This window comes from Alteromonas marina (assembly GCF_000808575.1).
In the GTDB taxonomy this organism is placed as follows: Bacteria; Pseudomonadota; Gammaproteobacteria; order Enterobacterales; family Alteromonadaceae; genus Alteromonas; species Alteromonas marina_A.
In genome coordinates, this window is the sequence record NZ_JWLW01000065.1 from 1 (window position 1) to 115343 (window position 115343).

Here is a 115343-nt window from a genome sequence, read left to right on the forward strand (position 1 = left end):
TTGCCCTCTTGCCCTCTTGCAAAAGAGGCTACCGACTTCAAATCAACAAAAAAACTATTTCACTCGCATTAATTCACGGCGATCTATCATTCTTTCTTTAACGTAGTCAGGGTGTTTAATCATTGAAAGAGGTATTTATGGAAGATTTATTCGGGACTAATATCGATTTATCGGAATTAACCGAAAAAGCCATATCATTGGTGATGACTTACACCCCCAAATTGCTATTGGCTATTCTCACTTTGGTGGTGGGCCTTTGGTTAGTGAATCGTTTTGTAACTCTGTTGGATCACCGAATAGGTAAAAAGGACCCTACACTAAACAAATTTTTATGCGGGCTTATTAGTGCCGTTTTAAAAGTCATGTTGTTGATTTCTGTTGCCTCTATGATAGGTATTGAAACCACCTCATTTATTGCCGTGGTTGGGGCGGCAGGCTTGGCTATAGGTCTTGCATTACAAGGCAGCCTGGCTAATTTTGCTGGCGGTGTGCTAATTCTTATTTTCAAACCATTCAAAGTGGGTGATACCATTGAAGCGGAAGGTCATTTAGGTTCTGTTGCAGAGATACAAATTCTTTATACTGTAATCAACACCTTTGACAATAAGCGTGTTGTTATTCCCAACGGAAATCTATCTAATGCCACGTTAACTAACGTTAGCGTATACGATAAGCGTCGCTGCGACATGACATTTGGTATTGGCTACGATGACGATATCGACAAAGCAAAGAAAATTTTGCAACGTTTGTTTGAAGAGGACGAACGCTCATTGACCGAACCTGCACCGAGGATCTGTGTCGCTGGCTTAGGTGATAATTCAGTCGACCTGATGTTTAGGCCTTGGGTTGGCACAGATGATTTGTGGCCTTACTATTGGGATATGCAAGAAAAAGTTAAAAAAGCTTTTGATGAAGAAGGTATTAGCATTCCCTATCCACAGCGAGATGTGCATCTGTATAACGCAAGTAACGACTAAGTTCTGAATATGGAGATAGCGTGCCAAGCTATCTCCATCTCCCCTTCAGATTGGCTTATAGACGTTAAAGCTTGGGGTTTTGGTACAGCAACCAAGCAAATATCTAAGAGGGTTAACGCTTATTACGGCCTTTTAATTAAAAGCCTGGCCCGCTTTAAGTGCGAATGACATGAACATTAACACCACTAACGCAGCGTACGATTCACCGTGGAAGTCCTTACGCTTGCCCCTACCGCTGAAAAGCGCGGCTTTAAATTGCGTTTAGGTTTTATGGCCGTCATAGGGATTACCCGCTTTTTCGCGAGTATTACATATACAGCGCTGCACCAGGGCAAATAAGAAGATAAATAATCCTGAAGCTTAACCGCCCCTTTCCACTTTTGTTGAAAAAAGAGCGTTGAAAACATTATTTGGCGCTGTTCAACAATTTCAAATCCCAGCAACTGAAGCCAATCTTTAATGCGATATGACGTAAAAAAGCGAGCATCGTGCAAAATGTTTCCTCGTTTAACCGGTAGAAATTTGGCAATTCCAGCCAGACTTAACGGGTTAAAACCACTGATGATAACGTAACCGTTTTGCGTTATAACGCGGTCAACTTCGCGTAAAATCTCGTGAGGGTCTTGCGCAAAATCTAATTCATTAGCTAACAGAAAACCATCAATGCTGTTTTCGGCAAAGGGTAAGCAGTGCGACTGCCCCACTACCGTGTTTCCTCGGCTTTTTTTCGGTTCGCCCGTGCCTTCGTTTAACGAAGTACCTGATGCTGAATTACGGTTGGAAAAGCCACCACTCCCATCGTCGTCATTTAGCTTGTCGCTAACTAGGTCATTAAACGGAACATGGTTGATATGGTGTCGAATTGGGCTGCTATGCAAATTGATCTCGGCACTTAGCGAACCTAGTTTGGCAAAGTGATACCCAAATATGCGCTCTGCATAATCGTTACACACAGTATTCACAGCATGTCTAATATGCTCGCCGGCAGGGAAATCATCCCAGTTTGAAGGATAGCGAGGCGGTTTGGTTTTAAACGCCGATCTCATTAACACTGCGCGCTCTTAGGTTGCTCTGCTCTTCACAAGCCCCTATAGTAACGCATAATTCTACCTACACAAGCAGGTACTCTAATGACGGCAGAAACACTTCCTTCAGGCGTAGCCATTCATCCTATTCCCGCTTTTACCGACAATTACATTTGGTGCATTTACAACGAAAGTAGCGCTATTGTTGTGGATCCGGGTGATGCTGAACCTGTGTTGGCTTTTCTAAAAGCTAAGGGCTTAACGCTTAGCGCAGTGCTTATTACCCATCATCATAGAGATCACACCGGTGGCATTGCGAAGCTAGTGTCAGCAGTACCCAATTTACCAGTAATAGGCCCCAGAGGTAACCATATACGAGGCATTACCAAATCGGTGGCACAAGGTGATACCGTTACACTTCCTGTGTTTAAAATGTCACTGCAAGTTATGGAAGTGCCAGGGCATACGCTTGACCATATTGCTTTCTTTGGGCATGGCGCCCTATTTTGCGGCGATACGCTTTTTTCAGCAGGTTGCGGAAGATTGTTTGAAGGTTCGCCAGAGCAGATGCATCATTCACTGAATAAGTTAAAGCGACTACCCGACGCCACGAAAGTGTTCTGTACACATGAGTATACTCAGGCTAATGTCCAGTTTGCTTTAGCCGTAGAGCCAGACAATAAGGCGCTGTGTGACTACGCACAGTGGGTGGCAGATAAACGCGCTCAAGGTCAGCCTACACTACCTAGTAATCTCAAAGAGCAAAAGAATATAAACCCATTTTTACGTGCTCATGAACTTTCTGTGAAAACTGCTGCCGAAGCCTATTGCGAAAATAACCTGGCTGACGATGTAGCTGTATTTGCTGCAGTTCGCCGCTGGAAAGATGAGTTTTGATGCAAAAGTAAACCGATTATCGTAATATTGCCGGTTTGCAGTGCTCCAAGAGGTTTCTTCATATATGCAGTTGAAGTTTTTTCCTCTATCGCCGTTGTTGTTGGCGATAGGTTTAACGGGTTGTCAGTTAACCGACGATAGTAGCGACAATGCACAATTAGAAAGTAACGAAACCGCTTCGCTAGAAGCGTGCAGTGAAATTCATAGCAACGAAGAAGCCATTTCAGATTGTGAATTAGCAAGAGATGGCGTTGTTGAAGTCGTTCACCCGAATGACGATACGCTAGAAGAAGGTGCCGAGCTTACCGATATACCTGACATGCATACGCAGGCGGTAGTTACTGACGTATGGGAACGTGCAAGCGCGAATTTCGCCTTAGCGATCCCTGACGACAAACGCATTAGCGCACAGCGTAAATGGTACCTGAAGCACCCAGAGTATATGGCTCGCGTTGTAAAACGTGCCAAGCCTTTTCTTTATTACATTACCGAAGAAATTGAAAAGCGCGACATGCCGATGGAGCTTGTGCTTTTACCAATAGTAGAAAGTGCTTTTGATCCCTTTGCTTATTCCCATGGCCAAGCGGCTGGTATGTGGCAGTTTATTCCTGGCACAGGCAAGCGCTTTGGTATGCAACAGAATTGGTGGTATGACGGACGTCGAGACGTTGTTGCGTCTACTCAAGGTGCACTTGACTACCTTACATACCTAAATGAAATGTTCGACGGAAATTGGCTTCATGCACTTGCTGCCTATAACAGCGGCGAAGGTCGTGTACAGCGAGCGATTAAAGCAAACAAACGTGCAGGAAAACCTACTGATTTCTGGAACCTGAATTTACCCAAGGAAACCCGTGCTTACGTACCTAAGTTATTAGCGCTTGCTGATATTCTTAAAAACAAAGATGAATATGCGTACTCATGGCCAGAAGTGGAAAACGTTGCCGTTATTGAAGTGGTTGATATTGGCTCTCAGGTCGATTTAGCGTTTGCAGCCGAACTTGCCGGTATGTCTTTAAAGGAATTGCATGGGCTAAACCCTGGCTTTAACCGCTGGGCCACGTCGCCTGAAGGGCCACACAGGTTAATACTGCCCCTTGATAAAGCAGCTGCCTTTTCTCAAGCGCTTGCAAAAATTGACCAAAAAGAACGGTTAAATTGGGTACGCCACTCGGTGAAGCCCGGCGACAGTTTAGGCAAAATCGCAAAGCAGTATCACACCACCGTGAAAGTTCTTAAAAAAGTGAATGAGCTCGACTCGTCCATGATCCGCGTGGGTCAAGCGATAATGGTACCAGTAGCACTTCAAGAACTGGACAGCTATACGTTATCTCAAGAGCAACGTCTCGCTAGCTTACAAAACGGTAACACGTCTAAGCAAAAAGTACGTCATACCGTACAATCTGGTGATACGCTTTGGGATATTGCCCGTAAGTACAATATAAGCACTAAACAGTTAGCTAAATGGAACGGTATGGCCCCTGGCGATATGCTTCACCCGGGCAAGACCTTAGTCATCTGGCAAGAAGGTAACGCGCAAGACGGTGTTACCAAAAAAGTGACCTACACAGTAAGAAATGGCGATTCGTTATCTCGTATCGCCAGCAAGTTCAATGTTAGAGTAAGCGACATAGGCAAGTGGAATTCACTTAATACCAAGCGCTATCTACAACCTGGTCAGAAGCTAAAACTTTATGTAGACGTAACAAGGTTGAACGCATCAAGCTAACCTTTAATACTTAAAGTTCGATACTGTTCATGCACAACTGCATTTACGTTACGCTTTGAGTCAGAATACAGGATAAGGAAATGCTAAGAATTAACCGAGAAAATTTGCGAAACAGTCATGAAACGCCTTGGTTAATCTTAGATTTAGTCATGTTAGGTATACTTTTTGTGAACCTAACATGGCTCATTTTCGACGCCTTATACGCCACCGACTTTGTCTATGGTCTATTGGGCACGTATTTTCCCGCTTTTCTTAACGCCTACGATCCCGTTCACAACAACTTTCTGTTGGTCGACTTGGTGTTTATCGCCATTTTCTTCAGCGAATTTTGCTTCCGGTGGGTTGTAGCTATTGTGCGTAAAGAACACTTACGCTGGTACTTTTTTCCGTTTTTGCATTGGTACGACATAATAGGTCTAATCCCTACTGGACCTACCCGCCTATTTCGTTTCTTGCGCATATTTTCTATTTTGCACCGCCTGCACAAATTCGAAATCATCGACTTAAATCAAACCGCGGTCTTTCGCTTTTTTGCGTTTTACTACGATGTATTTGTTGAAGAGTTAAGCGACCGAATTGTTGTAAAAGTGCTCAGCGATGCGCAAAAAGACATCTCAGCAGGTTCGCCTTTATTAGACGATATCAACGCACAGGTACTGGCCCCCCGCCGTCCTGTCATTACCCAATGGATGGCTGGCGTTATAAACCATTTAGGTCAGTCAATTCAAAGCGAAGAGCACGGCGAGGTGATACGGGAGCACGTGCGCAAAAGCGTGGGTAAAGCGGTGAGAAGTAATGCGCAAGTCTCTTCCCTTCACTATCTACCTGTTATTGGCAAAACTATTGAAAATACATTGGAAGAATCGGTTACTGACATAGTTACCACATCGCTGGTTAATCTGTTAAGCGACTTAGACGCAGAGCGCATCGACCATTTCATTTCGGTCGGCATGCACGACTATACCCCTACCGCCGATGCACTTGATAAAGAAGTACTTAACGTTGTAAACGAATGCTTAGAACTGGTGAAAGCACACGTTGCACAGCAGCGTTGGAAGTCACATCTCACCGAAAAAGAATCAGCTATCCCCACTGGCAAACCCGAAATTTAAGAAATTTGCAAAGCGGTGGAGTCAAGGTGAACGCTCACCAGTATTCTATTCAGTCATTGTTCATACAAATAAGTTAATATAAAGTCCTTACGAATATAATTATAACGATTACAGGGATTTAAGATGAAAATCAAACGCTTCAGAACGTTCATCCGCTCATTTAACCACGCAATACTAGTAATTTGTATAACGGCATTTGCTTCGGGCTGCATGGTGATCTTGCCGACCTCTTCTATTTCTACCAACCAAGAACCTGAAAAAATAGTTGAGCGCATTGAATACAATGCAAACCGATGCTGGTCCACACTGCATAAGCCAATCCATAGCGATATAGTCGTAAACACGTACACAATACAAAACGGCTACAAACTCACGGCCAGTCGTAAAGAAGGGAGCACTCCGCAATATCCTTTTTTGCACGTCACTGTTACCCACTCAACCTACGGCAGCGAGGTATCTGTTCGAGAAGGTGAGTTTAACTTAGGTACAGACTTAAATTTAAGTGATGATGTAAATCGATGGATAAATGGCGACAATAGCTGTTAATACTGATAAGACATACTATTTTTCAGTAGTAGACAGAATAATTCTCGTCTCACTATCAAGCACGCCTTTAACGCGAATAGTAAAGCCATTGATAAGCTAAGCATAGAAGCTATTAGCCGTTTCACCCTTACCAAATAAGAAAGCCCGCAAATGCGGGCTTTCTTGCTATCTAATAGCACTGCTGCTATTTAGGCTTTTCGCCAGGTCGTACCGCTTGGGCCATCTTCCAGCACTACACCTTTTGCATTTAGTGCATCACGTGCAGCGTCTGCTGCTGCCCAGTCTTTCGCGGCACGGGCATCATTGCGCTGTTTAATCAAGGCTTCAATTTCAGCCGCTTCGTCGTCATTACCGTCACCACCTTTGAGGTAAGTATCTGGATCACTTTGAAGCATACCCAAAATTGCGCCCAGACCTTTAAGAACCGCTGCCAGTTTGCCCGCCACTTCAGCATTGTCCTTTTGACGGTTAAGCTCACGTGCCACGTCGAACAGCACCGAAAAAGCTTCTGGCACGTTAAGGTCATCATTCATAGCCGCTTCGAAACGTGCTAAGTAGCCACCGTAGCCAAGGTCAGTGCTTTCATCTACTTCTACACCACGAAGTGCAGTATACAAACGCTCTAGGGCCGCTTTTGCTTGAGTGATGTTGTCTTGCGAGTAGCTTAACTGACTACGATAATGCGCCGACATTAAGAAGAAACGCAAGGTTTCTGAATCGTGTTCTTTAAGCACATCGCGCAAGGTAAAGAAGTTGCCTAACGACTTAGACATCTTTTCATCATTAACCTGTACCATACCTGCGTGCATCCACACGTTTACGTAAGGTGTGTCATACGCGCAGCACGATTGAGCCACTTCATTTTCGTGATGAGGGAAGGTTAAATCTGAGCCACCGCCGTGAATATCAAAGTGCGCACCAAGGTGCTTGTGGTTCATCGCTGAACACTCAATATGCCAACCTGGGCGACCTTCGCCCCATGGTGACTGCCAAGCAGGCTCACCCGGCTTGGTAGTTTTCCACAGCACGAAGTCTAGCGGGTCGTCTTTACCTGCCGCCACTTCAACACGTGCACCGGCTTTGAGCTGATCTAAGTCTTGTTTGCTTAACTTACCGTAGTCTTCATACTTGCTTACATCGAATAGCACATCGCCGCTTTTAGCTTGATAGGCGTAGCCTTTGTCAATTAAACGCTGGATGATTTCAATAATCTCATCCATGTGGCCACTTACTGTCGGTTCAACGTCTGGCTCTAGTAAGTTAATCGCCGCAAAATCTTCGTGCATCATGGCAATAGTGCGTGCAGTAAGCGCCTCAAAGCTTTCGCCATTTTCATTGGCGCGAGCAATAATCTTATCGTCGATATCGGTGATATTGCGCACGTACTTCACATCTAAACCAAGGTGGCGCATGTAGCGTACTAAGACATCGAAACTCAGGTAAGTACGGGCATGACCCATATGACTTAGGTCATAAACGGTAATACCACACACATACAAACCCACTTTCCCTTCTTGAAGCGGTACAAACTTCGCTTTTTCACGGGTTCGGGTGTTGTAAAGATGTAGCATGTCTATATTTCCTATTTGTCATAATTTTTCGGCCGCAAAGTTTAGCACTGTCACGATTTAAATGGTACAAGCCTTTTGCAACGATATTGCTGGGTTTTGCGATAACCGTCTCTTTGCGCTAACGACTCGTTTTGCGCTAAAATGCCGCCACTTTATATGTATGCTAACACACAGGACAAACCACAATGGTTACGTTAAAAACAAATTTCGGTGACATCACCCTAGAGCTTTTTGAAGATAAAGCGCCTAAAACGGTAGCTAACTTCATTTCTTACGTTGAAGACGGTTTTTTTGATAACACTATTTTTCACCGTGTAATCAACAACTTTATGATCCAAGGTGGTGGTTTTACGCCAGATATGGACCAAAAAGATACAAAAGATCCGATTGAAAACGAAGCAAACAACGGTGTTGCCAACGAAGTAGGTACCATCGCGATGGCGCGCACGCAAGACCCACACTCTGCTACAGCACAGTTTTTTATTAACGTGAACAACAACGACTTCCTTAACCATACTAGCAAGTCTATAAACGGTTGGGGATACTGCGCCTTTGGTAAAGTAACTGAAGGTATGGACGTGGTAGAGAAGATTAAAGCCGTTAAAACCGGTAACCACGGTTATCACCAGGATGTACCTGTTGAGCCAGTTATCATTGAAAAAGCAGTGGTTGCTTAAGCGGCCCCTCTAACGCTTAACTAAATATTGGCTTGATTAGCATGTTCTTCAACATGCTTTCGGCCCCTATTTAAAAGCAAGCCGCGTTATTGCTAACGCGGCTTTTTAAACCACACTTAAGAAGATTTATGTCGTTCACCTACTTCATTGCCGATTTACACCTAAGTGCCGACCGCCCAGATATTACAGAATGCTTATTGCGATTTTTAGAAGAAGATGCAGTTAACGCCGACGCACTCTATGTTCTTGGTGATTTGTTTGAAGTTTGGATTGGAGACGATAACGTCACCCCGTTTAACACTGCCATAGCGGCAGCCTTTAAAAAAGTGAGTCAGCACTGCCCCATTTACTTTATTCACGGCAATCGCGATTTCGCTATACGGGAAAAGTGGCTATCAAAAGCTGGAATGACACTATTAAACGAACAAGAAGTTATAGACCTTTACGGCACGCCTACCCTGCTGACCCATGGTGACGAGCTTTGTACTCGTGACGTTGCCTATCAAAAGTTTCGCAAGAAATCCCGTGGATGGTGGTGGCCTCGATTAATGCTTGCCCTACCGTTATGGTATCGCCAGCGTGTTGCGGACAATGGCCGCGCAGAGAGTAAAGCTAAGCAACAAAATCTAAAGCCAGATATTATGGATGTAACCCCAGAAGAGGTAGTAAAAGTGATGGAGAAATGGGGTGTGCAACGCATGATCCACGGCCATACACACAGACCAAACGTCCACAGCCTTGAAGCTAATGGCAAACCTGCAACGCGTATTGTTCTTGGAGATTGGTATGACCAAGGCAGTGTGTTGAAGGTTACTGAAAATGACGTGATGCTGCAAAAGCATAACTTCAGCTAGCGTAAAAGCGCGACCCATAATTATTTGTTACAAACTAGCCCAAAGTACATGTGTTGCGAACTGGCTTAATTTTTGTTCTGTGGTATAAAGAATAAAAGCAAGTTAGTCATCATGGACGGTGTAAATGACAGATGTTCTTCTTTCCCCTGCAAACTTCTGGTTCAGCATTGCGCTTATAGCCGTATTTTTCGTTTTTATTTTAGAGCTTGTTAGTACAGTGTTTGGCGCAAGCCTTTTAGGGCTTGGCGACGACTTTGCAGAATTAGATGGCGATGGATTTCTCAATACCTCGTTTGCTAACTGGCTAAATATCAATAAAGTTCCCTTTTTAATATACTTGATAGTATTGCTTACAATATTCGGGCTTCTTGGCCTAATTATAAATGGCATTACAGCAAGTGTACTAAGCTTTACGCTACCCACGCTCCTATCTGTTACCCTCGCTTTTTTTATTGGGCTACTGGTTACAGCAAAAACTGTAAAGATTATTGCAGGTGTATTGCCTAGCGTAGAATCTAGTGCGGTGAACAGCGAGGATTTTATAGGCTCCGTAGCCGAAATCACCATTGGAAAAGCAAGCCGCGGTAACCCGGCAGAAGCCAAGTTCACCGACCATTATTCTCAGCCTCATTTTGTGTTAGTTGAACCATTCGAAGATGAAGAATTGTTCGCACAGGGAGAGCGCGTCATTTTAGTTCAGAAAAACCAACACAGCTGGTTAGCAACCCGCTACCTATAACCTAAAAGAGATAAAAGTATGGATACAATTCAACCATCTAGCTTGCCGTCAATACTCTTTATTGCCGGTGCTATTGTTGTAGGGCTTATCGTTATTGGCCTTATATTCGCTAAACTCTACACACGAGCTACAAAAGAAACGGCGTTCGTAAGAACCGGGTTAGGTGGCGAGAAAGTGATCAAGGACGGTGGCGCTTTGGTTCTTCCTGTGGTTCACGAAATTATTCCGGTGAACATGAATACCCTTCGTATAGAAGTAGAGAAAATTCAAAAAGACGCGCTTATTACAAAAGACCGCATGCGTGTGGACGTAAAAGCCGACTTCTATCTACGTGTAGCGCCGAATGCCAACGGCATCTCAATGGCTGCGCAAACGCTAGGTACTCGCACCACCCGCGCTGAAGAAGTAAAAAAATTAATGGAGTCAAAGTTTGTAGACGTACTGCGTGCCGTAGCTGCTGAAATGAGCATGACAGAGATGCACGAACAGCGTGCTGATTTCGTACAAAAAGTTCAGCAAAGTGTGGCTAACGACCTAGAGAAGAACGGTTTAGAACTTGAATCGGTAAGCTTAACCGGGTTCGACCAAACAGACCTGCAGTTCTTTAACGAAAACAATGCGTTCGATGCAGAAGGTCGCGCTCGTCTGACCAAAATCATTGAAGAAAAACGCAAAGAAACTAACGACATCCAGCAAGAAAACCGTATTTTCATTGAGCAGCGCAACTTAGCGGCCGAAAAACAATCTTTAGACGTAAAGCGCGATGAAGAAGAGGCCCGACTAGCGCAAGAGCAGGTACTTGCTTTTAAACGCCAAGAGCAAAAAGCTGAAATTGCCAAACAACGTGAAATGAAAGAACGAGAAGAGCGCGAAGCAGAAATTGCTAAAAACCGCGCTATTGAAGCAGCTGAAATTGAGAAATCTCGTGAAATAGAAACGCAAGAAATTGCTAAGCGCCAAGCGCTAGAACAAGCTCGTATACGCCAGCAGCAGGAAGTTGAGGTTTCAGAGCAAATAAAACAAATTGCTGTTGCGACTAAGTCGGAAGAAGAGTCTGCAGCTCGCGCTAAAGCCGCTGAAGCTGAAAAGCAAAAAGTGGAAAAAGAAGAAGCAGTGCTTACCGCTAAATCGGTAGCAGAAGCTGAGCGTAAGAAGCAAATTGAAGTTATTGATGCGCGTAAAGAAGCTGAACGTGAAGCAGTGGGCATAACCGTTGAAGCACAGGCTAAGAAAGAAGCGGCTGAAAACTCTGCTGCCGCAATTCTTACCGAGGCCAAAGCTGCAGCCGATGCGAAAATGCTACAAGCCGACGCTGATGAAAAAGTACTTGCCGTTGAAGCGCAGGGTAAACAAGCCCTTTACGAAGCTGAGAATACTCTTAAAACCGAGCAAATTGAGCTACAAAAGGCCCTTGCGATGCTCAAGATACTGCCGGAACTTGTTGCACAAGCGGTTAAGCCTCTTGAAAACATTGAAGGTATTAAAATTCTCCAAGGGTACGGTCAGGGTAGCGGCGCTAATGGTGAGCATACTGTTGCAACCTCAAGTAACGGCCTTGCAGAGCAGGTAACACAGGCAGCGCTAAATTATCGTGCTAACGCCCCTCTGGTAGATTCTATGCTGCGGGAAGTAGGTTTAGTCGATGCCGACAAAGGCTCTTTAGCAGACTTGGTTACCGGCAACAGCGATATATTGGCTAAAGCCGGTGCAGTTAAGCCTAAGCCCGTTGTGACTGCACCAGAAAACCTAAATGGTCGAAAAGTTCAGGAAGAGCACCCTGCTGATTAATTCATTACTAGGCCTGTTGACCTTTGTTTTACATTTTTGCAGCGGCCTGTGTCTGCCTAGTAAAATAAGATATATAGATACCCCAAGCCCTGTTATTTAACAGGGCTTTTTGTTTAGCCTCGTTTTTACGAGTAACATCTGATTTGGCAGTTTCAATTCTAATCGCTTCTAGGTATTGTTAACTATTGCCAATATGCTTAGCGCGCTGGATATTTTTAGAAAAAATAAGGATAAATTTCATGGACTCGCTACCGGAAGAGCCGGAAAAACCATTGAGAGACGACTGTTGCGGCGGGGGTTCGTGCTGCCCTTGTATTTGGGACGTGTACTATGAGAAACTCGCTAAATGGAAAGAGGCGAAACGAGAGTTAGAAAAATTAAACAACAGCAACTCATCAAACAGTAGCGCTTAACACTTGTACCAATACTCTTCTTCAAAACTCACCATCTACACAACGACTATAGACTAACCTTTACCTTTGAGAAGCTCACCATCGACAAGTTGCTCAAATGCAAAATCGACGTCAATACCCCTTGAGCATAGGCTTTTCCTGTCTCATTTTTGAAACTTCTCATTTACAAATTACCTGTCTGCTGCTATCTTTACTTAATCGATTAAGTTTTAAGTTTATCGTGATTTTTAATCAAACTTTATGAGTCTACGGTAAAAGATTAAGAATTAAGCTAAACCCGTTACATAGTTAACTGTGAACCTATCAGACTGGTAGTGCTTAATTTGTAGTAATGTGTGCTCGCGAAACACAGAAGAAGTACGAGCTAGCACATGCTGAATTTTGGAGAATTATCATGTCTATACGCAATGGCGTTCAACTCATTACCTACGCAGACCGACTGGGCGATGGCAACATCGAGAGCATGACAGCGATACTTGAAGGTCCATTGAACGGACTGTTCACTGGCGTTCACGTTTTACCCTTTTACTATCCATACGATGGCGAAGATGCGGGTTTCGACCCAATCGATCATACGACAGTAGATGAACGACTAGGCGATTGGAACAACATCAAAAAGCTTGGCGAATCGGTAGATATTATGGCCGACCTCATCGTTAACCACATGTCAGGGCAAAGTGAAGCATTTAAAGACGTGTTAAAAAACGGACGCGAATCGACTTACTGGCCATTGTTTTTAACCAAAGAAGACATTTTTAAAGGTAATGACCAAGCGCAAATCGACGAACAAATAGCACGAGTCTTCCGCCCTCGTCCGACGCCATTTTTCAGCGATTACGAAGTTGGTACTGCAACTGATAAACCAGAAACTGTTCCATTCTGGACTACCTTTACCTCAAATCAGATTGATATTGATGTAGAGTCTCAGCTAGGCAAAGACTATTTATCTTCTATTCTTCAGTCATTCACTGAAAGTAATGTTGATCTTATCCGTTTAGACGCGGCAGGCTATGCCATTAAACGCGCAGGCTCAAACTGCTTCATGCTTGAAGAAACCTTTGAGTTTATTGAAGAACTTTCTAATCGCGCGCGTGGTATGGGCATGCAGTGCTTGGTAGAAATACATAGTCACTATCAAACACAGATCGATATTGCTGCGCGTTGCGACAGTGTTTATGATTTTGCTTTACCGCCGCTTGTACTACATACGTTATTTACTAAAAATGCAGAAGCACTGGCATACTGGCTTTCTATCTCGCCTCGTAATTGCTTTACCGTATTAGATACCCATGATGGTATTGGTATTGTTGATGTGGGCGCAAGTGGTGACAAGCCTGGTCTTCTTAATGCAGACGCGATCAACGCACTTGTTGAACAAATACATGAGAACTCTAACGGTGAATCTAAAAAAGCTACAGGAGCCGCAGCGAACAATGTAGACCTGTATCAAGTTAACTGTACGTATTACGATGCATTAGGTAAGGATGATTTCGCCTACTTGGTTGCTCGTGCTATTCAGTTCTTTAGCCCGGGAATTCCTCAAGTCTACTATGGCGGTATGCTTGCTGCACACAATGATATGGAATTACTTGCTCGGACTAATGTTGGCCGTGATATAAACCGCCCTTACTTAACAACTTCTATGGTTGAACAGGCCGTTGAAAAGCCAGTGGTAAAAGGTTTAATGAAACTCATATCACTTAGAAATGAAAGCGATGCATTCAATGGCGAGTTTGACGTAAATTACAATAATGACGAACTGGTTCTTTCGTGGAAAAAAGATAGCGATACCGCTTCACTAAACGTTAACTTCAGCGCAATGGATGCGACCATCACCACAGTAACCAATGGTGAAGAAAGTGTATTGTCTATTGGCTCATTGCTAGCTTAACATCCGACTGTTTAAAGTTTTAGACTAAGTCCTTACAGCAAGAAGTAGCGCTTGGCTCGTGTTAAGCGCTACTTCAAATGAATATCATCTCGACTACCTATAGTCATCATGATATGCCCTGCCCCATTCACACAGTTGCCGTAAGGTGGGCTCTAACGTACGGCCTAAATCAGTCAAGGAATATTCAACACGAGGTGGCACTTCAGCAAACACTTTCCGGTTAACTAAACCGTCGCGTTCTAACTCTCTCAACTGCTGCGTAAGCATTTTTTGGGTAACGCCTTGCAGCCTCCTACGCAATTGACTGAAGCGTAGCGTTTTATGACAAAGGTGCCATAAAATCACGCCTTTCCACTTGCCACCTATAATTTCTAGCGACACGGCAACTCCGCAGATGTATTGATTTGGCTCGCCTGCATTTTCTCCAAGAGCCTGACTACAACCTTTATTTTCACGTTTAGAGGCCGCGTTGCTTTTATTGTCTGGGAATACTTCTCTTTCTATGTCCTCAACGCTTTTTAAATTTACCGTCATGCTCTCTCTCTTAGTTACTTTATCAATAACGATCTTTGGGTATCAGCCGGTTCCGGCAAACGCATACAAATACTTAACATATTGCCCACAGCCCCAATAGTATCTTTTAGGGTACTACCTTACTAAAAAGTGCATACTTGCGCAAAGTTTATATAAAGTCACAATGGGAAGCCTAACTTTCGACTTATGGAGACAGGAATGGCAACGTTCAATGCTTTGCTTGTAGAAAAACAGGAAGATAAATCGTTCACGCGTAGCGTAACGCAGCGCTCACTTGATGACCTACCTGACGGCACACTACTCATTCATGTTCATTATTCATCGCTTAACTATAAAGATGCGCTGTCTGCTACCGGCAATCCTGGAGTAAGCAGAAATTTCCCTCATACTCCGGGCATTGATGCAGCAGGCACCGTAGTGTCATGTGATGACAACCGCTTTAAAAAAGGCGACGAAGTTATAGTGACAGGCTATGACCTTGGCATGAATACCGCCGGCGGCTTTGGCGAGTACATTCGAATTCCCAGTGATTGGGCGTTAGCAAAACCAGATGGTCTGACGTTAAGAGAAGCGATGGTCATTGGCACCGCAGGGTTTACTGCGGGTCTATCGGTGCAAGGTCTAGTTGAAAATGGTGTAACGCCTGACAAGGGTGATATTTTAGTCACTGGCGCCACTGGCGGTGTCGGCTCTGTCGCTGTCGCCCTGCTCGCTAAAGCTGGCTTTTCTGTAGTGGCATGTACCGGTAAAAAGGAACATGAGTCATTCTTAAAAAACCTAGGTGCAAGCAAAGTAATAACTCGCGGTGAACTGTTAGAAAACAAAGAGCGCCCTATGCTTAAAGAGCAATACGCCGGCGCTGTCGATACCGTAGGCGGAGAATATTTAGCACAAGCTGTAAAAGCAACACAATACGGTGGCACAGTGACATGCTGCGGTCTTACGGCTTCCGACGACCTCAACGTGAGCGTATTTCCATTTATTTTACGAGGTGTGTCTTTGCTTGGCATCGATTCGGTTCAGTGCCCAATGCCGCCAAGAGAAAGGCTGTGGGGCAAACTTGCCGATGAATGGAAGCTAGAATGCCTTGATGACCTGACAGAAGAAGTTACCCTTAGCGAGGTTAATGGAAAAATTGACGCAATCTTGAAGGGGCAGATTTCTGGCCGTACTTTGGTGAAGGTACAAAACTAAGTTCTTGTCACTTGCTATGTCAGAGCAGTACGAGAAATTCACACCCGCAGGCAGCATTGTTATGCTGCCTGCGAGTTTATCTGGTTTAGTTAAAAGCCCTCTAGTACCAACTTACCAATGGCGCTACCTTCCTCTAGTGCCTTATGCGCCTCTATTAAGTTTGCGGCATTGATTTTACCCAAATGCTTACCTACAGTCGTTTTGATTTTACCCTCATCAATAAGCGACGCCACATCAGACAGCAGACGACTTTGCTCAGCCATATCGTCGGTTTCAAACATTGAACGGGTAAACATGAATTCCCAATGAAGTGATAGGCTCTTTTGTTTAAGCTTGGCGACATCAAGACTTTCTGGGTCGTCAATTAGCGCTAGTTTGCCCTTCGGCTTCATAACTTCCACATAGGTATCGATGTATTGATGGGTATTATTTAAACTTGCCACATGCGTTACTTCACCAACGTTTAATGCCTTTATTTGCTCAGCCATAGGTTGACTGTGATCGACGACATAATCCGCGCCTAATTCCTGTACCCAATTTTTTGAGCTTTCACGCGATGCAGTAGCTATGACGGTAGCCCCTGTTAGGGTTTTAAGCAGTTGCAACATAATTGATCCCACTCCACCGGCTGCGCCGACAACAAGTACAACTTCTTCGCTTTTTTCACTTTGCTGTTTTAATTTGAGATGATCGAACAACAGTTCATAAGCGGTAATAGTAGTAAGCGGAAGTGCCGCAGCATCGCTGTCTGACAGAGACTTAGGCGCTTTACCGACAATACGTTCATCTACTAGTTGAAACTCTGCGTTTGAGCCTGGTCTAGTAAGATCGCCTGCGTAATAAACTCTATCTCCAACTGCAAATTTGGTAACATCCGAGCCAATATCAACTACCTCGCCTACTGCATCCCAGCCAAGTATTTTAGGTTCACCACCCTCTGGGTTTACTCGCTGACGGATTTTGTAGTCGACAGGGTTAACCGCTATGGCGCTTATTTTAATCAGTAAATCACGACCCGATGCGCTTGGCTTATCGATTTCTAAGTCCATCAACGCATTAGGCTCATTAATATCAAGTGAGTGGGTATAGCCAATAGCTTTCATTACTGTTTCTCCTTTAAGTCGTGCATCCATCTTACCCTTGATACATTTTGTTTAAACAGCACAATACAAGAAACATTATCAACTGGTTTTTGAAAATTATGTTACTAGAAGACTTGAACGTCGTATTGAAAGTAGCTGAATTCAGAAATATTACCGCAGCAGCAACCCATTTGAATATGCGTACAGCAACCGCAAGTGCTGCGGTCAAACGCGTAGAACAGGCCCTTGGTGCCGAATTATTTGTTCGTACTACACGCTCACTACGTCTGTCGTCTGCGGGTGAAAGGTTTTTGCCAACGTGCCAAGAAGCCATGTCAATGCTGGCTAATGCCAAGCAAAACTTAAAGGGTGATACAGGCGTGATTGAGGGCGAGCTTAGGTTAGGTTTATCGTCTGATTTAGGCCGAAATGTGATTGCGCCTTGGCTAGATGGATTTATGGATTTGCATGACAAAATAACCGTAAAGCTCAACCTGAGTGACAGCAACATTGACTTTTATCGCGATCCCGTCGATTTAGCGCTAAGGTACGGTACTCCAACCGATGCGAATGTATACGGTTTCAAAATTTGTGATGTACCAAGTTTACTTGTTGCCTCCCCTTCTTATATCAGCTCTCATGGTGCCCCTGAAAAATTTGAAGACTTGCAAACACACAACGGGCTTTTTTACCAACTACACGACAAGGTATATAACGAATGGGAGTTTTTTCACAAAGGGACACCGCTGAAGATAAAAATGCGAGGCAACAGAACCGCAAACGACGGAGAAATAGTAAAGCGTTGGGCCGTCGCGGGTAAAGGTGTTGCTGTTAAATCTGGCTTAGATGCGTGTGACGACATTTTAAAGGGTCGACTTGTAACCTTGTTGCCCGAGTATCAACCCAAATCCAAACAGCTTTGGCTAATTTGCCCTAGCCGCCAATCTATTACTCCCGCAGTAAGACTATTCAGAGATATGCTGAAAGAGCGCTGCGCTGAATGTTTAGCGCAGCTAAAAGAAGCTGGTGTAGTTGTAGAGAGTAAAAACTAGTCGCTTAAGCTGACATTAAAGGTGCAAACCACAGTTCTCTCAAAAAAAACGGCTGTCGTTACGTTAACCAAGTAACGACAGCCCAATAATGTGTAAACACCTATTATCAAATAAGCGATTTGCCTTTCACTATCGCTTGTATTCAGCAGGTATGCCTCTGCCCGGTGTGCTCATTTTAATAAACTCGCGTAAGTCTTGGTTGGACTGTTTTAAGTCGTCGCGACGCAGATACATCATGTGCCCGCTGCGATATCCCTTAAAGCTCAAACGGTCTTTTAAATTGCCACTTTGATCGAGCTGCCACATGGTGTATTTGGCATCAAAGTAGTTCGTTGCTCCATCGTAATAGCCAGCTTGAATCATCACATTCAGATAGGGGTTTTGCGCCATGGCCAATCGCAAGTTCTCACCCGTTTGATTATTGCTTCTATCCCACGGGTGCACGTTTCCAAACATGTTGTACTTAATATCCGTTTTGTAGTTTAACTCTTCACGCAAGTAGTAATTAATGGCGGGCGTGAACGAATGAAGCCATGAAGTAAGCTCCGCCCAATAGTCAGGGCGGTCGCCACTTTGCTTAGCGTCTATACCCAAATAGCGACTGTCTAAGCGGCCTAGCGTTTTCCCCTCGTCGCGCAATAAGTCTTTCCAGAAAAATGCAGTGCTCACGTCTAAGTTGTTTTGCGCAATAGACGCTTCACTTAACCCAGAATATCGCGCCATTTGCTTTAACACATCGCGCTTTTCCGTTTCACCAATGAAGCCACCTTTGGCCAGAGCAGGAATAAGCGTATTGATGGTGAAGTCTTCAACTTCAGGCAATAGCTCAGTAAGATCTTTGTTTTGCAACGCGGGTTCAAGCTTATTGTGATACCACGCCGCGGCAGCAAAATAAGGCAGTCGATTAGCGGCTTTTACCGGCCCGTTGCGCTCTATACCAATATCGGTTGGCGATACAAGTACAACGCCGTTTAAGTACATCCATTGGCGGTTCTGCAGTTCTAGAGCAAGCCCAGAAACACGCGTCGTACCGTAACTTTCACCAATAAGGTATTTAGGCGAGCGCCAACGGTTATTGCGCGTTACGAAAGTGTTCACCCAGTCTGCCAAATAGCTAATATCAGCGTTTACGCCGAAAAACATTTTCTGCTGCTCGTCTTGCGACGGCATGCTGCCGTCAGCTTTAGGCAGTACTCGGCTATACCCTGTGTTTACTGGGTTAACAAACACTATGTCAGCCACATCTAAAATAGAGTAAGGATTAGTTTGAACACCATAGGGCTGAACCGGATAGCCTTCATCGTCAATATTAAGAATACGAGGGCCTGTATAGGCTACGTGCATCCACACTGACGCAGAGCCTGGACCGCCGTTAAAAGAAATAATAAGCGGGCGCTCAGTATTCTCTTTTACGTCAGTGCGCTGATAGTAAGTGTAAAACAAAGTGGCAACCGCTTCGTCTTTACTGTTCCAAACCGGTTGAGTACCCGTGGTGGCACTGTACTTTATGCGCTTGCCTAGGATTTTAGTTTCGTGCTCTGTCACTACACTGCTATCAATTTTTATTGAACGAGCATGTGCAGATGCGCTTTCTTCTGCCGCTGAAGCACTGGTAGTTAAGCTTACAAAGGCAATTAAGGCTGCCGTTAACCATGCTAGGGTCGCGTGCGATTGCGCTTTGTGTTTATTTTTACCCAGACTTAATAATACGGGCGATGTATTTCTAACTAAGGATTGAATATTCATCATTATTATCTTTGAGTGTCGTTAATTTTATCGTTTTTGTGTTGTCTTTGTATTGCACGCTTTACTATATCGCTGTTCACACGACAGCTTAGCAATGAACGACAAAACGACCAATTTCTTCGATACATTTCTGTAACACGGTTAAGCCTTTCAAATATTCTCAGGGCCATTAATTTTGATATGTGTAATGAGTTCAGGGAAAAACGTTAAGAATCTCGCTTCAATCTCGTCTCTGTTCGCATTAATATCATCCACAGCAAGATGAAACGTGTTGGGGAAACGAATACGTTTAGCAACCACAGCAATCGCCTTAGCAATGCCCTCTTCCTTAGCATAATCTTCAAACCAGTCATGGGTTATCATATGCCCGACACTGTGCTGCATCGTTCTTGGCATAGTGGGCAATCGCTGTTCTAACAATGCGAAACTCTGTTCCCTGAAGTCGTCAAAACCCTGTGCTGTAAACGACGCCCAATGTTTAATTAGCAAGTGATCGAAGTAGATATCCAGCGCCACAGGTGCAAAGCGCCGACGACTTTTATGAAATAACGCCTTTGCTGCTAAGACGCTGGTATGACTGTCGGTGAACCTATCCACTTCATAGTGATTTTTAAGACCTAGCTGTACCGCTTGTCCAAGCTCTTTAATATCAACACCTCGCCTGAAGTCTCCGAGTAAGTTACCGAATTGAGAATCGGCAGTTGGTCGGGCTAAGAAAAGATGGGCAAGATAATTCATTTTGTAATTTATTGGTCTCTATTTTAAGTTGTAAGGGCTTGTAGGTATCAAGTAAAATTGCGGTCCAATTCAGATACGCTGAATTTTGTGCTTTTATAAACCGAAACTGCCGAAACTAGCGTTAGCAGCAGCCAAATTCAAATGTAACTGAAAAACCGTAGCACTTAAAATTGAGTTTCAACATGTCTGTAATATCCACTTCTGAAGTCACGTCTCTACTTTCACCAATCAATGCCTTTTTACATTGCGAGACGCCACAGTCGTGGATAGACGAAGCGCAGAAAGAGGAAAACCTTCGCGTTATCCTTACTGACCACCTAATTTGCGAGCTTAAAGCAGCTCAGTCTGCTATGTACCTACTTCGCCGCTATGTGGCCGATGAAGAAACCAGTAAGGTGTTGCTGGGCTGGTTGAAACCTTACGAAGACTTCACTTACCGCCACGAAGGCGATTGGCAATCGCTTAATACTAAGCACCTTTCCAAAAATGTATTTAACACAGAAGGGCTAGACTCGTTTAAAAAAGACATGCTTGATAAAATGGTCATGCTAATTAAAGAAGAGCTTCATCATTTTTACCAAGTGCTAGAAATTATGCACGAGTTGGGGTTTGAATATAAGTCGGTAACATCCAGTCGTTACGCAAATGGCCTATTGCGTCACGTACGCACGTACGAACCCGAAAAGCTTGTCGACAAGCTCATTTGTGGTGCCTACATTGAAGCGCGCTCCTGTGAACGCTTTGCCAAACTTGCGCCGTATGTTTCTGAAGATTTAGGTAAGTTCTATGTGTCATTGCTGCGTTCAGAAGCCAGACATTTTGAAGACTACCTCACCCTTGCTGGGCAAATCGCTAAAACTGATATTTCAGAGCGCGTTGCCCACTTCGGAAGCGTTGAAAAATCGCTGATTGAAAGCGACGACAACGAATTGCGTTTCCACTCAGGTGCACCGCGGTTAAGTTAACGCTTTGCATCCGTTTATAAATTAATCAATTTATATTGACGGCTTAGTAATTCTGCTGCACACTCAATTTGTAAACATATTGTTAACGGCAGTGTTTAGCGCTTTGCGCTGTGTGTGTTTCCTTGGTTTTACGGTTAGTCCGTGTGTTCTCCCTGCCTCACAACAATATTTTCTAAAATAATAACGTTGTTTAACAAGGCAGGGCTCTATGATTTTGAATCATTTAATTGGTATTTACACTCATCCAAAAGAAGAGTGGCAAACCATTGATACCAAACACGAAACCTATTTTTACGCGCTTACCCATATCGCTTTTATATCTCTCATTCCTTCACTCGTGGCCTATTATTCCAGTGCCCATACTGGCTGGAGTATCGGCGCAGGTGACATAATTCGCCTTAGCGAAAATACCGCCATAATGATGGGTATAGGCATGTATTTTGGCTTAATTGCAGGCGTGGTCGCATTGGCGGTACTTATTCATGAGTTGGCTAAAGCGTTTGATGCGACGCCAACTTATACGCAGTCGCTGGAACTTGCGGCCTACACGGCTACACCGTTGTTTATGGTGGGCTTCGCAGGTCTTTACCCAGAACTCTGGGTGGTGATGACGGCGCTGTTAGTCGGTATTAGCTATTCGGTATACCTGCTCTACTCTGGCGTGCCAATTTTGATGCATATGCCAGAAGATAAAGGGTTCATTTACTCAAGCTCGGTAGTGACATGTGGGCTAGTATTGCTCGTTATTCTAATGACAGGTTCAGTTTTGGTATGGGGACTGTCCGGCGGACCAGTATTTGTTCACTAGCCTCTTTCATTGAAATAAAGCATTAAAAAAGCCGCTTTAAAAAGCGGCTTTTTGTTATATCAAAGAGCGTCTTAAATTAATCAGCGGCATCAATATTATGCACATCAAGATTGCTAAGCTCTGCTTGTACCACTGGCGCTTTTCTTGACGCTTCACCGCGCGACATATCAATTCGCTCAAGGTACTCTTGGTCGATATCCGCAGTAATATAGTTCCCATCAAACACTGACGTTTCAAAACGCTGAATGGTTTCGTTCTCTTCGCGAACGGCATCCACCAAGTCAGAAATGTCTTGGAAGATAAGGCCATCTGCTTGGATAAGCTCTGCAATTTGATCGATTTCACGACCATAAGCAATCAGTTCGTTTGCCGATGGCATATCAATACCATACACATTTGGGAAACGAATTTCTGGCGCAGCTGACGCAAAGTATACTTTCTTCGCACCTGACTCACGCGCCATCTCAATGATTTGACCCGATGTAGTGCCGCGCACGATAGAGTCATCGACAAGTAGTACACTCTTACCTTTGAACTCAGATGAGATTGCATTTAGCTTACGGCGTACTGATTTTTTACGCATGGTTTGGCCAGGCATAATGAAAGTACGACCAATATAGCGGTTTTTAACGAAGCCTTGGCGATATGGCAAATCCAGTGTGTTCGCGATTTGAAGCGCCACATCCATCGACGTTTCAGGAATAGGAATAACCACGTCGATATCCAGATCTGCCCATTCGCGCTTAATTTTTTCACCTAGCTTACGGCCCATGTTTACACGCGATGCATAAACTGAAATGCCATCTATGAAGCTATCTGGGCGAGCAAAATAAACAAACTCAAAGATACACGGAGAGGTTACTGGATTCTCGGCGCACTGTCTGGTGTGCAGTTGACCCTCTTCGGTAATAAATACCGCTTCACCTGGCATTACATCGCGCACAAACTGGAAGCCAACAGCATCAAGCGCCACGCTTTCAGATGCCACCATCCATTCCTCACCCAGCTCGCTTATACGCTTACCGAGTGCTAGAGGACGAATACCGTGCGGGTCGCGAAACGCTACAATACCTTGGCCGATGATCGCCGCAACGACTGCGTAGGCACCTCTGATCTTTTTGTGAACTTTCGTTACCACTTCAAAAATGTGTTCGGCACTTACGCTTAAACCTGCTACCTGCTGCAGTTCATGCGCAAGAATGTTAAGCAATAATTCTGAATCTGAGGTGGTGTTGATGTGGCGGCGTGCAATGCGGAACACTTCTTCCTGTAGCTCATGGGCGTTGGTAAGGTTGCCGTTATGTGCAAAGGCAATACCAAACGGCGAGTTCACATAAAACGGTTGTGCTTCTGCAGAGCTTGATGTACCCGCAGTTGGGTAGCGAACGTGACCAATCCCCATGTTGCCAGACAATCTTTTCATATGGCGGGTATGAAACACGTCTCGAACCAAACCATTTGCCTTGCGCAAATTAAACATATTTTGGTCGATAGTCATAATGCCTGCGGCATCCTGTCCTCGGTGTTGAATAACCGTTAGACCGTCGTACAGTGACTGAGCTACGGGCGTTTTACCAACTATTCCGACTATACCACACATGTGCGTTACCTATTTCAAGCGGGATTTAAGAAACTGGAGGAGTCTTTCACATAGCTGAAAAACCACTCTATGATGACACCAAACTCGGGAATGAGCACCGATGATTGCCACCAATCTGAGGAGGCTGCGCCAGTGAAGGTGTCCATAAAAAAGAGCAATGCGCTAACTATAAGCACGCCACGCAGTGCACCAAAAACTATACCTAGGGCCCTATCTGTGCCAGACAACCCTGTTGCCTGAACCAGCTGGCTAATAACGTAATTAATCATGCCGCCCAGAATGAGCGTGGTGACAAACAATGCCGCAATTGCAGCACCATTTTTTAAATAAGGGTCGTCAATGGCTGTAAAATAAACGGCAAGGTCAGCGTAGAAATTGCTTGAAATAAAGAGTGCAGCAAACCACACCACTAGCGAGATGGCTTCTTTAACAAACCCTCTGATCAGGCTTATTAAGGTAGATACCGCAATGATACCCAGTATGGAAAAGTCTACCCAGTTCATCGTCTCTTTATTGCGTTGATGTTGCTTTTTATTGTGAAGCAACGAGCCTTTGGCGAGATGGCGCGCATTCTAACAGAAGATAGAAATATTACTAGTCTGTAATACCAATCACTGCCTCTTCATTCATGGTAAATTCCGCAAGCATGATGAACACCACGCGTTACTCAACTTTGAACGTGGTCACTTTACCTTTAAGTTTCGTGAGCTCTTTTAAATGAGGTAGTGCCGATTCCAGTTTTTTCTTGTCTAAATCTGGGCCAACAAAGACTTTATTGAGCGGGCCAGAGCTGGTTTGAATTTTGCGACTAAATGCGCGATATCCAGCCTTTTCTAGCTTAGCTAGCAGTGCCTTCACGTTTTTCTCGTGACGGAAACTACCAAGTTGAATAACCCAACCTGCATCATCGTCGGCAGCATCACTTTTTGTGTCTACAACCGTTTGACTCGCTAACTTGTCCTCTTCTTCAAAGGCCTTAACCGCAGGCGCTTTTGCAACAGTGGCTTCGTCCGAAGTGCCATTGTCGACGGCGCCTGAAGAAACCGGCTCGTCATCTAATGCCGTTTCTTCTTCAATTTCAACCGCTGGCACCGCAGCTTTCGCCACGCGCTCTGATGGAAACGATTCTGGCTCTACGATGGGCTTTTTAGGCGGATTAGCAGGTACAGAGACAAAAGGTTCTCTGTTTGTTTGCTTTTTGCCATCAAGAAAGTCTGGTAAAAAGATTACCGCTAGGGCGACAACAATAATTGTCCCCACCAGTCTATTCTTTAATGCCGATGTCACTGTGCTCTCCTGCTTGAATACACGGTTTTACTCTACAATGCGCGTGTTAGTTTTGCCCAGCAAGCACGTCTGCTACGGTAACAAAAGAACCAAAAACGAGAATAAGTTCACCAGTTTGATAATCTGCAAGCGCGCGCTGATATGCCGAGGTCACGTCCTGAAACGTGTCTATATTCTCTATGGTTGTGCCGGCATTAACAAGTGCATTTTCAAGTACTTCTGCCTTGCAGCCCCGAGGACCACTCGTTGACGCTACGTACCACTTGGCATTAAGTGTCGCCAGTGGCGCTAAGGTCTCTGCAATAGACTTATCTTTTAGCATGCCCACCACAACGCGCATTTGGCTTACATCGTAACGGTTTAGCCAATCTTGCATAGCTGTCGTCGCTTGTGGATTATGGGCAACGTCTACAACGACTAACGGGGAATCACTGATAGTCTGCTGGCGCCCCGGCATGGTGGTGTTCTCAATAATATCTCTTACCACGCTTTCTTCGGGCAGTAAATCTAGTAGCTCCAGTGCGGCCAACGCAGTACTCGCATTTTGAAGCGGAATTTTAGGGTAAGGTAGCGACGTATAACTATTGCTCTTCCCTTTCCAGCTCCACTCACTGTAATCACTTGCTACCACTGTTTCGAAATCTTGTGTAGCCCAACGTACGTTAGCTTGTAGCTCGTTTGCAACATCGTAAAGCGATGATGGAGGAAACAGCTCACCAACCACAGCATTACCGTTTTTGCGCATGATCCCCGCTTTTTCTCGAGCGATTTTTTCGCGGGTATTGCCAAGCCAATCTTGATGGTCAAGATCGATAGTTGTAATAACAGCAAGGTCAGGATCAATAATGTTGGTGGCATCCAATCGTCCACCCAGGCCTACTTCAAGAATGATCACATCAACAGCCCATGACTGCATCATTTTCATTGCAGCCAGCGTACCAAACTCAAAGTAAGTTAAGGTAATAGGTTCGCTACCCGTGTCTTTCCGCGCGTTTTCAACAAACTCAAATGCATTTACAAATTCATTCGCAGGCGGTAATTCGCCGTTGTAGCGCACGCGTTCACGATAGTCGGTTAAATGGGGTGAACTGTATACCGCAACACTTTTTCCTTGCGATAGCATGGCCTGTTCGAGTAAGCGACACGTTGTGCCTTTACCGTTAGTGCCTGCAACAGTAATAACTAAAGACTGGCGAAGTGAAAGTCCCATGGCATTGGCCACCGCTTTCACTCTGTCTAGCCCCATATCGATGGCGCTAGGATGAATAGATTCTAGGTAGGATAACCATTGGCTCAGGCTTTTTTGCGAAGGTGAAGACGCTGAGGCGTCTTGTGCGTGTGGCGCTGAGCCAGTATTTAGATTGTTTTCGTTATTCACTAATTCTTATAATGCAACTTAACCAACAGGCTGTGTAATCTATCACGCATATCTCTGCGGTCAACAATCATATCAATTGCACCTTTTTCAACAAGGAATTCACTGCGTTGGAAACCTTCAGGCAGCTTTTCTCTTACTGTTTGTTCGATTACGCGAGGACCCGCGAAGCCGATTAGTGCTTTTGGCTCGGCTACGTTTACGTCACCAAGCATTGCCAAGCTTGCAGATACACCACCCATTGTAGGGTCTGTAAGTACACTGATATAAGGCAGGCCTTTCTTACTCATTTTGGCAAGCGCTGCAGATGTTTTAGCCATTTGCATTAGCGACATTAATGCTTCTTGCATTCGCGCACCACCACTTGCACTAAAGCAAATAAGCGGCATATCGTTTTCTAAGCATGCATTCACAGCAGCAACGAAGCGAGCACCTACTACCGATGCCATTGAGCCGCCCATAAACGCAAACTCAAAACACGCAACCACTACCGGCATACCTTTTAGCTTGCCCTGCATTACCACTAGTGCGTCTTTTTCGTTTGTTGCCTTCTGTGCAGCAACAATACGGTCTTTATAACGCTTAGAGTCTTTGAATTTAAGTACGTCTTGTGGTTCGTGCTCTGCACCTAACTCAACGCGATCGCCATCGTCTAAGAACGCATCGATACGGCGGCGCGCCGTAATACGCATGTGATGGTCGCATTTAGGGCAAACTTCCTGAAGTTTTTCCAGTTCGCTCTTATACAGCACTGCTTGGCATGAACCACACTTCGTCCAGATACCTTCTGGTACGTTACCTTTGGTTGATGTTTGCGTGCGAGGAAGAATTTTTTGAATCCAGCTCATGGAAATTGAATCCTTTGTTTTTTGTTTGTCGACCATGACGATTGATGTTTGTTCATACTTGTGGTCAACAACACATTAATTTTTTAAGTTTCATACTGTATTACAAAGAAAAAATACGTAACACAATAGAACAGCTACCTAATATAGCGCGCTATTAGACCACAATACAACGAAATGGAAAAAACAAAACTGGTCTTAGAAGTTGGCAAGGGATGATTTGAAGATACACGCTTCAATACAACCTGAATTAACTGCTAGCCCATGTGCAGTTAACTCAGATTGAAAAATTTAAAGGCGAAGGTAGATAGATTAGGCTTCTGGAAGGAATAGTGGTCCTAAAGGCGGCTTAGGTAAACCATACTCGTCAGGGTAAGTGACGTCGACCAAGTACAACCCATTTGGCTTCGCCGTGGCTGCAGATTTACTTCTGTCTTTCAGACTTAACAAGTGAGCTATCCAATTTACGTCTTGCTCCCCTGCCCCAATCTCAACAAGCGCGCCCGTGATATTGCGAACCATATGATGCAAGAAAGCATTAGCGCGAATATCGATAATAACGTATCGCCCTTGGCGATATACGCTTACATCAGTAACGTTGCGAAATGGTGTTTTACTTTGGCAAAGCGCTGCGCGAAACGAGGTAAAATCTTGTTCGCCTAGCAACGCTTGTGCGGCAACATGCATTTTTTTCTCATCTAGTTCGCGGTGAATATGGGTAACACCGGAATGGAGAATAGCTGGGCGCATTTTCGCATTATGAATAACGTAACGATAGCGGCGATGGGTAGCAGAAAAACGCGCATGGAAGTCATCACTGACGTTCTTTGCCCAAGTAACCGCAACAGAATTTGGTAGGTTCGCATTAACACCGAGTGTCCAAGCGCGCTCTGAGCGTGGTGCATCGCAGTTAAAGTGAACTACTTGCCCAGTAGCGTGTACACCAGCATCGGTACGTCCAGCGCATTGCACTTCAATGGGTTGGTTGGCTACTGTCGATAGTGCCTTTTCAAGATGTTCTTGAACACTTGGTACTTCACGCTGGCGTTGCCATCCGTATACAGCAGCACCGTCGTATTCAATCCCTAAGGCAATTCGCCCCATATCTGTTTTACCCTGTTTCTTAAAAGGCGCTAAGTGTAGTCATGTCGCTTGCAACATGCAATGCCACTAATACGCAAAACCCTTTTAGGTCATAGAAAATAAATGTACATCACCTAAACCAAAAACGGCCTGCGTATCTTGTAAATACACAGGCCGTTCATTATGTCTGGCGAACAATCTATTGTGTGGGTCCGTAAAGATTACTTAGGCAATATTCGCTAAAATCGCTGCAGCTTCCTGTTTTTGCTCTTCGCTACCCTCTTCCATCACTTCTTCAAGTAACTCTTTCGCAGCGTCTACATCGTCCATTTCAATATAGGCACGGGCCAAATCCAAGTTAGCGTTTTGTCCTGCGTCTTTATCTATATCAATCACCTTGTCTTCATCAGATACACCTGTGAAATCAGATAAACTCACATCAAGATCTAGTGCTTGGCTATCTGGGTCAATAGCGTCTGCATCATCGCCATCGTCCATCAAAGCCTCTACATCAAGGAAGTCGTCTGGAGGCGTTTGCGCGTCACTTTCCCCGTCGACATCACTAAGTAAAGCAGCGAGATCTAAATCAGGGTTATCGAGTTTAAGGTCATCCTCTTGAGCCTTTTCAGTCTCAGCGGATTGAGCCTCTTGTTCGTTCTCTTCAATTTCAGTTGGTGTGGCAATATCCAATTCCACATCATCTGGAATTTCAAGGTCGTCTAATGCAAGCTCCGAATCATCTTCTTCAAGGGCGAAAGTATCTTCGTCGTCTTCTTGCTCAGACTCAAAAGCACCATCTTCGTCTAGCTCAAAGGTTTCATCTTCTTCGTCTAGTTCAAACGTATCATCGCTTTCGTTGAATCCAAGGTTGTCGTCACTCTCTTCTAACTCGAAAGTGGCTTCATCATCTTCCTGCTCAAGTTCGAAAGTACCTTCTTCACTCTCTGCCAAAGATTCTTCTGGCTCCTGACCGTCGTCATCACTTTCAATTTCACTGGTGTCGACATCACTAGTATCGACTATGGTGTCTGACTCAAGACTTTGAAGAAGCTCATCGAATTCCGCACTGTCAAGATCGTCAAGAATCTCGTTGTCGTCTACATGATCGTCGTCATCGGAAGCAGACAGCCAGTCATCAAGGCCTGGAACATCGTCAAGTTCGTTAAAGTCTTCTTCGCTGTTCTTATCTGAATCGCTTTGGTTTAAATCAGTTTCTTCAGGTGAACTCGATTCTTCAGCAGCACTAGATTCTGATGATATTTCGTCATCTTCACCGTCTACTACACCGTCAATTTCTTGCTCTAATTCAAAGCTTTCTACTTCGTCATACGCGGCATTTAACAGGCTGTCGTCGTATTCATCACTGTCTTCTGCTGAAGCATCTTCCGCTGGCTCTGATAGCGCTGAGGGCTTTTCCTGCGCTAATGACTCTTCATCAGCTAAAGGCTCTTCCGTATCCATCTGACTGAACGAAGGAATATCATCCATCATCTGTCTTTCAAACGCTTCAATAGCATCATCTAGTGGATCGTCTGACGTTTGCCCTGCCTTTTCTTCAGCGTCTTCAACGACAGCGTCGAGCTCTGGCTCTACGTCTGTTTCTGGCTCTAGTTCTGCCTCGGCTTCAGGTTCTAGCTCTACTTCATCTTCCGAGTCGGCTTCAGGTTCAGATTCAAGTTCCGCCTCTAATTCAGGCTCAATCTCAGTGTCTTGTTCTGCATCTACTTCAGTGCCAAATTCTGATTCTGACTCGGCTTCCGCCTCAAGCTCTACTTCATCTTCCAAGTCGGCTTCAGTTTCAGGTTCAACTTTTTCTTCTGGTTCTAGGTCTTGTTCTGTTTCAGAGTCGATATCCTGTTCTAATTCAGATTCAAGCTCAGGCTCAGATTCAAATTCTAGCTCTGATTCTGGCTCAGGCTCAGACTCCAGTTCCGCTTCTAGTTCAGAATCAAGCTCAGCGTCTTGTTCTTCTTCTACTTCGGTGCCAAGATCTGGCTCTGGTTCTGACTTCGGTTCACCTTCGGCTTCCGTCTCAAGTTCTACTTCATCTTCAAAGTCAGCTTCTAGCTCAGCTTCTGGTTCTGACTCAAACTCGACTTCAGGTTCGAACTCTGCATCTGTTTCATCATCTGGTTCTATTTCAGACTCAAGCTCAGAAAGTAGCTCGTCTGTCAGCAAATCTACATCTTCACTGCTTTTAGATTCTTCAGCTTCTAGTTCAGCAAGCAACTCATCAGTTAACGGGTCGCTGAAATCATCTTCGCTCGCAACTTCTTCATCGCTTTCAGGCGTTTCAAGGTCTACGTCTTCATCGTGAGCTTCTGGACTAACTTCAGGCTCGCCATCTAACTCTGCTTCAAGTTCTGCAAGTAGTTCATCAGTAAACGGATCGTCAAAATCACCGTCCTCATTAGATTGAGTAGGTAACTCGCTAGAAGCGCTTTCATCAAGCTCTATATCAGAAGGCATTTGATCCGCTGAGGGCTCTTGATCCGCTGAAGGCTCTTCAGCAAGCTCATCTTCCGCCTGTAGCTCAGCAATAAGCTCATCGGAAAGAGGGTCACTGAAGTCCGCGTTAGTTTCGATTTCGTCGGTGACTATTTCGTCTAAATCGTCGGTAATGGCATCAAGACTCTGAATAGACTGCGGCGACGGCGAAGAAGTTGTTATTTCTTCCTCAAGATCATCCTCGTCTTCGTCATCTTCTTCACCTAGGTCACCCATCATTTCGATTTGCTCAATTTCATTTAACAAATCGTCGGTGATTTTATCAATTTCTTTATTTTGCTGATTAATTTCGTCGTCGAGCTTGCTCAGCATATCCTCATTGATAAGGTCATCGTTGCTATCTAGCTCATCAGTTAGACCTGCATCAACGCCGTGCTCTTCTAGCAAATCGTCAATACTGATTTCAGGCTTATCGTCCTCATCTTCTATGGTTGGCAAAGATGAAACACTTTCTGTCTCTTCGTCAGCGTCAGATAAATCATCAACCGAGCTGGCAAGCAACGCGTCTATATCGTCTTCATCAACATTGTCAGATTCAGCGGTTCCGTTAACCTCAGCCAGTATGTCGTCAGGGTCTACATCGCCCGACTCATCTAGCTCATCACTCTCAAGTTCTGCCGCGTCTTGGCTTTGTACATCATCAAGCAAGTCATCAATGTCAAAATCATCGTCATCTGTCGATGCAGCCTCGTCAGCAACTTCCGCCTTTGGCTCGTTTTCATCGGCAGCATCTTCATCAAAGATGTCGTCATCCCCTGACAGGTCGAAGCCTTCAAGGTCGTCAGCGTCGTTTTCGTTTAATACTTTATCTGACAGGTCATCGTCATCGAACAGGCTATCTAGTTCACTTTGATCAAGCTCACCATCGCCAGCTTCAAACAAGTCATCACCGCCTTCGTCTGGCACCAACATATCGTCTTCAAGGTCGGCGAAGGTTTCTAGCTCATCATCTAGGCTTTCTTCTAAATCTGAGGTAAGTACGTCATCGAGCAAGTCGTCGTCATTAAATAAATCGTCATCTGATAACTCTGCTTTATCATCAAAATCGGATGCCAATGCGCTTGATAGATCGCCAATGTCAGAATCAGGTACCGGCACTTCATCATCATCAGCTGTAATTGTCGGGGCAGCTGCAGGCGCTTCTTCAGGCTTACTATTACGTTTTAGCAGCCACAGGATAAGGCCACCTACTAACAATAGTGACAGAATTGCAGAGCCTATAATTAGACTCAGTGGGCTGGTAAGTGCGCTTAAAAACGAAGACTGCTTTTCTGCTTCGCGCTGCGCTTGCTCGGCCTTGATCATGTCGAGCAATTCTTGCTGAAGCGCCACTTGCATATCAAGTTGGCTCTTAACATCACCTTCCACTTGTCCACGCAAGGTTTCTAGCTCGCCATTAACGGCCTCAACACGCTCGTACAAGCGTCTGTTTTCGTTAAGAATAGCTTCAACATTTTCCAGTGAGGCTGCAAATTGCATACGCAGCTCGTCAAATTGTCGGGTTTGCTCCTGATCTAAGCGAGTGATTTTTTGTTCAATATCAGTTTGGGTTTGCGTTAAGTCTTGTTGATTGACTAAAGGCGATGCAGGCTTGATATTTCTTACGCTACTGCCGGGCTTATTAAGCATTTCAGCAAATGCTCTATCATCCTGCTCAGCGCGCATCTGGGCTTTTTGCTTATCAATTCTGGCGATATATCGCTCTGATGGTAACTTTAATACCGCACCATCAACTAATAAATTTAAATTGCCATTTTCGAATGCGTTTGGGTTGAGCTCGTAAATGGCGCTCATAACCTGATATACGCTCAAGTTATTGTTTTGGCGATAGCGCTCGGCAATACGCCATAAGGTGTCGTTGGCGTCGATAGGGCCATATTCTAGGCCCGAATGCTGATCAGTTGCGTCTTTGGGACCTTTTAAGAAGGTAGCGCGTTCTTGTGCATCTACAGTGATAATAGGGCCAGACAAACAAAGTGTTAGTAAAAGTAAGCCCGTCAAATGCAATTTCATAGCAGTCCTATATGCCCTCAAGCGTCTTTACCACCCGAGACGTATGGGCGGATTTTCTAGCCAATCAGTACGGAAGAAAATATTGGCTTTTATTTTTATTCTTAAGCCACCTTGAAACCATTAATAATCAAGCTAGCGTTTTACAGTCTTTATGAACTTAGCAGTAAGATTTATTTGCGCTTTTTAGAGTTCTTACCCTTCGCCTAAGTGTCTGACTGAGTATTGTTTTTAACGTTGTTCTATTCCTAACTTTACAAACTATAAACCAGTTATTAAGGGTGATCTAGTTAGACAGTAGTATTGAACCTCTCTATTGCCCAAATTTTAGCTAAAAGCCGCCATCTAGTAGCTTCAAGTGCTGTCTTTCTATCCCATTGAATAGTGCTGTCTTATTGCAACAGGAATCGCCCTTTCATTGCGTATCGGCAAGCACAGAAAAATGTTTACCTTTTCCTGTGCTTATCCGATTAATCAGAGGCGGAACCTCTGTAGAATGCTTACAAGTAGTCGCGAATAAGTGTCTCAGCAATTTGAATGCTGTTTGTCGCTGCTCCCTTACGAATGTTGTCCGACACCACCCACAAATTCAAACCACAAGGATGAGTAATATCATTCCTGATACGACCCACATGCACAATGTCGTTGCCGCTAGCGCTGCTTACTTGCGTTGGGAATTGCTCATTTCCGTCGTAAACTGTTACGCCCGGCGCATCGGCTAAAAGCTCTTTAACATGCTGCGCATCTATTGGCGAACGCGTTTCTAAGTGAATGGCTTCAGCATGACCGTAGAAAACCGGCACGCGCACAGCCGTCGCGTTTACCAAAATACTCTGATCGCCCATGATTTTTTGGGTTTCCCACAGCATTTTCATTTCTTCTTTGGTGTAGTCATTGTCTTGGAATACGTCGATTTGAGGGATAACGTTAAAGGCAATTTGGCGACTAAACGATTCTGGCTTTACTTCACGTGCGTTCAGCAAACCTGCGGTTTGTTTAGCCAGCTCTTCCATGGCTTCTTTACCTGCACCAGAAACTGACTGATATGTGCACACGTTAATACGGTCAATACCAACCGCGTCTTGAATAGGTTTAAGTGCAACCAACATTTGAATGGTTGAGCAATTTGGGTTCGCAATAATGTTTCTATTGCGAAACTCTGCCAGTGCATGGGCGTTAACTTCTGGCACCACAAGTGGGATATCTGGCTCGTAACGAAACTCTGAAGTATTGTCGATAACAATACAGCCTTCCTCTGCCGCTAACGGCGCAAATTTTGCAGAAATGCTGCCTCCGGCTGAGAAAAAGCCAAATTGCACTAATGACCAATCGAAATCATCAGCATCTAATACTTCAATGTCTTCGCCTTTAAACGACACGGTACTACCTGCTGAACGTTTACTGGCAAGCGGATACAAACGGTTTACCGGAAAGTCTCGCTCTTCTAATAGTTCAATCATGGTTTGGCCCACTAAACCTGTGGCGCCAAGTACCGCTACGTCAAACGCTTGCGACATAATGCTTTATGCTCCTAATGTAAAAAAACTAAACCAGGCTAACGTGAAAGCCCAGTTTGGTGAATGTGTCTTGGATTTGCTTACTGGTGTTTTTTGGCAAGTGTAACGCATAGGCGCTGCACTCGCGACGCACTCTGTATTGCTTGCGCAATGTAGAGAACGTATTTGCTATGTGTGTCTCTGGCGTTTCATTATGGCCTGACGCAAACGCGTTTCGCATTATCTCATCGTCAATAGCTACATCATACACATCGTGGAATACAGCAATGAGATCCTCAATCGACAACCGCGACGCCTCAGGCGAATTTAACGCAGCTTTGATTGGGTTGTTTTTTTCTAAAAAATCGCTAAGCACTTTGTCTGGGGCTTTGCCCACTACGTCACAAATTTGCTCGTAAATCATTTGCGTACCGCGCACTTTGCCTTCTACAGAATGCCCCGCGATATGTGGTGTAACGAACCAAACATAGTCAAATAATGCTGTATTTATGGCAGGCTCATTATCGAATACGTCGAGTACCACCATTGGCGGTTTTTCCCCTTGAAGTACACTAAGTAGTGCCACTTCATCAATAACCTCACCCCGGCATGCATTTATAAGCAGCTGGTTTGACGTTAATCCTTCAAGAAACGCCTTATCTATCATCTGATATGTAGGATATTCACCGCCTTTAATAAAAGGCACGTGAAGCGAGATAACATCGCACTTTGCTATTTGCGCTAAGTCTACAAATGACTGACCGTTATGCTCCTTCTTACCAGATTTTGCTAGCGTTTTCTGTAGCGGTGGGTCGTACAGATAGTGGTTAACGCCAATTGCCGTTAAAATTCTTGATAATGCAGTTCCCACATTACCAGCACCTACTATTCCCACTGTCGCATTATATAAATCGAGCTTTTGGGCCTTTTGCGCGTGCAGCAAAACACTTAACACGTACTCGGCAACCGCAACAGCATTACAGCCTGCTGCACTGCTATGCATAATACCCACGCTATCTAAATGCGTTTTATCTAGATGATTGGTTCCCGCCGTTGCCGTAGTAACAAACTTAAGCTTGTTAGCCTTAGTCAGCAGTTCAGGGGTAACCTTGGTGGTAGAACGCAGCGCAAGAATATCTACATCGCGCAGCATTTCAGGCACAAGAGATTGCCATGCATAGGTTTCAACCTCACCTACGCTATTAAGGTAATCGGTGCCAAACGGAATGGTGTCTTCAAGAAGTATTTTCATGGCGCTAAGTGTACCTTAACTTAGGCTTTTAGTAACCCAGCGCCCTTGATTTATCTTATCGGTGATTCGTTTAATTTACGTCATTTTGATGCACGTTTGGCCGCAACATTAAAGAGACGGCCGAAGTTCATACAATCCTTTAACACGGGAACGCTTGAAGCAAACCGCTTTAGCTCACGTTTTTTGTCCACTTCATCCGTTACGATCATCGTATTAGATAACGTTAAACTTCACGTCGTTACTTGTCATATCCAGGGAAACGGCGTTCAACGCGTCGTTTAATACCCGGCCATGCTAACGAACCACCAGCCTGCCGGGTGACTTGATCGGCTTGTGTACGAATGCCATCTAGAATTGCCGAATGAATTGGAATAAGCGGTTTGCCTGTGGCCTGCGCTTTTAACTGAATCTCACAGGCGCGCTGCATAATAAACATAAACAAGAATGCATCGGGAATATTGTCTGCACAGGTTAAAAGCCCGTGATTGCGCAAAATCATAAATTGGGTATCGCCTAGGTCGCGAACCAAACGTGCTTTTTCGTCTGGGTTTAGGGCCACGCCTTCGTAGGCATGATAGGAAAGCGACGCCAGCGGAAAAAGCGACTGTTGCGAGTATGGCTGCAGCCCTTCTTCTAAAATGGATACCGCCACGCCTTCTGCTGTATGCAAGTGCAACACGCACTTTGCATCGTCTCTAGCCTCATGAACGGCGCTATGAATGGTAAAACCTGCTGGGTTAATGTCGTATTCACTTTCCATTACTTTGTTACCGTGAAGATCAACTTTAACCAAGCTTGATGCCGTAACTTCATCAAACATTAAACCGTAGGGATTAATCAAGAAATGATGGTCAGGCCCAGGAACACGAGCAGAAATATGGGTAAAAATAAGATCGTCCCAACCATACATAGCAACTGCGCGGTAGCATGCGGCTAGATCAACACGGGTTTGCCATTCTTCACTGCTAACTTTCGACTTTACTGAATCTGTCATAGCTTTACTCTTTTAACGTACAAATTAATTTCATTTGGGGCGGGAGTCCTAGGTGGAAGGCTCGATACCTTGAACATTTCAATGAAACTTCCACTTACTCTCTCTTAACGCCTACATTACGCGCAGTAATTGCTATACACTGTCGGATATACGACAGTGTAAGAAATTTGTTAAATGGAAAAATTTAAACCTGTTCTCGCTAGCTCTACTTGGTTTAGCGCGCTTCCACCCTATTTGCAGAAAGCCATGTTCGACAAGATGCGTCTAAAACACTTAAAAGCTGGGCAGCAACTGCATGCCAAAGGTGAAGACGGTGTCGGTTTTTATGGCGTATGCGAAGGCCGTTTAAGAGTGGTTACTGTGGGGGTAGATGGTCGAGAGATGCTATTCGCGTTGCTTGGGCCCGGCACCTGGTTTGGTGAAATATCGATGTTTGACGATCTTCCTCGCACTCACGACAACTTCTGTGAGACAAATTGCACGGTGGCGATTATTCAAAAGAACGCGTTTAAAGCACTGCTTGAGCAGTTCCCTGAACTCTACCCGCATTTCACCCGCCTTTTATGCACACGAGTGCGCAGCGCGTTTCAATTTATTGACTCAAGCGCAGGTCTTAGCCTTAAGCACCAGCTGGTAAAACGGCTTTTAATGCTTACCACCAGCTATGGTCAGCATTTGCCCAAACATAACGCGATTACACTTACGCTTTCGCAAGAGTCTTTGGCGCAAATGATAAATAGCAGTAGGCAGACGGTGAACCAGTTATTAGGTGAACTTCAACAAGAAGGTTTGGTAAAACGGCATTACGGGAAAATCACTATTCCCGAGCCAGATACCTTGTTTAGTCGTTATCAGTTTATTTAACTTGACGCTTCCGCCACATTACTGGGTCTTTCCTTCGTATTTCAATCGCATAGATGTATAGAGTATTTCATCTGTTGATGAAGTACCCTAATGACGAAAGTACCGTCATCGACTTTTTTAAAGAAGACCATGTGCCTATGAACTGGCAGTTGAAAGTAATTCTTTCTGATATACTCTGCTGAAGTACCGAAACTAGGTTTTTCCGCCAGAATAACTAGAGCTTCGTGTAGGGCAACAAGATAGGCTTCAGCTTGAGTTACGCCATGAATATTGGCTGAATAATCGTAAATCCCGGAGATATCTTCCTCTGCTTTATTAGAGAGGGTATATTTATTCATTCTGAGGCTCGAGTTTTCTTAGCTTGAATAATATCTAAAACATTCTTATCACTTTTCCCACTCAATTCACCTTCTATGAGAGCTAAGCTAATTGCCTCTAGCTCACTCTGATTGCGACGTACTAAATCGCGAATATAATCACTAGCATTAGCAAATTTGCCAGTTTTTACTTGTTCATCAATCCACGTACGCATTTCGTCAGGAAGCGACACATTTAAAGTTGCCATTGTCTATTTCCGAATGTTCACCACCCTAAATTTATGGCAAACATTGATAAAGATTGCCAATTAAATAATGAAAGTTAGGTTTAACCGATAACTCAGAGCACTTAGTTGAACGACAAATTTAGCGCCACTCGAAATATTGCGCTTAATAAAAGTTTGACATTCTGATTCACGGACAAAACACACAATTACAATCGCTTGAGCGGCTGCTTCTGAAAACACAGGTTTAATCAAAAAACAGCAATAAAAAAAGGCGTAAACACAAGCCCACACAGTGCTCAGGTTTACGCCCTTTTGTCTTCTTTGAAACTTCTTAACTGAAGCTAAAAAAGTTCACTGGTTCAAGCGGTTTCAATTAGCCGTTATAACGCTGCATAACAAGCGTTGCGTTAGTGCCGCCGAAGCCAAAGCTGTTAGACATAATAGTGTTTAATGTTGCTTCACGTGCTTGGGTAACAATATCTAGACCTTGTGCCGCGTCGTCCAGAGTGTCGATGTTAATTGATGGCGCAATAAAGTTATTCTCCATCATCAACAAGCTGTAAATAGCTTCGTTTACACCCGCAGCTCCTAGTGCGTGGCCTGTCAGCGACTTGGTTGCACTAATCGGCACACCTGCTTGACCAAACACTTCTTGAATAGCGGCAAGTTCTTTCACGTCACCTACTGGCGTTGATGTGCCGTGAGTATTTAAGTAATCGATAGGCGCATCGATATTTTGCATTGCCATCTTCATACAGCGAATTGCGCCTTCACCCGACGGTGCAACCATGTCGAAACCATCTGATGTAGCGCCGTAACCTACAACTTCGCCGTAGATTTTTGCGCCGCGTGCAAGCGCGTGCTCAAGTTCTTCAACAACAACCATACCGCCGCCGCCAGAACTTACAAAGCCGTCGCGTGCTGCGTCATAAGTACGTGATGCAACGGCAGGATTGTCGTTATATTTAGAGCTTAGTGCCCCCATAGCGTCGAATTGGCTTGATAGTGACCAATGTAATTCTTCACCGCCACCGGCGAATACTACGTCTTGCTTACCAAGCTGAATAAGCTCTAGCGCATTACCAATACAGTGGGCACTAGTTGCACACGCAGAAGCAATTGAATAGTTCACGCCGCGAATTTTAAACGGTGTCGCTAGGCAAGCCGATACCGTAGACGCCATACAGCGGGGAACCATGTATGGACCAACACGCTTAACGCCTTTTTCGCGAAGAATATCAGCAGAAAGCACTTGGTTTTCAGAAGACGCGCCACCTGAGCCAGCAATAATACCTGTGCGCTCGTTTGAAATGTCGCTTTCTTCTAAACCAGAGTCTGCAATGGCTTGTTGCATCGCCACGTATGCGTAGCCTGCCGCATCGCCCATAAAGCGCATAGCTTTACGGTCAATATGGTCTTTCAAATCGATGTCGATGTTGCCCCAAACTTGGCTGCGAAGGCCCATTTCGGCGAACTGTTCTGAAAATGTAATTCCAGACTTACCCGCTTTAAGTGAAGCAAGTACGTCTTCTTTATTTACGCCGATGCTTGATACGATACCAAGACCGGTGATAACTGCTCTTCTCATAGTTTACCCTTTGCGTTGTTGCGGCTTATGGTAACGATTTTGAATGGTAAAGTGGTCTGCTCTGCCAATTGCCATACTCAATTTATCCAAAATTAAGCGCTGCAGTACCTGTTTCAATTCTGGGCTTATGTGTATAAACAGGTAGTTTCCCACTTCCCTTCTTTTTCGTTTTTGCCGTCTTCGTCTAAGCTTTCTTATTCGGAATAATTCCAATGTAGCACGAATGCACAGGGTCATGACCAGCGTTAATTTATACCTTCACAAAACCTTCAAAATAGCTTTAGCGGTTTCTTTTATTGACCAAAGTGAGCTCTAAGTTTGTTCTTAAATATTTTACCCGTATCTTCTCTGGGCAGAGTATCGAGTATTTGCAACATTTTAGGCCACTTGAACCGCGCCAGTTTGCCATCTAAATACCCGTGTAGCGCATCAATCGACAGCGCGTTGTCGGGTGAGCATTGAACAGCCACCACGACTTTCTCGCCATACTCAGCATCAGGCACACCGAATACCGCGCAGTCTGCAACCTCAGGCATTTCGATGATGACGCTTTCTATTTCAGCAGGAAATATATTGGCGCCACCTGAGATGATCATGTCTTTTTTTCTATCGCAAATATATAAGTAGCCATCTTCGTCCACATAACCCATATCACCTAATGTCGTGAATTCACCAACATGTAAGTCGCTTTGCGAGCCCGTAGTATTGGTATATTTGAATGGCGCGAACATGGAAAGGTGCGCAAATATAACGCCAACACCACCTACTTTGCACTCCTCTTTATCGTCGCTCAGTATTTTAATCGCGGCACCGGGAATGGGCTTACCCACAGAATTTGGCTTATCTAATGCTTCTTGAGATGAAATTAGGGTCATAAAGCCTAATTCACTAGCACCATAAGATTCATAGAAAATTGGACCAAACCAGTTAATCATTGCTTCTTTCACATCGCTTGGCAGTGCGGACCCGGTTGATAAGGCAAATCGCAAGCTTGAAGTGTCGTATTTGCTTCTTATCGACTCGGGCAGTTTAAGTAGCCTCACCATCATGGTAGGAACAATATAGGCGTGAGTCAGCTTAAACCGCTCTATGTCTTGTAAAAAGCGTTCGGGGTCGAATTGAGGCTCAATGTATACATCAATATTACCCGCTGCTAAACAGCAGAGCGTAAGCGCATGTGGTGCACTGTGATAAAGCGGTGCCGAGACAAAAAAGCGATCACCTATTGATAGCTGCATTAACGCTTCAGACAGCCCTTTAAATATTAAATAAGGGTCTGGCCGCGTTAGGTCTACATCTCGCTTAATACCTTTAGGTTTTCCGGTACTGCCAGATGTGTAGGGAAACATGCCCTTAAAGCGTTTTGGCGGTTCATTGTGGCGCTTTGCGTTTGGGGCAGCTAATAGCGTATCAAGGCAAAGATACCGCTCCCCGATTTTCGGTTCCGTAGCCAATTCAGAATCACCTGTAAGATGATAGCGCTCTAAAATGCTTTCTGGCGTTTTAATCGTGTATATCGCAGACAAGGTGGGAACTCGTAATAACGTTTCGTGGACATTCTCACCCTTTAATAAATCGCGATGAGCGAATAGCACTTTAGCGCCACAGTCGTCTAAAATAGGCAAAAGTTCGGCAACGGGGCTGTGCCAATTAAGCAGAACATAGCGCGAACCCACATATCGGCATGCCTCTACTATTTCAAATATATCGACGTGGTTTCGCATAAAAATAGCGACCACATCGTTATCGCACACACCATGTTCAGCAAGTGCATGTGCTATAATACGTGCACGGTCATCCATATCGCCTCTACTGCGTCTGTAAATACTTTTGCCGCATTGATGAAACACGCCTGCCATATCTTCCCCCTGTACTATTCGCAATATGCAACAATAAAATTAACAAAATTTTTACAACGAGGTTTAAATAAACGCATTGTTATTATTGATACATTGCTATTTACGTATGCAATGGGAAAATGCAGGCCCTGCTCAAATGTAAACTTATGCAGAAAAACAAAGTGGTGGCAGGTAGAATACGCCACCAACTGTTACAGATTTAAATAACAAGAAAACGGGCTGATGCGTTGTTATCGCTCAGCCAAAACCACAGGAGAAAAATAAACAGTGAAATCTAAGCATGCACAGGTTCATTTTAATGAGAGCGGTACGCCTGTCGCCGACCATTTTAACGACGTTTATTTTTCTAACGACAGCGGAATTGATGAAACCCAACACGTTTTTGTTGCAGGCAACGACCTTGCTGAACGCTGGCAACAGTGGCCCAACCCTACTTTTGTCATCGCCGAAACAGGTTTTGGAACTGGGCTGAACTTTTTGGTCGCCATGCGTGCCTTTAACGAATTTAGAGCAGCGAACCCTGATCATCCGTTAAAGCGCCTGTATTTTATTACCACGGAAAAGTTTCCACTGCCTCAACAGGATATGCAGCGTGCGCTAGAAGCTTTTCCTGCTCTTAAAGACGAAGCGGAAGCACTCGCTTCACTTTACCCCATGGGACTTGAAGGTTGTCATCGCCTTCATTTTGATAACCATTCAACCACACTCGACTTGTGGATTGGTGATGTACACGAGCTTTTGCCTCAATGGCATTCTCCTGTAAATGGCCTCATCGATGCCTGGTTTTTAGATGGTTTTGCACCAAGCAAAAACCCTGATATGTGGACCGATGCACTGTTTAGCCAAATGGCTCGCTTGTCAAAAACAGGTACAACATTTGGAACCTTTACCGCCGCAGGTATCGTAAAGCGAGGGCTAGCTGGTGTGGGTTTTACCATTAAAAAACGCAACGGTTTTGGCCGTAAGCGCGACATGTTGACCGGCGTTTTTGACCAAGACAATGAGAATGTGCAGCATAAACTTCGCCTACCTGCTGGCCCCTATTATAGGTACGCGAACGACAGTTTAGATAAAACAAGCAAAGTCGCAGTAGTAGGCTCCGGCCTTGCAGCAGCTACGGCATGCCTGGCTTTAGTAAAACGCGGCATTAGCACTACTTTGTATTTCGATGGTGACACCCTTGCAAGCGGCGCTTCTGGCAACCCGCAAGGCGGTTTTTACCCGCAGCTTCATAGCGAAGCAAGTATTGCCAGCCGCATTCAAGCGCATAGTTTTTTGTATGCTAGACAAGCCTACGACCACACTATTGAACATGCAAAAGCCTGTGGCCTAGCCGACGTTGCCCATGATTTCTGTGGTGTTATTCAATTAAGCTTTAACGACAAGGTAGCAGAACGTCAAAATAAACTGGCAGCAGCCGACGTATGGCCTGAAGCTTTGATTAAACCCGTGGACAGCAAAGAAGTGAGCGATATCGCTAACCTAGCTCTTCCCTACTCTGGCTTATACATTGGCTTGGGCGGATGGCTTTCTCCTCGGCAGCTAGTTACTGCCATGATTGAAGAAGCACTTCAAAGTGGCAAACTCGAGTTGAAACCCAATCATACCTATGTGTCTCATGAGGCAGTTGAGACAACAAAGCAGCGGGTGCAGATTCGTTTTAATTTCGATAGCGCTGAGAGTGAAGAAGTTATTACTGCCGATCACCTTATCCTTGCCCTTGGTGCAGGTGCGGTAAACGCTAGCGATTTTAACAGCCTGTCCCTTCGCCCTGTTCGCGGCCAGGTTGAAGCTATTCCCACCCAAATGCCAATTGAACAGCTTAACACTGTGTTGTGTCACAAAGGCTATATGACACCTGTATTCGAAGGTCGGCACGCGTTAGGTTCAACCTACGTTAAAAACGACTTAAGTACCGATGTACGAGGCGATGAAACTGAAATGAACCTCGCCACACACGAACAGGCGCTGGCAAGTACCGACATCGTGCAAGCATTACAACATGACGGTAAAGCCAGAGCCGCTACGCGTTTAGGTTCACCCGACCACCAGCCTGTTGTCGGTGCACTACATAATTTTGACTCATTAAAAGAGCACTACACTATGCTAGGCGTGGGCAAACCGTTGACTAGCGCGCCAGTGTTGCCAAGCAGCGTAGTTTCCACCCTTACTTGCTTAGGGTCACGAGGGTTAACCACAGCGCCTTTAATGGCAGAGGTCTTGGTGAGCAGTCTATGTAAGGAGCCGCTACCTTTAAGCAATGAACTGCTTAATGCTGTAAACACAAGCCGCTTTATGACTCGCGAAGCGATTAGAAATCAGGGTTAATAAACGGAGAGGTTTTTGTGAAAATTCTCCTTTGCCTTAAACACAATAGATCGGATATTTAGAGGTTTTAAAGCGAACATGAAATGAGTTCGCTTTGAAAAAACAGAGCACAATGGAAGTAAATGGCTAGTTTACGCTAGCCATTTTATTTAAATCCATCACGATAAAAGCGGGAATGTATACGTTAGCGCTTGCTACCACTTGTTTATTTTCCAGCGACACGATACGGGCGTTTACGCGGACGCCTCTGTCATCTTCAATGATGGTGCCAGTTACAACATGGTCCATCTCAACCTGTTTAGCGAGTGCAGTACCATCTCGAGTAAGTACGAAATCGCCAATTGGCGTTACGGTAATGCCACCTGCAAGCTTAAAGTCGACAACCGCTAACCCAAAGTCTTGTAGCTCGGCTATTAGATACTCTGAAAGCTGATTGCCTAACACGGTGCTGTCGCTCAACGACTGATTAAGCCTCACAAAACTCGCCACACCCACCATATCTTGCTGCGTAAGACGGGTTGCATTGTCCATTAACTCCATCGCAAGTTGCGAGGCGTAATCATTTAAGCGCTTGTGCGTCTGTGAAGGTGAATAGCCATGGTGTAATGGGTCTTTATAGCCGGGGGCGACTTCCACGTGCTGTTGATATTGTCTATCGCGAGAATCTGGTGTGTACTCCAGCCCTGAGCGGCTTGGTACAGGCACTGGCTCGGCGTGATGCGTAATTTCACCGTCTTCACCTAACCAAAATGAGCCAATAGATTGTGTGCTAGTACACCCTGTCATACATACACTTAGCATTACGCCAACGGCTGCCCAACTGCTTGACACAAGCTTCTTTGTAAACACCATGCTGAAACTCCTAGCCGCGACTTAGCTTAACGCCATCGCGCATACCGTTTTGCTGGCTACCGTCACTTGGAATAAGTGCATCTACTACGTAGAACGGCACTAACATTTGCGCAGTTGCCACCACCGCGCGCGACTCCATGCCTAAAATACGGGCATTAACTAACACGCCACCTTGGTGCTTGGTCATGGTTCCGGTAAGTACGTATTCTATAGGAAGGCTGCTGCTCAATTCCAAATAGTCTCGGCTTAATACAAAATCGCCATCGTCAGTAATGCGAATATACTCGGTGGCTTTGAAGTCGATAACGGGTACGCGGAATTTATGCAGTTCGTGAACAAAAGATTCCGCCATCTGACGACCTAGCAAATCCGTTTTTTGTAAGTCAGTATCTAGCAATGCGAAATGGGTTACACCGATTGGCGTTTTATTATTGACGTATTCCATATTGGAAATTAAGTCTTGCGCCATGTTCTTAACATAGTCGCCAATATGTTTGGTCAGTGGGCGACCTTTATAGGCACCCTGAACGCTTGAGTATAACGGAGGTTGCCCAATTGCCCCATACGCGTCCATTCCTTGAGACTGATTATCACCGTTATTTTCAATGGGCTTAGCAGGAGCACGGTCGGCGGCAGTAATATCAATCACATTCATGGCCGGGCGCTGAGGCGCTTGTTCGGCTACCTCTTCTTCCCCCATCATCATAGAGCACCCGCTAATGCTTAGCAGTGAAGCACAAAGCGAAAGCGCCGCGTATTGATTTCGTCTTTTCATGGGGTTACCTCGTACCTTCAGTTCTGTATAACTTGCCGTTTCTGGTGGTTACTTGTTCTTCGCGCCAAAACAGTTCGGCAGGGAAAAAGCGTGTTGCTGCAGCGACAATGTTTTTATTTCTAGCGTTGATAATTCGAGCGTTAACCACCGCACCAGACTCTTGATACACCATGGTGCCGGTAATATAAAAATCGACGCGCTCAATGTTGGAAAGCTGGTCGATATCGCGGGTTAATACTCTGTCGCTTTCGTCACTAACAATTATATCGTTCGAAAGCTTAAATTCTTGAGTAGTAAAGCCTCTTTTCGTGGCCTCAGTAATCATTCCCTGTTCAAGCTGATGGCCCAACAACATTAGCGGATGTTGATGATTAGCACTGTATTTCATAGTATCGGCAGGTACAAAGCCAACTACCGCATAGCGAGACTGACGTGCTGGACCCACATCAGCAAAAAGTTCGTTCGCTAACATATAGGTATGGTATTCCACATTCCCCAATGCCGATACGTCGCTGGCATCGGTTTGCGCAAATTGACTCTTAGGTTCCTCAGATGAAGAGCAACCAGAGAGTAAGCCCAATATAAGCGCGGTATATGCCAAGGCTTTCGCGTTCAAGCGACCATTTTCTGTCAGCAAAGCGTGAGAGACAGGTTTTGTCATACTTTTCATTACACGTGTCCAGTGAAAAACGTCAAATTTCTATCGGAAAGAAGCAAAAACTCATCGAAAAACAGTGATCAGCTACTACGCAAACCGACATTTTCAGTGTCTTTAAGCAGGCTTTTGCAAAATTCACACCAAAGAGAGGCTACAAGTCGCGTTGAGAACGCTACTTTTAAACGTGTTAGATAAGGCGGCTAATTTCAGGGGGGATATAGTCTTTCAGTGCTGAAGGAATATAATATCCATCGCCATCCAATTCATAAAAAGCGGAGGGGAATTGCCGCCTTAGGACAGAAAGCTGCCGATAATTAATAGGCAATTATCATAATACCAGGTGACTAAAAAACTTGAGGACTCCTTGGACTCTCATGCCGCGTTAATGACCAATTAGCTAAATAAACCTGCACATTCCTAAACCTAAACTTTCACCATCACGAGGTTCAAACCCGAATTTAAGATAAAAACTCTCTTTACCGTGCGCAGCCAACAAACCAATCGTTGCGCCAGGTGCGCAGCAAGACTCCAAATGTGCAATCAACGTGTTCATTATTTTCGATCCCAAGCCTTTATTCTGATGTTCTGGATGAATAATGACGTCTTGAACATAAAAATACATTGCGCCATCGCCAATCACCCGACCACAGCCTACAAGGTTGTTGTCGAGGTAAATTGTTGCCCATAACAACGAGGCATCAATACTTTTTTGAACAACCGATAAACACGGGTTAGTCCATCCAATCAATTTTCTTAAACTGGCAAAGTCTTCAGCTGACGGAGGACTTTCATTAACGGTGTAATTGGTATGCATCATTCGTCATTCCTCCCCTCATTTTCGCAAAAGCTACCTAATGCAGTAATGTGAAGAAGCTCGCCCGACGGGCCCCATAGATAGAAAACACTTCCCCAATGTTGTTGCTCAATTGGTGAAATTTTCGTTTTATGTAACGAGCGCGAGCACAAATCAAAAGCGTTCTGAATGTCTGCTACACATATTTGTAGCATAAAGTTATTCGCCAATTCAGGATTATAGAAGCGCTGAAGAAAGAATAGACAATCACCATTTTCAAACAGTGTTAGGTCTTCATTTACGTATTCTGCATTAAATCCAATCTCAGAATAAAATGCTTTAGAAATGTCGTAGTTTTTGCTTGGAATAAAAGTCTTAATATCTATGACGTCCATATCTTGAGATCCCTCGCATTTCGCTGCTTTAAATTTAAATCGTGGCTAGATGGCGATAAAAGCAAACATACCTGTTAATCGAAACCAAGCGCTTTTTGAACGTCAATCACGGTAAGCCCTAATTGCTTAGCTTTTATTGTATCGATAGAGTCGAATTGTATTTTACAGCCGGCCTTAATCATATTAAGCCACGCACTGCGTAGTGTGTTAGGCCGCTTGCCAATCCAAAACAATTCGGTTTTTTTAATATACGCGACAACTGGTTCAACATAACCATCATTATAAAGTTGACGCACCAAATCAAAGTCTGGGCCAAAAGCGCTAAGAAATGCAGAATCTATATCATTTATTGAATTATGAAGGGCGTTAAATGCCTTCTTTAGGTCGCCTTTTCGGTAGGCAATCCATGCTCTTGCGATATCTACGGAGTGGTTTTCACTGCTAAAGCCATCGTAAACGTCGCCCGCAATTTGTTGTTCAATGCTCATTTTGTTCGCAACGTCGAATGCGCGCTCTATCTTGAATTCTGCAATCTCAATAGGCTCAAACTGCGCGCTATATTTTATGTGCCGGCTTAAAACATTAAGCACCTTATATGGATTGCTGTGGTTAGATAAACTCAGTTGATAATCTTGCAACGTATCATTAAGCAATCGACGATTCCTTGAATCAAGATACGTAAAACGCTGATCGATATACTCTAGATACTCGGGATCATCACAACCTTGCAGGTAATCTGCATGACTTTGTTTACTTAAAGTAGTAATAAGGGGAACGAAAAGAAGAAAACGTATAAACTTCAAGAGATGCTCTATTTTTGTCATTTATCTTCGTACTGAGAAAGTATCGAAATTGATCGTAAGTAGTCGTTAATTGTAATTAACGATATCAGTATTCCCCTTGTTACCTATTTCAACAGCTTTTTCAGAGGAACAGTTTTGTCGCAAGTAGTTTTTAGCCGCGTCTTTAGTTTTTTAGTCATGTCTTGCTTTTCTTTATCGGTCATTGCCGCGACTGATTCGTCATATACCTATGACGATTCACTGGAAAACGCTGTAATAAAAACCGCCGATGGCCTTTCATTGAGCGGTACAACAATTAAAAAACGCTTTTTCTTTAACGTCTACAGACTTAGCCACTTTATGGTAAAGCCTAAAGGTGACTTTCCCACTAAAGATTCGCTTATCACGTTCATCTTAAATGCAAATACACAACAGCGCATCGAACTAGAATTCCTGAGAGATGTATCACGAGAGCAAATAGAAGAAGCCCTTATGCAAGGCATTGAGCAAAATAACGTCGATGCTGACCTAAATACAATTAAAAAGGATATTGAGAGACTATCCTCTGGATTTCAAGATGAAGTAAAAAAACATTCGACCTTAACAATATCTAGACTTCCTTCAGATAAGCTTAGTGTGTTTTTCAATAATAACTTAGTTGTCGAAACTGAAAACAAAGCGTTGGCTAACGCCTTGTGGTCCATATGGTTTGGCAAAGACCCAATTGTAGATACAGAAGACTTGATACAAAACATCTTGGCAAATTGACGTGTTAGGCAAACGCGGCCAGTGTTGCTTTGGCCGCTCGTTCCTGCGATATCATCAATATGAAGTATGTATTTTCCTAAAAAAGCTCTCATCCTTGCATTTGCGCCTACAGCAACTTTTCGTGAGGATTAAGAAAAAACATTTTTTTCCAACCTTGAGGTTCAGACGTTACTTTCCATGGCAAAGGAATAAGAGAAAGTATCGAATAATGAACATGAGGCTGCTTACCTTTGGCATTGCCAGTATCGCCAAGGGTTCCCACTTTTTCTTTTTGAGATAACCAAGCCCCCTCCTCTACAGTAACTTCTTGCAAATGAGCGTAATAATGTACGCGCCATTTGGGGCCAAGAACCGCGACAACGTTCCCTCCTTTTCCCAATTCGCCTGTGTAGATAACATAACCTGCGGTAGCGGATTGAACAGGCGTACCTTTTGCCCCAAAGATGTCTATCCCCTTGTGTACACCAGAGCTGCCCCATGGCTCATACCAAAACGTATTGTGATTCCAGTCGTTAGAGGATGCCCCCTCTACTGGAATTACGAGTTTTTCTGGCACTAATAGCCCCGCGCAAACGATTACCAGGAAAACGAGTAGAATTGATATAACCGTTTTTTTCACAAAAATTCCTTTTTATAGAATGCATCTTATGAAGGTTGTTTTGTCAGACACAGAAAAACACTTTTATTGGGGAATTACCTTTTAGCTATCTCAAGATGGCAAAAATATGGCTATCGTAAAACCGTCCATTTTTAAAAATGGCGCGTTGCAATATCGCTTCTTGCCTAAACCCTGCATCTAACAGCAGCTTTTGCGAAGCAAGATTGGATGAAAATACGCAGGCAAAAATGCGCTCTATAATTGTGTTTGAGAAAGTAAGGGCGATAATTTGGCGCAGCGCGTCACGCATAATCCCTTTTCGCCAATGTGATGAACAAAGCCAGTACCCGACCTCTCCGGCTCTTTCATATTCAAAGTTTCCTGGGTTAACACCAATACACCCTACTAACTCGCCGTCGTACTCTACAGCTCTTATAAAACCCTCTTTGCTCCCCTCTTGAATCCACCATGTGGCATCTTCTTTTGTATAAGGGCTGGGAATTTTTGTCGATAGAAATTGCGTGACCGACGGTTGATTCAAAATATCTACCAGTCTACCTACATCGCTCATTTTAAAATCTCTGAGTGTTATCACGCGCTTTACTTCCCACCCGCTAAATCAATAAACGACCCTGTAACAATGACTACTTCTTCCACTCGATATCCCTTTCTAAACAATCTGTTTACTCTTTACTCAGCAATCGCTTTATAAAATACGTTTGAGTACAACACACAATCACAACTAACGTTACTGAAATTTCTGAAGGCATTCCCAATTGTGCAAGAGCGATAACAGGCTCAGGCAGCTTCCCACCGATAAATATTAAGTGGCGAAGGTCAAAAAAGACTGGGAAAATTGAGTAGCATAGCAGGTCATAAAACATAAAAGCGCCGAAGACACACACTTTTCTCAGGATACCCACAGGGCTGCAAAGCCAAAGGAAAATGATACATAGCAAAGAGATTAAGTAAGTTGTACCACTTCCCATCAAAAGCACGACCGCCACACGATTTTGGTCGTATAAAACGCTGCTATGCTGTATGTTTAGGATAGGCTTTATAATATAAGAGTTAAATTCGCGGTGAATATCAACACTTAAAGATTTTACCTCTGGAATGAAACTAACAACTGCTACCGCACTGCCGGGCCAATGCTTTATATTATTCAGCGCCCCAATTTCCGGAAAAATTTCGAAGCCAGGCCAAACAGCAATGACTAACTGCCCCATCGCTAATATTTTCCCTGCTATTCCGTGCCCTAGCTCGTGTATTAAAACCGAAATAATAAAATAAATGAGTGCTACACAGATTAGTGTAAATCCTTTTTTAAACGTAATCATTCCTTGTTCTCTTAGCTAATCTATTGGGGCAATAAGTATTAAATTTGAAGCTGTTGGTTTTTAATACAAATACTAAGAGGTGTAGATTACATCAAGGTTCCCACGATAATCGTGATGAGACATAGAGCACCATTTTCGAAAGGCACAGTTGGCTAATTAGCTCTACTGAGGAATAACACCATTGACAGGTAATCAGAAAACTTCACAATGGTTCTACTTTATATTCACTCGCGATCATTAATGCTGTACCTTTCTGAATTTCAAATAAAGCTTTCTAATCAATACATTACTCCTGCATTTTCACTAGCGCTCTGTACTGAAAGTGCGCCGTCGCACTTCCTTATTGCAGGCAGAAACGGTAGCGGGAAATCACTCTTAATTTCCGCGCTTGCCGGTAGTGGGAAGGTAGCAAGCGGTAGTCGTGAATGTAGTTCGGTTGTTGCAGAGGTTTCGGTTTTTAAACAGCAAGCGATAATTGAAGAGGAAAAACAAAAAGACAGTGCGGATATTTTAGACGTAATAGCTGAGCCAACACAGGTTCGCGAACTATTCGCACAGACTAATGAGGATTATCAATACCACCCTTATTACGACGAACTCGTCTCTGCGCTTAGAATTGAGCATCTGCTAGATAATGCGTTTCTTTCACTTTCAACAGGTGAAACCCGCAAAATTATTATCATGTTGGCATGGCTAAGTAATGCCTCTATTATTTTGCTTGATGAACCCTTCGAAGGTTTAGATGTTGAAGCTATAAATGCATTTAGTCGCTTTCTTGTTTCTCAGCAGCAGGCTTCTTTAGTGCTTACCGCCAACAAGCTCGCAGATATTCCCAAGAATATGCAAGCCCAGTTGATTGTCATGGATGACTTGGCTATTACGTGGGAATCTGAAGATAAACTTAACTATGACGATTTGCGCTCAGAATTAAGCACCTGGTTTGCACTAGAGTCTGATGATATCGATGTTCCCTCAGCCCTTAACGCTAAAAACAAACACGGCGATGACCCCAACCGCAATGTTCAAAACAGTGAGTTAGATTCACTACCTCATACCTTAATTCAGCTTAAAGATGGGTTCGTGCGCTTCGATGAGCGAACCGTATTTGAAAAGCTTAACTTTACACTTAACAAAAATGAGCATTGGCAGATCACTGGCCCTAATGGGTCAGGCAAAACCTGTTTACTTCAAATGTTTACCGGTGATAATTCCCATTGTTATACCAACGATTTAACAATGTTTGGCATAAAACGTGGCACAGGCGAGAGCATATGGGACATTAAAAAGCACATTGGAATTATGTCAAATGCGCTCCATATGCAGTACAAAGTGAATGCAAGTGTTGAGCACGTTATCATTTCAGGCTTTCACGACAGTATTGGTCTGTACACCCGCCCCACGCAAGCGGAGCGCATGGTGGCAGAGCAGTGGCTTGAAGTACTAGGTCTGAAACAGAAAAAGAACACGCCGTTTCAGTCACTATCTTTTGGTGACCAGCGATTAGTACTTATTGCACGTTCTATGGTTAAGCACCCCGCCGTGCTTATTTTGGATGAACCTTGCAATGGTTTAGACGACTTCAACCGCCAAAAAGCGCTTAAGCTTATTGATATATTGGCTAAAGCAGGCACAAGTACACTGCTGTATGTAAATCACCATGCAGAAGAACGCATTCCTAGCATTCACAATACGTTAAATATGAAAGACTATAATGTTTAAGGGTATATGTTGAAAAACTTGGCTTTTCAGGTCTTCGCTAAAAAGGTGCGGCACTTGCCTGTTAGACAACTCGCCTTAACGCTGGAAGTTATTTGCCTCACACAAACCGCAATACCAAGGAAATAATGACACCGGTTACGATAAGCTGAACCAAGCAAAAGCCCATAATGTCTTTGGCTTTCAGGCCAGCTATGGCAAGTACGGGTAGCGCCCAAAATGGCTGAATCAAATTAGTCCACGCATCACCCCACGCTACCGCCATTGCAACTCTATTTATTTCGGCACCAAGTTCTGCGGCAGCAGGCAAGATTACTGGGGCTTGCACTGCCCACTGACCTCCCCCCGATGGCACAAAAATATTAACAATGCCTGCGCTAATAAAACTCCATACTGGCAATGACTCTGCAGATGCAAAGCTAATCAGCCACTCTGACATGGTTTGTGCCAATCCTGATTGAACCATTACCGCCATGATCCCCGCGTAAAATGGGAACTGTATAACAATACCACTACCGCCCTGAACGGCTTGCTGCAGGCTGTGCAGTACATTGCGTGGTGTACCGTGAAGGACAATAGCGAGAAAGAGAAATAGCGTATTAACGATATTGAGATTAAGCCCGCCCCCTGAAACAAAGTAGTTGATGAGATAAGCAAGCCCTGCAAAGCCTACGAGTAACCCAAGCACCTTGCTGTTTTCAAGTTTGTCGGCGGGCCGTTCGCTTGTTGCCGAAGGGAAAGCGTCATCTTTTAGCTTGGCGCTATCGACAATAATGCTTTCAGATTCAGTCGGTAACATTAAACGATTAACAAGAGGTATAATCACGAACATGATTGCCAATAACAGCAAGTTAAACCCACTGAAAATAGTCTCGCCAGTGCCAACTACGCCAATCTGTGCTTCTGAAAAATGACCCGGCGTCGCAATAGTTAAGGGCACAGAGCCCGCTAAACCACCATGCCATACAATAAAGCCTGAGTACGCGCTTGCCACCAATAACCGATAATCAACCGACACTTTTCTTGCTAAGGCTTTAGCGAACAACGCGCCTACAACAAGACCGAAGCCCCAGTTTATCCAGCTTGCGATAAGCGACACCAAGGTGACCAGCACAATGGCACTCCCAGGGCTTTTCGCTAAGCTCGCCAGCCTTTCAAGTAAGGCTTTTACTAACGGCGTGCATGCCAGCATAAACCCTGTGACTAGCACCAAAAACATTTGCATTGAAAATGTGAGCAGCCCCCAAAATCCGTCTCCCCACTGTTGAATTGTGGTAAGTGGAGTTTGGTCTTGAATGACCACCGCAAAAGCGAGCGTAATTAGGGTAAGTAATAAAACGAAAATATAAGGATCGGGAAGATATCTTTCGACGAGTTTTACGAAGGGTTTTGATGCTCGATTTAGCATTAACGCTCTCACAACATGTTAAAAACTTGTTGCATATTAACGCGTTTATTTCCTTTTTGGCGAGTGCCTAGTTATTTTTGTTTAGCCATTTCTGTAAGGTCGACGTTACTTTCTGATTATCGATGGGCTTGGTAAGAAAGTCGTCCATACCTGCTGCCATGCACATATCTTTGTCGCTTTGCATGGCATTGGCCGTCATCGCGATTATGGGCGTATTTTTGTAAATATCTCCCGCCGCGCCTTCACGAATGCATTGAGTTGCTTCAAACCCATCCATTTCGGGCATTTGGCAATCCATAATAATTGCGCTGTATTGTGCTTTAGGATCACTGCACTTCAACATATTTAACGCTTCTAGACCGTTGTTTGCCACATCTACCCGATAGCCTTCGCTTTCGAGCGCATTAGTAGCGACAAGTTGATTTATCGCGTTATCTTCAACTAACAAAATTCGTGTTGCTTCGATAGCGAGGGGGCTGTTTTCAGTTTCTAGCTCTACTAGCGCTTCAGCTGAATGTTGCTCCGCAGAATCTATAGTACCCATAACTAAAGGCTGTGTATGCACATCGTTTCGCGTACCGGCTTTACCTACCGTAGTTTCAAGTATTCTTAGTAAATCTGAAGTTGTTATGGGCTTAGGCAGACACTCGTCTATTGGCAGTCCTCTATACTCGCTGTAGCTATCGACATCGCTCAGTTTAGTCATCAGGATAATACGACCGAGCTTTAAGTTTTCGACACCCTTAACGTTCAGTAACTGGGTGTCTTGCTCGTGTTCAACAACCACTTTTTCCAAGAACAAAATATCAATATTAAACGGGTCTTGTTTACTGCCCTCATCAGCTGAGCAAAGCGCTGCCGCCTCTTCTAATGATGATGTAGTTAACGCATTCACCCCCCAATATTCAAGCTGAGTTTGCATGGATTGTCTTGTTGACGCATTGTTATCTACCACTAAGCAACGTATGTTTTCTTTAACAAGTTCGGGTTGCAGTTTCATGCTTTCCTCCGAACCCGAAACTTTACATATAACGTTGAAGCAACTTCCTTTGCCAAGCTCTGACGTAACGCTTATGTCCCCTCCCAATAGCTGACACAGTTTCCTAGTTATACTTAAACCAAGTCCAGTTCCTCCAAAGCGCCTGGTTGTAGAGGCATCTACTTGAGTAAAGGCGTCAAATAAATGAGGAAGTTTTGATTCTGGTATACCTATACCCGTATCTTTTACGGTTAAGTGAAGTATAGCTTCACTTTCAACATCACTTGGAAGTAACTTTGCAGCAATGTATATCTCACCCTGTTCAGTGAATTTAACGGCATTACTTAAAAGGTTAGTCAGAATTTGTTGAATTCGGTTTGGATCTGAATGTATCTTTGTATCGTTAACTTTAAGGACATCAACGATCACTTCTAAACCTTTTTCTTGTGCCGAGTGAGCTACTGATAGCGCAACACTTTCCACCAACGCCCTTAGGTCGAAATCTACCGACTCTAGCTCAAGCTTGCCCGCTTCTATCTTCGAAAAGTCTAGAATATCATTAATGAGTACGAGCAATGAGTTAGCGCTAGACCTAGCAATGTTTAACCGCTGATTCTGTTCTGCAGTAAGCTCACTCTTCTTCAACAGACCGAGCATACCTATAACGCCATTCATCGGCGTCCTAATTTCATGGCTCATATTGGCAAGAAATTCAGACTTCAGTTTCGTTGCTTCTTCTGCTTGTTCTAGTGCCTGCTTCAAATGGTTGGCTTGCGCTTTGAGCGATGCGGTTTTTTCAGATACCTGCTGCTCTAGTGTTTGAACAAAGCGCTTTTGTTTTGTAATTTCCGTTTGTTGTAAGCGGGTGCGCAGGTAAATCACCGAAACAACCATACCTAACAAAATTAAGCCATAGATAGTGTATGCCCACCAGCTTTTCCATGGTGCTACGGCCACATGTAAATTTAAGGATAGAGTACCATCACCCCACTCTCCATTTGGTTTCATGGCTTTTACGAGTAACCTGTAGTCACCACCATTTAAGTTGGTAAACGACACCGAATCATGATTTCCAATATCAATCCACTGCTCATCGTACCCTTCTAATTTGTAAGCAAAGCGGGCACGCTTAGGATCTGAAAAATCCAATAGCGCAAAATCTAATGAAAAAAAGTAATCTTCATAAGAAAGGTCGATATCAGTGACATAGGACAGCGGCTTATCGAGCTCTACCGATTCCCCCATCTTTTTAAAACCAGTGAGAACTATGTTTGCGCTAACGGCGTCGGTTTGCTCTTGGTTGTATTTGAAGTACTCTATTCCCCGCTGACTACTCGTAAAGAAAGTTTTTCCACTCGCTTTAACTAAGCTATCTGAGTAAAAGTTTTTGCCTGCCAAATCTGTAGTACGGTTGTAGCTAATAACATTTTGTGTGTCGGGATTATAGAGAAGAACACCTTTATTGGTGGTAAGCCACAGTCTGCCGTCGTCGCCATCAGCAATCGCTCTTATTAAAGTGGTGGGCAGCCCATTTTTCTCACTAAAATGCTGAAAGGATTTTGACTCTGCGAAATATTTGAACAAGCCCCTTTGTGTTGCTACCCATATTTCTCCATTACTCGTTTGGTGGATATCTTCAACAATGCTATCAACTAAACTTCCCGCATGGTCCTCTGCGCCACTAAAAAACGTGAAACTTTGACTATTAACTGACCACAAATTCACACCTCCCCCCGTGCCCACCCACATATTACCGCTAGCGTCTTTGTATAAGCTGTGAATTTCTGGATGCGTTAAACCGTCTTTGGTTGTGAGGTGCTTGTACTCCCCGGAAAGTTTGTTGTAAATGTAGATACCGTGCTTGTAGGTACCAATCCAAACATTACCGTCATTATCTAGTTCAAGCGCTCTAAACTCTCGAAACTGGCGATAATCACTGTCAGTATTAGGGTATTCAATTCGACTTACTGTTTTAGTGCGTCGGTCGACTTTGGCCACAAAGTTGTCTTGTGCGACCCACAGAAAACCCGCTTGATCAGGCACTATAATTGGTCTTTCTATAACCCCACGCTCTTTATAACCTTCAAGCTCTTTGAATACCGAATCGTGTTCTTTTTGCAGGAGCTCTTCTTTAACTTTCCATTTGAACACGTCGGCGTTTGCCGTGACGATAAGTACATCGCCATTTTCATCGCTGTTATCAAGTGCGATACCGCTTGGTGCGGTTAGTAATTCACTATTGATTTGTTTTAATTTACCGCGAGGAGAGAACTTAAAAATCCCATGAACCTCACTGGTAATCCACTTGGTTTTAGTATGGTCTTCAAAGATAATACGAAGGCCGTTTTCATAACCAAAATCGACCTTCTCAACATAGTTCCCCTCTCTGGCATGACGATACAGTCCCTCGGTGGTGACGAACCATATTTGGCCATCATGATCCTCGATCATTGAGTTTACTTGACTTAATGATTCACCATCTCGTGTTGTTTGAGGCAGAAAAACACCGGAACTGGGAAGAAATAAGAAGGGCCCATTTTGCGTCGCGACAAATATTTGATGAGAAGATGTACGGAGTAAGCTGCGTATTTCGTTTGCGCCTGTAGCCGTTTTATTTTTCGGATCCGGCAGGAAATGCTTGGCGTTTAACGTTTTTTTATCGAGTAAATTAATCCCATAGCTGGTTGCTACCCAAAGACTATCGGCATCGTTATCAATGATGTCCCAAATGCGATTATGGGAAAGGCTATTTTTAACTCCAGGTATTTTTTGAACTCGCTGGAATCGCCCATTGCCCAAAAAACGATTAAGCCCTTTATCGTAAGATCCCAGCCAGATATCACCTGTGCTATCTTGAAAAAGTGACTGTATTCGGTTTGATGATAAAGAGTCTGCTTCGTTAGGCACGTTTGAGTAGCGTACAAACCGACCAGTTGTAGGCTCGTATTTGTTGACACCACCGCCCCACGTTCCCACCCAAATATTGCCCTCAGCATCCAACATTAAGTTGCCGGCATCGTTATGAGAAAGACTTTGCTCGTTTTCGCTATTTGACTCAAAGAGCTTTACGTTGCGGCCGTCGTATCGCATCAGGCCATTTTCCGCGGTACCAAACCAAAGGAAACCTTGGCGGTCTTGGACTATGGAATAGATTTCTGATGAAACAAAGCCATCTTCAGCGGTTAAAAGTTCGACCGCATACTCATTCATTAACTTATTTGACTCCGACGCAAACACTAACGAAACACAAAACAGATTGATTAGAAAAATTGCAATCGTGCGCTCGAGAGAACGGATAATTTTTGCTTTGTTAGCAGATAAGAGGAGCTTCAAAATAAGAATCAAGGCGATAAATTAAACTGCCTTCACTTTAGTGCATTCTGGTCTTTCGAACCATTCAACAAAAGGCGCATTTGTACGATATCCTTGACAGTTATTGACTTACGTCATAACGCACTATTAACATTTTGACTAAAATAGGTGTGTGTTGAACGATAAGATTTGCTTTGAATTTTATTTAGATTAAGCCTGAGTATCTATAGATGTTCAAGCCTAATAATCCATTACATTTTCATCAGGGGAACGCTATGACGAAGTCATATAAAGAAATTACCGATAGTTTAAATCCATATCTAGCCGAGGTTAAAAAAGGCGTGCCAGAAGTCATGAAGGGATTTTCTGATATGGCCAAAGCGGCGACCGCCGACGGCGCGTTAGATAAAAAAACGAAAGAGCTTATTGCCCTTGCCATTGGCATCGCAACACGATGTGATGGCTGCATAGGCTTTCATGCTAAAGCGCTAGTGCATTTAGGTGCTACCCGTGAAGAAATCGAAGAAGTGTGCGGTATGTCCGTCTATATGGGAGGCGGCCCATCATTTATGTATGCTGCCGATGCTTTACGTGCTTTTGACGAATTTAGTGAATAATTCTGAATAAAAAAGGCCGAGTAATTCCTCGGCCCTTTCGTTCAAATTGTTTCGTGCCTTTGTTACCTTTCACTTTCCATTTACCAAACTCTTTTTCAAGCATGGGTTTTATGGCATCTAACGTAGTGTCGCCAACGACAAAAATTGTCGCGTTGTCGGGGCGTAACCACGTGTTTTTAAAGTTGACAAGGTCACCTCGCGTAATCGTTTGTACGTCTTGTTCGGTTCTGGTACCAGTAAACAGTATATCATAAGCATGATCTTCTTCGTAAATAAGCGGCGGAAATAAGGTTAGCGCAAATAAAACTGTTATGGATTGTAAAAAGGGTAAAAAGGACGCACTCTGAGATAGTTTTTTTGGAAGAAACGTTAGCTGAGCAAGCCGCAATTACATTGCGACTAATCGTGCCCAAAGCGCTTTCACTTGCTTTGCATCTTCGTTTTCTAATTCATTGTTAGCGAAAGCACTATTAAGGCTTTCGAGCATTTTGTCATTAAGCATCGCAACAGTAGCGCCCTCTTGCATCTCTAATTGGCGAGCCTCAACGGCAAAATGGCCTTGCAAGTAGCTGGCAATAAATAGTTCGTCATCACTACCGTGATTTACCACGTCATCAAGTGATGCCTCAATATTTGCGATAGCTTTAACGACACTTTCTGGTGCTGCAGCAGGTGGTAACACGCCTTACTCCTTCCTGTTGTTAATTTCAGTTCTTTATTTCTAAATTTCTATTATTAGTTCGAGATCATTAAATTTGGTTTTAAAAGTAATCTATCAGCCTGGTTATTTTGGACTGAGTCTTTAAACTCCTTGGCAAAGCACTTTGTCTTTGTAGCCCGTAATAACCGAGAACGCGCCTGCTAGTTCAACGTCTAGCGCAGCGTCGCTTGAGTCTAAGCGAAGCGGTTTTCCGTTTAATGCCTGCAGTTTTTGCTTAGTGGCGACAACAAGCATATTTTGTTTGCCAATTTGCCGAATAAACGCTGGGCTTAACTGTTGATTCCCACGCCCTAAAATGTGCCCTTGACCACCAATAACCGTCAAAATCACTTTGGTGGGTTTGTCTTTTGTCAGCGCAATTAGTTCGCTGGCAGTCACGTCACTTGCGATTAACTCACCTTGTTTAACCACGTCAACACCTAGCAAAGTATTGTCTAAGCCAAGGAAATCCATAACCGCACCTACGGTCGAACCAGAGCCCATAACAAAATAGGTGTCAGGTTCATCTTCCATAATTTCGCTGACATAAGCAGCAATGTCGTCCAATACCAGCGCTTCGTCTTCTTTGCCGCCCATTTTTACGGCTTGAACATAAGTGAGTTCTGCCGGTACGCGCATTTCACCATAGTGTTTGGCAATAACTTTGCCCTCGCGAAATGCGTTTTCGTCAATATCACGTACTTCGGCATCCATTTCACTCACGAGCTCGCCTGCGATCATCTGACTTACTACCTGCCCTGCCGCTGACGGCGACACGCAGTAAACGCCAGAATGAATTTTGCAACCGGCGGGCACACCCAACACGGGGACTTGTGTGCCGACTACGCTACAGATATTACGGGCTGTGCCGTCGCCGCCTGCAAAAAGCAGCAAGTCGACGTTTGCCTCGACCATCGCCTTCGCTGCGCGCTCTGAATCTTCGCCCTCGGTTTGTGCAGCACTAGGCGTGTAAATTACCTCATAAGGAATACCTAGCGATTCACAGACTGTTTCGCCCATATCGCCCGCCGCTGTCACTACGGTAAATTTCCCCGACAATGCTTCAAGGATACTGAGTGCTTTTGCCATTTTTTCATTGGCTTTCTTCTCTGCTCCCATCGCCAATGCTTTTTCTCTAATTTCTGCACCGTCGCTACCTTTAAGAGCAAGGGCTCCGCCTATACCCGCAAAAGGGTTTACCAGAATACCAAGTTTAAAAATGGCTGAGCGGTCAGAATCATTATTTATCATGCGGCATCTGCTCCAGTGGCATCATCGTGTGTCTTTTTGCAAAAAGTGGTTGCTAAGGCGTTGATAAAACGTTCAGCTCTAGGCGGAAAGCCATGGGCTTTATAAAGTGCTAGCTGTGCAGCAACATTTTTAGTAAAGCCTTCTCTGTCGGGTTCTGCGTCATTTAAATTATCCGTACTCACCTGAAATTTTCTGCCTGCGGCTTCGGTGAACGCCCATTCGATGGCTTGTGGCTTAATTTCTACTTTTTCAAAGTCTGCTTGCTGCGCTGCATCGCGGCCATCAGGGCAATACCAGTAACCGTAATCTTCTAAAAGCCTACGCTTTTCTCCTGCAATACACCAATGCGCAATTTCATGTAAGGCACTCGAAAAAAAACCATGAGCAAAGACGATTTGATGGTAAGGCTTTTCGCTACCCGCTGGGATGTAAATAGGTTCATCATCACCCAAAACCAAGCGCGTATTGAAATCTTCAAACGTGCTATTAAATAGTGATATTAACGTGGGTACATCGCTGTCTTTTTCTATACCCGGGTGCTGCGCACTAGCGGTCTCGTTGTTAAGAACATTGTTCAATGATGACTGACTACTTTGACTGTTCATTACGTTTATTAAAAATCTAAATAAGCGGGCTAAACTAATGGCAGCAGAGTATACCAGTAAAACTTTGCCATCTCACTTGAAAGGGACGCTTGCTTAGGTCAATCTAGGTTTACAACAGCGGATAAGCCACACTAGCTCAACAGGGAGTTTGTCATTTGGCGCAAGAGATAATTAAACATATTCATCGGGTAAATGCCCTTCGTGATTTGGCCAATCAGCTGGGCGTTATGCCTATCATTCATCAACTGCAGCATTGGCAGTGCGAACGCCTACTGGTAACGCACGACGATTTGGCGCAGCAAAAACGTTATCAAAAAGCCATGGCGTTTTTTGTAGATGAATTATACGGGCCGAAAGATTTTAGCCAGCGTGACGCAGACCTAGTTCGCGTAATTCCGAAGCTCGCGAAAGTGTTGCCCGACAAAGCCATGAACGCTATGGACGATGCTTTATCATTAAATGCATTATCATTCGATTTAGATATGGCAATGGCCCAGTACTTACAACGTCATTTTCCTGGGGCCCCCATCAACCGAGATAACTACGCTTTGGCTTATCGAAATGTGGGCAGAATGGAAGAAAGAGAGCATCAAATCGACATAATTTCCCATTTGGGCGATCAACTCTCTGACGTGATAAAGATTCGTGGTATAGGTATGTTGATTTCGTTATCCCGCCGCCCAGCTAAATTAGCGGGCTTACTGGCTCTACACGAATTTTTGGAGCGAGGGTTCAATGCATTTAAAGCACTTGGTGATGTGCAAAGCTTTATTCAGCCGGTGTTGGTGCGTGAAAAGGCGATAATGCAAACGTTATTGAGTGATGAATTGACGTTACCTGAAGAAAACCCTCTGCCTGTGGTATGAGGCGCGTTACCAGGATGTGAAGAAACAAGGTAGGATCAAAGCAAAACATATGAGTAAGGAAAAGGTTTGAGCAACCCAACGCTTAATTGGATGTTAGACAACCCCTACGTGCAGCAATGGCATATTGATGAAACACACATCGACCACTATCAGCATGTGAATAATGTAGCGTACCTGTCGCAGCTCGAAAGCTTAGCTTGGGCCCATTCAAACGCACTTGGCTTGCAGTTTGCTGATTATCAGGCGCTAAACAGAGGTATGGTGATAAAGCGTCACGAACTTAACTATCATCTACCAACACATCTTGGAGATACATTAGAATGCGCAACTTGGATAGTGCATTGCGATAGCAAACTTACCTTGAAACGCCAGTTTCAATTTATCTGCCCAAAGCGAAACAAAACCGTATTTGATGCTATAACCACATTTGTATGCGTCAGCCTTGATACTGGCGCGCCTAAACGAATGCCTAAGCAATTTGTGGACGTATATGGAAAGGCGTGTGAACAACAATGAAAACATGGCTCGCAGTTCTGCTTACACTTTTTCTATGTGTGTCGTTAGGCATCAATGTTTACCTATGGATTAACTTAAAGCAGCACAATGACGGCGCTTATAAGCTAGAAGCAGACTATGAGCATCGTTTACAACATGAGGCAGCGCAAGAAAGTGAAACTCAGGCGAGAGGGAATATAGAGCCATTCAACAAACAACGTGAATCTACCTCTTATCCAAACGCTGACAGAACTAGCATACCGTCAAATGAGCGTGAAGATTTGCGCTTATCTAAACGACAAATTGACCAAAATGATATAGTAGCCTTAACGACTCTACTTAATGACGGACAGTATGCGTTGCTCGCCACTGAGCTTACAAAGTATTTGAAAAATGACCCGCTTAATGAGTCACTACTGTTGCTAGAAGGTGAGCTAATTGAACTTACGAAACCGCTTCCGACAGCACTTGTCCATTACTACGACTTAGCTGAACTGCCTCTTTCAAACGAAACACTGACATTTATAGACACAAAAATTGCTACCTTGTATCAACAGGCACAAACGCAGTTAAGTCAAGACGAACAATGGGAACTGGTAGCAAGATTGAACGAACCTTTATATCAGCGCATACCCGACGCGAAACACTACACTCTTAACCTGGCTGAAGCCTACGCCTATCAGCAAAAGCTTACGTTAATGGAAGACGTGCTTGCCGCCCTGCCATTAAACGATAGAGACGCAAATATCATTCGCAATAAAGCCTATGAAATGCGCGATATCGCCAACACAGATAACACGCCAAACGAAAGCGAACTAGCGCCACCAGACGCTGAGGCCGCACGTTATCAAACTCGCGTAGCTTTGCAGCGTATTGGTGACCAATATCGCCTTGAAGCAAAGGCGCTTAACCAAAAAGCCACCATGATTTTAGATACGGGTGCCAGTACCACTGCCATATCATCGCGATTGTTTGCTCGCTTGGGTCGTATGCGCAACCTCACGTTTATCGGTAACTTCAACGTTAGAACCGCGTCAGGAACAATTGAAGCTCCACTAGTACAAATACCGCGATTTTACTTTGCTGGCTATGAGTTCAACGATGTTTCTGCCATCGTGCTGCCCGAAGACGCATTACCCGATTCTGATGGATTATTGGGAATGAACGTCTTAGGCCAATTTGACTTTGCAATAATGCCCCAGTCTAGTGAATTGATCTTAACAGAGCGTGATAATTAGCGCGCAAACTTTGTTTAACGCTGCTCGTGCCCTGTGATAAAGTTCAAAAGTTCACAAATATTCAGACAGCAGTTGTAATGCCACGGTTGGTTTTTCTTTTCAGCATAATTTATCTAACAGGTTTAGTTAGAAGTATACATGCACAAGAGTATGCTAATTGTGTGAGCTGCCATCAGGAACAAGTTACGTTGTGGCAACAATCAGACCACGCTAAAGCAATGGCCCATGCTGATGATAAGACCGTGCTTGCCAATTTCGATAATGTTTCTATAACTCACTTTACGCAGAACGCACGCTTTTTCAAAAACGACGGTAAATTTTTTGCAGAGTTGACGGAAGCAGGAGGTACGAATATCTATCCGATTACTTATGTTTTTGGTCATTTTCCGTTGCAGCAATACCTCATCGAAACACAAGCAGGTAATCTTCAAGTTTTTCCTTTTGCTTGGGATGCTCGCGACAAATCAAAAGGCGGCCAACGTTGGTACCCCAATTATCCATCTGAGGATATTACTCCTATAGACAGGTTGCATTGGAAACAACCGATGCAAAACTGGAATGGTATGTGTGCAGACTGCCACTCAAGCGGTCTAAAGCGTAATTTTGACACTAAGACGCTTACATTCGACAGCCAGTTTGATGAAATCAATGTGTCGTGCGCATCTTGCCACGGTGATATGGCATCGCATTATGCTGCAAATACACAAAGCGCTAAAAGAACTTAGATTGTCGAATACCGTAAATCAATGGCGGGGCGAAGGTAACCTCAATCAAAGTCTGGTTGAATATCAGCTCGGCAATATTCATCAAACAGAAAAGCTGCTAAAACAAGGTCTAACTGTAGATCCTTACTTTGAGGCGAACTACATCAACTTGGCCGAATTGTATCGCGCTCAAAATAAACTTCAGTTAGAAGAACAAACCCTCATTGATGGGATGAGCAATTTGCCTGATAGCGCGCTCATCCATTATTCGTTAGGCATGCTGCATGTTCGTAAACAAGATAAACCAACTGCAGTTACACTCTTTAAAAAAGCAACAGAACTTGGCCCTGACAACCCACAAAATTGGTATATTTACGCCCTTGCTTTAGATAGTGTAGGTCAGACGAAAAGCGTGCTCAGCATGCTAAAAAAAGCCATAAAGAGGCAGCCTGATAATTCGCTTATCAGCTTGGGTTGTCACTTTCACAAAAAATAGGCGATGAAGCGTCGTACCGCTTATTCCAGTCTAAAGTTAGGCGGTAGACAACTTGCCGCATTACTGAGGTAATGCTTTGCATGTCTTAATGGGCAAGCGTACTACCTGTAAAAAGCCACTAATCGGCATTTACTACAACTAATGGAAATGTCTCAAACGCCACGCCCTCATGCCCCGTTTTCATAAAGTTACGGATATTAGCGTGGTCGTTACCATCTGGGTTAGTAAGTACGTCTTCACGATAAAAGCGCCCAAATAAGGCTAGGGTTTGCGCTTGGTTTAGGTTTAAATGCTCACCCAGTGCGAGCAGTTTGCAAGAGCCGTTATTCTGATTGGCTTCGTTTTTCACGTCACCATTAGTGAAAGCGGTGGGCGTGAAAACAAACGCGCTATCGATAAGCGCAATAACGTCGTTAAACTCGATAGTCTCTGGTGAATTGCTAACGGCTTGAACTAAGTCTTGAGTGTTGCTGAACGTCATATTTATCTCAAAAAAAAGAAACGATAATAGCAGGTCTTGGTAACTTCAACAGGCGGAAACTGGTTTGGTTTCAGTTTTTATATAAAAATAACGGCTTTCGGCGATTAGAAAAAATAAACCCCTCCGAAAAAGAGGGGTTACCATCAATCTTAAGCACCTCTAAATGTGGCACTTATATTTCTGACTGTGTTTTTGCACTAGGTCATTAAACCGCAGCACATACCCGTGTACCTTGGTCAATGGCGCGTTTAGCATCTAGCTCCAACGCTTCATCAGCACCACCTATTAAGTGATAAGGCATGTTTAAGCCTTCAACGATATCACGCATCGGCTCTTGGCCTGCACAGATGATGATGTTATCTACCGGCAATACCTGGCTATTGCCTTCTACCGTAATGTGTAGCCCTTCATCATCAATTTTGTCGTAGCTCACACCTGGGATCATGGTCACGCCTTTGGCTAGCAAGCCTACTCGGTGTGCCCACCCCGTTGTCTTACCTAAACCCGCGCCAACTTTAGTTGTCTTGCGCTGTAATAGGAAAATCTCTCTCGGCGACGGCTCCGGCTGCGGCTTAACACCTTCAATGCCCGCGCGAGCCGAGAAGGTCATATCAATGCCCCACTCTTTCATAAATGCAGGGATATCTTGGCTCGGCGTTTCTTTGCCATGAGACAAGTACTCCGCGGTATCAAAACCAATACCACCAGCACCGATAATGGCCACTTTATTGCCAACGGGTTTCTTTTCCTTCAATACTTCGATATAGGTCAGCACTTTTTCGTGCTCAATACCTTCAATCGCTGGCGTGCGCGGCTTAATGCCCGTCGCAATCATCACTTCATCGAACCCTTCATCGTTTAGCGCAGCCGCATCAACGTAAGTATTCAATTTGAGAGTAATATTTTTATGAAGCTCAATCTGGCGCTTAAAATAACGTAGCGTTTCGTAGAACTCTTCTTTACCTGGAATTTGTTTGGCAATATTAAATTGCCCACCAATTTCACTAGATGTATCATAAATCACAACATCGTGACCGCGCTCGGCAGAGGTCACTGCCGCTGCTAATCCAGCCGGGCCTGCGCCTACTACAGCAATACGCTTTTTGGTTTCTGCAGGCTTGATGTTAATTTCAAGCTCATGACACGCACGAGGGTTTACCAAACAGCTGGTCATTTTGCCGTTGAATACATGGTCAAGGCAGGCCTGGTTACAACCAATACAGGTATTAATTTCGTCGGCTTTATTTTGCTGGGCTTTGCGGACGAAGTCAGGGTCTGCCAAGAACGGACGTGCCATAGACACCATGTCAGCATCGCCGCGGGACAGCACGTCTTCAGCCACTTCAGGCGTGTTGATACGGTTCGATGTGATTACCGGAATTGAGAGCGCCTCTCGGAATTTTGCGGTAACCCACGTAAATGCCGCTCGCGGTACTTTAGTGGCAATGGTTGGGATACGCGCTTCGTGCCAGCCAATACCGGTGTTAATAATAGTGGCACCGGCTTTTTCGATTTCTTTGCCAAGCTGCACGACTTCATCATAAGTAGAGCCACCTTCCACGAGGTCAAGCATCGACAAACGATAAATAATGATAAAGTTCTTGCCTACCGCCTCGCGCACGCGGCGTACCACTTCAATTGGCAAACGTATACGGTTTTCGTATTCACCGCCCCATTCATCATCGCGGTGGTTAGTTCGTCTAGCAATAAACTGATTAAGGAAATACCCCTCAGACCCCATTATCTCAACGCCATCGTAACCCGCACGCTGGGCTTGGGTTGCGGCAGTGATGAAATCTTTAATTTGCTTTTCTATCTCGTCTGCTTCAAGCGCTTTTGGCTTAAACGGATTAATAGGCGCTTGAACCGCAGAAGGTGCAACAAGCTTAGGGCTATACGCATAGCGGCCCGTATGCAGAATTTGCATACAGATTTTACCGCCTGCTATGTGAACCGCGTCAGTCACTTCTTTATGGTTTTTAACCGCTTCGTCTGTATCTAATCGAAATGTTGATGGGTGAGTAGCACCCTCTTCATTTGGCCCAATACCACCTGTAACGATAAGACCTACACCACCTCTAGCACGTTCGCCATAGAATGCCGCCATGCGTTTGTGGCCATCAGGTAATTCTTCTAAGCCCGTGTGCATAGAGCCCATAAGCACGCGGTTTTTAAGAGTGGTAAAGCCTAAATCTAACGGACGAAATAAATGAGGGTAAACGGGATGATCGGTAACGGTCTGATTCATGATACATTCCTGAAAGTCGTTTTGGCTTTATAAAAGCCGTTAAAAAGCCTGTTTAAATATTCTTATCTAATGCGCTCTTTCTCTGAAGGCGCTATGTAATTCAACGAATTACATTCTTTTACGAATTCATTTTCTTAATAGCTGGGTGTAATGGCGGATATTCCGGCAGCGTTTTGGTTTTCTGCGCTTCCATGGCTTTAAACACATCTTCCATTTGGAACATGCCCGCTTGCCATGTGGCCATATAGTTCAAGCTCTCTGCCACCGTGTGTTCTACCGCGTAGTTAATCATAGTCTTGGTGCCTGAAACTGCTAACGGCGAATTCATTGCAATCTGCTGCGCTATTTTCATCACTGCGTCTAGCATTGATTCTTGGTCGTCAAATACCTGATTTACAAAGCCAAGCTGCTGCGCTTCCGCTGCACCAAAATTGCGACCTGTATAAGCCAACTCTTTAACAATTCCAATAGGGATAAGCTTTGGTAGGCGTTGTAGTGTGCCTACGTCCGCCGTCATACCTAACTGTGTTTCTTTTATGGTGAAAAAGGCGTCTTGGGTGCAATAGCGCATGTCACATGCACTAAGCAAATCTACTGCACCACCAATCGCCCCCCCCTGCACGGCCCCAATAACCGGCATACGTGCCTGCTCTATGGCAGTAAAGCTATCTTGAAGCAACATCACCATACGGCGCATACGCTCTGCTCTGCGCGACGGGTCGCCCTTAAAGTCTTCTTTCATATTCAGGAACACCGATAAATCCATACCGGCAGAGAAATGCTTACCCGTAGATGAAATAACAATGACACGGGCATTGCCTTCATCGTCTATTTCACGAATAGCCGCTGGCAATTCCGTCCAGAACTCTGGGATCATGCTGTTCATTGCATCGGGGCGATTAAGTACTACGTGGGCAATATGGCCCTCTTGTTTTACTTCTAATGTAGAGTACTTCATGGTTTGCGCTGTCTCCTTGGGCTGTTCCTGTTAACAAATTTGCAAACTAGACAGCGTCAAGATAAAAGGCTATGTTGACAGTGTCAAGATAAAACGTTATCTATTCGTCTCAATTTTGAAAATGGAAACATCGGGTTTATGGCTAATGCAGTACAAAGCTACCATCACGGCGACCTGCGCAGCGCGCTGATAGAGGCGGCAACGGCGCGTCTGTCTGAATACGGCGTTGATAGTTTATCGCTTAGAAAGCTGGCAGAAGATGCTGGAGTGTCACGTACTGCGCCCTATCACCATTTTAAAGACAAAAGTGCGCTTTTAAGCGCCATTGCAGCCAAAGGCTTTAGCGATTGGCATACCGCAGCTAAACGAATCTTCGAACAAGAAGACAAAACACCGCAGGCACGTTTTCGCGAATTTGTGCACGAATACATTGGCTACGCTGCCGACAACCCAGAGATGTACGAATTGATGTTTGGTCGCACTATTTGGCAAAACCAAGCGGCGACCAACGATCTGAAAGATGTTGCATTTCCCTGCTTTCAGTTTCAAGTGACGATGACGCGCTATTGGCAGGACAAAGGGCTACTTCCGAACAACCAGGATGCACTTAGATTGGCACAGGTTACCTGGGGCACGTTACACGGGATTGCACGATTGCTTATTGATGGTATTTACGCAGACAGCAGTCATATCGAAGAGATGTGTGATTGTGCAGCGGATTTGTTTATGCAAAAGCAGCCATAAGCAGCACCATTTTTTACGCCTTTTTGGGCACACCGAACTGCCTATACAATCTCTAGGGTATTTACACTGCCTAGAGCAAATAAACTGCCTAGAGCGAGACAGTTCCTCGCTCTTGTTCCTTTTATCGAATTACGCCGACTCTGCTCTAGCTAGAGAAACCGGCTGCCCTTCATGTGCGGCTTTAATAAACTCTGCAGCACGTTCAGCAATCATAACGGTAGGCGCATTGGTATTACCGCCAATTAGACTGGGCATCACCGAGGCATCTACCACTCTAAGACCTGCTATACCTCTTACCCGCAATTGGGTATCAACCACGGCCATCTCATCGTCATCACTGCCCATTTTACAAGTACCAATCGGGTGATAGATGGTTTCTGCGCGCTCACGTAAAAATTCTAATATTTCTTCATCTGTTTGTGCCTCTTCCCCAGGGTATAGCTCACTGCCTTGGAACTTGTCGAAGTCTGGCGCAGATAGCAGCTTACGGGCAATGCGCACACCTTCAATCATGACTTGCTGATCTTCCTCTGCAGTCAAATAATTGGGGTCAATAAGGGCTTGATCAGCAGGATGGTTGCTTTGAAGCGAAATAGTGCCGCGGCTTTTGGGGTATAGACAGCATACGTGAAGGCCATAACCGTAACCAAAAGCTAACTGTCTTCCATGGTCGTTTAAAATTGCCGGTAGAAAGTGAAACTGTATGTCTGGACCTTGTGTCGCTAAGCTTGAGCTAACAAAGCCACCTGCTTCGGCAATGTTGGACGAGAAAATACCTTTGCGCCTAAACGCATAGTCTGCGGTGGCTTTTACGTAGGAAGGCAAGGCCCCTAACGCCACGGCATAGCCCTCTCTGGCTTTGCAGGTATACTGTACAATTGCATCAAGATGGTCTTGTAAGTTTTGACCCACACCCGGCAGGTCTTGTTGTACAAAGATCCCCTTTTCTTCTAGCTCTGCTCTGGGTCCTATACCCGAAAGCATGAGAAGTTGTGGTGAATTAATCGCGCCACCGCAAAGAATAACTTCACTTTTAGCAAAGTAGCGATTTACTACACCTTTTTCGCGTACCTGAACGCCAATAGCACGCCCTTCTTTTAATAGCACCTTTTCGGCAGCGACTCTTGTAAGTACAGTTAGGTTGTTGCGGTGCTTGGCCTGCGTTAAATATCCTTTTGCTGTAGAACAGCGCTGTCCGTTGGCCTGAGTAACATGGTAGTAGCCTAGCCCCTCTCTATCGTCTCGGTTAAAGTCGTCAAGCTGTTGATAGCCTGCAAACGAGGCTGCGTTAACAAATGCGTCCGACAATACGCTGGTATGCCTAAGCTTGCTAACATTGAGTGGGCCGCCTGTGCCGTGGTATTCATCAGCACCTTCTTCAAAATTCTCAGAGCGTTTGAAATAAGGCAGTACATCATCAAATGACCAACCTTCAGCCCCTTCTTCAGTAGCCCAGCGATCGTAGTCTTCTTTTTGCCCGCGAATATAACACATTGCGTTAACCGAACTGCTGCCGCCCAAGGTTTTACCGCGTGGCCAGAACAGTTCTCTGTCATACATCTCTTTTTGGGGTGCCGTGTGATAACCCCAGCCAATCCCCTCAAATCTACTGAGTAAAGATAACCCAAACGGGATATGAATGAGCGGATTAGTATCCTTTGAGCCAGCCTCTAATAGCAAAATATCTAACGCGGGGTTTTCTGATAAACGGGTGGCAAGCACCGCGCCCGCAGAACCGCCGCCTACAATAATGTAATCGTATTTGCTCAGTACTTCGCTCATTTCGCCAACTCCTTGAGGGCAAGACTATTAAATGTTAAAAAAACGTTGTGGTACGACCAGATTACCAAACAACACTTCGCCAAGAAAAGACTTAAATTGTAAGATTTAAAAAATCTAATAATCCTGATAACTTAAGTGCTATATCGAAGTAGCCCCTACTCTGAAAAAACTAACAACAAGCCACCGCCTAGTAGATTTAGGCTAAGAATGAACGTTGACCCAAAACCTATCGTTTAAAGACAAATGTAAAGTCTACCTTGCACAATGGCTTGTGAAATGGGGCAAGCTGACGCACGACGACTTCACGAAATCAGAGCTTCATGACCTCGTAAAAGGCAGCTTTCCTTACTCATTCACTTTCGATATCCCCATGGGAACTGGCACGGTTACCGTGCTTGAAGGAAATATCACGCTAGATAGTGAAAGCAACCGTATTGGTCTGCAGTGCCTCTCTGCGCTTAATATTGTGGTTGCCACCACGACTATTTATCGCGCTCATGTTGTATTTACCGTGTCGGCTTCCCCCTATTACGACAAAAATATGAGTACACTTTATTTGACCGACGTCACCACTGACAGCGTGACTCTAGTTAACGATGATTACGCGTTGATTAAAGACACGCAATTTCTGATGTCGCGCTTCTTCCCTAAAAGTGTAAACACACTGCTTGGCGGGTCGTTAAAGTCGGCCCTTTCGCTTTTTAGTGCCGGAACGTCTGATATTGCTGCAGACTATTTGCAGGTCTATTTATCTGGCTCGAAACAAGCAGTGTTGGACTACCACATCCCTCTCATTAACAGCGCCATTAAAAAGCAAATTAAGCAGGAAGACTTAAGCCATACTATGCGTAACGACCATTGGCGCGAGGTTCTGTTCTCAAAAGCTGGACAAAACGTGCGTGTAGAAGACGACGTACTGCGCTTCTATCTCATTGAGTGACAACGATTACTGTTTGGAACAATGCATGCTAGTGATCTGATACAATAGAGACAGGGACGGTATCCACCTGTTCACCAATATCGTCGATGTTTAGCCTGGGGTCGTCCACACTTGCTTCTAGCATATCGAACGCCTCTTTGACGTAGCGCGCTAACGGCTGAAGCGACTCAATATTCTTATTGCAGCACACTAAGCCCACATTTGCAGTGCCTGCATATGTCATAAGCGTAATATTTACCCCGCCACCTGGCGTCATGGTGGAAATGGGGTAACAAGCTAAAAGCTCTGCATCTTTTAGATACCGCGTATCTTTTGGTCCTGGAACATTTGAAATCAGGATGTTTGCAATGGGTTTGACTACGCTAGATAACCTTAACCACTCAAAGACCAGTGCAAGCGATTGAATAACAATGGTATAGCCGCTAAACGCTGCGGGCCGCGCGTGCTGCGCTGCATGTTTAACAATGCGGTGATTCACTACAATTTGACGCAAACGTAAATAAGGATCAGTTTCACCGTGAGCAAGCTGCACCGGCACAATAGCTATCTTATTGCCCGTGGTTTTCTCTCCGGGTTTACGCAAATTGATTGGCATATTGGTGAACAAGGCTTTTTTAAATACTTGCCCGTGGTCTTGCAGCAGTTTATGTACACCGATATCGAAGGCACATAGCAATACCTCGTTTGCCGTAGAGCGCGTTCGCCTTGCCAGGGCTTTCACACGCTTAAAGTCTAAGTCCATGGTAGCCACAGCCCTTCCCGCTTTCACTTGTCCAGTCAGCACTGTTTTCGTACCAGTGAAAGGAATAGGCATATAGTGTGGGTTCACTCGCAGCACTTTCATGAATATACGAATAAAGATAATTAGCAAATCGAGCGCGGTTTTAAGCGCGTAACCCACTCCCACTAAGCGCTTATAAAAGCTCACAGGCTCTCTGCGCTTATGGCGCAGTCGTTTTACTGCCCATACTGGTGTGAACTTAGTCTCATGTGAATTTGATACATATCCCGCTTGGAACCAACGCACTAAGGTTGCCCCATCGCCATACATATGATGAACCCGCGCATAAATAGCAAACGTCTCGCTGTTGTCATCAAAGATGAAATGGTATTGCCAAAGGGGCTTGTCGGGATCTAACCGCGAAGCATGTAATCTTGCTACAAACGCATCGAGTGCTTCGCGGTTTGTAACATCAGCCACACGATGAATTTGAACGTGATAATCCATGTTGAGCTTTTTTACCGGCGCAAACCCCACCGGGTACCCCAATACCGTTTTTACCGCACAGTTGAAGGGAGAAGTAGCACGGGCAAAGCTTTTTATTTCTTGAAATAGTTGAGGGACATATTCAGTACTTTTTGCCCCTTTAGGTATGGCAAGTAGCTGCAAGCAAGCTACGTGTTTTGGATTCTCGTCTGACTCTGTTATCCAAAATGACTTATCTAAGAAACTGAGCGTTTTTGCCATTACTATTCCTTTACGCGAAGTCGAGGGGTGACGGGGTTGAGGCATCTCTCATAAAGTCATGAGAGTCGAGCATCTGTTCTAACTGCTGTTTTTGTTCATCGGATAATGCCAACCTTGGCAATACACTTACCATCATTAGCGACAAGGCGTGGTAGCGCTGCGTTGTACTATCCATATGACTGTTTAGTTCATCAAATTGACAAGACTGTGTGATAATTAAGGACATTAAATCCACCATAAGTGCCCGGTCTGCCTTTGAGGCAATAAGAATGTCTCGTTTCGATAGCGACTCAAAAAGATAAGCTAATTGTTTATTTAAGCTAGACAATATGTGCTGTCTAGGACGCACAATACTGGGATATTTTTCTGCTAAGTCAGCGGGGCTACGGTAGAAAAAGCGAAATACATGAATACTATCTATAAGCAAATACAGGTAATACATAATTTCTTCAGGATGAAGTGTATCGAGCTTTTCTCGGCTTAGTATCTTCTGCATCTGCTGTTCATGCATTTTCATCAACGCGTTAACCAGGCTGTCCTTGCCTTTAAAGTGGTAGTAGAGATTCCCCGGACTAATATCAAGCTCAATGGCGATATCAACACTGGTAACGGTGTTTTCGCCGTGCTCATTAAATAAGGTTAGCGCGGTGAGTAGTATTTTCTGCGCGGTTTTCATAATTTAGTTCAATCCTTTGCCAACCCAGTGCGTTAATTTTTTGTTCGTGAAACACGCTACATAAACACCAGATAGAGTTGAGCAATACCAGCTACCATACCTAGAATAGCGCCGGTTACGATGAGCTTCCACTCATCCTGTTGATAAGCTGGGCGCAAAACGCCTTCAAATTCTTCAACACTTAACGCCTGCATGCGCTCACTTAAATCGTGCCCAATCTGCATAGCATTATTAGCGTAATCAAACGCATAAAGCAGATATTTATCAGAATTATCGAATATCTGACGCACCGCTAGTCCCTTCATTTTATGGTAATTTTCTGACCCCACACCCAACGCAAAATACGGTTGCGCTATAGCAACATAGCGTTCAATAGCGTCGTTGACATGAAGCTCAATGAGTTCTAAAAGCTGGGCTGAGCCTGAACCATGCAAAATTACATGGGTGATGTTTTTAGGCGTTATAAGCTTTTCTTCAATAATATTTGAATAGACTTCAGACACTTCTTTTTGGCGTTTTAAAAACATACCTTGAATAGTAATAGGCCCCAGTTTTCTCGGACGTTTGGGTTCAAATATTATCTTGATGGCAATCCAATTGGTGGCATAGCCCACAAGCAGCCCACCTAAAGGTAGAATCCACCATGCTTGATAGAAATACCAAAGCAGCATGGTTGGTAAGCCGAATAGGAAACCGAAGTAAAAGCCAGAGCGCACTATAAACGGAAACTCTTTGCTGCCCGCCGTTAAGAAAATTTCATTAACGAGCTCGGGCGCATTCACCAGCTGCTCTACCACCAGCTCTTTAATATCTAAAATTTCTGAGACATTGTGCTGAAAGTCGTCCACCATCTTGTGGACCACATTAGGGATGTCGTTTTCTATGCGTTGGTAAACTAAATTTTTACCTTGCACAGGCAACGCTGCCCAAAGTTGAGGCGCTGATTCGGCCATTACGTCATTGACAACTTTGCGTATAACCTGCCCTAAGCGGCGCTCAATAGCCTTCGTCAGCTCATCTGCATCTAAGCGCTGCGCTAATTCTTCAACACTTAGCAATTTGCCTAAAACCAGCTCAACCTCAATCTCGGCCATTTGGCGGCGCTTAGCAGGAATGAGTCCCTGCCACCCTAAGAATGGCTTAATACCGACGAATTCAATGGGGTAAAACATCATTTTTACCGCCAGATAGTTGGTTAGCCACCCAACAATAGCGCTAATTAAAGGAATTGATAGCAGACTCAGCGTTTCAAAGTTCCATTCCATACTACAAAAAAGAGATCCACATTGTTATTTTCTCTCTCAGGCTACTGAGTGCTTATGAAATGGTCAATGTAAAAAACAAAATTACTGCTAATTGTTGATTGAAAACAGCTAAATGAAAGTCTAAAAGTTAGAATGTTTGACCTTGTGTGATTCACCTAAAGTGCATCAGTTTTCTCAACAACAAACGATTAGGTAGTGAATTCTAAATTTACGCCATACACTCAAAATAGTGTATGAACCGCTGTTCTCATGCCCTTGCTTTAAGTCTTCGTTATAGAGACATTTAAAGACCTGTAATTTTTGAGAACTGCGTTCTAAATGAAAACTATCGTTTTGCTGGTGTTTTTCGGGTCAGTGTACTTTTTCCAATGAGTAGAAGGCACAGCCCTCATCAATCAAAAATAGGTACTCGTCATGGCAGTATTCGACTTGCGGTTAAAAAAGCTTGAACATGAGATTGAGCATGCAGGCAATTATGATGAATATGAGGCCGCGTGCTTAGCGCACGATGCATTGTCTGGTGCTGAGGAATGGAAAGCCGAAGACGCTAGCGATGATTACGACTACAAACTAATTCGAAAACGGGTTCAGCGCCTACAGCTTGCCAGAGGCAAAGGCGATTTACATGCGCTTATGTCGATTCTGCACGAGGGGCTACACGGCAATTTAGGCAATATTGCCAACCCCGTATTACTTACCCAGTGTAAAATAGGCACTAAATATCTTATTGAACAGTTTATTGACGAAGTGATATTGGCGCTAGAGCAAATTTATCACGCCGATGAACAAGACGTAGACTTTTACGAGAAACTGTCATTTTTTGAAGAGACTGCACACGCCTTCGGGCGCAGCTGCCTTATGCTTTCAGGTGGCGCAGGCTTAGGCTTTTTCCATGCTGGCGTGGTTAAGTCATTAAACGAAAAAAACTTGCTGCCTACGGTAGTGTCTGGCTCGAGTGCCGGGTCAATCATCGCAGCCATGCTGGGCACGCGAACGCACGACCAATTATTAGAAGCACTCAGCGCAGACTTTATTTACGAGACTTTTAAACATTGGCGAAGCTTTGCCGGTCTTGGAAAGAAAGGGCTATTTGATAGTTCAGTGCTCGAAAACGCGCTGATTGAACTTTTCGACCTCACTACCTTCGAAGAGGCTTTTAAGAAAACAGGTCGACACATTACTGTGACGGTATCCCCTGCCGACCTCCATCAACATTCGCGCTTGTTAAATGCTAAAACCTCACCGAATGCCATTATTACTCAAGCGGTACGTGCATCCTGCGCGGTCCCAGTGATTTTCAGCCCCGTACAGCTAAGAGCAAAAACCCTATCAGGCGATATAGTGCCTTATATCCCTAATCGTCGTTTTGCTGATGGTTCAATAATGGCCGATCTCCCCTTTGAGCGCTTAGCGAGGCTATATGGTGTAAATCACAGCATTGTAAGCCAAACAAACCCCTTAGCAGTGCCGTTTATATCTGCAAACCGCATTGTTCCCAACTCGCTTTGGGATATGTCGGCACGTCATATTGGGCAACTGGCAAAGACTAATAGTATTTTCGCTATTGATGTCATTGAACGTTTGACTGGGAATAAGAGCGCTAAGCTAGCAATTCACAAAGTACGTTCTATTATTGATCAACAGTATGTCGGCAATATTAATATTTTACCCAAGCGGCAAATACGAAATTTATCGCAGGTATTGTCTAACCCCACCCGTGACAGCATTAGCCAGTTAATTGTCAGTGGAGAGCGTGCTTCATGGCCGCAACTACATGTTATAAAAAGAAATACCAAAATTAGTGAAAATTTACGGTATCATTTAGGCCAATTGAAAAAACGTGAGGCAGTGGAGCTCGGACATGAGGTTAAGTAACCTAATGCAGCGCTGACCTGACCTGGGTTACCCAACACAAAACAAGGGTAATTCGCAGCATCATTTGAAAGGACGACGGTGAGCGCACAAAGCCAAAACCCCGACAATATTTACACGCAGCAAGTAAAGCAGCTTATCAACATGATTTATCCTAAAGATACGGGCTATGGCTCGGTTTTTGAGGATGCTAGTCATTATTTTTCAGTTACTCCCTCTTTAGAGCAGCATATTGAAGACTTAAAAGCTCAGCTTAAGTTAATAGAACGTAATAAAGACAGAGAGGTGCTTGCCGAGCAGCTTACCAAGCAGATAAGAAATAGTTCAGAAAAACTGGAAGAAGAGCGCCTAGCAAGGCTAGAACGACTTGACGCTGTAAGTACAAAAATTATTGAGCTTTGTGAGGGTGACAATTGGCAAGAAACACAGCAGCTTAGTGCAAAGCTACTGGGTACACTCATGTTGCTCACACGAGGCCCTGAGGGTAGTTTTGCTAAAGTGCACATGCGCTTTAAGCCGCTCTACAAGGCTGTTTTAACGTTGCGCTTAGTCGATAGACTGTTAGAGCACGATACAATTGCCCACAAATATTTATCCAAGTACCGTGAAGCCGCCTCTCGCTTTCGCGGAAACCGCTATTGGCGAGATAAATGGAAAATTGAGCTTGGACGCCCTCTAATCACCGCAGCGCTTCTGCAAGATATTGGCTTACAAAGCCCTGCTGCACAAACCATATTAAAAGGTGAAAACGGCGACCTAGATGAGTTTCGTTTATTAGATGAATCACAGCGCAAAGACCTGCTGAAGCTGAACTATCACTTTACGTTACGTTACTTATCAGATGGTTTAGGACAGCCTAACTACGTAGGTAACAACAAAGAAGAGAGAGACCGTTTCAATAAAACGCACAAAGACGCTAGCGAGTTTTTGCTGAGTTTGGTTAAAGACGCCTTTGTGTCAAAATCCGGTTTAGGCGAGATTGTAAAGATCCCTCAAATTTACGTTTCCATTGTGCTTTCAACCAAGTCAGACTACTCGCGAATGAGCCTACCCAAGGGGTATATGCTAATTGAACAACTGGCGAAGAAAGGGGGCCTAAATAAACAGTTAGCACAGGACTTTGTTGAACTTGTGGGCTACTTCCCTCAAGGCTTCGGTATTACTTATATTCCGGTAAATGAAAAAGGACAAGAAAAGGACCAATACGAATGCGCCATAGTGATTGGTCTCAACCCAAAAAATCCAGCCGAGCCTTTATGTAAAGTGGTGACAAGAAATCAGAAGTATATAACTAGCGGTGCTCAGGAGATTATCCCCAAAGGGAGAAACTTGTACTTCCCGGCTAACAGAAAAAAGTTAATGCGGGTGGGTCAAGACAGATTGGGCGAAATCATGAGCCAGTTGTCGAGCAATTTCACGCCAGATGCTATTGATGATTTAGTACCAAGCTTTTGGGAACCGTACGACTTTTTTGGTTTTAAAAAACATCAGAATCTGTGGGCGAAGAACAATTAGCGAGTAAATATTCTTCTATAAAAATATGATAAAACATGGACTGGACGTTACGTTTTTATGACTATTGAGGTAAGCCGAGCACAGCTTAGAAAAGCAAGATTGGGGGTCTGTTTTGTCGCTTTGATTGCCCTAATTTTTGTCATCGTCTTTTCAATACAAGTCTTTAAAGGGTTAGCTGGCCCAATCTCTTCAATGAATTGGCTTCCTATCAAAGCAACTTTAATAAATGTATATATTGACGAAATGATTACAACAACGACTAAAGATAATCGAAGTCAATATACTTTATACACGCCTCGTATCCTTTATAAATACAATACTAGTGGCCAACAACATATCGGAAGAAAAGTTACTTGGGATGATATATACGACGATGGCTTTATGCTTGAATTAGGGCTTGAATTAAAAAGAAAGTTTGCAGCTTCTGAACCAATCGAGATTTACATAAACCCAAATAACGAGGCACAGTCGGTTTTGATCAAAGGTATTATTTGGGAACATATGTCGATGTTGCTTGTCGTTTTTCTTATTTCTTGGTCGGTCTTTCTTTGGTTAGTGTACATTCTTAATTTCAAGTTGAAATATAAGCGCTGATTACCTTGAACTAATCTCGTTACACTTGAAGAGCTACTGTTGGCACATACAGTTCGCTTACTTAAATTATTGACATCTCCGTTTCATATTTTCTTTAACGCCTCTGCTGAAAGACGTAAAGCCAAACTCAAATACAACTATCTCTATGCGTAGTCTACGGCATTAATATTTCTTATACTCGTTTTTATTATTCAAAAGGGAATTTAAGTATGAAAGCGGATGACGAAATTACTATTACAGGAGAACTAGCTGCCTCTAGTTTTTGCAACGCAAATTTAAATATTAATAAAGATGCCGTCACTATTACTCCTAGTTTAAGAGCCTATTTGTTTGAATGGGTAATGCAAATTTTTTGTTGGGCATGCTGCATATTTATGTCGGTTAAAGTTTGGCAGTTGGAGCCAAACCTTGATTCGAAAACCGAATTCGTTGTTGTCGTGCTTACATTGGGGGGGCTCTTTAGTTTAGGAACGGCCTTTATATGCAGAAAAAGCAGAAGAAAATTCTATTTTGACCTAAACGAAAAAGCGCTGAATGTCGGCAGTTCGCATAGTCCGAAAACTAAAGTTGGTTTTGATTCGTTTGAAAAGCTTCTGTTAGTTACGCATCGAATATATACATCTAGTGGGTCACTTACTTGTCACGAGCTAAGCGTTTTAACTAATAACCAAAAACGAATCGCGTTAATTTATCACGGTGATTATTACGCAATACAAAACGATTCAGATATACTCGCGAAAATACTGGGATTAGAAGTGGATAATTTAGAGACTTGATGCTGCTATTCATTATTTTTGAACTTACTGAAAGACAATCTACAGCACCTCTGACACGAAGCAGCGCCAATTAATGCATATGCGTGTAATTGGCGCTTTTATCAAAAGCGACTTCTAGCTATATTCAGTGCTTTTACTCGTCGTTTTTAGCGGTTTCAGATGAACTCGATGTACTTTTAGTCGTACTTTGGGCCGGTGTAGTTTTGTTACTCGCCGTTGTTTTACGTGCTGTGCTCTTAGCTGCAGTTGACTTCGCTGCAGTACGCTTACCAGCTGTTCCAGTAGACGCTTTTTTAGTTGTGCTCGTCGATGTCGTCGCAGGCTTTGCCGAACTCGTTTTGCGAGTGCGTGTAGTTGAAGAAGAGGCACTGGACGACTTAGCCGGAGTACTTTTAGTTGCTTTTTTCTCAGGTGCAGCTGCCTTGCTCGCAGTGCTTGCCGCATCTACTTTTTTAGCCGCTTCTTTCGCAGCTAATAGCGCTACCTGTTCAACGAGCAAGTCCACTTTTGCACTCAGCATTTCGAGCTGTTGCTCTTTCTGTTGACGTTTTTGGCCGCCAGACAAGGCCGAAAATAATGGCGTTGATGCCACCAGCTTTTGTGCAGTATCGACTAAAGCGAAAGGATTAAGCGAACGTCTGAGTTCACTCTCCACCTCCAGGCCTTTAACCTGCATAGCATTAATAGTCTCTTGGGTGTCATCAATTTTCTGGCTGACCACACCTGCGGCTTGTTCAAGCTTTGCAGACAATAGGTCTGAGCCGGCAAAGAGCCATCCAAACAAGGGGGATGATTTTAATGGTGAAGCGCTGGTACCGTTTAACGTTGTCAATTCTCTTTCGACAACAGGCACAGCTTCTGGATTAGGGATATTTTTGTTGCTCATAACGCCTCCAATATGGAGATTTGTAAGCATGGCAATGTAGGAAATGTTCGAAGCTTAGCTAAAACACTTTGTTTAAAAGCGTCCTTGAGCGCTCGGCTTTCATTGCCACTCAATTGCAATTTATTCTAATACCCTTCTATAGCGAAGTAGTATATAGAAATTGCACATAGGGCACCGCAAGCGGTGCCCAAAAGAACCTATGCTTTACTTGCTTGCAGCTAGTTTTGCAACGGCTTCAGTCAAAGCGTCGATTTTTGCTGAAAGCTCTTCGATGCGCTGATCTGCAGGTTCAGAATCTAAACCAAGCTTTTTACGAACGTCAGCTACACGGTTTTCCACATCGTTAGTGGTAGATTTAAACTTGCTTTTCGCGTCGTCTTCTAAAGTTTCGCCTTTAGTCACAAGCTCGTCGAACATTTTGCTCGCTTCTTCGCTTAACTTCTCGTAACGCCCCTGCGCTTCCTCAACGCTTTTACCATAAGCGCCTAGGCCTGCTAACCAAATTTTACGCGCCATTTCTTCGGCTTCGTTAATTTTGCCTTTGATTGTATCAGTAGTAGTCATGTTCAGCTCCTATGAATGCTAAATTTGAGTGTGTTTCAACACCATGATTAAACTTTACGCTTAACAATTAGAATCCGCATACTAAAAACGTAAAAAAATAAAAAAGCCCAAAAAGCGAGTGCTTATTTGGGCTTAAATATTAAAACGCTTCTTTTTGAAAAGTGAATCAACGCAACAAGTAACTGATGTCACCTTCCTCTAGAGAACGCGGCTTCTTACAGCGGTACACCTGCTAGATGCAAAACAAAGGCATATTCTAGAGCCGTTGATTCAAAACGCTTGAAGCGTCCTGACGCGCCGCCGTGCCCTGCTTCCATGTCGGTCTTAAACAGGAGTAAGTTATTGTCTGTTTTATACTCTCTAAGCTTCGCTACCCACTTCATAGGCTCAAAGTATTGCACTTGCGAATCATGCAACCCTGTGGTCACTAGCATGTGCGGATAATCTTTAGCTTCTACTTGATCGTATGGCGAGTAAGACAGCATGTAGTCAAACTCATCTTTATTGGCTGGGTTGCCCCATTCAGTATACTCACCTGTGGTCAATGGAATAGTCTCATCGCTCATAGTGGTAACCACGTCAACAAACGGCACGTGGGCGCTCACTCCTTTGTAAAGCTCAGGGGCCATATTTACAACCGCCCCCATTAACAAACCACCAGCGCTTCCGCCCATTGCAAATACTCGATTTTCATCAGCATACTGCTGAGCAACTAAGCCTTTTGATACATCTATAAAGTCGGTAAATGTATTCATCTTATGATGCATTTTGCCGCTCTCATACCATTCACGTCCCAACATTTGCCCACCGCGAATGTGTGCAATGGCGACCACAAAACCTCTGTCTATGAGTGAAAGCCAGCTGCTCCTAAATGTAGGATCGATAGTTGCACCGTATGAGCCGTAAGCATATTGATATAGTGGATTCGTGCTGTCTTTTTTGAACTTATCTTTTCGATAAACCAAGGACACTGGAATCATAGCGCCATCGCGCGCTTTAATCATCACGCGCTCAGACGCGTAAGCTGAGGAATCAAAGGTCTCAGATACGCGTGTTTGCTTCATGACTTCACTTTCAAGCGTGTCTAAATTGATATCAATAATAGAGCCTGGCGTAGTCAACGAGCTGTAATAGATCCTAAGCTTATTAGTATCCATTTCAGGGTTGGCATTGAAGTACGCACCGTAAATTGGGTCTTGAGTTGGAATAATCTTTTCTTTATTTGAAATAAGATTATGCACAACCATGCGCAGCATGCCGTTTTCTTTTTCTTTCACAACCAGATGGTTTTCCATCACTTCAATACTTTGAAGAAAGACCTCTGGACGATGTGGCACTACTTCCTGCCACTTTGACACGTCAGCAGTAGCGTTCAGTGGCGCCTTCATCACTTTGAAGTTTTTTGCATCAATGTTGGTTAGAACGTAATAACCGTCACTTGCTTTCGCTACGCTATATTCCTGCCCTTCCTTAATAGGTAAGAAAACTTCTGAATCAGACGTGGGGTTATCTGCATCAATCAAAGTCACGCCTGTTTTGTCAGTGTTAGAATGATGAATATAAATAACGCTGTCGTCTTTGCTTTTACTAATGTAGGTATAAAACGTCGGGTCGCTTTCTTCGTAAACTAATACATCGCTTTCTTGTGAAGTACCCAGCTTGTGTCGATACACTTGATAACCTAAAAGGGTTTGAGGGTCTTTTTTCACATAGAATAAATGTTCATTGTCATTCGCCCATACAGCCCTACCTGACGTGCCCTCTAGCACATCGTTTAGCTTTTCGTCGCTTTCCAGGTTTTTCACATATACGGTATAAATGCGACGACTAAGTGTGTCTTCTGAGTACGCCATGAGCATATTATTACTGCTAACCGCGTAGCTACCAATGCTGAAATAATCATGCCCTTCAGACATAACATTCGCATCGAGCAACACTTGCGGCTCTGCATCTAGCGAGGGCTTTCTCAAATAAACAGGATACTCATTTTCCCCAGAGTAACGGGTGTAGTACCAGTAGCCGTTATCAAACACAGGTACTGTAGAGTCGTCCTTCTCAATACGAGAAACCAGCTCTTCATAAAGCGCCTCTCGGGTCTCTTTAAGCGGAGCTAGTACTGTATCTACGTATCTATTCTCCTGTTCTAAGTGCGCCAATATCTCTGTATCGGTGCGCGAATCATCGCGCATCCAATAATAATTGTCGTTTCTGGTAACGCCATGGGCCGACATTTCGTAAGGCACTTTTTTCGCTACTGGTGCATTTACATTCGTATTTAACATGACTGCTCGTACTGTTTTATCTACTTTTTGTTCTAGGCTGTCCGATTTGTTCTCAACACCACAGCCCGACATCAGCCCACCTGCGGTAAGTACTATCCATAGATATTTCATTATTTTTCCTTTTTAACACTTTTGGAATCACTGCACATTTCGCATTTTTAAAAGACGTAATTCTGTTAAAAATATTTTCAAAATTGTGTGACGAAACGCGCAGCATAATTATATTGAGTATATATAAATGCAACTTAGGTTCTAGCATTATCGGCTTGTCGTTAATCGCTAGTGACCATATTAAATGTTACAAAATACACAAGCTCTCGTCAGAGATGAACAAAAAGCTGCGCACACAAAAACGCCGCCCATCTCAAGAGAAACAGGCGGCGTATATACTATTTTTATCATTTGTCTTGTGGCAGCGCGTCTACCAAGCTTGTAGCATCAGTCAACTAGGTCTTTAGGCATTTCATCGCGAATAGCCTGCCACACCTTGCCACTTTCAATACCGTAGTTTCTAACTACCACTGGAACTCTGTCGTACTCACCCTTCTCTGCCACTTCAAGCAAATCGGCGTAATACTTCATCGCAATATCTCGGGCCGGCTGATGTGAGAAAAAATAACCGCCGATTCGCGAATAAAGTCCGCGGAAACCGTTCATCATTAAGACAAATACGTTATTGTTTGAGGCAAGCGCTAGATCGTGAGTCATTTGATAATCAAATTGAGCAAACGCCAAGCCTTCTTGATCTACATTTTTGTACCTAGCAATGATATCTGCAGACGCTTGAGGATTGTTACGAATGGCGCCTCGGATGAAAACTGCACTTAAATTCGTGCGAGCAGCAAGCAGATTATCGACCAATTCCGGAATGCCTTCTTGGTCCAAGCGAGCAAGCGTCTCGAGAATGTTAAGACCGCAGGTTTCCCAGAAATTATTTACCTTAGTTGGCTTTCCGTGCTGAATGGTCAACCAGCCATCACGAGCTAAACGTTGTAGCACTTCTCTTAACGTAGTTCGCGTTACACCAATTAACTCAGAAAGCTCTCTTTCTGCAGGCAAAATGGTGCCAGGTGGAAATCGTCCACTCCAAATAGATTCAACAATGTATTCTTCGGCGAATCCAGCTGGACTCTGTGCCTTATAAATCATAACTAATCGCCTGCACGTTATTGTTATTTTGCAACTGATTGTACCAGATGCTGTTTTATTATCACAATGAATTATGCCTCGTCCACTAAAGCTTTTAACAACTTGTTAAAATTAAAGTGTTATTTCAAACACCATTAAATGTCTGCTGCTCATTTTGTGTGCGAAATATTACGCATTGCCAATTTCAATGATAACTATGGTTAAAAAAGTGATAAATATTCAGTGACTTTCACATGGTGGGGTCTGTGAATTGCTTTCTCAAGACGTTAATATCATGTACGCTTAATTTCCGACTATAATGACAGCAGCAAAACCGCGGTAAGGCGAATTATATCGCGCAAAGCCAGCAGTTTATGTATGCAATAACCGGAACTACACAGTATAAAGATGCGCAAAAATGCGTGCTTTGTTGTAAAAGGAACAGGAACTCATGCAAACCTCAATGATCGCGGCGATCTATAAGAATTTCCTGGGACATGCGCCCGACTGGTATAAAAAAACCATCATTGCCTTTCTCATTGTTAACCCCTTCATCTTTATGGTGGACCCATATGTTGCTGGCTGGACGCTTGTAATCCAATTTATATTTACCTTGGCAATGGCGCTGAAGTGTTATCCACTTCAACCAGGCGGCCTACTGCTTATTGAAGCCATGTTCATTGGAATGACGTCTCCTGGTCACATGATGCACGAGATTGAAGTGAATTTAGAAGTACTCTTACTTCTAGTATTCATGGTAGCGGGCATCTACTTTATGAAAGACCTGCTGATGTACTTATTTACCAAGTTGGTGATAAAGGTTCGAAACAAGTTGGTGCTTTCTCTTTCTTTTATTTTTGCATCTGCGTTTCTATCGGCGTTTCTCGACGCATTAACGGTTGTTGCAGTAATAATCAGTGTAGGTCTGGGCTTTTACTCTATCTATCACAAAGTAGCGTCGGGCAAGGAGTTTCATTCTGATCACGACCACACTAGCGACGACGAGTTGGGAAGCCACGACTTAGAAGACTTCAGAGCTTTCCTACGCAACCTTATGATGCACTCAGCCGTAGGTACTGCCCTTGGTGGTGTTATGACCATGGTAGGCGAACCACAGAACCTGATTATTGCAGACAAGGCAGGCTGGGACTTCGTTGAATTTTTCATCCGTATGGCACCTGTTACTATCCCAGTATTCGTATTTGGACTACTTACCACCGTAATTCTGGAAAAAACCGGTATGTTTTCATACGGCGCAAAATTACCTGCAGCGGTAAGACAGATTTTGGTCGACTATAACGACCATATGGACAAGGGCCGCAGTAAGCGTGAAACCGCTAAGCTGGTAGTACAAGCACTAATAGGTGTTTGGTTAATCATTGGCCTTGCTACGCATATGGCGTCAGTGGGTCTTATCGGTCTGTCTGTTATTGTACTTGCTACTTCAATGAGCGGTGTTATCGAAGAGCACGCACTTGGTAAAGCGTTCGAAGAAGCACTGCCATTTACCGCACTACTTTGCGTATTCTTTGGCGTAGTAGCCGTTATCATTGACCAGGGCCTTTTCCAGCCGGTAATCCATTGGGTACTATCGTTTGAAGGCGAAACGCAAATGGTTATGTTCTATCTTGCTAACGGTGTGCTTTCGATGGTGAGTGACAACGTGTTTGTGGGCTCTGTTTATATCACTGAAGTCACAGCGGCTCTACAGGCCGGTCAAATCACACGTGACCAGTACGATATGCTTGCTGTAGCAATCAATACGGGAACCAACTTACCAAGTGTGGCAACACCAAACGGTCAAGCTGCTTTCCTATTCTTGCTGACCTCAGCCATCGCGCCACTGCTTCGTTTGTCGTACGGCCGTATGGTTATGATGGCATTGCCATATACCATCGTGCTGACCATCGTTGGTTTGTTAGCAACATACATTGGACTTGCTGATGCTACTCAGGTGCTTTACGACATGCACCTCATTGAACACCACACCGCTGCTGAAGCGGGTGCTCAAGCGGTAGGCCACTAATCTATGCGCGGAATCATTCACAGCATTAGCCAATGGGCAGAGCACAAGTCTTCATGGCTTGTGCTCTTCGCCACGTCATTGGCATTAGAAATTGCTGCGCTTTACTTTCAGTACGGCATGGGGTTAAAACCCTGCATTATGTGCATCTATCAGCGAACCGCCATGTACGGAATTGTGTTGTCAGCACTTATTGTCGTTATTAAAAACAACGGCTTTACACGCATGCTTGGCTTCGCTGGTTGGGCTGTATCTGCAGGATGGGGCTTCTTAATTGCCAAAGAGCACGTAGGCATTCTCAATGCCGCGAACCCATTTTTTGCCAGCTGTGAAATAGTGCCAAACTTTCCTTCGTGGTTACAACTTCACGAGTGGCTACCCGCTGTATTTGCCGCTGAAGGTGACTGTTTAGAAGATTCGTGGCAATTTTTGTCTATGGGAATGGCTGAGTGGATGCAAATTATTTTTGCTGCCTACTTTGCTGTATTCGCTATTGTGTTTGCATGTCGATTATTGGATAAGAAACCCTTTTGATCGACTTATCCATTCTACCGTCACGCCTACCTCCTATACATACGGAACAAGGCCCCATTTCCATTCAGCGCATTGCGGAGAAACACTGCTATGCGCTTTGTGAGGCTGGGCAACAGTCTATCCATCACGTAAAACCTTGGTTTGGTTCAGCGGTTTGCCCTGTTACACCAGCACTGTCCAAGCAGTGCATCGCCAACATGGAAAAGGCCCGAGATACAGGCTATGGACTTACCTACTTGCTAATGCACGACGAAAAGTGCTTAGGTATGGGCATTATCAATCATATTCATCACACGCACCTTACCGCTAATCTTGGCTACTGGCTCAGACCAGACGCATGCGGAAAAGGTTTAGCTACCGCGATTTGTGAAGCCTTGAAGAAGCTTGCGTTCTCTCAAATGAATTTGCATAGATTGGAATGCTTTATAGAGCCTAACAACAAGGCAAGTATACGTGTAGCAGAGCGAATTGGTGGTACAAAAGAAGGGCTTTGTCGCAAACGCGTATTTGGCAGAGACGCGCTTCTTTACGCCCTCATTAATGAAAGCTAGGCGGCCTAAAATATTGTCATTTTAAGCGGCTATTTTTATGTTTAGAATGTGTACATCAACGCCGTATATGCATACATAGCATCGTCTGGATATGCGCCACTGTCTAATGCATCACCTTTCGCTAGATAAGCTCCACCCAACTCTAATCGTAGCGGTTTAAACGCTTGATATCGCCAACGGAATTCGAGTTGATGTCCTAAGAAGTCTTCATCACCACTTGCTACTTTTTGAAGCCACAGCGCTTTGTAACCAATCATAATGTTATGCAAACCATCGAGCTTAGTCACACTTCTTAATCCGGGGGCTAATATATTGCTGCGAGGAAACGTTTGATATACATCAGTAGGGCCGTAGTCGAAGCGTCGAAGTCCATACAATGAATCAAAGGCATGTATGGTATCATCGGTGGTATCATTATCACCGCTTGCTGCGTCAATTTCGCCTCTCAAAAATGTATTTTCGCTTATTTGTTTTCCTAAATGGCTATGTATCATCCACGCTTTAACGTCTCTATCGGTTATATCTGCTGAAGAAGTAGATTGACGCGCATGACCCGTTTGCCCTATTGCCTCAATATTGTATTTCCATCCCTCTGAAAATTCTCTAGTATGATCTACAGAGAAAGTAAACAAATCTCTGTTTTTAGTATTAAGATCGGCAGAATCTGATTCTTTGAGCCAATAGCTTTGAACTTTCCACGCTTTATCTGACGACTCTGCGTAGATACCAAAGAACTTTCTATTACTGAAACTTTTGTCGAACGCGCGTTTATTATCATCTATTGATGCCGTATCTACAGGAAAACGCGATACTGGCAACAAATAAAAACTTCTGACACTCCAGTCGTTCCAGTGAGAATCGATTACCGCTCCTTCAAAGCTACTTGTTGCATTACGGAATCGCGTACGTGCCATTAAACGGCGGCTTCCATGATCGAGGGTAACTCGACCTACGGTTACGCTATCAATGTGTTCACTTACGCCTTTATATGAAAGGTAAAATTGCACAGGTTCAAGCGTGTTAACCTGTGAAGACTTTAGCGTTGGATCGTTATCATCTAGATAAGCGCGTGAATCTTCTATCTCAACAGCGGCTTCCCAATTGCCGTACTTTGCTTCACCTTTAAATCTCATTCGCGTTGAAATACGCTCGTTGGTTTTTGAACGTACATCTTCTGTTGTAGGAAAGATTGGGTTATTCAAGGTTTCGTAACGCACCCTTACCGACCCGCTGTAATCAAATTCGAATTCCTTTGCGTCGATGCTGAGTGGAGCGACTGCCATTGCAGACGACAAAAATAAGACATTGGTTGCAAGTTTCTTCATCTGAAACCTTACTTAATCGAAATAGTAAAAAGTGAGCGGAGTATAAAGTAGTCTCTTGGATTACACTCTTGTCCTTTTGTATAAAAAGCGGGATGTAGCCCGATGAACACTGTGGGAGATTACACCTAACATAAAGTCTAATCGATTTAGCTATGATAACCATCTAGCATATTAAGCATGAATAAACTTTGGGATTGCTCGCGTTGTTTAGCAGTTCTTTTTCCTCATCTACAGTGGTCTACATGCTAAACTTTGACAATTTAACAATACGCAAAAAGCTCGCAATACCTACCAGTTTTGTTGCACTTCTCCTTTTAATTGTTAGCTTTTTGAGCATTACAAATGCTAGATTCCTATCCAGTAATACAGACACATTATCCTCAGTGTTTAGCCAATCGATAAGCGCCGCGTTGAATGCTGATAGGGATCTTTATCAGGCTCATTCGGCGATATTGGACATCATGCTCGCAGCACAGCTTAACCAAAAGGACCTAATTCCAGCCTTAACTAAAGATTATGAAGAGAATGTCCAGCAAGCCAAAAACCGCATGGAAAAAGTGCTCACCCTTACAAAAGAATATCCAGAAGTAAGCGCGGAAGCGTCATCTTATAAACAAGACTTTGAGCGGTGGACAAATCTAAATACAAAAATTTTTGAATTAGTTCGCTCTGGAGATGTGCGTAACGGAGCCAGTGAATACCACAATAATGGCATGCCTGTTTTCGAAGCGTTAAGAAAAAATTTCGATCGCGTTGGAGAATCAGTCAAACAGCTCTCAGACAAAACCGCACAGACCAGTCTAAGCACCAGTGATAGCCAAACGCTTTACCTTCTCGTTGCATTAGCACTTGCAGTCATTGCGTGTGTATTGACCATCGTCATGGGGCCAAGACTCATTACAAAGCGCATCGATACGTTAAAATATATGCTGGACTCGATAAGCCAAGGCGAAGGTGACCTTACACAGAGAATTAAAACAAATGGGCGTGATGAAATAACAGACGTTGCCCACTCGTTTAATGGCTTGATGGACAATTTACAGCGTCTAATATCGTTTATTAAAAGTGATGTTACATCGCTTGCACAAGCAGAAAGAGAGATGAACGCTTCTTCTAGCGCTGTAGCGCAAATCTCAACACAGCAGAAATGCAACCTTGATCAAATTGCAACGGCAGTAAATCAGCTAAGCCATGCCCTACGAGAAGTTGCAGACAACACACAAATCGCGTCTACTGACACTCAAACAGCTAACAATGATGCTGAAAATAGTAAAAGTGCCGTAACGCTGTCCACAGACAGCATCGCGAAAACAAACGATGCGATACGTCAAGCAAGTAATGTAATTCAGAAACTGGAAAAAGAAACAAAAGAAATTTCTTCTCTGCTCAGCGTCATTAGCGGCATCTCAGAACAGACTAACTTGCTTGCATTAAATGCCGCAATTGAAGCGGCTAGAGCGGGTGAGCAAGGGCGTGGGTTTGCTGTCGTGGCGGATGAAGTGAGATCACTGGCCAACCGCTCTCAACAAGCAACAACAGATATTAACGAAATGCTTTCTAATCTTAACAAGGGGGTAGAAGAAGCAGTAACTGCAATCGAAGCAGGTTCATCGCAAATGGAAGAGGTTGTCGAGATTTCTGCAACGCTTAAAAAACAACTAGATACTGTGTCTAATTCAGTGATAAGTGCGAACGATCGCATCTACCAAATCGCTGCTGCTACCGAAGAGCAAAGTCAAGTCGTCGACAATCTCAACGACAATATTTCTTCTCTCAATACGCTAAGCCAACAAGTTATGGGCACTATTGAGGAATCTGGAAACGCTAGCGATAAAGTAAGCGATGCAACAAGGCACATAGCTAAAAATATCGGTCGCTTCAACGTTTAAAAAGAGAGCAACAAATTAAAGCATGCTGTCGTGGCATGCTTTAATCAATATCCTCCAGCGGCCAAATGGCTATATAGTCTTCAAAATTATTTAAATCCACGTCGGTTTCAAAGACAGTTTTATTCCGTACCGACATACCTTTCGCATGCATCACATGTTTCTTACCCTTGTTCAACAAGGGATGCCATGATGGTATGCCCCTCCCTTCGTGAAGGCGGCGATAGGTACAACTATTTGGCATAAAAAAGATGTCTTTTAGATTCTCTTTTGTCAGCTTCACGCAATCAGGCACTAGCTCCGTGCGTCTTTCATATTGGGTACATTCACATTTCTTTGTGTTCAAATACGTACACACAATATTGGTATAGTGAATCTTCTCATTATCGTTAATGTGGTCGGTCACTTCGTATTCTTCTACCGCGTCATCATCGATAAATTTTTGCAGACAACATTTACCACACCCATCACAAAGTGATTCCCACTCCTGTTGGGTCATCTCTTCTAAAGATTTGGTTTCCCAAAACGCTGCGGTCATTCTGCTATTACCTCAGTTTCCACGGTTAAATGATTGTCTAGCGTTGCAACAACCGTATCTTGCGAGCAAAGCTTACCTACCCCTTTGGGCGTGCCCGTAAGGATCACGTCACCACTGTCTAACGTAAATTTAGATGACATATGGGCGATGAGGGGGATGATTTTATGCAGCATCAGCTCGGTATGTCCCAGCTGTCTAACCACCCCGTTTATGGTTAGGGTAAAACGTAGGTCTTCTAAGTTGTCTATCTCACTTAACGGCACAAAACCTGATAGAGGTGCACTGTTGTCAAAAGACTTTGCTCTTTCCCAAGGCTGGCCTTGCTTCTTAAGCTCAGCTTGAACCTCGCGAAGAGTTAAATCGAGACCAAGTCCTATACCCCATATCGCGGCTTCTACGTCATCTACACTCGCATTCTTCAATGATGATTTTAGCAGCACGGCGACTTCAAGCTCATTGTGACACTCGCCTTTGTCGGTAGGAATGGCAATAGGCTTCTGCATATGACATAAGGCAGCCTTTGGCTTCATAAACAGCAAGGGTGCTTCAGATACGGTAGAGTTCATTTCTTGAATGTGGTCAAGGTAGTTGCGACCTATACAAACCACTTTACTAACAGGTAGTGATATTTCACTGCCTTGAGAATCAATGTGACGATAAGCCATTAGTAACCTCGTTTTATCCGCTCTGATAAATACCCAACCGAAACGCCAAAGTAAGACGAACGGTTCCACTTCATCAGTGTGTGAAAATTGTTATACACCAAGTAAATTCGGCCTTGCTCACCATCTGGCATAATAAGCGATGCACTGATTTCTGCATTGGGGAGTTCATTTCCGTTGTAGCGCTTGACGCCATTCTTCTGCCAAAAGGCCAACGGCTTCATGTTAGATTTCGCTAACCCTGAAAAAGGTACTGCTTTGGTTAGTATTACTTGGCGTCCCCACGTCCCTTCACTATCCCAACCTTCAGATGATAGATAGTTGGCGATTGACGCAAATACGTCTGCCTTGGTTCCCCAAATATCCTTTTTGCCGTCGCCGTCGTAGTCCACTGCGTAATTTAGAAAAGATATGGGCATAAACTGTGTTTGTCCCATCGCTCCGGCCCAAGAGCCTTTAAGCGCCTCTACAGAGATATGCCCTTCGTCTAGAATCTGAAGTGCCGCAAAAAAATTGTCTTTAAACAGCTTTTCTCTTCGCCCTTCATACGCCAAAGATGCCAGTGCAGACAGCACACTAAAGTTGCCCTGAATTTTACCAAAGTTAGACTCATTACCCCACAGCGCAACAATAAAGCGGGCCTGAACCCCATATTTTTGAGCAATTTCATCAAGCAGTACTTTGTGTTCATTGTACTGCTCAACCGCCTGCTTTACTTTCCAGTCGGGTACTCGCGTTGCTAGATAGTCATCTAACGTTATTTTTTTCTCTGGCTGGCTTTTGTCAGACTTAACGACCGTGGGCCTGAAAGTAATGTCAGCAAACGCCAAGTCTAACTTAGTCTTATCTATGCCCTTTTCGGCCGCTTCTTTTTTCAGTTGAGAAACGTAGCTTTTGAAGCCCGTCTCGCTAAGCCCACTGTCATTACTTGGCTGATTTTCGGCATGAGCTGCCAGTGAAAAGCTTAAGGTTATACTCGATAAAACTAGGGCAATATTGTGCGGTTGAGGAAATAAACTACGATTTTTGCGCTTAGCTATAAAGGCAATTCGGTTAACTAAGCGGTTTAGAGTCTTTAATAACATGGAAATTTAAAACTTCTTATCGGGCGTTTTTGACAGCCCAAGAGATTCACGGTGTTGCTCTAGCAAGTTATCTTCTTTTGGCGGCATTTGGAGGTAAAAGCCTTTTTCATTAAGCTCGTCGATAAGCTTTTGCTTGTCAACTAGGCCAAGTTTCTCGCGCTTTTCTAGGGCGATGATAGTCACTAGCTCTGGGCGACCAAACTTCGCCATAAGTGGCTCTGGCACGTCTTCAAAATGGTCTTTCTTTGGCACGTACAAATACATGCCGTCTTTCTTTCGCGTTTTATAAACTGCGCATAACATAGAATTTTTACTCTTTCTTAATTCGTTTGTTTAGTTTTTTTGGGGTCACTATGCAGATTTAATTAGCCAAAGAGCATACACCTCTCGCCAATACTGCTCACCCATATTGCTTTTAAAGCACTATTGGGCCGGAGCGTCGCCAAGTAAACGGGTTACGTGAGAGCGAAACAATGGCTCTCTCCACGTCGACAGTACATCGGGCATTAGTCCCTGCACGCGGGTCTCATCAACCGAAAACCAGTACCATTTTAACAATTGATTCAGCTGTTTTTTAGAGGCAATAACGTCACTATTTACAGCATTGTCTTTCGCTATCTGGTCGCTGATAGCTTTAAGCTCGGCCAGCGTTTTTTTGTACTTGGCGATATCAATTAACCGCAGCACAACCGGAAGCCTGAGCTTTTCTGGCGTTTGCGCGTACTTTGCTCTTGCCTCTTCGATTAGCGTGATGATGGTGTCGCCGTAGCGGCGTACAGACTGATGATTCACGCCATTAATGCGAGAAAGGCCAGATTTACTATCGATAAGCCGCTGCGCCGCTTCAAACAAATGCCCTTCTTTGAACACAAAGTTTAGGGCCAGATCTTTTTTTCGTGCGGTATTTAAACGCCATGCCGCTAGCGCCTGCAATACAGTGAGCTGCTCGCTGTTCAATCGCCAGTTATTCTTAATGCTTAAGTACGCAAAATCTTCAGGCATTTGAGCGCGTTTTTTCTCTACTAGCAAAGCTATTTCTTGGTAAATCCAATGCACTTTGCCCGCGTCTTGCACTTTACTGGCTAGCTGTTGGTAGCATGGCAATAAGTACAATACATCGTTTGCGGCATAACTCAGTTGCGATTCGCGAAGGGGTCTCGCTATCCAGTCGGTTCGCGACTCTCCTTTATCTAGCGTTATATCACATAGCAACTCTACAAGCTTTGCATAGCCAAGTGACGGCCCCATATCCAAAATACTACCAGCAAGCTGCGTGTCGAATACAGGCGTTGGTACGGTATCGAAGGCGGTAAGGAAAGCCTCAATGTCTTCAGAGCACGAGTGTAGTACTTTCACTACTTCGTTATTTTCCATAAGCTCGATAAACGGCTGCATGTTGTCGATGGCAAGCGGGTCGATAAGAACCAGTTGATGGCCGTCGTAGAGCTGTATAAGGCCCAGGTGGGGAGTAAGAGTTCTAGTCCTTACAAATTCGGTGTCTAAGGCTACCGCCTCTTGACGCTGTGCGGCAGTGCACACTTTTTCGAGTTGTTCAGATGTTGTAATTAATTGATATTGCATATTTTTGCACAGTAATAAAAAAGCCGGCTTACGCCGGCTTTCAAAAAACTATTTCAATGAAATTAGTCTCGAAGCTCCCGACGCAGTATTTTACCTACATTGGTTTTTGGTAAGTCGTCTTTGAAAACAACTTGCTTAGGCACTTTGTAACCCGTTAAGTGGTTACGACAGTGCGCGATAACGTCTTTTTCAGTAAGTGAGTCGTTGTTTCGTACTACGAATAATTTCACCACTTCACCGCTGACTTCGTGAGGAACCCCAACCGCCGCAGCCTCAACAATGTTGTCATGCATTGCAGCTACTTCTTCAATTTCGTTAGGGAACACATTGAAGCCTGAGACTAGGATCATATCCTTTTTACGGTCAACAATATAGAAGTAACCTTCATCATCTACCGTAGCAATGTCGCCTGTAGCTAACCAACCGTCTTTCAGAATTTCTTCTGTTGCTTCAGGTCGGTTTAAATAGCCTTTCATTACCTGAGGGCCTTTCACCCACATTTCACCAGGCTCGCCTTTCTCAACTGGATTACCATCGTCATCAAGAAGCTTGATGTCTGTTGAAGGAACCGGCATTCCGATTGCGCCCTTGTAAGCTTCAATCTGTGGCGGGTTTACCGCAACAACGGGTGAACACTCTGTCAGGCCGTAACCTTCAAGAAGTACGGTACCAGTAACCTTTTCCCACTTTTCTGCTACAGGACGTTGAACAGCCATGCCGCCGCCCAGACCAAACTTAAACTTGCTAAAATCAAGCTCGCTGAACCCCGGCGTATTTAACAGGCCGTTAAACAAAGTGTTCACGCCAGGCAAAATGGTAAACGGGTATTTGCTAAGTTCGTTTACAAAAGCCGGCATGTCGCGTGGGTTGGTAATAAGTAAGTTACGGCAGCCGTATTTAACGAACATCAAGCAGTTCGCTAGTAGGGCAAAGATATGATAAAGCGGAAGCGCGGTTACTACAAAGTCCTCGCCTTCTTCAATCACTGTTTCAAGAATACCTGACACTTGCTCAAGGTTTGCCACCATATTGCGGTGAGTTAGCATAGCCCCTTTAGACACACCGGTTGTTCCACCTGTGTATTGAAGGAATGCCAAATCGCCACTATCAATGTCTGGACGCGTATATTCAAGAGACTGACCTTTTTTAACCGCCGACATAAACGAAGTGGTTTCAGGCAGGTTGAAAGACGGCACCATCTTTTTAACGTACTTCACTACCGCGTTAACGACCCAGCGCTTAGGTGCCGGAAGCATATCGCCTAGAGCCGTCAGAAAGACTTCTTGTAGATTAGTCTCTGCAATCACTTCCTCTAGGGTACATGCGAAGTTTTCGACAATGACAATGGCCTTCGCGTTGGCGTCATTTAGCTGATGCTTTAATTCGCGGGCGGTGTAAAGAGGGTTAACGTTCACCACAACCATACCTGCACGCAATATCCCAAACATAGCAACAGGGTACTGAAGGAGATTTGGCATCATGATTGCGACAGCATCACCGCGTTTCAGGCCGCTAGATTGTAAGTACGCTGCAAACTGCGCAGATAAGGTATCTAGCTCTTCGAACGAAATTGAATGCCCCATATTAATGAAGGCTTCTTTGTTTTTAAACTTCTTTACCGACTGCTCGAAAATGTCTACTACAGATGCGTAACGATCGGCATCAATTTCTGCGGAAACGCGAGGGTCGTAATGCTTAAGCCAGGTTTTTTCCACCAAAACCTCCTCTACTTTATTCTTATACTATTTTATAAGCGCATGGGGAGCTGCACTTATATAACTGGTCTGATAACTTGCGAATAGTATAGGATGTGTAAAAAAAAATAAACGGCACAATTTACAATTGCTCAACAAAATGACGAATTAATACCCCTACATCGTCAGTATTTTCCATGTGAATATGGTGACCGCCTAATAATTGTTCGTATTGCGCATTTAAAAACCACCCCTTGCGATTGGGGAAAACAGTCTCAAGGTTTTTAAAACTGTTAGATGCACCAATAAAAAGAATTGGGCATACAATAGCACGCATTAGCGATTCTGCCTGCTTTTCTGTGAGTCTTAGTGTAGATTTTGTACGAAGCTTCGGGTCGCTCGACCAGAAGCAATGTCCCCCCGCATCTTGGGTTAAATTTCTCGATAAAATAGAACGCGCGTGTTCTTCCGGAATATCTGAGATTTTGCATCTCGCTGTCACCGCATCTTCCAACTCAACAAGTCGAAGCTTATTACGTGATTTCGTGTGACGACTCACTATAGACTCTCGCATCTGAGTGGCGGTTGTTTCCTCGCTTTCGGTGAGAGGTCCACAGGCGTCAATACTTATCACCCCAGCGACTTTTTCTGGAAAGAGTGCAGCAAAAAGGCTTGCCAGAATACCACCTAGAGAATGTCCTAATAAAATAACTTCATCCCACCCCTGAGATTCTATAAGGGCATAAAGGTCTTGCAAGTAGTCGACTTGATTATAATGTGCGCCTTGTGCACGGTGAGACGAGCGACCATGACCCGCGAGGTCAATTGCAACAAAGCGATGCGATTGAAGGTAAGGCGCTAACAACCGTAAACTTTCGGCATTATCTAAGTACCCGTGCAAACCAACTACAAGTTTACCAGCACCTTGATTATCTAACGCTGCTAGATTAAGCCCTTCAATATCGAATTCAGTTTCAATCATAAGTTTCCATGCTGGCAATCAATTGCCGCCTCCTCTACACTTAACTTCCACCAAAAACAAAAAAGCGGCAATCACCTGCCGCTCCATCTCTTGTTACTATTTTTGTTTATTTGCACGCAGAGGCTGGCCTGTCGACTTTGTGCCTGAGTTACTCGCCCCTGAATTGCGCGATGGTAACTTAGCTTTGCTCGGGGCATTTTGATAACGAATCACTCGGGTTCTATTAAAGTGCGGATACATCCAAGGGCCATTGAAGTGATAAAATGGTGAGTACCAACCTGTATGGTAATTGAAGAAGTAAGTGTTTACATCGTAAACCTCTTGTTTTCTCCACATATGATAATCATCAGCAATAATAGTAGGATAAATATATGGTTGTTCGCCCACCATTCCCGCTGTCGGCGCAGTTATGGTACCCAAAAACGTAGCTGAGCGCCCTTCTTCAAAAACAATAGGGTCGACGAATCCGTCAATTTGTACTTTGAAACGCCCTGATGTTTCGCCATTTGTCGAAGGTTTACCGTAGTGGTTCAAAGGGAAATGAGCGAGTTCAATGAACGTTTTGTTGGGCTTATTTTCAACACCTACAATCATACCACCCCAACGCGCTTTTTGACCTTGCGCATTAGCACTCGAGGTGACCGCTTTAGAGTAGCTGACTAACTGTGTACCCTCTGGTACATCAATACTGTCTGGAACTATGGTACATCCAGTAAACAACATGACCGTAAGTAAAACTAAATAACGAGACATTAAAGCGCTCCTGTGAACCCTAGAAAAAATATTGCGCTTGTATGGATTGCAAATAAAACAGCAAGTGTTCCATATGAAGTCCACGTGCGATACACATCTAAAAACTCTTATATACTTTTACGTATCTCTTTAAGTTACAAAGAAAAACCGCACTACAGCAACTAAACATTAGCATTATTACGAAACGGCAGCCACCGTCGTTCAACTAATCTAACGCATAAATAAGAAAGCGTGTCTGTAATACACACCATTTAGAGCAGATATACTGGGTTTTGTTCAAAGCTGTTTGCTAAATTTAACAATTTGTTAGAATTAATTTGCAAGTAAAAAAGCATCAGCTTGAGAAGGATTATGCGTAGATATCTACACCGAACATTGATTGGATAGATTCACGTTGCTGTTGTTTTTCAAAGCTGGTGTAAGAGGCTATCGCATTTTGAGAATAGGTATTGCCATCCTCGCGGATAAATTGCTGGTAGGCCCTAGCGTTATCCGTACCCTGTTCATCGGGCGCAACAACGATCGCCTTTACCGACGATTCACTCTGCCCCTTGTTTTGCTGTTCGGGATCTTTGCTAACCTTTGCGACTCGTCCTTGAGAAGGTTCAGAGGACGGTAGTGCAAAATTATTATTGATAATCATACGAGGTTGTTTAAGCAAAAAACGCACCATACTAGAGCAAACCGCGGTATTTCGGTTTCTTTAATAAGGTACGTTCTTTTTAGTACTTCTACTCTCTTCCCGGTAATTTTTTCCACGTTACTTTATCGCGCAGGTATACAGGCTCTACATTCACAGCGTTAGATACTTCGCCTTTGCTATACGCATCGATTGCAAGTTTAAGCATGTATTGAGCGTTTGGAAGCGTGACGTCAAACACTACCTCACTACATACCTCAGACTTCCAGTTATCAAGCTCCTCGTAGGCAGACCAGCCGGTGCCTGCTGCAATCACAGCGGCGCTATTATCTTCCTTAAGCGCGTTTAGCTGTTCAATAGCCGTCTCGGGCGGACAAACTTGCTCTTCAACGCAAAGAACAAGCCTACTTTGCGATTGTGAGTAAACAGCGAAGTACACTTCACCCATACGCGCATCCGACGCAACAGCAATCAATGCATCTTTGTGCTCAGTTTTAGACGCTACTTCAAGCGCCATAGCTTCAAGCGTACTCACGCCCGCCACTTTTAAGCCTGTCCCTAACGCTAAACCTTGAATCATTCCCGTCGCTATGCGAACACCGGTAAAGCTGCCCGGGCCTCGGCCAAAAGCCAATAAGTCTAGGTCGCCCAGCGAAACCTTTGCTTCATTTAACACTTCATCAACCATGGGAAGAAGACGCTGACTATGCTGCTGAGGGCATATCTCGAAACGCGTTATGACGGTGTCTTTGAATTGAAGCGCAACCGAACAAGCTTCGGTTGCCGTGTCTATAGCTAAAATGTTCATGTTTATCTCTTATTTCATATACGCTGAAAACGGGGCTAATGGCGTAATACACGCTTACCGCTTTTTCAGTGCTTTAACTTAGGCTTCATCAATGCCGGCTAAAAATTTTTCCACTTCGTCCAAGCTTCTTGTTCTTTTCATATCTGGCAAGCTTCCGACGAAGGTTTTGGCGTAAGGCTTCGTCACTAATCGATTGTCACATATAACCAGCACGCCTTTATCTGAAGGATCTCGAATGAGTCTTCCCGCGCCCTGCTTTAACGTAATAACAGCTTGGGGAATTTGAATAACACCAAACGGGTTTGCTCCACGTTTTTTTACATCTTCCATACGAGCTTGAAGCAGCGGGTCATCAGGTGATGCAAAGGGCAGCTTGTCAATCATCACGCAAACCAAGTCGTTGCCGCGTACGTCTACGCCTTCCCAAAAAGCGCCTGTGCCCATTAATACCGCTTTTTCATCTGCAAGGTACGCATCCAGTAATGCTTGCTTGGTGGTAGTCCCTTGCACCAGTAGCGGATTATCTATCTCATCTTCTAGCTTCTGAGCAATTTCTCGAAGCATAGCGTGACTAGTAAACAACAAGAAACATCTCCCGCGACTTGCTTTGATTAGCCGTTTGGCTGTTTCTAGCAAAGTTTCGCGCATAGCGTAGCTGTTTGGTTCTGGTAAATAGCGGGGCACGCACAGCATGGCCTGTTCAGGATAATTAAACGGGCTATCTAATCCTAACGTTTCTGCGTCTTCTAAGCCCATGCGGCGCTGAAAGTGATCAAAACCGCCGTTTACCATTAAGGTTGCCGAGGTAAAAATCCACCCGCGCGGCGGCGATGATACGAAACGTCTGAATTTAGCGGCAATTGATAAAGGCGTTAAATGCATGATGAGGTGGCGCTGAGTCGTTTCATACCACAAACTTACATTTTCTTGCTTGTTGTCGCTTAACGCATCTAACTGCTCTCTTGCAGCCACAACACGTTCGTACATGTTGTCTAAATCTTTATCGCGGCCAATATGTAGCTTACACACTTCATGCAGTACACCTAGCGCTTCGGCCAGCTTGCCCACCTGCATGCGCACGTCATCACGGTCTAACGCCTCAGCCCAGTTGCCGCGTTCAGCCGTATCCGGGAACAATAACCGTAAGTCAGAGGCAATCATCCTGCATTTGTCAGCCGCTTTATCTAGCTGCCCAGCATCTTTTAGCACTGTTCTGAACAACAGCGTGATATCTTTCGCAATATCGTGAATTTGTCTTGTCGAAAGTGACTCGCCAAAGTAATCGCTGGCAATATCGGGAATTTGATGAGCCTCATCAAAAATAATCGCATCAGCTTCTGGGATAAGTTCGCCAAACCCTGTGTCTTTCAGTGCCATATCAGCAAAGAAAAGGTGGTGGTTTACCACAATAATATCAGCATCCAGCGCCTTTCTGCGCGCTTTTACCAAGTAGCAATCTTCATAATCTGGGCAATCGCGGCCCAAGCAGTTATCCACTGTAGAGGTAACCAGCGGTAAAACACGGGCATCTTCGGGAAGGGTTTTAAGCTCCCCCATATCACCTGTTTTCGTAGTACTAGACCAACGTTTCACTTCTGAAAGCTGACCCAATACCTCTTTTTCAACCAGCGTAGAGTTGCCGCTGTGCTGCGCTACACGGTGTAGACAAAGATAGTTTGAACGGCCTTTTAACAGTGCAGTTTTTCGCTTGCTGCCTAAGGCCTTTTTTACCAGCGGTAAGTCGCGGTGAAATAGCTGCTCTTGTAAGTTTTTAGTCCCTGTAGAAACAATGGCTTTTCCGTCGCTCAACAATGCCGGAGCGAGATAAGCGAAAGTCTTTCCCGTTCCCGTACCTGCCTCTACTATTAAACTACCTGTGGTATCAATAGCGCGCTTAACCGCCTTTGCCATTTCAGTTTGAGCTTCGCGAGGTACAAACCCCTTGATAGCACCTGCAAGGAGGCCATCTGAAGAGAATACGTTATTTATTGTGGGCATGGTTTAAGCGCTGTCATTACTTTTCTACTTTAGGCCGCGCATTATGCCAAAAAGCCTATGGAATGCCCATTAAAGGTTTGCATTTTAGCGTCAGCATTTGCCACCTGACGCCTTTTAGAGTCAAAACAATTGTTAAATTTTTGATGAAAAGAATTTGTCTTCTAGAACAAAAAAATTAGCTTTTTAATCTTAACACTTAGGCGCAATATCCAGCTCGTAAATGTTTATACTCAACTATTAAACGAGGTAATTATGAAAGGTTTACGCTTTATAGGTTTAGGCTTAGTAGGCTTAAGCGCAATGGCGTTCTCTGTAATTGCAGCTGCATCAGACGAAGCACCTGCAGAGCTGGTAGCGGAATTAACCCAGTTCTGTAAAGAAATCGCTGAAGAAGAAGGTACAAAAGGCAAGTCGGAAGACGTATTTGTATTAGAGTGCGTAAATGATGAGCTAGAAGCTGAAGGTTACCAGAAACTGAAATCTTTAAACTGATATATTAAGGTGAGTTACTGATTCACTTTAACTGAATGAATGATAAAGCCTCGCCAGAAATGGCGGGGCTTTTTTGTGCTCTGCATTTGAAGTGCCTTTTCGAGTTCCCTAGCATTGTATATAGCAATGCATGCAACGGTGGCTTTAGTTGAAAGCATCAGCGTTCAAAAAATGCATCAACCAAATCGGCGAGCGACTCCTCTAGCTCTTCTTCGAAAGCATCGATATCAATACCAAAGCTATCCATATATTTAGCCGCATTGTCACGGGAAAGTACGGCATTTTTTATCTGGAACTCAAGCTCGGGCAGTGTCTTGTCGTAGCGGGGCTTAATGGTCCATCGCAAACAATGACCATGGTTGTCTTTTAGCCTTTTTTTGGCAAATACACAAAACTCCTCGACGTAGTCAGCACCTTGCGGCCCAAGACATCCCGGTTCTATGCGGTACATTACCAGCAGCTTTTTATATAGCGGAAGTCGCGTTTCCATCACATCTTCAATTAGCTTAAAGAGTTGATTATCGGAAAGTTTGGAGGATTTTGCCAGCCAAGTAAGGGGAGAATGCGAGAAATTTCACACTCCCCCGTGTCATTACTCTGCAAGCTCAGGATCTTTTATGAACAAGATATCCATGATGATTGCAGGATCCCACTCGCGCATTTCTGCTTCGCATTTCAGTCGAATTTCGTCTAACTCACTGATCGTTGCAATCGAGAATGCGTCATCCACGATAATGTGGACTAACAGATAGACATCCCTACCCCGCTTACTAATTCGCACTTCCACATGTTCGTATGGGACGTCAGCCAACGTTTTTTTGAATTTTTTCTCGATTACCGCCGAGATAGCTTCAGGCGGCGCTTTGTTAATTACTTCATTAAGGCTTTCACGCAAAATCTTAAAAGGCACCGGCAACATTGCCGAACCAAGAATAATCAATAAAACAGGATCAACGTACGGCGACAGCGTTCTATATTCCGTCAACTCTAACGCGTAGGCCAAAATAAAAGCGAACAAGATGGATGCACTTAGCACGCCGTCTATCATCCAAGTGTGAGAATCCACTTTTACTAAGTCGGACAGTAAATGCTTACCTTTTACTCGCATGTACAGAGAGATACTAAAACAGCCAACCGTTGCCACAACACCGTAGACCATACCAATACCATACTCAGCTGCGTGTCCACCTGCTAATAAACTCTTAACAGAGCTCGCGACCGCATACACACACGTGGCAATGATAATAAGCGACTTAAACATGTTTAGCGTAGGTTCAATTGCCGTGTAACCAAAGTGAAACCGGTCATCGTCAGGACGTTGAACCAAATTGGCCACTTTGAGCGTTAGCATTGACATAACAAAAGCAATTAACGAGTAAGCAGCATCAAATAAAATAGCGCCTGAGCTCGTTAAAATGGCAAAACCAAACGCAATAACGACAAATGCGCCGGCAATATAAAAAGAAAGCGTTAATAGACGCTTTTCTTCAAGGTGATGGAAGCCAATGTCCATGAAAATCACTTCGAAATTAAGGTGCGCGGATTCTACTCCGATATTTTAAAAAAAATAGTGCTTTGAATAAAAATATTGCTATTTTTTTAAGCAATTCAGTGATACATAGCGCCTATATTATTTCGACTCAACGCACTGCGTTTTTAGCACCCTTTTTAAACTATGAAAATCGTTACCCATCCTTCTATAAAAAGTTACTTTGATGCTGATGAAAGCCGGCAGGAAGTCGAACAGGCATTCTCTCGAGGGCTTGCTTATGCGGGCCATTCCCTAATGGTGCCAGAGAAGTTTAGCTATCAAGTACTGCCTCACTTTAGCGACCGTTATGCGTTGTTTAATCAAGGTGAGAATTATGAACTTATATCCAATATTTGCTTACATCGACAAGCTCAACTTCTTGAAGGGCAAGGCCGGGCACGCAGTATAGTTTGTAAACTTCACTGCTGGAGCTATGACAATACAGGCCAGCTTAAAGGTGCGCCCCACTTTAAGGATGCCCCTAGCGGTCAGTTGAAAAAGGAATCACTGTCAGTGTGGAACGGTCTTCTATTTCGAGGGCGCTCTCCTAATATGGACTTATCTGCCCTTGGACTTGAGGACTATCTCGACTTTACCGATTACTTTTACGCCGGTTCTGAAACCACGGAATATCAATTTAACTGGAAGACATTCATCGAAATCTATCTAGAGAACTATCACGTGTACTCCATGCACCCTGGGCTTCGCCAGTTTGTTAAACCCGATGATTTAGAATGGTCGTTTGGCGATGATTTTTCAGTTCAAAAAGTTGGGCTAGGCGACCAGCTTACCAAGCGCACAACACCGCGTTACAGAGAGTTCCAAGACGCATTATTGGCACGATTTGGGCAAACACTTCCTCGCTTTGGCGCAATATGGTGCTTTTTGTACCCTAATATTATGATTGAGTGGTACCCAGATATTATTGTCGTCAGCACGATTTACCCCAAGGGTGCCGGCGCATGTGTAAACCACGTTGAATTTTATTATCCCGAAGCACTTTATAAAGATATGCCAGACTACTTTGCAGCGGAAAAAGCGGCCTATATGGAAACAGCTGTAGAAGATGAAGAAGCCTGCCTATTGCTAGAAAAAGGTCGACGAGCACTTTATTTATCAGGCGAAGAAGAACACGGTCCCATAGAACCGTTTTTAGAAGCGGGCGTGGCGCATTTTTACGATTGGCTTGCTAAACAGTAGCAGTCTTAGTGCTTTAAATAGTGGTATTTCACAAAAAAGGAGTTTTGATGAACAATTACAAAGGGTCTTGTTTGTGCGGGTCGGTAACTTTTAAAATTGAGGGTGATTTTGACAGTTTTTATCTGTGCCACTGCAAACATTGTCAAAAGGATACAGGTTCGGCCTTCGCAGCCAACCTGTTTTCAAGTTCGGCTATATTAACTTGGGCATCGGGTGTTGACGCTGTAGTCAACTTCACGCTCGAGAACACGCGTCATAGCAAAAGTTTCTGTAAAATCTGTGGTTCAGCCCTTCCGTGTACTCAACTCGGTGACATTCTAGCCGTACCCGCTGGGTGTATGGATACAAAACTACTCATAAAACCTACTGCACATATCTTCGGCGTAAGCAAAGCTGCGTGGGAAGAAAACTTAGAAACCATCACAAAATTTGAACGGTTACCGTAACAAACATTGAGTACTCATTCGAAACCTAATGGCTTTAAACTAAACAAAATTCGCTGCTTGAATAACGGCAGATCGATTGTTGCTCGCATTCACAACATTCTCCGCTTAACGTGTTCCATTTTTGTCAAAAATAGCGAGTAACTTTTTCAGAAAATTCTATAGATCTCACAATTCCGCCTGTTGTCACCCAACCTTTCAAAAAACATAAACCAATGATCTAAAAACATTTTATTGAAATGGCATATGCTGTGAATAACTCCATGTGAATACTCTCCTCCGTTTTTAAGCAGTATGGAGGCCGAAAAACCAAGGAGTTAGATATGAAAAAATTAACAATTGCTACACTAATCAGCGCCGCACTTTCTATTGCCGCGTTTGCTGGCAATGGTATCGAAAAAATAGACTCCACATTTGCCGATTTGGATAACGATGACAACGGCTATATTTCACGAGAAGAAGCTGACGACGACGAGATTTATGCGCACTTTTCCAAAATTGATACCAATTCAGACATGCAGCTTTCAATTAAAGAGTTCAATGCTCATGTAACGAAGCACCCTCACCATTTCCATGACGACGTGCTTGCAACGGTAAAATCGATGAAAGAGAGTATGGTTACAGAAGGTACAATGGAAACGGAAGTTAAAGTTGATACTGATGTCGATGAAGTGGTTGCCGCGACGAAAGACAAAAGGCTGACTCACGAGCTAGGAGCTAAGACTGAGTTGAAGGCTAACGGAAACTCAGAAAAGACAAACGGTAGCGGACACCGAGCTTTGTTTATTGGCTTGTTTTAGAGCCAGTCAACGACGTCTTGCCCCCCTAGAATTGCCATTATCTCAACTTCAATACCATTGTATCGATAGTAAATACTGTCTGAACCATAAGCGCAGCGTCTATACCCCTCTCGAATATGGTCAACTGATTGGTATGCGGATGGATTATTCGCAATTTTTTCAAATGTCTGAAAAAAACCTTCGAAATACTTATCTGCTTGAAGTTCGCCGAATTCTACATATCCATATGTATAAATACGCCTGAGATCCTCTTTGGCACTCAACGATAACTTGTAGCTTTCCATTTATCTTTTTAACTCAGCCTTGAATTCTTTCAGCATATCTTCAGGCGATTGTTCAATGAATCCGCTTCTCTCTGCATTGACGAGCTTTTGATTTATTTCCTCAGCGCGTCTAGCCCGACGAATCAAATCATTCACGAGTTCACTTTTGTTTGCATATTCTCGCGTTTCGTCAACATGACTCTTGAGCCACGCATCATTTTTTTCAGTCAGAGTAATACTTTGACGAGGCATGACATTTACTCCAATAAACACTAGCTGGTGCAATATTACACCAGGTTTAGTTAAACATCAGTATTTTTTAATTGAGAGACGACAAAGGCCGAAATTATCACAGACAACTTCAGTAATGAGTCCTATTATTCGAATCTGACAGATCAAGTTAAGACTGATTCACATTAGATGGATTAAGTAAGCATCTAACTTTCGGGTGTTGACTTAATCACTTCCTCGATTTCACTGTTACCACTCAAGCGTGCGAGATCAATAAGATAACCTTTTTCTAGCTTATCCAAAGTGTGTCCTTCAAGTCGCGCTTTTACCTCTTCAACATCACCATTGGCAATAGAAGTTTTAAGCGCTGCATGATTATTTAACGATCGGTCTTCTGTTTTTTCAGCTGAATCATTCGCAGTCATCGTTCATCCTTAATTTTCACTTAGTAAAAAAAACATTAGTGCTTTTTACCTTTTGTAGTTAAAGATGACACTAAACGATCACACCGTTATGCAATCCATATCTCGAACTGCCAAGGCGTGAGTTTACACACTGAATCAGCGCTGAAGGTTTTCTTTTCGTCGCGCTCCCAGTGCGCATACTCACCTTCAAACAACGGTTCTTCAAACGTTACATCAAGCTGCTCATTTGAAAAATTAATCACAACGAACACTTTTTCATTTTCATTACAACGTACAAAACTAAAAACCTTATCCATCTTAGAATTTGGCACCTGAATCATTCTTGCCCCGTACTCTCCGTTCCCTAGCACGGCTTTCGACTTTTTAAGAGCAATTAGCTTGCGGTACAAGTTGCCTATTTCATGTTCTTGCCATTCAATAGGATCGCGCTCAAAGAACGCTAAACGCTTGGTTTCCCCAGCTTCTTGCCCATTATGAATGAGCGGCATGCCCTCACCTATTACCGATAAAGCAATGCAGGCTTCAAGCGCATCACCAAATTGTTCGCGCTGAGTGCCATCCCAGGCATTTTTGTCATGATTACTAACGAAGGTCATTCTGTAAGCGGAGTGAGGCCAGCTGCGTTCGTTCCACGAATAATACTTGCGCAACCTATCTAGTGAGCACTTTCCATGAGCGAGTTCATGCAATGTTTCATTCCAGCTCCACGCGTAAGTCATATTGAACGCATTTTCGTGAAGATCGCGATTCTCCCACTCAGCCAACATGAAAACTGGTCTGATTGCGCTTAGCGTTTGCACTGCTTGCTGCCAAAAATCGTTGGGGACATACCCCGCTACATCACAGCGGAATCCATCAATATCGAATTTTTCAACCCAATAGCAGAGCGCGTTAATCATGTATTTGCGAAGACCTATTTGTTCGTAATCGAACTCAATAATATCGCTCCAGTCCCACCAGGGAGATGGACGAAAATCTCCTTTGTAGTCTTTGGCGTACCACTCTGGGTGCTGTTCAACCAAAGGATTATCCCACGCACTGTGATTTGGCACCCAGTCTATGATGACTTTTAGCGAAAGCTTGTGCGCTTCATCCACCAGCGCTTTGAAATCCTCTTCGCTCCCAAATTCAGGGTTAATGGCCAGATAGTCTTTTACTGCATAGGGGCTACCAAGCTCCCCTTTCCTGTTTTTTTCCCCAATAGGATGTACAGGCATTAGCCAAACAATATCCGCGCCGAGTGACTTAATATGAGCTAACCCTTTTCTCACTCCTTCAAAATTACCTTGCTCTGAAAACTGTCGAGTGTTGACCTGATAAATAACTGCGTGAGATGACCATTCTGGCTGAAGCACGTTATATCGTTTCTTAGGAACAGGATTGATATCCATATTATCTTTCCTTATCGAGATTAGCGTTTAGAAGAAGAATCTGGTTCTGCGTCGAGTTACTTTAGGCTTCAAATTGCAGCGAGCTGGGCTTTTAACTGCCGTAAGCTCGTGGCTTAAAGAATAGGTAAACTTGTAACACCTAAAATTAGTACCCAAATACCGAAAAAAAGTTTTAGACGCTGAACCGAAAATGCTAAAACAACAAACTTTGCAATCGTTCCACCGACTATTGCACCTGCCCCAGCAAACAAAACAACCTGCCATACCACAGACTCGCTTATAAAAGCGTGATATGGCAATGCAGACCACACAGTAAAAGCCGACAAGATAACCGCGCTGGCAATAGACAAAGTTACATTAAACCCTCGAATTATGAGGTAAACAGCGACTAACTCTCCTACTCCTACCGAAAGCCACGCGGTGATAATGCCGCCTAAAAAACCAATGAAAGGTAAAAGCAAAAGATCTTTCGTATGTAAGTCTTTTTTGAAATGGGTACGCTTCATTAGCGGAATAGAAGCAAATATTGCGATTGCTAATAGAATAGAAAAACTACCAAAAGCGATGTGAAGGTTATTGGCCCCACCCCACAAATGCTCTAGAAGCCTTGTACTTTGAGAAGAATACTGAGCGAATCCTATGCCGCATATTGACGAGGGAACCGTTAACATCAATACACTGGGTAATGCCTTCCAATACTGATCATACTTGTGTTGGTGTTTATAATACGCGGCCCAAGTTAGTGCCCCCGCGGTCATACCACAGCATTGTATGGCGAAACTCGTTGCCACAACGCTTTGCGCAGAAAATGACAGGTAGTTAAAAAACGGAACGAAAACCACGCCACCGCCAGCTCCAGTGGCATTCGCAAATATAGCACCAATAACGCCAAGAACGCTGAAAAGCCCGAACTCTTTAACAAGCTCAATAGGGGCTGGTTGCGCTAGCAAACTGCCGATCCATAAAAATAAAAGTACTATCAACGCTGTTTTACCAGCGTTTTGCTTGATGAGAGAAATCACATACGTCCTTAAGGCAGAAAATACGGCAAGTTACACGGCATGACTTTTCTAAGTACGCAGCCAACTAGCACCTGTACAATTTTCAAACTATTGTTATCCCACTACGTATAAGGTTTTACTTACACAGATATCATATACAGCATTTTAAAAAACATGGTTGAAGTATCTACATTTGAGCACCAGGTGCAACTGCATCTTTCGCCAAACCGCTCAGCAACATGGCAACAGACAAAGCACCTTATTGCAGCTTTTGCCCTTTTTATCAGCTCGATAGCTATTGCTTGGTCACTGGCCGGTGCGTGGGTCATATTACCTTTTGCAGGATTGGAGGTCGGGTTACTGGCACTGATTATGTATTTGGTTTCTAAAGCAACATACCGCTGGGAGACGCTCTTAATTTCATCAAACAGCATTCAAGTCACTAGCTCAAACGGTATCAGCATAGAATTCTTCCGCCCTGATACGTACTTGTACTATAAAAAAGACTTGAGCTTAAAATGTGCGCCACAGCTTGTGCTACAAGCCCCTCTGCAGCAATTTGAAGTGGGATCATTTTTAAATTTAGAAGACAAAGAGCGTGTTCATGAATGTATGCAAAAGGCGGGGATCGCAGTATGTTCGAATAAGTGGTGGTAATTCGTGTTGCTTTGAAATGCAACCAATGCGTAAGGCTCCTTATCGTACATGACACAAAATTAATGATCATTGTGGCTATTTTCGACTAATTAGATATAAGACGCAGCTATAACGAGTTGCGACCTAATGAGGGTTACACTATGAACTTATACATCGAGTCACTAGAAGGCGGCAATTACCTCGCATCAACCGGTATGGGCGCCTCACGCACCTTGGTTCGCGACAACAAGTCACAACCTAAAACGTTTCACTGTTTGAACGAGATTAGGGAGCATTTTGACTCTCAAGCCTTTGAGAAAGTTTGGCTCCGTCAAAGCACACCGTATGAAGAAATGGTTGGTCAAACCGATCATCCCGGTGCGTTAGAGCTTGAAATTGAGTGGTAGCGACTTGCAGGTGTCCTAGCAAGTAAGACCAATAGTTTTCAATATTCCATGCACCACTTAGCACGTTTTTTGCGTACAACTAATGTGACGTAAATTAAAACGGTATTTTATTGAATTAGAAACAGTAAGAATGGTCTTCTTCTGTAGTTAATAAAATACCTACATGCTAAGGAGAATTGCATGAAAATAAGTAAGTTAGCTATTAAATCTGTGTTTGTGGCTGCCGTGTTAGCCTTGACGGCGTGCGCTTCGATGGGCGACGGAACTGTTGCTGAAAAGCGACAAGCTATTTTAGATATGCAAAATAACGCGCTTGCCCGCCTTTATTCTGAAAAGCCCGATACGCGCTCTCAGGTAAAAGACGCTGCCGGCTACGCCGTATTTACCAATGCTAACATCAACGTATTCTTTGTGGCGGCGGGCACAGGCTACGGTGTTGTAAACAATAATGTAACCGGCGCAAAAACATATATGAATATGGCCGAAGGTGGCGTAGGCCTTGGCTTAGGCGCAAAAGATTACCGAATTGTTATGGTTTTCCACACACAAAAAGCGATGAATCACTTTATTGAAAATGGATGGACCGTAGGTGGTAACGCGGATGTAGCAGCGAAAGCCGGTAACAAAGGCGCATCTGCAGAAGGCGAAGGCTACTTGGGTAACGTCACAGTGTATACTATGACTGAAAGCGGCCTTACATTACAGGCAACTGTTAAAGGCACGAAATTTTGGGTAGATAAAGAACTAAACTAATTCTGCCCTAACTATTCCTAACCATATTAGCGATTAGCGCTCCAACACACCGAAGGCCTCTTGAATGCATGAGGCCTTTTTATTTTTTCTGCACAACTGCCCGCTACCGCTCTAAAACTTTAGGCTGTCTGCATCACAGTAATAAGCAGTGTCGTGTTCCCCATAGCTTCTCTTACCACCGCCGTGTATACGAAAGTCTAAATTTAGGGGGAAACCCTCATAACTGAATTGAACACTCGTGACTACGCTTTACTTGTAAAAGGCTCGCTTAGCAGCACGCTAAGCCATAAACGAGGGTTTCATCATGCAACCACAAAACAACAAAGTGATAAGAGCAGTAGTAAGAACGATATTAACGAGCGCATTGTTCGCTTCGGCGACGGTAGGCTTTTCAACTAACGCGGCAATAATAGGCAGCAGTTATGGGAATGCAGTCCATGTCGATCTTTCCATTACAAGTAATGTAGGAGGTATGGTCTCTGCAATCGCTAACTCAACTATCAACTTAGCTCATACCAGCGGTAGTGCTCCTGAAAATTATTCACAGATTGACACTATCATTGGCGCAAGCGCAGATGCTTCGGGTACGTTGGGCAGCCCCATCGACGTTACAGAGTTTGATGGCGCGCTATCCACCGCCATTATTGAAGGCGAATCTCAATCGTCTTTAACGAGTTTTGTTCCGGCAAGCTTTTTTACGTCAGGCCGCGGAACCATAAACGACCTTAATCTTGACTTATTTTCAGACTTACTTGGAATAAGTGGCTTTTTAACGCTAAGTGCTGATGTACTTTCCACAGTCTCGCAAATTGACGGAAACGCCACGACCGGCTCAAACGTGAATCTATCTACAGCAGGTTCATCAGACATCGTGGATGTGGAAGTGAATCTTTGGGGAAATACCGTAACGGCTACTGCACTTGAAAATCAGTCTCTCTTTGCAGGTTTGAATATCGCTGACTTTGGCTTGGGAATATTTGTTAATGAAGTCGAAACGTCGTGTTCCAACACCTCTTGCACTGAATCGCGCAACGCGGTTAGAGTATCTTTTGATGATTTCTCACTCAATGCATTTTACGATGCGCTATTCCCTGCTGGCGGGCCGTTAACCGGGCCTGTGTTTAACTTGACCAACAACCCGATTGTCAACGGCGAGATCATTTTAGCTAGCTCGTTTGCTACAACCTCTTCTTCAACTGAGGTAAGTGCACCCTCTACGTTTGCAATTTTTATTTTCGCAGTAGGCTTATTGAGTGCAAGAAGATTTAATAAACACAAAATGCTACAGAAATAACGTTTGAAAATCTCAAGGCAGAAGGAGCAAGTCTACGGTTTCTCTCTTTCTTGCCTTGAGAATCATATCGCTCACATTTTACTGAGCACGGTTTTCCTCAATCTGCATCCACTGTGCTCTTGTACAATTCTCGAGAAGCTCAAATGCTTCAACAACCATATCTTCTCCTTGTATAAATGGATGTGCCTGATTATCTTTCCTATCCGTTAACGCCTTAAGCTTATCTCTTGTTCCGTCTCTTCCAGGGTGATTTGACAAAAATACATCAATATTTTGCATAAGGACTTTTAATTGGGCATATTTTAAACACAACTGACGAAGGGATTTCTTATGATAATCGTGGTGTTTAATCAAAAAGGCGGCGTAGGCAAATCGACCATTAGCACCAATTTAGCTGCGCAAAGCGCTAAGCTGGGTCATAAGACCTTATTGGTAGACTTAGACGCTCAGGGAAATAGTACTCACTACGTGGGATTTAACGTCAGTGAAAAAAGCCTTACCGTGGCCGATATGTTCAAACAAGTGGTTGGCATTTTCAGAACAGCCAAGAAGCCTAACGCGTTCGTGCATGCAACGCCTTATGAAAACCTCTTCGTTATGCCTTCTTCTCCTGCGTTGGCAGAAGTCGAGCGAGAGCTCGAGTCACGATACAAAATTTTTAAACTTAAAGACGCGTTAAAGGAGTTAAAAGACGAATTCGACAACATTTTTATCGACACGCCTCCTAATTTTAATTTTTATTCTAAAGCGGCACTTATTGCTGCTGATGGCTTTTGCGTCCCCTTTGATTGCGACGACTTCTCGGCACAGGCAATTGAGCGTTTACTTGAAAATGCAATGGAACTAAAAGAAGACCACAACCCTCAACTGCGTTTGTTGGGTATTGTTGTTAATCAATTCAATAGCCAAGCAAAGCTTCCAAGAGAGTTAATTGAGACACTTAAGCAGCAAGATTTGCCAGTGTTAGAAAGTTATATAAGTGCCACGGTAAAAGTGAAAGAGTCTCACTCTAAGCGAATGCCGCTGCCTTTCTACTTACCTAAGCACAAAGTGACGAATCAAATTGCGGCTTTATTTGAAGAACTCAATGCGAGCAAAACCTAACGCTAACAAGTTTCGCTAAACATCAATATCAATATGCTTAAGCCCACCCTCGCTGTTACCTCGCTCTTTATCTTTCGAGTTTTCAGCTGATTTTTCGATAATCTCAGTTCGCTTCACGTCTTGAAACTGATCGCGCTCTTCTTCACTGAAATGCTCGGACTTTTTGGTCTTTTGCACTTTCTTCACGCGGTCGTCCGTCTCAATCGGCACTTTTGTGTTGCGAGGCAAAATGGGAAACAGTAGATCGTTGCTCATACGCCCTCCAGAAGTTTGCATTTGTCTCTATAACTTATCGGCAACGAGTTGCCTAAAATTACGGTTCAAAACTAATTCATAACGAATTGTTTTATTATATACACATTAAATTAGAGTTAATGTGCCAAAAGAGTTCACTTTAGCCTTGCAAATCCTAATTCAAAACGCTAATGTTTCAGCCGTTCGAAATTAGGAATTAAAATTTTCAAAATGATCAACTGCGCGACGAAACATCACCATCACCACAAAGCATAACCTTTCAGGTTCGTGCTGGAAGGTCTATGTATCCTTCCAGTGGCGCAGATAAAACAATTTCTCGACCCTCGGAAGGAAACTTCCGGGGGTTTTTCGTTTTAGGCGCAATCAAAAGTTAAAACACAACGTGTAAGGAACGTTTCAATGAGTAACAGCAAAAGACTTCGAATTGCCGTACAGAAATCAGGTCGATTGAGCGATGACAGCATTGCCCTACTGAAAGCTATAGGCATTAAACTCAATATTCGTGATCGCCTGCTGATTGCGCATTCTACGAACCAGCCTATTGATTTGCTTCGCGTGC

General features: G+C 44.0%; 112 protein-coding genes and 1 other annotated feature (1 of these 113 running past the window's edge). Of the genes, 45 read left to right on the top strand and 67 right to left on the bottom strand.

Features of this window, described 5'->3' with window-relative positions; all coding sequences use genetic code 11:
- Positions 1–137 precede the first annotated feature (137 nt).
- A complete protein-coding gene (locus RJ41_RS15090; RefSeq protein ID WP_039222609.1) occupies positions 138–977 on the top strand; it encodes a mechanosensitive ion channel family protein in 840 nt (279 codons plus the stop codon).
- Between the two features lie 185 nt (positions 978–1162).
- On the opposite strand, the gene RJ41_RS15095 is transcribed toward RJ41_RS15090, so the two are convergent.
- A complete protein-coding gene (locus RJ41_RS15095; protein WP_039222612.1) occupies positions 1163–2023 on the bottom strand; it encodes a class I SAM-dependent methyltransferase in 861 nt (286 codons plus the stop codon).
- Positions 2024–2107: 84 nt separating this feature from the next.
- Here RJ41_RS15095 and gloB point away from each other — a divergent pair, with 84 nt between their 5' ends.
- From gloB to RJ41_RS15115, 4 genes are all read left to right on the top strand, one after another.
- Positions 2108–2899: a hydroxyacylglutathione hydrolase gene (gloB, locus tag RJ41_RS15100; RefSeq protein WP_039222617.1), complete on the top strand. Its 792-nt coding sequence runs from the start codon at positions 2108–2110 to the stop codon at positions 2897–2899.
- Positions 2900–2963: 64 nt separating this feature from the next.
- Positions 2964–4628: a lytic transglycosylase gene (locus tag RJ41_RS15105; RefSeq protein ID WP_039222619.1), complete on the top strand. Its 1665-nt coding sequence runs from the start codon at positions 2964–2966 to the stop codon at positions 4626–4628.
- 80 nt (positions 4629–4708) lie between these two features.
- A complete protein-coding gene (locus RJ41_RS15110) occupies positions 4709–5740 on the top strand; it encodes a hypothetical protein (protein WP_039222622.1) in 1032 nt (343 codons plus the stop codon).
- A gap of 123 nt (positions 5741–5863) precedes the next feature.
- Positions 5864–6286, top strand: coding sequence for a halomucin (locus tag RJ41_RS15115; protein ID WP_240485805.1), 423 nt, complete (start codon positions 5864–5866; stop codon positions 6284–6286).
- 188 nt (positions 6287–6474) lie between these two features.
- Here the strand turns inward: RJ41_RS15115 and cysS are convergent, their stop codons facing one another.
- Complete coding sequence (gene cysS, locus RJ41_RS15120) at positions 6475–7857, bottom strand: cysteine--tRNA ligase (RefSeq protein ID WP_039222625.1); 1383 nt, start codon at positions 7855–7857, stop codon at positions 6475–6477.
- A 185-nt stretch (positions 7858–8042) separates the two neighbouring features.
- On the opposite strand from cysS, the gene RJ41_RS15125 reads away from it, so the two are divergent.
- The 6 genes from RJ41_RS15125 to gtfA all read left to right on the top strand — a co-directional run bounded on the left by RJ41_RS15125 (position 8043) and on the right by gtfA (position 14219).
- Positions 8043–8534: a peptidylprolyl isomerase gene (locus tag RJ41_RS15125; protein WP_039222627.1), complete on the top strand. Its 492-nt coding sequence runs from the start codon at positions 8043–8045 to the stop codon at positions 8532–8534.
- Between the two features lie 128 nt (positions 8535–8662).
- Positions 8663–9388 carry a UDP-2,3-diacylglucosamine diphosphatase gene (gene lpxH, locus RJ41_RS15130; RefSeq protein ID WP_039222629.1) on the top strand — a complete coding sequence of 242 codons (726 nt, stop codon included), beginning with the start codon at positions 8663–8665 and terminating at the stop codon, positions 9386–9388.
- A 124-nt stretch (positions 9389–9512) separates the two neighbouring features.
- Positions 9513–10127, top strand: a complete 615-nt coding sequence (locus tag RJ41_RS15135) for an OB-fold-containig protein (RefSeq protein WP_039222630.1) — start codon at positions 9513–9515, stop codon at positions 10125–10127.
- 18 nt (positions 10128–10145) lie between these two features.
- Positions 10146–11915 (top strand): flotillin family protein, encoded by a 1770-nt coding sequence (locus tag RJ41_RS15140; RefSeq protein WP_039222632.1) that lies wholly within the window; start codon positions 10146–10148, stop codon positions 11913–11915.
- A 239-nt stretch (positions 11916–12154) separates the two neighbouring features.
- Positions 12155–12328, top strand: a complete 174-nt coding sequence (locus RJ41_RS18980; RefSeq protein WP_084081914.1) for an oxidoreductase-like domain-containing protein — start codon at positions 12155–12157, stop codon at positions 12326–12328.
- Between the two features lie 394 nt (positions 12329–12722).
- On the top strand, positions 12723–14219 hold the full coding sequence (gene gtfA / locus RJ41_RS15145) for a sucrose phosphorylase (RefSeq protein ID WP_039222634.1): 1497 nt from the start codon (positions 12723–12725) through the stop codon (positions 14217–14219).
- A gap of 93 nt (positions 14220–14312) precedes the next feature.
- Here gtfA and RJ41_RS15150 read toward each other — a convergent pair whose 3' ends face one another.
- Positions 14313–14615 carry a winged helix-turn-helix transcriptional regulator gene (locus RJ41_RS15150; RefSeq protein WP_156964785.1) on the bottom strand — a complete coding sequence of 101 codons (303 nt, stop codon included), beginning with the start codon at positions 14613–14615 and terminating at the stop codon, positions 14313–14315.
- Positions 14616–14951: 336 nt separating this feature from the next.
- Between RJ41_RS15150 and RJ41_RS15155 the strand changes: the two genes are divergently transcribed.
- A complete protein-coding gene (locus RJ41_RS15155; protein ID WP_039222639.1) occupies positions 14952–15947 on the top strand; it encodes a YhdH/YhfP family quinone oxidoreductase in 996 nt (331 codons plus the stop codon).
- Between the two features lie 89 nt (positions 15948–16036).
- Here RJ41_RS15155 and RJ41_RS15160 read toward each other — a convergent pair whose 3' ends face one another.
- Positions 16037–17050 (bottom strand): zinc-binding alcohol dehydrogenase family protein, encoded by a 1014-nt coding sequence (locus RJ41_RS15160; protein WP_039222642.1) that lies wholly within the window; start codon positions 17048–17050, stop codon positions 16037–16039.
- A gap of 98 nt (positions 17051–17148) precedes the next feature.
- On the opposite strand from RJ41_RS15160, the gene RJ41_RS15165 reads away from it, so the two are divergent.
- Entirely contained in the window at positions 17149–18081 is a 933-nt protein-coding gene (locus RJ41_RS15165) for a LysR family transcriptional regulator (protein WP_039222644.1), read from the top strand.
- A 129-nt stretch (positions 18082–18210) separates the two neighbouring features.
- Here RJ41_RS15165 and RJ41_RS15170 read toward each other — a convergent pair whose 3' ends face one another.
- Entirely contained in the window at positions 18211–19827 is a 1617-nt protein-coding gene (locus tag RJ41_RS15170) for a S10 family peptidase (protein ID WP_084081916.1), read from the bottom strand.
- Positions 19828–19977: 150 nt separating this feature from the next.
- Entirely contained in the window at positions 19978–20565 is a 588-nt protein-coding gene (locus tag RJ41_RS15175; protein WP_039222647.1) for an acyl carrier protein phosphodiesterase, read from the bottom strand.
- A gap of 182 nt (positions 20566–20747) precedes the next feature.
- On the opposite strand from RJ41_RS15175, the gene miaE reads away from it, so the two are divergent.
- On the top strand, positions 20748–21530 hold the full coding sequence (miaE, locus tag RJ41_RS15180; RefSeq protein WP_039222649.1) for a tRNA isopentenyl-2-thiomethyl-A-37 hydroxylase MiaE: 783 nt from the start codon (positions 20748–20750) through the stop codon (positions 21528–21530).
- Between the two features lie 208 nt (positions 21531–21738).
- Complete coding sequence (locus RJ41_RS15185; protein ID WP_014949940.1) at positions 21739–22338, top strand: Yip1 family protein; 600 nt, start codon at positions 21739–21741, stop codon at positions 22336–22338.
- 76 nt (positions 22339–22414) lie between these two features.
- Here the strand turns inward: RJ41_RS15185 and purF are convergent, their stop codons facing one another.
- From purF to RJ41_RS15235, 10 genes are all read right to left on the bottom strand, one after another.
- Positions 22415–23938 (bottom strand): amidophosphoribosyltransferase, encoded by a 1524-nt coding sequence (purF, locus tag RJ41_RS15190; RefSeq protein WP_039222653.1) that lies wholly within the window; start codon positions 23936–23938, stop codon positions 22415–22417.
- 14 nt (positions 23939–23952) lie between these two features.
- Positions 23953–24441 (bottom strand): CvpA family protein, encoded by a 489-nt coding sequence (locus RJ41_RS15195; RefSeq protein WP_014998799.1) that lies wholly within the window; start codon positions 24439–24441, stop codon positions 23953–23955.
- Between the two features lie 160 nt (positions 24442–24601).
- A complete protein-coding gene (locus RJ41_RS15200; protein ID WP_039222656.1) occupies positions 24602–25225 on the bottom strand; it encodes an SPOR domain-containing protein in 624 nt (207 codons plus the stop codon).
- 46 nt (positions 25226–25271) lie between these two features.
- On the bottom strand, positions 25272–26603 hold the full coding sequence (folC, locus tag RJ41_RS15205) for a bifunctional tetrahydrofolate synthase/dihydrofolate synthase (protein ID WP_039222658.1): 1332 nt from the start codon (positions 26601–26603) through the stop codon (positions 25272–25274).
- Positions 26603–27448, bottom strand: a complete 846-nt coding sequence (gene accD / locus RJ41_RS15210) for an acetyl-CoA carboxylase, carboxyltransferase subunit beta (RefSeq protein ID WP_014949945.1) — start codon at positions 27446–27448, stop codon at positions 26603–26605. Before accD ends, folC begins: the two co-directional genes overlap by 1 nt.
- 309 nt (positions 27449–27757) lie before the next feature.
- Complete coding sequence (gene truA, locus RJ41_RS15215) at positions 27758–28549, bottom strand: tRNA pseudouridine(38-40) synthase TruA (protein WP_039222661.1); 792 nt, start codon at positions 28547–28549, stop codon at positions 27758–27760.
- 204 nt (positions 28550–28753) lie between these two features.
- The gene (locus tag RJ41_RS15220; RefSeq protein WP_039222664.1) at positions 28754–33049 is read right to left on the bottom strand and encodes a FimV/HubP family polar landmark protein; all 4296 of its coding nucleotides are present in this window, start codon (positions 33047–33049) and stop codon (positions 28754–28756) included.
- 497 nt (positions 33050–33546) lie between these two features.
- Complete coding sequence (locus tag RJ41_RS15225; RefSeq protein WP_014979671.1) at positions 33547–34563, bottom strand: aspartate-semialdehyde dehydrogenase; 1017 nt, start codon at positions 34561–34563, stop codon at positions 33547–33549.
- Between the two features lie 28 nt (positions 34564–34591).
- Positions 34592–35794, bottom strand: coding sequence for a 4-phosphoerythronate dehydrogenase (locus tag RJ41_RS15230; RefSeq protein WP_039222668.1), 1203 nt, complete (start codon positions 35792–35794; stop codon positions 34592–34594).
- A 238-nt stretch (positions 35795–36032) separates the two neighbouring features.
- Positions 36033–36788 carry a class II aldolase/adducin family protein gene (locus RJ41_RS15235; RefSeq protein ID WP_039222671.1) on the bottom strand — a complete coding sequence of 252 codons (756 nt, stop codon included), beginning with the start codon at positions 36786–36788 and terminating at the stop codon, positions 36033–36035.
- A 174-nt stretch (positions 36789–36962) separates the two neighbouring features.
- Between RJ41_RS15235 and RJ41_RS15240 the strand changes: the two genes are divergently transcribed.
- A complete protein-coding gene (locus RJ41_RS15240; RefSeq protein ID WP_039222674.1) occupies positions 36963–37652 on the top strand; it encodes a Crp/Fnr family transcriptional regulator in 690 nt (229 codons plus the stop codon).
- 41 nt (positions 37653–37693) lie between these two features.
- On the opposite strand, the gene RJ41_RS15245 is transcribed toward RJ41_RS15240, so the two are convergent.
- From RJ41_RS15245 to RJ41_RS15260, 4 genes are all read right to left on the bottom strand, one after another.
- Positions 37694–37990 (bottom strand): type II toxin-antitoxin system RelE/ParE family toxin, encoded by a 297-nt coding sequence (locus RJ41_RS15245; protein ID WP_039222677.1) that lies wholly within the window; start codon positions 37988–37990, stop codon positions 37694–37696.
- Complete coding sequence (locus RJ41_RS15250; protein WP_039222680.1) at positions 37987–38217, bottom strand: type II toxin-antitoxin system ParD family antitoxin; 231 nt, start codon at positions 38215–38217, stop codon at positions 37987–37989. The genes RJ41_RS15245 and RJ41_RS15250 overlap by 4 nt, the downstream gene beginning before the upstream one ends.
- A gap of 352 nt (positions 38218–38569) precedes the next feature.
- Positions 38570–39784, bottom strand: a complete 1215-nt coding sequence (gene fabB, locus RJ41_RS15255) for a beta-ketoacyl-ACP synthase I (RefSeq protein WP_014949953.1) — start codon at positions 39782–39784, stop codon at positions 38570–38572.
- 293 nt (positions 39785–40077) lie between these two features.
- Complete coding sequence (locus RJ41_RS15260; RefSeq protein WP_039222685.1) at positions 40078–41643, bottom strand: AMP-binding protein; 1566 nt, start codon at positions 41641–41643, stop codon at positions 40078–40080.
- Between the two features lie 267 nt (positions 41644–41910).
- Here RJ41_RS15260 and mnmC point away from each other — a divergent pair, with 267 nt between their 5' ends.
- The gene (mnmC, locus tag RJ41_RS15265; RefSeq protein WP_039222688.1) at positions 41911–43971 is read left to right on the top strand and encodes a bifunctional tRNA (5-methylaminomethyl-2-thiouridine)(34)-methyltransferase MnmC2/FAD-dependent 5-carboxymethylaminomethyl-2-thiouridine(34) oxidoreductase MnmC1; all 2061 of its coding nucleotides are present in this window, start codon (positions 41911–41913) and stop codon (positions 43969–43971) included.
- Between the two features lie 126 nt (positions 43972–44097).
- On the opposite strand, the gene RJ41_RS15270 is transcribed toward mnmC, so the two are convergent.
- The 6 genes from RJ41_RS15270 to RJ41_RS15295 form a co-directional block, all read right to left on the bottom strand.
- A complete protein-coding gene (locus RJ41_RS15270) occupies positions 44098–44823 on the bottom strand; it encodes a FlgO family outer membrane protein (protein WP_039222691.1) in 726 nt (241 codons plus the stop codon).
- 10 nt (positions 44824–44833) lie between these two features.
- Positions 44834–45598, bottom strand: coding sequence for a FlgO family outer membrane protein (locus RJ41_RS15275; RefSeq protein WP_039222693.1), 765 nt, complete (start codon positions 45596–45598; stop codon positions 44834–44836).
- 4 nt (positions 45599–45602) lie between these two features.
- Complete coding sequence (locus RJ41_RS15280) at positions 45603–46268, bottom strand: FlgO family outer membrane protein (RefSeq protein WP_039222696.1); 666 nt, start codon at positions 46266–46268, stop codon at positions 45603–45605.
- A 385-nt stretch (positions 46269–46653) separates the two neighbouring features.
- Complete coding sequence (locus tag RJ41_RS15285; RefSeq protein WP_039222699.1) at positions 46654–47073, bottom strand: GNAT family N-acetyltransferase; 420 nt, start codon at positions 47071–47073, stop codon at positions 46654–46656.
- On the bottom strand, positions 47070–47444 hold the full coding sequence (locus RJ41_RS15290) for a VOC family protein (RefSeq protein ID WP_039222702.1): 375 nt from the start codon (positions 47442–47444) through the stop codon (positions 47070–47072). Before RJ41_RS15290 ends, RJ41_RS15285 begins: the two co-directional genes overlap by 4 nt.
- 74 nt (positions 47445–47518) lie before the next feature.
- Positions 47519–48247, bottom strand: coding sequence for a hypothetical protein (locus RJ41_RS15295; RefSeq protein ID WP_240485806.1), 729 nt, complete (start codon positions 48245–48247; stop codon positions 47519–47521).
- A 135-nt stretch (positions 48248–48382) separates the two neighbouring features.
- Between RJ41_RS15295 and RJ41_RS15300 the strand changes: the two genes are divergently transcribed.
- On the top strand, positions 48383–48994 hold the full coding sequence (locus RJ41_RS15300) for a chalcone isomerase family protein (protein WP_039222707.1): 612 nt from the start codon (positions 48383–48385) through the stop codon (positions 48992–48994).
- A 106-nt stretch (positions 48995–49100) separates the two neighbouring features.
- On the opposite strand, the gene RJ41_RS15305 is transcribed toward RJ41_RS15300, so the two are convergent.
- The 3 genes from RJ41_RS15305 to RJ41_RS15315 form a co-directional block, all read right to left on the bottom strand.
- Entirely contained in the window at positions 49101–49613 is a 513-nt protein-coding gene (locus RJ41_RS15305; protein WP_167334074.1) for a M23 family metallopeptidase, read from the bottom strand.
- 85 nt (positions 49614–49698) lie between these two features.
- The gene (locus RJ41_RS15310; protein ID WP_084081918.1) at positions 49699–50187 is read right to left on the bottom strand and encodes a GNAT family N-acetyltransferase; all 489 of its coding nucleotides are present in this window, start codon (positions 50185–50187) and stop codon (positions 49699–49701) included.
- Positions 50188–50275: 88 nt separating this feature from the next.
- Complete coding sequence (locus tag RJ41_RS15315; RefSeq protein WP_039222714.1) at positions 50276–50932, bottom strand: hypothetical protein; 657 nt, start codon at positions 50930–50932, stop codon at positions 50276–50278.
- 207 nt (positions 50933–51139) lie between these two features.
- Between RJ41_RS15315 and RJ41_RS15320 the strand changes: the two genes are divergently transcribed.
- Positions 51140–52651, top strand: a complete 1512-nt coding sequence (locus RJ41_RS15320; protein WP_039222717.1) for an ATP-binding cassette domain-containing protein — start codon at positions 51140–51142, stop codon at positions 52649–52651.
- Positions 52652–52748: 97 nt separating this feature from the next.
- Here RJ41_RS15320 and RJ41_RS15325 read toward each other — a convergent pair whose 3' ends face one another.
- A complete protein-coding gene (locus RJ41_RS15325) occupies positions 52749–54056 on the bottom strand; it encodes a short-chain fatty acid transporter (RefSeq protein WP_039222720.1) in 1308 nt (435 codons plus the stop codon).
- 67 nt (positions 54057–54123) lie between these two features.
- A complete protein-coding gene (locus RJ41_RS15330) occupies positions 54124–58245 on the bottom strand; it encodes a hybrid sensor histidine kinase/response regulator (protein WP_039222854.1) in 4122 nt (1373 codons plus the stop codon).
- Positions 58246–58622: 377 nt separating this feature from the next.
- On the opposite strand from RJ41_RS15330, the gene RJ41_RS15335 reads away from it, so the two are divergent.
- A complete protein-coding gene (locus RJ41_RS15335; protein ID WP_039222723.1) occupies positions 58623–58964 on the top strand; it encodes a carboxymuconolactone decarboxylase family protein in 342 nt (113 codons plus the stop codon).
- Here the strand turns inward: RJ41_RS15335 and RJ41_RS19425 are convergent.
- From RJ41_RS19425 to RJ41_RS15355, 4 genes are all read right to left on the bottom strand, one after another.
- Positions 58954–59352 carry an insulinase family protein gene (locus tag RJ41_RS19425; RefSeq protein ID WP_039222726.1) on the bottom strand — a complete coding sequence of 133 codons (399 nt, stop codon included), beginning with the start codon at positions 59350–59352 and terminating at the stop codon, positions 58954–58956. The two genes, RJ41_RS15335 and RJ41_RS19425, sit on opposite strands and share 11 nt — an antisense overlap.
- The gene (locus RJ41_RS15345) at positions 59353–59646 is read right to left on the bottom strand and encodes a YfcL family protein (RefSeq protein WP_039222728.1); all 294 of its coding nucleotides are present in this window, start codon (positions 59644–59646) and stop codon (positions 59353–59355) included.
- A 120-nt stretch (positions 59647–59766) separates the two neighbouring features.
- On the bottom strand, positions 59767–60915 hold the full coding sequence (locus RJ41_RS15350; RefSeq protein WP_039222730.1) for an ATP-NAD kinase family protein: 1149 nt from the start codon (positions 60913–60915) through the stop codon (positions 59767–59769).
- Complete coding sequence (locus RJ41_RS15355) at positions 60912–61520, bottom strand: elongation factor P hydroxylase (protein WP_039222732.1); 609 nt, start codon at positions 61518–61520, stop codon at positions 60912–60914. The genes RJ41_RS15350 and RJ41_RS15355 overlap by 4 nt, the downstream gene beginning before the upstream one ends.
- Positions 61521–61675: 155 nt before the next feature.
- On the opposite strand from RJ41_RS15355, the gene RJ41_RS15360 reads away from it, so the two are divergent.
- From RJ41_RS15360 to RJ41_RS15380, 5 genes are all read left to right on the top strand, one after another.
- Positions 61676–62386: a DUF8198 family protein gene (locus tag RJ41_RS15360; protein ID WP_039222734.1), complete on the top strand. Its 711-nt coding sequence runs from the start codon at positions 61676–61678 to the stop codon at positions 62384–62386.
- A gap of 66 nt (positions 62387–62452) precedes the next feature.
- Positions 62453–62902, top strand: a complete 450-nt coding sequence (locus tag RJ41_RS15365) for an acyl-CoA thioesterase (protein ID WP_039222736.1) — start codon at positions 62453–62455, stop codon at positions 62900–62902.
- A complete protein-coding gene (locus RJ41_RS15370) occupies positions 62899–64119 on the top strand; it encodes a retropepsin-like aspartic protease family protein (RefSeq protein ID WP_039222737.1) in 1221 nt (406 codons plus the stop codon). The genes RJ41_RS15365 and RJ41_RS15370 overlap by 4 nt, the downstream gene beginning before the upstream one ends.
- A 77-nt stretch (positions 64120–64196) precedes the next feature.
- The gene (locus RJ41_RS15375) at positions 64197–64844 is read left to right on the top strand and encodes a multiheme c-type cytochrome (protein WP_156964784.1); all 648 of its coding nucleotides are present in this window, start codon (positions 64197–64199) and stop codon (positions 64842–64844) included.
- Position 64845: 1 nt separating this feature from the next.
- The gene (locus RJ41_RS15380; RefSeq protein WP_039222741.1) at positions 64846–65319 is read left to right on the top strand and encodes a tetratricopeptide repeat protein; all 474 of its coding nucleotides are present in this window, start codon (positions 64846–64848) and stop codon (positions 65317–65319) included.
- Between the two features lie 118 nt (positions 65320–65437).
- Here the strand turns inward: RJ41_RS15380 and RJ41_RS15385 are convergent, their stop codons facing one another.
- The 3 genes from RJ41_RS15385 to RJ41_RS15395 all read right to left on the bottom strand — a co-directional run bounded on the left by RJ41_RS15385 (position 65438) and on the right by RJ41_RS15395 (position 69006).
- Complete coding sequence (locus tag RJ41_RS15385; protein ID WP_039222743.1) at positions 65438–65800, bottom strand: HopJ type III effector protein; 363 nt, start codon at positions 65798–65800, stop codon at positions 65438–65440.
- A gap of 205 nt (positions 65801–66005) precedes the next feature.
- Positions 66006–68048, bottom strand: a complete 2043-nt coding sequence (locus RJ41_RS15390; RefSeq protein WP_020743876.1) for an NADPH-dependent 2,4-dienoyl-CoA reductase — start codon at positions 68046–68048, stop codon at positions 66006–66008.
- Positions 68049–68166: 118 nt separating this feature from the next.
- Positions 68167–69006, bottom strand: a complete 840-nt coding sequence (locus RJ41_RS15395) for a crotonase/enoyl-CoA hydratase family protein (protein ID WP_039222746.1) — start codon at positions 69004–69006, stop codon at positions 68167–68169.
- A gap of 138 nt (positions 69007–69144) precedes the next feature.
- On the opposite strand from RJ41_RS15395, the gene RJ41_RS15400 reads away from it, so the two are divergent.
- Positions 69145–69750 (top strand): TetR/AcrR family transcriptional regulator, encoded by a 606-nt coding sequence (locus RJ41_RS15400; RefSeq protein ID WP_020743878.1) that lies wholly within the window; start codon positions 69145–69147, stop codon positions 69748–69750.
- Between the two features lie 129 nt (positions 69751–69879).
- Here RJ41_RS15400 and RJ41_RS15405 read toward each other — a convergent pair whose 3' ends face one another.
- Positions 69880–71532: a GMC family oxidoreductase gene (locus RJ41_RS15405; protein WP_039222748.1), complete on the bottom strand. Its 1653-nt coding sequence runs from the start codon at positions 71530–71532 to the stop codon at positions 69880–69882.
- Between the two features lie 214 nt (positions 71533–71746).
- On the opposite strand from RJ41_RS15405, the gene RJ41_RS15410 reads away from it, so the two are divergent.
- The gene (locus RJ41_RS15410; RefSeq protein ID WP_039222750.1) at positions 71747–72472 is read left to right on the top strand and encodes a DUF1439 domain-containing protein; all 726 of its coding nucleotides are present in this window, start codon (positions 71747–71749) and stop codon (positions 72470–72472) included.
- A gap of 28 nt (positions 72473–72500) precedes the next feature.
- On the opposite strand, the gene RJ41_RS15415 is transcribed toward RJ41_RS15410, so the two are convergent.
- Genes RJ41_RS15415 through RJ41_RS15425 form a run of 3 tightly spaced genes read right to left on the bottom strand, consistent with a single transcriptional unit; the run spans position 72501 to position 75881 of the window.
- Positions 72501–73940: a wax ester/triacylglycerol synthase domain-containing protein gene (locus RJ41_RS15415; protein WP_039222752.1), complete on the bottom strand. Its 1440-nt coding sequence runs from the start codon at positions 73938–73940 to the stop codon at positions 72501–72503.
- A 10-nt stretch (positions 73941–73950) separates the two neighbouring features.
- Positions 73951–74616 (bottom strand): TetR/AcrR family transcriptional regulator, encoded by a 666-nt coding sequence (locus RJ41_RS15420; RefSeq protein WP_039222753.1) that lies wholly within the window; start codon positions 74614–74616, stop codon positions 73951–73953.
- 56 nt (positions 74617–74672) lie between these two features.
- On the bottom strand, positions 74673–75881 hold the full coding sequence (locus tag RJ41_RS15425) for a DUF445 domain-containing protein (protein WP_039222755.1): 1209 nt from the start codon (positions 75879–75881) through the stop codon (positions 74673–74675).
- Between the two features lie 414 nt (positions 75882–76295).
- On the opposite strand from RJ41_RS15425, the gene RJ41_RS15430 reads away from it, so the two are divergent.
- From RJ41_RS15430 to RJ41_RS15445, 4 genes are all read left to right on the top strand, one after another.
- On the top strand, positions 76296–77756 hold the full coding sequence (locus RJ41_RS15430; protein WP_039222757.1) for a DUF3336 domain-containing protein: 1461 nt from the start codon (positions 76296–76298) through the stop codon (positions 77754–77756).
- A gap of 78 nt (positions 77757–77834) precedes the next feature.
- Positions 77835–79268 carry a hypothetical protein gene (locus RJ41_RS15435; RefSeq protein ID WP_039222759.1) on the top strand — a complete coding sequence of 478 codons (1434 nt, stop codon included), beginning with the start codon at positions 77835–77837 and terminating at the stop codon, positions 79266–79268.
- Between the two features lie 57 nt (positions 79269–79325).
- On the top strand, positions 79326–79862 hold the full coding sequence (locus RJ41_RS15440) for a DUF3592 domain-containing protein (RefSeq protein WP_039222761.1): 537 nt from the start codon (positions 79326–79328) through the stop codon (positions 79860–79862).
- 209 nt (positions 79863–80071) lie between these two features.
- Complete coding sequence (locus RJ41_RS15445) at positions 80072–80638, top strand: hypothetical protein (protein WP_039222762.1); 567 nt, start codon at positions 80072–80074, stop codon at positions 80636–80638.
- Between the two features lie 133 nt (positions 80639–80771).
- Here RJ41_RS15445 and RJ41_RS15450 read toward each other — a convergent pair whose 3' ends face one another.
- From RJ41_RS15450 to fadR, 4 genes are all read right to left on the bottom strand, one after another.
- Positions 80772–81524, bottom strand: a complete 753-nt coding sequence (locus tag RJ41_RS15450; RefSeq protein ID WP_039222764.1) for a hypothetical protein — start codon at positions 81522–81524, stop codon at positions 80772–80774.
- Positions 81525–81728: 204 nt separating this feature from the next.
- Positions 81729–82088 carry a phasin-related domain-containing protein gene (locus RJ41_RS15455; RefSeq protein WP_039222766.1) on the bottom strand — a complete coding sequence of 120 codons (360 nt, stop codon included), beginning with the start codon at positions 82086–82088 and terminating at the stop codon, positions 81729–81731.
- 215 nt (positions 82089–82303) lie between these two features.
- The gene (locus tag RJ41_RS15460; protein WP_039222768.1) at positions 82304–84481 is read right to left on the bottom strand and encodes a S9 family peptidase; all 2178 of its coding nucleotides are present in this window, start codon (positions 84479–84481) and stop codon (positions 82304–82306) included.
- Positions 84482–84808: 327 nt separating this feature from the next.
- Complete coding sequence (fadR, locus tag RJ41_RS15465) at positions 84809–85519, bottom strand: fatty acid metabolism transcriptional regulator FadR (protein ID WP_039222769.1); 711 nt, start codon at positions 85517–85519, stop codon at positions 84809–84811.
- Positions 85520–85949: 430 nt separating this feature from the next.
- Here fadR and nhaB point away from each other — a divergent pair, with 430 nt between their 5' ends.
- Genes nhaB through RJ41_RS15480 form a run of 3 tightly spaced genes read left to right on the top strand, consistent with a single transcriptional unit; the run spans position 85950 to position 88606 of the window.
- Positions 85950–87524, top strand: a complete 1575-nt coding sequence (gene nhaB, locus RJ41_RS15470; protein WP_039222771.1) for a sodium/proton antiporter NhaB — start codon at positions 85950–85952, stop codon at positions 87522–87524.
- Positions 87525–87527: 3 nt separating this feature from the next.
- Positions 87528–88055, top strand: coding sequence for a disulfide bond formation protein DsbB (gene dsbB / locus RJ41_RS15475; protein WP_014976923.1), 528 nt, complete (start codon positions 87528–87530; stop codon positions 88053–88055).
- Positions 88052–88606 (top strand): GNAT family N-acetyltransferase, encoded by a 555-nt coding sequence (locus tag RJ41_RS15480; RefSeq protein ID WP_039222773.1) that lies wholly within the window; start codon positions 88052–88054, stop codon positions 88604–88606. Before dsbB ends, RJ41_RS15480 begins: the two co-directional genes overlap by 4 nt.
- Before the next feature lie 41 nt (positions 88607–88647).
- Here RJ41_RS15480 and RJ41_RS15485 read toward each other — a convergent pair whose 3' ends face one another.
- A complete protein-coding gene (locus RJ41_RS15485; protein WP_039222774.1) occupies positions 88648–89931 on the bottom strand; it encodes an alginate export family protein in 1284 nt (427 codons plus the stop codon).
- A 242-nt stretch (positions 89932–90173) separates the two neighbouring features.
- Here RJ41_RS15485 and RJ41_RS15490 point away from each other — a divergent pair, with 242 nt between their 5' ends.
- Positions 90174–91820, top strand: coding sequence for a methyl-accepting chemotaxis protein (locus RJ41_RS15490; protein WP_039222776.1), 1647 nt, complete (start codon positions 90174–90176; stop codon positions 91818–91820).
- Between the two features lie 40 nt (positions 91821–91860).
- On the opposite strand, the gene RJ41_RS15495 is transcribed toward RJ41_RS15490, so the two are convergent.
- From RJ41_RS15495 to RJ41_RS15545, 11 genes are all read right to left on the bottom strand, one after another.
- Positions 91861–92355: a YcgN family cysteine cluster protein gene (locus RJ41_RS15495; RefSeq protein WP_039222778.1), complete on the bottom strand. Its 495-nt coding sequence runs from the start codon at positions 92353–92355 to the stop codon at positions 91861–91863.
- A complete protein-coding gene (locus RJ41_RS15500) occupies positions 92352–93020 on the bottom strand; it encodes a fumarylacetoacetate hydrolase family protein (protein ID WP_039222780.1) in 669 nt (222 codons plus the stop codon). The genes RJ41_RS15495 and RJ41_RS15500 overlap by 4 nt, the downstream gene beginning before the upstream one ends.
- Positions 93020–94102 (bottom strand): lytic murein transglycosylase, encoded by a 1083-nt coding sequence (locus RJ41_RS15505; RefSeq protein ID WP_039222783.1) that lies wholly within the window; start codon positions 94100–94102, stop codon positions 93020–93022. The genes RJ41_RS15500 and RJ41_RS15505 overlap by 1 nt, the downstream gene beginning before the upstream one ends.
- 6 nt (positions 94103–94108) lie before the next feature.
- Positions 94109–94405, bottom strand: a complete 297-nt coding sequence (locus tag RJ41_RS15510; RefSeq protein ID WP_014950003.1) for a YcgL domain-containing protein — start codon at positions 94403–94405, stop codon at positions 94109–94111.
- Between the two features lie 120 nt (positions 94406–94525).
- Positions 94526–95683: a ribonuclease D gene (gene rnd / locus RJ41_RS15515; protein WP_039222785.1), complete on the bottom strand. Its 1158-nt coding sequence runs from the start codon at positions 95681–95683 to the stop codon at positions 94526–94528.
- A 62-nt stretch (positions 95684–95745) separates the two neighbouring features.
- Positions 95746–97398 carry a long-chain-fatty-acid--CoA ligase FadD gene (gene fadD, locus RJ41_RS15520; RefSeq protein ID WP_039222787.1) on the bottom strand — a complete coding sequence of 551 codons (1653 nt, stop codon included), beginning with the start codon at positions 97396–97398 and terminating at the stop codon, positions 95746–95748.
- A 121-nt stretch (positions 97399–97519) separates the two neighbouring features.
- Positions 97520–98359, bottom strand: coding sequence for an alpha/beta fold hydrolase (locus RJ41_RS15525; RefSeq protein WP_039222789.1), 840 nt, complete (start codon positions 98357–98359; stop codon positions 97520–97522).
- Between the two features lie 96 nt (positions 98360–98455).
- Entirely contained in the window at positions 98456–99112 is a 657-nt protein-coding gene (locus RJ41_RS15530; RefSeq protein WP_039222791.1) for a Slp family lipoprotein, read from the bottom strand.
- Positions 99113–99461: 349 nt separating this feature from the next.
- Entirely contained in the window at positions 99462–99755 is a 294-nt protein-coding gene (locus RJ41_RS15535; RefSeq protein ID WP_039222855.1) for a hypothetical protein, read from the bottom strand.
- 88 nt (positions 99756–99843) lie between these two features.
- Positions 99844–100560 carry a tRNA (adenosine(37)-N6)-threonylcarbamoyltransferase complex dimerization subunit type 1 TsaB gene (gene tsaB, locus RJ41_RS15540; RefSeq protein WP_039222793.1) on the bottom strand — a complete coding sequence of 239 codons (717 nt, stop codon included), beginning with the start codon at positions 100558–100560 and terminating at the stop codon, positions 99844–99846.
- Between the two features lie 78 nt (positions 100561–100638).
- Positions 100639–102558, bottom strand: a complete 1920-nt coding sequence (locus RJ41_RS15545) for a DNA repair helicase YoaA (protein WP_014950010.1) — start codon at positions 102556–102558, stop codon at positions 100639–100641.
- Between the two features lie 252 nt (positions 102559–102810).
- Between RJ41_RS15545 and RJ41_RS15550 the strand changes: the two genes are divergently transcribed.
- A complete protein-coding gene (locus RJ41_RS15550) occupies positions 102811–103050 on the top strand; it encodes a hypothetical protein (protein ID WP_014976932.1) in 240 nt (79 codons plus the stop codon).
- A 157-nt stretch (positions 103051–103207) separates the two neighbouring features.
- Here the strand turns inward: RJ41_RS15550 and RJ41_RS15555 are convergent, their stop codons facing one another.
- Entirely contained in the window at positions 103208–103540 is a 333-nt protein-coding gene (locus RJ41_RS15555; RefSeq protein ID WP_014950012.1) for a hypothetical protein, read from the bottom strand.
- A 102-nt stretch (positions 103541–103642) separates the two neighbouring features.
- On the bottom strand, positions 103643–104563 hold the full coding sequence (locus RJ41_RS15560; RefSeq protein WP_039222796.1) for a cation diffusion facilitator family transporter: 921 nt from the start codon (positions 104561–104563) through the stop codon (positions 103643–103645).
- Between the two features lie 162 nt (positions 104564–104725).
- Between RJ41_RS15560 and RJ41_RS15565 the strand changes: the two genes are divergently transcribed.
- The 3 genes from RJ41_RS15565 to RJ41_RS15575 all read left to right on the top strand — a co-directional run bounded on the left by RJ41_RS15565 (position 104726) and on the right by RJ41_RS15575 (position 107024).
- Positions 104726–105781 carry an aromatic ring-hydroxylating oxygenase subunit alpha gene (locus RJ41_RS15565; protein WP_039222798.1) on the top strand — a complete coding sequence of 352 codons (1056 nt, stop codon included), beginning with the start codon at positions 104726–104728 and terminating at the stop codon, positions 105779–105781.
- Positions 105782–105828: 47 nt separating this feature from the next.
- The gene (locus tag RJ41_RS15570) at positions 105829–106227 is read left to right on the top strand and encodes a GFA family protein (RefSeq protein ID WP_039222799.1); all 399 of its coding nucleotides are present in this window, start codon (positions 105829–105831) and stop codon (positions 106225–106227) included.
- 320 nt (positions 106228–106547) lie between these two features.
- Entirely contained in the window at positions 106548–107024 is a 477-nt protein-coding gene (locus RJ41_RS15575; protein ID WP_240485808.1) for an EF-hand domain-containing protein, read from the top strand.
- On the opposite strand, the gene RJ41_RS15580 is transcribed toward RJ41_RS15575, so the two are convergent.
- The 5 genes from RJ41_RS15580 to RJ41_RS15600 all read right to left on the bottom strand — a co-directional run bounded on the left by RJ41_RS15580 (position 107021) and on the right by RJ41_RS15600 (position 110356).
- Positions 107021–107308, bottom strand: a complete 288-nt coding sequence (locus RJ41_RS15580; RefSeq protein ID WP_039222800.1) for a type II toxin-antitoxin system RelE/ParE family toxin — start codon at positions 107306–107308, stop codon at positions 107021–107023. The genes RJ41_RS15575 and RJ41_RS15580 overlap by 4 nt on opposite strands.
- A complete protein-coding gene (locus RJ41_RS15585; RefSeq protein WP_039222802.1) occupies positions 107309–107539 on the bottom strand; it encodes a ribbon-helix-helix domain-containing protein in 231 nt (76 codons plus the stop codon). It lies immediately after the preceding gene.
- 185 nt (positions 107540–107724) lie between these two features.
- Complete coding sequence (locus tag RJ41_RS15590) at positions 107725–107943, bottom strand: hypothetical protein (protein ID WP_014976939.1); 219 nt, start codon at positions 107941–107943, stop codon at positions 107725–107727.
- Between the two features lie 86 nt (positions 107944–108029).
- Complete coding sequence (locus RJ41_RS15595; protein WP_039222804.1) at positions 108030–109334, bottom strand: alpha-amylase family glycosyl hydrolase; 1305 nt, start codon at positions 109332–109334, stop codon at positions 108030–108032.
- Positions 109335–109447: 113 nt separating this feature from the next.
- Positions 109448–110356, bottom strand: coding sequence for a sulfite exporter TauE/SafE family protein (locus RJ41_RS15600; protein ID WP_014976941.1), 909 nt, complete (start codon positions 110354–110356; stop codon positions 109448–109450).
- A 153-nt stretch (positions 110357–110509) separates the two neighbouring features.
- Between RJ41_RS15600 and RJ41_RS15605 the strand changes: the two genes are divergently transcribed.
- The 4 genes from RJ41_RS15605 to RJ41_RS15620 all read left to right on the top strand — a co-directional run bounded on the left by RJ41_RS15605 (position 110510) and on the right by RJ41_RS15620 (position 113425).
- Entirely contained in the window at positions 110510–110992 is a 483-nt protein-coding gene (locus tag RJ41_RS15605) for a DUF2244 domain-containing protein (protein WP_039222805.1), read from the top strand.
- Between the two features lie 116 nt (positions 110993–111108).
- Positions 111109–111378, top strand: a complete 270-nt coding sequence (locus tag RJ41_RS15610; protein WP_257721543.1) for a DUF6482 family protein — start codon at positions 111109–111111, stop codon at positions 111376–111378.
- A 180-nt stretch (positions 111379–111558) separates the two neighbouring features.
- Positions 111559–112131, top strand: coding sequence for a lipid-binding SYLF domain-containing protein (locus RJ41_RS15615; RefSeq protein WP_039222807.1), 573 nt, complete (start codon positions 111559–111561; stop codon positions 112129–112131).
- Between the two features lie 304 nt (positions 112132–112435).
- The gene (locus tag RJ41_RS15620; RefSeq protein ID WP_240485809.1) at positions 112436–113425 is read left to right on the top strand and encodes a hypothetical protein; all 990 of its coding nucleotides are present in this window, start codon (positions 112436–112438) and stop codon (positions 113423–113425) included.
- A 78-nt stretch (positions 113426–113503) separates the two neighbouring features.
- Here the strand turns inward: RJ41_RS15620 and RJ41_RS15625 are convergent, their stop codons facing one another.
- Positions 113504–113704, bottom strand: a complete 201-nt coding sequence (locus tag RJ41_RS15625; protein ID WP_240485810.1) for an MBL fold metallo-hydrolase — start codon at positions 113702–113704, stop codon at positions 113504–113506.
- Positions 113705–113755: 51 nt separating this feature from the next.
- Between RJ41_RS15625 and RJ41_RS15630 the strand changes: the two genes are divergently transcribed.
- Positions 113756–114529, top strand: coding sequence for a ParA family protein (locus RJ41_RS15630; protein ID WP_039222810.1), 774 nt, complete (start codon positions 113756–113758; stop codon positions 114527–114529).
- Positions 114530–114544: 15 nt separating this feature from the next.
- On the opposite strand, the gene RJ41_RS15635 is transcribed toward RJ41_RS15630, so the two are convergent.
- Positions 114545–114784 carry a hypothetical protein gene (locus RJ41_RS15635; protein ID WP_014950026.1) on the bottom strand — a complete coding sequence of 80 codons (240 nt, stop codon included), beginning with the start codon at positions 114782–114784 and terminating at the stop codon, positions 114545–114547.
- A 230-nt stretch (positions 114785–115014) separates the two neighbouring features.
- Positions 115015–115133, top strand: a sequence feature (His leader region).
- 50 nt (positions 115134–115183) lie between these two features.
- On the opposite strand from RJ41_RS15635, the gene hisG reads away from it, so the two are divergent.
- Positions 115184–115343 carry the beginning of an ATP phosphoribosyltransferase gene (gene hisG, locus RJ41_RS15640; protein WP_014950027.1) on the top strand. Its footprint extends 743 nt past the window's final position, so the window shows 160 of its 903 coding nt (coding positions 1–160); its start codon is at positions 115184–115186; its stop codon lies beyond the right edge, outside the window.

Coding starts and splice junctions, on each gene's coding strand:
- RJ41_RS15090 (WP_039222609.1), top strand. CDS start 138: ATGGAAGATTTATTCGGGACTAATATCGATTTATCGGAATTAACCGAA.
- RJ41_RS15095 (WP_039222612.1), bottom strand. CDS start 2,023: ATGAGATCGGCGTTTAAAACCAAACCGCCTCGCTATCCTTCAAACTGG.
- gloB (WP_039222617.1), top strand. CDS start 2,108: ATGACGGCAGAAACACTTCCTTCAGGCGTAGCCATTCATCCTATTCCC.
- RJ41_RS15105 (WP_039222619.1), top strand. CDS start 2,964: ATGCAGTTGAAGTTTTTTCCTCTATCGCCGTTGTTGTTGGCGATAGGT.
- RJ41_RS15110 (WP_039222622.1), top strand. CDS start 4,709: ATGCTAAGAATTAACCGAGAAAATTTGCGAAACAGTCATGAAACGCCT.
- RJ41_RS15115 (WP_240485805.1), top strand. CDS start 5,864: ATGAAAATCAAACGCTTCAGAACGTTCATCCGCTCATTTAACCACGCA.
- cysS (WP_039222625.1), bottom strand. CDS start 7,857: ATGCTACATCTTTACAACACCCGAACCCGTGAAAAAGCGAAGTTTGTA.
- RJ41_RS15125 (WP_039222627.1), top strand. CDS start 8,043: ATGGTTACGTTAAAAACAAATTTCGGTGACATCACCCTAGAGCTTTTT.
- lpxH (WP_039222629.1), top strand. CDS start 8,663: ATGTCGTTCACCTACTTCATTGCCGATTTACACCTAAGTGCCGACCGC.
- RJ41_RS15135 (WP_039222630.1), top strand. CDS start 9,513: ATGACAGATGTTCTTCTTTCCCCTGCAAACTTCTGGTTCAGCATTGCG.
- RJ41_RS15140 (WP_039222632.1), top strand. CDS start 10,146: ATGGATACAATTCAACCATCTAGCTTGCCGTCAATACTCTTTATTGCC.
- RJ41_RS18980 (WP_084081914.1), top strand. CDS start 12,155: ATGGACTCGCTACCGGAAGAGCCGGAAAAACCATTGAGAGACGACTGT.
- gtfA (WP_039222634.1), top strand. CDS start 12,723: ATGTCTATACGCAATGGCGTTCAACTCATTACCTACGCAGACCGACTG.
- RJ41_RS15155 (WP_039222639.1), top strand. CDS start 14,952: ATGGCAACGTTCAATGCTTTGCTTGTAGAAAAACAGGAAGATAAATCG.
- RJ41_RS15160 (WP_039222642.1), bottom strand. CDS start 17,050: ATGAAAGCTATTGGCTATACCCACTCACTTGATATTAATGAGCCTAAT.
- RJ41_RS15165 (WP_039222644.1), top strand. CDS start 17,149: ATGTTACTAGAAGACTTGAACGTCGTATTGAAAGTAGCTGAATTCAGA.
- RJ41_RS15170 (WP_084081916.1), bottom strand. CDS start 19,827: ATGAATATTCAATCCTTAGTTAGAAATACATCGCCCGTATTATTAAGT.
- RJ41_RS15175 (WP_039222647.1), bottom strand. CDS start 20,565: ATGAATTATCTTGCCCATCTTTTCTTAGCCCGACCAACTGCCGATTCT.
- miaE (WP_039222649.1), top strand. CDS start 20,748: ATGTCTGTAATATCCACTTCTGAAGTCACGTCTCTACTTTCACCAATC.
- RJ41_RS15185 (WP_014949940.1), top strand. CDS start 21,739: ATGATTTTGAATCATTTAATTGGTATTTACACTCATCCAAAAGAAGAG.
- purF (WP_039222653.1), bottom strand. CDS start 23,938: ATGTGTGGTATAGTCGGAATAGTTGGTAAAACGCCCGTAGCTCAGTCA.
- RJ41_RS15195 (WP_014998799.1), bottom strand. CDS start 24,441: ATGAACTGGGTAGACTTTTCCATACTGGGTATCATTGCGGTATCTACC.
- accD (WP_014949945.1), bottom strand. CDS start 27,448: ATGAGCTGGATTCAAAAAATTCTTCCTCGCACGCAAACATCAACCAAA.
- truA (WP_039222661.1), bottom strand. CDS start 28,549: ATGGGGCGAATTGCCTTAGGGATTGAATACGACGGTGCTGCTGTATAC.
- RJ41_RS15220 (WP_039222664.1), bottom strand. CDS start 33,049: ATGAAATTGCATTTGACGGGCTTACTTTTACTAACACTTTGTTTGTCT.
- RJ41_RS15225 (WP_014979671.1), bottom strand. CDS start 34,563: ATGTCGCAAGCGTTTGACGTAGCGGTACTTGGCGCCACAGGTTTAGTG.
- RJ41_RS15230 (WP_039222668.1), bottom strand. CDS start 35,794: ATGAAAATACTTCTTGAAGACACCATTCCGTTTGGCACCGATTACCTT.
- RJ41_RS15235 (WP_039222671.1), bottom strand. CDS start 36,788: ATGACAGATTCAGTAAAGTCGAAAGTTAGCAGTGAAGAATGGCAAACC.
- RJ41_RS15240 (WP_039222674.1), top strand. CDS start 36,963: ATGGAAAAATTTAAACCTGTTCTCGCTAGCTCTACTTGGTTTAGCGCG.
- RJ41_RS15245 (WP_039222677.1), bottom strand. CDS start 37,990: ATGAATAAATATACCCTCTCTAATAAAGCAGAGGAAGATATCTCCGGG.
- RJ41_RS15250 (WP_039222680.1), bottom strand. CDS start 38,217: ATGGCAACTTTAAATGTGTCGCTTCCTGACGAAATGCGTACGTGGATT.
- fabB (WP_014949953.1), bottom strand. CDS start 39,784: ATGAGAAGAGCAGTTATCACCGGTCTTGGTATCGTATCAAGCATCGGC.
- RJ41_RS15260 (WP_039222685.1), bottom strand. CDS start 41,643: ATGGCAGGCGTGTTTCATCAATGCGGCAAAAGTATTTACAGACGCAGT.
- RJ41_RS15270 (WP_039222691.1), bottom strand. CDS start 44,823: ATGGTGTTTACAAAGAAGCTTGTGTCAAGCAGTTGGGCAGCCGTTGGC.
- RJ41_RS15275 (WP_039222693.1), bottom strand. CDS start 45,598: ATGAAAAGACGAAATCAATACGCGGCGCTTTCGCTTTGTGCTTCACTG.
- RJ41_RS15280 (WP_039222696.1), bottom strand. CDS start 46,268: ATGAAAAGTATGACAAAACCTGTCTCTCACGCTTTGCTGACAGAAAAT.
- RJ41_RS15285 (WP_039222699.1), bottom strand. CDS start 47,073: ATGATGCATACCAATTACACCGTTAATGAAAGTCCTCCGTCAGCTGAA.
- RJ41_RS15290 (WP_039222702.1), bottom strand. CDS start 47,444: ATGGACGTCATAGATATTAAGACTTTTATTCCAAGCAAAAACTACGAC.
- RJ41_RS15315 (WP_039222714.1), bottom strand. CDS start 50,932: ATGATTACGTTTAAAAAAGGATTTACACTAATCTGTGTAGCACTCATT.
- RJ41_RS15320 (WP_039222717.1), top strand. CDS start 51,140: ATGGTTCTACTTTATATTCACTCGCGATCATTAATGCTGTACCTTTCT.
- RJ41_RS15325 (WP_039222720.1), bottom strand. CDS start 54,056: ATGCTAAATCGAGCATCAAAACCCTTCGTAAAACTCGTCGAAAGATAT.
- RJ41_RS15330 (WP_039222854.1), bottom strand. CDS start 58,245: ATGAATGAGTATGCGGTCGAACTTTTAACCGCTGAAGATGGCTTTGTT.
- RJ41_RS15335 (WP_039222723.1), top strand. CDS start 58,623: ATGACGAAGTCATATAAAGAAATTACCGATAGTTTAAATCCATATCTA.
- RJ41_RS15350 (WP_039222730.1), bottom strand. CDS start 60,915: ATGATAAATAATGATTCTGACCGCTCAGCCATTTTTAAACTTGGTATT.
- RJ41_RS15355 (WP_039222732.1), bottom strand. CDS start 61,520: ATGAACAGTCAAAGTAGTCAGTCATCATTGAACAATGTTCTTAACAAC.
- RJ41_RS15370 (WP_039222737.1), top strand. CDS start 62,899: ATGAAAACATGGCTCGCAGTTCTGCTTACACTTTTTCTATGTGTGTCG.
- RJ41_RS15375 (WP_156964784.1), top strand. CDS start 64,197: ATGCCACGGTTGGTTTTTCTTTTCAGCATAATTTATCTAACAGGTTTA.
- RJ41_RS15385 (WP_039222743.1), bottom strand. CDS start 65,800: ATGACGTTCAGCAACACTCAAGACTTAGTTCAAGCCGTTAGCAATTCA.
- RJ41_RS15390 (WP_020743876.1), bottom strand. CDS start 68,048: ATGAATCAGACCGTTACCGATCATCCCGTTTACCCTCATTTATTTCGT.
- RJ41_RS15395 (WP_039222746.1), bottom strand. CDS start 69,006: ATGAAGTACTCTACATTAGAAGTAAAACAAGAGGGCCATATTGCCCAC.
- RJ41_RS15400 (WP_020743878.1), top strand. CDS start 69,145: ATGGCTAATGCAGTACAAAGCTACCATCACGGCGACCTGCGCAGCGCG.
- RJ41_RS15405 (WP_039222748.1), bottom strand. CDS start 71,532: ATGAGCGAAGTACTGAGCAAATACGATTACATTATTGTAGGCGGCGGT.
- RJ41_RS15415 (WP_039222752.1), bottom strand. CDS start 73,940: ATGGCAAAAACGCTCAGTTTCTTAGATAAGTCATTTTGGATAACAGAG.
- RJ41_RS15420 (WP_039222753.1), bottom strand. CDS start 74,616: ATGAAAACCGCGCAGAAAATACTACTCACCGCGCTAACCTTATTTAAT.
- RJ41_RS15425 (WP_039222755.1), bottom strand. CDS start 75,881: ATGGAATGGAACTTTGAAACGCTGAGTCTGCTATCAATTCCTTTAATT.
- RJ41_RS15430 (WP_039222757.1), top strand. CDS start 76,296: ATGGCAGTATTCGACTTGCGGTTAAAAAAGCTTGAACATGAGATTGAG.
- RJ41_RS15440 (WP_039222761.1), top strand. CDS start 79,326: ATGACTATTGAGGTAAGCCGAGCACAGCTTAGAAAAGCAAGATTGGGG.
- RJ41_RS15445 (WP_039222762.1), top strand. CDS start 80,072: ATGAAAGCGGATGACGAAATTACTATTACAGGAGAACTAGCTGCCTCT.
- RJ41_RS15450 (WP_039222764.1), bottom strand. CDS start 81,524: ATGAGCAACAAAAATATCCCTAATCCAGAAGCTGTGCCTGTTGTCGAA.
- RJ41_RS15455 (WP_039222766.1), bottom strand. CDS start 82,088: ATGACTACTACTGATACAATCAAAGGCAAAATTAACGAAGCCGAAGAA.
- RJ41_RS15460 (WP_039222768.1), bottom strand. CDS start 84,481: ATGAAATATCTATGGATAGTACTTACCGCAGGTGGGCTGATGTCGGGC.
- fadR (WP_039222769.1), bottom strand. CDS start 85,519: ATGATTTATAAGGCACAGAGTCCAGCTGGATTCGCCGAAGAATACATT.
- nhaB (WP_039222771.1), top strand. CDS start 85,950: ATGCAAACCTCAATGATCGCGGCGATCTATAAGAATTTCCTGGGACAT.
- dsbB (WP_014976923.1), top strand. CDS start 87,528: ATGCGCGGAATCATTCACAGCATTAGCCAATGGGCAGAGCACAAGTCT.
- RJ41_RS15485 (WP_039222774.1), bottom strand. CDS start 89,931: ATGAAGAAACTTGCAACCAATGTCTTATTTTTGTCGTCTGCAATGGCA.
- RJ41_RS15490 (WP_039222776.1), top strand. CDS start 90,174: ATGCTAAACTTTGACAATTTAACAATACGCAAAAAGCTCGCAATACCT.
- RJ41_RS15495 (WP_039222778.1), bottom strand. CDS start 92,355: ATGACCGCAGCGTTTTGGGAAACCAAATCTTTAGAAGAGATGACCCAA.
- RJ41_RS15500 (WP_039222780.1), bottom strand. CDS start 93,020: ATGGCTTATCGTCACATTGATTCTCAAGGCAGTGAAATATCACTACCT.
- RJ41_RS15505 (WP_039222783.1), bottom strand. CDS start 94,102: ATGTTATTAAAGACTCTAAACCGCTTAGTTAACCGAATTGCCTTTATA.
- RJ41_RS15510 (WP_014950003.1), bottom strand. CDS start 94,405: ATGTTATGCGCAGTTTATAAAACGCGAAAGAAAGACGGCATGTATTTG.
- rnd (WP_039222785.1), bottom strand. CDS start 95,683: ATGCAATATCAATTAATTACAACATCTGAACAACTCGAAAAAGTGTGC.
- RJ41_RS15525 (WP_039222789.1), bottom strand. CDS start 98,359: ATGATTGAAACTGAATTCGATATTGAAGGGCTTAATCTAGCAGCGTTA.
- RJ41_RS15530 (WP_039222791.1), bottom strand. CDS start 99,112: ATGTCTCGTTATTTAGTTTTACTTACGGTCATGTTGTTTACTGGATGT.
- RJ41_RS15535 (WP_039222855.1), bottom strand. CDS start 99,755: ATGATTATCAATAATAATTTTGCACTACCGTCCTCTGAACCTTCTCAA.
- tsaB (WP_039222793.1), bottom strand. CDS start 100,560: ATGAACATTTTAGCTATAGACACGGCAACCGAAGCTTGTTCGGTTGCG.
- RJ41_RS15545 (WP_014950010.1), bottom strand. CDS start 102,558: ATGCCCACAATAAATAACGTATTCTCTTCAGATGGCCTCCTTGCAGGT.
- RJ41_RS15550 (WP_014976932.1), top strand. CDS start 102,811: ATGAAAGGTTTACGCTTTATAGGTTTAGGCTTAGTAGGCTTAAGCGCA.
- RJ41_RS15555 (WP_014950012.1), bottom strand. CDS start 103,540: ATGGAAACGCGACTTCCGCTATATAAAAAGCTGCTGGTAATGTACCGC.
- RJ41_RS15560 (WP_039222796.1), bottom strand. CDS start 104,563: ATGGACATTGGCTTCCATCACCTTGAAGAAAAGCGTCTATTAACGCTT.
- RJ41_RS15565 (WP_039222798.1), top strand. CDS start 104,726: ATGAAAATCGTTACCCATCCTTCTATAAAAAGTTACTTTGATGCTGAT.
- RJ41_RS15570 (WP_039222799.1), top strand. CDS start 105,829: ATGAACAATTACAAAGGGTCTTGTTTGTGCGGGTCGGTAACTTTTAAA.
- RJ41_RS15575 (WP_240485808.1), top strand. CDS start 106,548: ATGAAAAAATTAACAATTGCTACACTAATCAGCGCCGCACTTTCTATT.
- RJ41_RS15580 (WP_039222800.1), bottom strand. CDS start 107,308: ATGGAAAGCTACAAGTTATCGTTGAGTGCCAAAGAGGATCTCAGGCGT.
- RJ41_RS15585 (WP_039222802.1), bottom strand. CDS start 107,539: ATGCCTCGTCAAAGTATTACTCTGACTGAAAAAAATGATGCGTGGCTC.
- RJ41_RS15590 (WP_014976939.1), bottom strand. CDS start 107,943: ATGACTGCGAATGATTCAGCTGAAAAAACAGAAGACCGATCGTTAAAT.
- RJ41_RS15595 (WP_039222804.1), bottom strand. CDS start 109,334: ATGGATATCAATCCTGTTCCTAAGAAACGATATAACGTGCTTCAGCCA.
- RJ41_RS15605 (WP_039222805.1), top strand. CDS start 110,510: ATGGTTGAAGTATCTACATTTGAGCACCAGGTGCAACTGCATCTTTCG.
- RJ41_RS15615 (WP_039222807.1), top strand. CDS start 111,559: ATGAAAATAAGTAAGTTAGCTATTAAATCTGTGTTTGTGGCTGCCGTG.
- RJ41_RS15620 (WP_240485809.1), top strand. CDS start 112,436: ATGCAACCACAAAACAACAAAGTGATAAGAGCAGTAGTAAGAACGATA.
- RJ41_RS15625 (WP_240485810.1), bottom strand. CDS start 113,704: ATGCAAAATATTGATGTATTTTTGTCAAATCACCCTGGAAGAGACGGA.
- RJ41_RS15630 (WP_039222810.1), top strand. CDS start 113,756: ATGATAATCGTGGTGTTTAATCAAAAAGGCGGCGTAGGCAAATCGACC.
- RJ41_RS15635 (WP_014950026.1), bottom strand. CDS start 114,784: ATGAGCAACGATCTACTGTTTCCCATTTTGCCTCGCAACACAAAAGTG.